Genomic DNA, 112,648 nt, shown 5'->3' with positions numbered 1-112,648 from the left:
GATCATGGGGTTGACCAGCTGACCGAAGTCGTCGTTCGGTATCCAGCCGGTGGGGATGAACAGAGCGGTAATAAGGCCCCAGGCGATGAACGCACCGATATTCGGCATGATCATCGCGGCCAGATTGCCGCCGAACCGCTGCACGGTGGCACGGAATCCGGTGCCCTGCACCGCCGGCGTGTAGCCGGTTTCCTCGGTCGTTGTCACCGAACGCTCCCTTCGGGGGTAGGGGAGGGGTCCGTCAGCCTCGCGAAGCCAGGCTCCGGACGAGATCGGAATCGGGATGGATCACAACAGCGTCCCGCCGCAGATCAGCGGGACACGGCATGCGGCTACCGGGCAGACTGACCGCCGCCGCACCCCAGGCCAGCCCTTCAGCCAGGGCAGCCACCAACTCAGGCCGCCGAGCACCGCCCCGGCCGCTACCGCCCACGGACGCGGAGTCCGCGTCATCGTCGGTTGCGAGAACGCTGGCGTTGTCCCCGGTTGAGGATGGACCGACGTTGTCGGTCGTCTCGCCCGCACCGGCGTTGTGGGCTGTTGCGGCAACGCCGGCGTTGGCCGCGGTGAAGCCCAGGCCGGCGTTGCCGGCAGTCCCGCCCGCACCGGTGCCGCGGGTGGTCGGGTCTGCTGCGACGTTGCCGGTTGTTGCGGCAACGCCGTGACCGGTGAGCGAGCCCACGCCCGGCGAGGCCGTCGTCGCCGCAACGGCAGCCTCCGCGCGGCTCAAGGCAGCGAGGAAGCCCGCCAGCAGAGCGTCGCCGGCGCCGACTGTGCTGCGTGGGGAAGGCACCACCGCGGCGCCGCTGACGACGGTGTCGGCGGTTACCAGGATGGCGCCCTCGGCGCCCAGGCTGGCCAGGACCGTGCCCGCGCCCCAGGCGCGTACCCGGTCGGCGGCCGAGACCACGTCCGACCGGGACGGGATTGCGTGGCCGACTACTTCGGACAGTTCCTCGCGGTTGGGCTTGACCAGATGGGCACCGGCCTCCGCCGCCGCCCGCAAAGCCGGCCCACTCGTGTCGACCGCGAGCCGTACCCCCGCTGCGACGATCCGCCGGCACAGTCGGCCGAACGCCTCCGGAGTCACGCCCGGCGGGAGGCTGCCGCAGACCACGACCCACCCGGCCGTCCCGGCCGCGGCAAGCACCTGGCCCGTGACCGCGTCGAACTCGAGAGGCGACAGGACCGGACCCGGCTCGTTGACCTTCGTCACCGTGCCGTCGGGTTCGGCGAGGGTGATGTTCGAGCGGGTGTGGCCGCCGATCGGGACGGCGACCAGGTCGACGCCCTCCTCCGCCAGGAGGCGGACCAGTTGGGCACCCTCGTCGCCGCCGCACGGCAGGACCGCTCGGGACGCGACGCCGTTGGCCAGCAGCGCGCGGGAGACGTTGACGCCTTTCCCACCAGGGTCGAGGCGGCCCGAGCGAGCCCGGATCACGTCTCCCCGGGCCAGCGAGTCGATCTCGATCGCCCGGTCCAGGCTCGGGTTGAGGGTGACGGTGACGATCATGCGCGGACCACGCGTACGCCGGCCGCCTCGACGTCGACCGCCAGCTCGTCGTCGAGGCCGCTGTCGGTGATCAGCACGTCCAGGTCCGAGAGCGTGCCGAAGCGGGCCAGGTAGTCGTTGCCGATCTTCGTGTGGTCGGCCAGCAGCACCACCCGGCGGGCCGCGGCGATCATCGCCCGCTTGACCGTCGCCTCGGCCGGGTCGGGGGTGGTCAGGCCGCGTTCGACCGAGCAGCCGTTGGTGCCCATGAACGCGACGTCGACGTACATGTCGGCGAGCGGGCGCAGCGCCCAGTCGTCGACGGTGGCCAGGGTCTTGCCGCGGACCCGGCCACCCAGCAGCAACACGGTGAGGTTGGCCCGGGTGCCGAGCACCGTGGCCAGCACCGGCGAGTTGACCACGACGGACAGCTCGCGGTCGGTGGGCAGCGCCTGCGCCAGCCGGGCCGTGGTGCTGCCCGCGTCGAGGATCACCGCCCCCTCGTCGGGAAGCTCGGCCAGGGCCGCCTTCGCGATGCGCTCCTTCTCGGTGATCAGCACGGAGTCGCGGGCGGCGAGGGCCGGCTCGAATCCGATCCGCTCGACCGGGATCGCACCACCGTGGACGCGGCGGAGCACCCCCGCCCGCTCCAGGACCGTCAGGTCGCGGCGGACCGTCTCGGCGGTGACCTGGAGGTCTTCGGCCAGCGCGGTCACGTCGACCCGCCCCAGAGCACGGGCGAGCCGCAGGATCTCCTCTTGCCGCTCCTCCGCGTACATGTTGCTTTGCCTCCGTATCACTTTGTTTTGTTTCTGTTTACGCTTGAGTTTGTGGGAAGTCAAGACATGGAAATGCCCCGACCTGTGGTACGGCCGGGGCAGCGGGAAGGAGAGCTACGAGGCCGCGAGCGACCCGAGCAACGCGAGCGAGCGGGCCGACTCACTGCCCGGCTCCGCGTGGTAGAGACCGAGCACCAAGCCGTCGGTGCCGGCGATGGTCAGCTTCTCCGCGAACAGGTCGAGGTCGCCGACCTCCGGATGGTGCATCCGGCTGAACCGACCCTCGGGCCGGCGCACCTCGTGCCGTGCCCACAGCTCGCGGAACTCCTGGCTCTTCAACGAGAGCTCGCCGACCAGCGCGGCCAGCCGAGGGTCGTCGCCGTGTCCGGTCGCGTCGGCGCGCAGGCCGGCGACGACGTGGGCGACGGCTTCGGGCCAGTCACGATGGAAGGTACGCGCGGCGGGGTCGAGGAACACCTGGCGAAGCCGGTTGACGCCGGGGGTCAGGTTCGGGGTGAGCGCGACCGCCATCCGGTTGGCGGCCAGGACGTCGAGCCACGGTGTCTGGACGAACGCGGGACAGGTCTGTGCGTCCATGAAGTACCGGATGCTGTCGGGGACCGTGGGCGACGAAGGGCGGGCGGCCGTGCGCGAGGCCGGCTGGCTGAGACTGATCATGTACGCGGTCGCGTCGGCGTCGAGCCCGAGCACCCGGGCGAGGGCGTCGAGCACCTGGACGGACGGGTGCCGGTCACGGCCCTGCTCCAGGCGCAGGTAGTAGTCAGAGCTGATCCCGGCGAGCATCGCCACCTCTTCGCGACGCAGCCCGGGCACCCGCCGGACGCCGACACCGGGACGCAGGCCGACCTCGGCGGGCGTGATCCGCTCCCGGTGCGCCCGCAGGAAGTCGCCGAGCGCGTTGCTGGTCTCCACGCCATCGACGATAGGCGCGTCCTGGGAGCCCTGGGTGGTCCCGTCACACCCAGGCAGCAGGTCAGTTGGGAGAGACGATCGGGGTGGCGGGCCAGCGCAGGGCGCGCGACGCCGGTGCTGGACGACCGAGATGGAAGCCCTGCGCGTACGGCATGCCGAGCGCGGCGAGCGTCCGTACCTCCAGAGCACTCTCCACCCCCTCGGCGATGATGTCGGTGACTCCCGCACCGGCGGCGAGCAGGCGCACCGCCCGCACCACCGTCGGGTCCGGAAGTCCCGGCTCTTCGTCGTGGAGCAGCTCCCGCGAGATCTTGATGCCGTCGATCGGCAGGCGGCGGACGCTGGCCAGCGAGGAGAAACCGGTGCCGAAGTCGTCGACCAGCACGCGGATGCCGGCCTTGCGCAACTCGATCAGCTGAGCACGCGAGCGGGCCGAGGCCAGCAGCGCCGACTCGGTGACCTCGATGCGCAGCTCGTCCCCGGCGATGCCCTCCTCGTCGAGCGCCCGCAGCACCTGGCCGGCGAAGGCCTCGTCCTCGAGCTGCACGACACTCACGTTGACCGAGAGCCAGGTGTTGCGGTAGCCGCCGTAGCGCCGCTTGTCGCGCAGCGCCCGGCGGAGCACCCGCAGCCCGATGTCGCTGATCAGGCCGTTGCGCTCGGCGGCGGCGATGAACGCTTCCGGAGAGACCCAGCCGCGCTCCTGGTCGGGCCACCTCGCCAGCGCCTCGTGGCCGACGATCCGGCCGCCGTCGAGCGCGACGACGGGCTGGTAGTGCACGGTGAGGCGGTCGGCCTCGACAGCCCGCCGGAGGTCTATGTCGAGCGACACGCGCTGGAGGGCGTCGGCGTCCATCGGACTGCCGCAGATGGCGACGGCGCCCGGTGCGCGCCGGCCGGCGTCCTCCAGGGCGAGGCTGGCTCGGGAGAGCACGGTCTCGGCGTCGTCGCCCGGTCGGGCCTCGGCGCCACCGGCGCTGAGCTGCCCGTACACGGTCGGGGTCCAGCCGCTGCCCTGTTCGACCAGGTCGTGCAGCCGCTTCTCCAGCCCGTCGGGGCTGTCCAGCGCCAGCAGCATGTCGCCGTCGGGCAGCACCGACAGCACGTCGCCGGGCTCGAGGCGCGACCGGAGGCGCATGCCGATCCGTTCGAGGAGCTCGGTGGCCGCGGAGGTGCCGAGGGAGGTGCGGATCTCGCGATAGTCGTAGATCGCGAAACGGGCGACCGCGTACCCGGTCCCACGCTGGGCGAGCGTGGCAACATGATTACAGAGAGTAGCCGTCTCGACGGTCGTGCCTGGGACAGCCACGCGCGTCGTCAGGTCCGCTGTCACATTTCCCCCCGAGCACGTGGGGTCGCCCCAGCCGGCGGCCCTGCGCACTGTGATTACCGGACGCCCTACGGTACGTGATGGGTCGGGCAAATCGGGTACCCAAAATGACCGAAATCACCGGCCCCTGACATCTCCCCTGATTGGGGGAATGCCTCGGCTCCAAAAAGTGTCATACCCCGCGGCTAAAGTTGCCACGGCAGAGATTCTGCAGGTCTTCCATCATGTCAGGAGTGGGCTGGGCTGTGGCCGACCGACTGATCGTGCGCGGCGCGCGGGAGCACAACCTGCGCGACGTCAACCTGGATTTGCCCCGCGACGCCATGATCGTGTTCACCGGGCTGTCCGGATCCGGCAAGTCGAGCCTCGCGTTCGACACGATCTTCGCAGAGGGTCAGAGGCGTTACGTAGAGTCACTATCTTCGTACGCTCGGCAGTTCCTGGGCCAGATGGACAAGCCTGACGTCGACTTCATCGAGGGCCTCAGCCCGGCCGTCTCGATCGACCAGAAGTCGACCTCGCGCAACCCGCGCTCGACGGTCGGCACCATCACCGAGGTCTACGACTACCTCCGACTGCTCTACGCCCGCGTCGGCGAGCCGCACTGTCCGGTCTGTGGCGAGCCGATCGCCCGGCAGAGCCCGCAGCAGATCGTCGACCGGGTGCTCGCGATGCCCGAGGGCACCCGCTTTCAGGTGCTCGCGCCGGTGGTCCGCGGCCGCAAGGGCGAATACGTCGACCTCTTCGCCGAGCTCCAGTCCAAGGGCTTCGCGCGCGCCCGGGTCGACGGCGTGGTGCACCCGCTGACCGAGCCGCCCAAGCTCAAGAAGCAGGAGAAGCACACGATCGAGGTGGTCGTCGACCGGCTCGCGGTGAAGGCGTCGGCCAAGCAGCGCATGACCGACTCGATCGAGACCGCGCTGCGGTTGGCCGCCGGTGTCGTGCTGCTCGAGTTCGTCGACGAGCCCGACGACTCGCCGGCCCGCGAGCGCATCTTCTCCGAGCACCTGGCCTGCCCCAACGACCACCCGCTGGCGATCGAAGACCTCGAGCCCCGGGTGTTCTCGTTCAACTCGCCCTACGGCGCCTGCCCGGAGTGCACCGGCATCGGCACCAAGAAAGAGGTCGACCCCGAGCTGGTGGTCCCCGACCCGGAGCGCAGCCTGCGCGAGGGCGCGATCCAGCCGTGGTCGACCAGCCAGACGCTCGAATACTTCCTGCGGCTGCTCCAGGCGCTCGGCGACGCCGAGCACTTCGACCTCGACACGCCGTGGCGCGCGCTGTCCAACCGGGCGCAGAAGACGATCCTCTACGGCTCCAACGACCAGGTGCACGTGCGCTACCGCAACAAATACGGCCGCGAGCGCTCCTACTACACCGGCTTCGAGGGTGCGGTGCAGTGGATCGAGCGCCGGCACGGTGACACCGAGTCCGAGTGGTCGCGCGACAAATACGAAGGCTATATGCGCGACGTGCCGTGCTCGGTGTGTGGCGGCGCGCGGCTCAAGCCCGAGGTGCTCGCGGTCACGATCGACGGCAAGAACATCGCCGAGGTCACCGGCATGTCCGTCGGCGACTGCGCCGAGCTCCTCGGAGCCATGGTGCTCAACGACCGGCAGAAGCTGATCGCCGAGCGGGTGCTCAAGGAGATCAACGCCCGGTTGCGGTTCCTGGTCGACGTGGGCCTCGACTACCTCTCGCTCGACCGCCCGGCCGGCACGCTGTCCGGCGGCGAGGCGCAGCGCATCCGGCTGGCGACCCAGATCGGCTCGGGCCTGGTCGGCGTGCTCTACGTGCTCGACGAGCCGTCGATCGGCCTGCACCAGCGCGACAACCACCGGCTGATCGAGACGCTGGTCCGGCTCCGTCGCCTGGGCAACACGCTGATCGTGGTCGAGCACGACGAAGACACCATCCGCACGGCCGACTGGGTCGTCGACATCGGCCCAGGAGCGGGCGAGCACGGCGGCGAGATCGTCCACAGTGGGTCCTTCGACGACCTGCTGAAGAACGAGGAGTCGATCACCGGCGCCTACCTGTCCGGCCGCCGCCAGATACCGACCCCGATGATCCGCCGCCCGGCCACTCCCGGCCGCGAGCTGCTCGTCGTCGGCGCGCGCGAGCACAACCTCAAGAACCTGACGGTGCCGTTCCCGCTGGGCCAGTTCATCGCGGTCACCGGCGTCAGCGGCTCGGGCAAGTCGACGCTGGTCAACGACATCCTCTACACGGTGCTGGCCAACCAGCTCAACGGCGCGCGCCTCGTGCCGGGCCGCCACCTGCGGGTCACCGGCCTCGACGACCTCGACAAGGTGGTCGGCGTCGACCAGTCGCCGATCGGCCGCACGCCGCGCTCCAACCCCGCGACCTACACGGGCGTCTTCGACAACATCCGCAAGCTGTTCGCGGAGACCACCGAGGCGAAGGTCCGCGGCTACGGCCCGGGCCGGTTCTCCTTCAACGTCAAGGGCGGCCGCTGCGAGAACTGCGCGGGCGACGGCACGATCAAAATCGAGATGAACTTCCTCCCGGACGTGTACGTGCCGTGCGAGGTCTGCAAGGGCGCGCGCTACAACCGCGAGACGCTCGAGGTGCACTACAAGGGCCGCACGATCTCCGAGGTCCTGGAGATGCCGATCGAGGAGGCGTCAACCTTCTTCGAGGCGATCCCGGCGATCCACCGCCACCTGAAGACGCTCGTCGACGTGGGGCTCGGTTACGTCCGCCTGGGCCAGCCGGCCCCGACCCTCTCGGGCGGCGAGGCCCAGCGGGTCAAGCTGGCGTCGGAGCTCCAGAAGCGCTCGACCGGCCGCACGGTCTACGTCCTCGACGAGCCGACCACGGGCCTGCACTTCGAAGATATAAGGAAGCTGCTCAAGGTCCTGGAAAGCCTGGTCGACAAGGGCAACACGGTCATCGTCATCGAACACAACCTCGACGTCATCAAAACCGCCGACTGGATCATCGACATGGGCCCGTCCGGCGGCCACCGCGGCGGCCTGGTCCTGGCGGCCGGCACCCCGGAAGAGATCGCCGACGTCCCCGAGAGCGCGACGGGCCAGTTCCTGCGCCACACCCTGGAGCTGACCGGGCCGGCCAAGGGCTCGGAGAAGGCGACCGCCCGAGCGGCGAAGGCCAACGGCGCCAACGGCCGGTCCGCCGGTTCGGCGGCCGCCAGCGCCAGGGCGGACGCCGCGCCGCCGGGCAACGGCAAGGCTGGCAACGGCGAGGCCGCCGCGGGCAATGGCAAGGCCGCCGCGGGCAATGGCCGGTCCGCGGACCCGAAGCCCGCGACGGCGGCCAAGGCCACCGCGGCGAAGGCCACCGCGGCGAAGGCGACCAAGACCGCCGCCGCCAAGGCCACGACAGCCAAGACCACCACTGCGAAGACGGCCAAGGCCACCGGCACCACCCGTTCGAAGCCGACACCAGCGGCGGAGGAGAAGCCGGCGAAGAAGGCAGCCCCCCGAGCCCGCACCGCACCGAAGGCAACTACGCGAACGCGCGGCTGACAACCGCCACGCACCCACGGCCCGCGCCGCAGATCTCAGCGGCCGGGCGGTGAGGAGCGCCCTAGGGCTGGTCGGGCCGCGGCCTGCGCCGTGAGTTTGGCGGTCGCGGCTCTGACGTGCCGAACAACTGCTTGGGCTGTGGTCTGTGTCGTGGGCCTTGGCGGTCGGGCGGTGCGGAGTGCGGCGCGGCTGCTTGGGCTGTCGTCTGCGTCGCGGGTCTAGTGCTGTGCTGCTGATCATCGACGTCTATCGATGGGTGGCGGGTAGGTCTCAGTCGTGGCGGCGGGCCGCCCAGGCTCAGTCCCGCGCGGGTCACCTCAATTTAGGATCATGGTCTAAGTCAGTCATCTGTCGACGGTGATCGTGTGCGCCACATCAAGACGACGACTCAGCCCGCCCATGATCATGTGCGGCTGGTCTGGGCGACACGCCGTGGGACCTATCGACCTGCCACACACGATCATAAAAAAGGCGCCGCAGGTTCTTGATGAGACGCACATGATCATGGACTGGCGCATCGGACCGGCCAACCTCCCGACCAGGTGTCCGGGTGCCCGCCGCCCGCGGCACAGAAAATGCCTGACTTCGGACCTCCCCGACCAGGCGGGATATCAGCCGAGGTGACACTGCCATCGACCGCGTCGGCCTGCTACCGATCGCATCCATCGTCTGGCCTTTCGTAGACCTAGACGGGCGGTGAGGCGTCGGCGCGGCCGCTTGGGCTGCGGCCTGTGCGCTGGTCTTGGCGGTCGGGCGGTGCGGAGTGCGGCACGGCCGCTTGGGCTGCGGCCTGTGCGCTGGTCTTGGCGGTCGGGCGGTGCGGAGTGCGGCACGGCCGCTTGGGCTGCGGCCAGCGCGCTGGTCTTGGCGGTTCCCGCCGATGGTGGAGGCCGCGCATCGTGCGTGGTCCGCGTCCGAAGGCGCACAGCGCCGGCGTGCGGCTGAAGACGGTCAGCGGTCGACGTGGTGGCGCGACGTCAGAGGCTTGCCAGGATTCGGGCCTCGCGCATGACGGCCGCGCCGCCGTCGACGTTGCCGTGGTGGGCGGACCACAGGGCCGTTTCGACTCGGCGGGCCACCGACCACTGGATGATTCGCTCACCGGCCAGCGACAGCTCGCCAGCCAGCAGGGCGATGCGCGACCGGAGCGCGCCAGCCGGGTTCGGCGTCGCGAATGGGTCGTCGATCTGCTCCAGGAGTGGCCATGGGTCGTAGGCCGGGTCTCCGGTCATCGGTTTCGGGTCTATCGCCACCCAAGAGCCGGATCGCCCGGACAAGACGTTGCCAGGGTTGAAGTCGCCGTGCAGGAGGACCGTGCGGTCAGCCGACGCCGGCAGTTCCCGGAGCAGCCGGGCGCCCTCGGCCACGAGACCCCGGTCGTAGCCCGGCCGAACCCGGGCCATCCGTTCCTCGACCAGGTCCGCCCACTCGGCCGTGACCGTGCCCAGCTCCTCGAAGACACCGGCAGCCGGCAACGGAGCACCCCACAGCTCGCGCAGGACGGCGCAACCCGTCCGCAGCGCGTCCGCCGCGTCGAGCGAGGCCGACGCCAGCGGCTCGCCGGGCACACACCGTTCCAGGAGGAGGGCGTGCCGACCCGGGTCCTCCGCGAGCAACCGCACGGCACCACGGCCGGCCCAATGTCGCAGGGCGGCCGGCTCGCCGAGCATCTCCCGGTGCGGCCACCCGATCTTGACGATCACCTCAGAGCCGTCGGCCAGCGAGGCCGGCGCTACCCAGCTGCACGAGCCGCCCCGCAGCGGCGGCGACAAACGCAGGTCGAACTCGGCGCGTACCTCCTCGATCAGCGAAGGCAGCGACGCCAGCCACGGACCCGCCGCGGCCACACCGCTCAGCAGAGACATGATCGCCAGCCAACCAGACCGCCCGCGCGATGTGTATCTCTATCTCGGCGGCCTCGCGGCAGGTCACAAGCTTCAATCAGTATCGTGCCCCGGACGAATTGTCCTGACCCGCGCTTGATGAACCGGGGGCCACCAACCTGCGTATGGGTTGGCGGGGAAGTCAAACATTCAACTGATCATGCGGCCGAGGAGAGGCATAGCGGATGAGTAGGGAAGAGGCGGTGACGAGCCGGCGTACGCTGCTGGCCGGTGTCGGAGCGGTGGGGGCCGTGTCCGTGCTGGCGGCATGTGGCAGCGACGACCCGGCCGGGTCCGGGACGGCCACCACCGGTGGCAACCAGGAACCCACCGAGCCGGCCGAGGAGCCGGGTGGCGACACCGGCGGTGGCGAGGTCATCGGCAAGGTGAGCGACGTGCCGGTCGGTGGCGGCGCGCTGTTCGCGGCGACCGAGATGGTGGTGACCCAGCCGACCGAGGGTCAGTTCCACGGGTTCCGGGCGGTCTGCACCCACCAGGGTTGCCCGATCGCCAGCGTCGACAGTGGCACGATCAACTGCAGCTGCCACGGCAGCAAGTTCTCGCTGGACACCGGCGAGCCGCGCAACGGACCGGCTACCCGGCCGCTCACCGCTCGCGACGTCACGGTCAAGGGCGACGACATCGTCCTGGCCTGAGTGAGGGTCGGCGGGTCGGCCACCAAGATCAAAGGATCTTGTCGTACGCGAGCGATACGCTTTCCACCGTGGCTGACCCGTCGACCTACCGGCCCCCATCGGGCTCGATACCGGACCTTCCGGGCGTCTACCGGTTCCGGGACGCGACCGGCCGGGTCATCTACGTCGGCAAGGCCAAGAGCCTGCGCAGCCGCCTCAATTCCTACTTCGCCGATCCGTTCGGGCTGCACCAGCGCACCCGCCAGATGGTCACCACGGCGACCTCGGTCGACTGGATCACCGTCGGCACCGAGGTCGAGGCGCTCCAGCAGGAATACACCTGGATCAAGGAATACGACCCGCGGTTCAACGTCCGTTACCGCGACGACAAGTCCTACCCCTACCTGGCCGTCACGCTCGACGAGGAGTTCCCCCGGCTCCAGGTGATGCGCGGCGCCAAGCGCAAGGGCGTGCGCTACTTCGGCCCCTACTCGCACGCCTGGGCCATCCGCGAGACCCTCGACCTGCTGCTCCGGGTCTTCCCGGCGCGCACCTGCTCCAAGGGCGTCTTCAAGCGTGCGGGCCAGATCGGCCGTCCGTGCCTTTTGGGCTACATCGGCAAGTGCTCGGCCCCGTGCGTCGGCTCCGTGTCCGCCGCCGAGCACCGGCAGATCGTCGACGACTTCGTCGACTTCATGGCGGGCAAGACCGACACGTTGGTACGCAGGCTGGAGCGCGAGATGCTCGAAGCCAGCGAGCAGCTCGAGTTCGAGCGGGCCGCCCGCCTCCGTGACGACGTCGCCGCCCTGCGCCGGGCGATGGAGAAGCAGACCGTCGTGCTCGGCGACGGCACCGACGCCGACGTGGTCGCCTTCGCCGAAGACCCGCTCGAAGCCGCGGTCCAGGTCTTCCACGTCCGCGGCGGCCGGGTCCGGGGCCAGCGGGGCTGGGTCGTCGAGAAGACCGAGGACCTGAGCACAGGCGACCTGGTGCACCACTTCTGCTCGCAGGTCTACGGCGGCGAGCAGGGCGAGAGCGACGTGCCGCGCGAGCTGCTGGTGCCGGCGGTCCCGGCCGACGTCGACGCCCTCTCCGACTGGCTCAGCCAGCACCGGGGGAGCCGGGTCACGATGCGGGTGCCGCAGCGCGGCGACAAGAAGGCCCTGCTCGACACCGTCGCCCGCAACGCGCATGAGGCGTTGACCCGCCACAAGCTCAAGCGCAGCGCCGACCTGACCACCCGCAGCCAGGCGCTGGAGGAGATCGCCGAGGCGCTCGGCATGGACACCGCGCCGCTGCGCATCGAGTGCTACGACATCTCGCAGATCCAGGGCACCGACGTGGTCGCGAGCATGGTCGTCTTCGAAGACGGGTTAGCTCGCAAGAGTGAATATCGGCACTTCGTGATCAGGGGAGCGACCGACGACCTGTCGGCGATCTCCGAGGTGCTGCGCAGACGGTTCGCCCGTTACCTCGACGCCCGGGCCGAGACCGGCGAGCTCGGCGACGAGATGGAGATCGATCCCGACCGGCCCGGCATCGACCCGCGCACGGGCAAGCCACGCCGGTTCGCGTACCCGCCGCAGCTGGTCGTGGTCGATGGCGGCGAGCCGCAGGTGCGGGCGTCCGCCGCGGTCATGCGCGACCTGGGCATCGACGACATCGCGCTGTGCGGCCTGGCCAAGCGGCTCGAAGAGGTCTGGGTGCCCGACGACCAGTTCCCGGTGATCATGCCGCGCACGTCCGAGGGTCTCTACCTGCTGCAACGGGTACGCGACGAGGCGCACCGGTTCGCCATCACGTTCCACCGGCAGCGCCGCTCCAAGCGGATGACCGCCTCGCAGCTCGACAGCATCCCGGGGCTCGGCGAGATCCGCCGCAAGGCACTCATGCGGCAGTTCGGCTCGGTCAAGCGCCTGACCGCCGCGTCGGTCGAGGAGATCTCCTCGGTGCCCGGCGTCGGCGTGCGCACGGCCGAGGCGATCAAGGCCGCACTCGGCGGCGAGCCACAGCCACCCGCACCCGAGGAGACTCAGGAGAGCACGACACCAGACACAGCGGCGCCGGAGGCGCCGCCCGGGACGGAAGAGGGCGATGGGTCCGATGTTTACCGCGATGCCTAGGATTTCGCGTCGTGGGTGAGCGGGAGAACGACGAGCTGGACCGGTCCGACACCACGCTCGTGATCGTCACCGGCGTCTCGGGCGGCGGCCGGAGCACGGTCGCGCGCGCGTTGGAGAACGTCGGCTTCTACGTCGTCGACAACCTGCCGCAGACGCTCATGCTCGAGATGGCCGAGCTGGCCTACGCCGCCGGCGGCCCCGCCCGGCTCACCGCGATGGTGCTCGACGTGCGCAGCCGCGCGTTCTCCGCCGACCTGACCGGCGCCGTGCGCGCGCTGAAGGAACGTGGCTTCAACCCCCACGTGGTGTTCCTCGACGCCGACGACGACGTGCTCATCCGGCGCTTCGAGAGCGTCCGGCGCTCGCACCCCCTGCAGGGCGACGGCCGGCTGGCCGACGGCATCGCCGCCGAGCGCAAGCTGCTCGAAGAGGCCCGCGAGCAGGCCGACGTGATCATCGACACCAGCCACCTCAACGTCAACCAGCTCCGTCGCCGCGTCGAGGAGATGTTCGCCGGCGAGGACGCCCGCCGGCTGCGGGTGACCGTGCTCAGCTTCGGCTTCAAATACGGGCTGCCCGCCGACGCCGACTTCGTGCTCGACGCGCGCTTCCTTCCCAACCCGTTCTGGGTGCCGGAGCTACGCGACCAGACCGGCCGCGACGAGGCGGTCAGCGAATACGTGCTCGGCCAGCACGGCGCGGTGCCGTTCGTCGACACGTACTCCCGGCTGATCCTCGGCACCGCCCCCGGCTTCGAGCGCGAGGGCAAGCGCTACCTGACCGTCGCGGTGGGGTGCACGGGTGGCAAGCACCGCAGCGTCGCCATCGCCGAGGAGCTGGCCACCCGGTTGCGCGAGTCCCGGCTGTCGGCCTCCGCCCAGCACCGTGACCTGGGGCGCGAGTGATGCGCATCGTCGCGTTCGGCGGCGGTCACGGCCTGTCCGCATCGCTGCGGGCCCTGCGCGGAAAAGGCCACGACATCACGGCGGTCGTCACGGTCGCCGACGACGGCGGGTCCAGCGGCCGGCTGCGGGCCGAGCGGTCCGCGCTGCCGCCCGGCGATCTGCGGCAGGCCCTGGCCGCCCTGGCCGCCGAGCGGCCCGACACGCAGCAGACCGCCGAGCTCTTCCAGCACCGGTTCGCGCCCGACGGCCGCGACCACAGCCCGCTCGACGGCCACACTGTCGGAAATCTGGTACTCGTCGGCCTGATGGAACAGCTCGGCGACCCGGTGTCCGCTTTGGATCACGCGGCACGGATGGTCGACGCCTCCGGCCGGGTGCTGCCGATGGCGGTCAAGGCGGTGGGCATCGAGGCCGACATCCGCGGTGCCGACCCGCGCCGGCCGGGGATGCTGCTGACGGTCGTCGGGCAGCACGCGGTCGCGGTCGCGCCCGGCCACGTCGAGGCGGTCCGGCTCACACCGGCGGACCCTCCGGCGTGTCCCGAGGCGGTGGCGGCCGTCGAAAGGGCAGACTGGCTGATCTTCGGACCGGGCAGCTGGTACACCAGCGTGATCCCGCACCTGCTGGTGCCCGAGCTGGCGGCCGCGATCGTGGCCAGCCCGGCGCGCCGGCTGGTGACGCTCAACCTGGCCGCCGAACCCGAAACCTGGGGGCTGTCGGCTGCTGATCACCTGGCGGCACTGCGCTGGTACCTGCCGGAGCTGAAAGTCGACACGGTTCTCGCCGACGGGACCGCCGTCGGTGACCCCGAACCCGTCCGTCGTGCGGCAGAATCGCTGGGTGCGCGGCTGGTGCTCGCCCCGGTGGCGGTCGCCGACGGCAGTCCCCGACACGATCCCGAGGCCCTCGGGGCGGCCCTGGTGCCTGTCCTGGGCGCCAGTCGTTAAGCACGTGAGAACCCACCGGCTTCGGGCCGGAGAACCGGCACGCGAGGTGACGATTAGTTATGGCGATGACCGCCGCGGTCAAGGACGAGCTGAGCCGGGTCGACGTGCCCAAACCGTGCTGTCGGCGGGCCGAGATGGCCGCGCTGCTGCGGTTCGCCGGCGGCCTGCATATCGTCTCGGGCCGGGTGGTGGTCGAGGCCGAGCTCGACACCGGGGCGGTCGCGCGCCGGCTGCGCCGGGAGATCGCCGAGGTCTACGGCTACCCGAGTGAGATCCACGTGCTGGCCTCCGGCGGCCTGCGCAAGGCCAGCCACTACATCGTGCGCGTGGTCAAGGACGGCGAGATCCTGGCCCGCCAGACCGGCCTGCTCGACGTCCGCGGCCGTCCGGTCCGGGGCCTCCCGCAGCACGTCGTCTCCGGCAACGTCTGCTGCTCGGTGGCGGCCTGGCGCGGCGCGTTCATGGCACACGGCTCGCTGACCGAGCCCGGCCGGTCCAGCGCCCTGGAGATCACGTGCCCCGGCCCGGAGTCGGCGCTGGCGCTGGTCGGCGCCGCCCGCCGGATCGGCATCACCGCCAAGGCCCGCGAGGTCCGCGGCGTCGACCGGGTCGTGGTCAAGGACGGCGACGCGATCTCCGCGCTGCTCACCCGGATCGGCGCGCACAGCAGCGTGCTGGCCTGGGAGGAGCGCCGGGTCCGGCGCGAGGTGCGGGCGACCGCCAACCGGCTGGCCAACTTCGACGACGCCAACCTGCGCCGCTCGGCGCGCGCCGCGGTGGCCGCCGCCGCCCGGGTCACCCGGGCGCTGGAGATCCTCGCCGACGACGCTCCCAACCACCTGACCTCGGCCGGCAAGCTGCGGCTCGACCACCGCCAGGCCTCCCTGGAGGAGCTGGGCGCCCTGGCCGACCCGCCGCTGACCAAGGACGCGATCGCCGGCCGGATCCGGCGCCTGCTGGCCCTCGCCGACAAGCGGGCGCGCGATCTGGGCATTCCGGACACGGAAGCCGCTGTGACGCCCGACATGCTGGTGGTCTGAGAGACGACCTGCCGCGCGGATGAAGCACGGGCTCAGATAGGGTCGTCAGGTACGGCGACGGGGCCGGCAACCGGTTCTAACACCGGCCGGCGTACGCGATGATCGCGGCGGCCGGCAATCTCATCATCAAGGAGATGAAACCTGTGACCATCCGGGTTGGCATCAACGGCTTCGGCCGCATCGGCCGCAACTTCTTCCGGGCCGTCCTCGCGTCCGGGGCGGACGTCCAGCTGGTCGGCGCCAACGACCTCACCGACAACGCCACCCTCGCCCACCTGCTGAAGTACGACTCGATCCTGGGTCGGCTCCCGTACGAGGTGAAGGCGACCTCCGACGAGATCTCGGTCGGCAGCCAGACGTTCAAGGTGTTCGCCGAGCGCGACCCGGGCAAGCTGCCCTGGGGCGACCTGGGCGCCGACGTCGTGATCGAGTCGACCGGCCTGTTCACCGACGCCACCAAGGCCCGGGCGCACGTCGACGGCGGTGCGAAGAAGGTCATCATCTCCGCGCCGGCCAAGCACGAGGACGTCACGGTCGTCATGGGTGTCAACGACAACCAGTACGACCCCGCGAAGCACACGATCATCTCGAACGCCTCCTGCACCACCAACTGCCTCGCGCCGATGGCGAAGGTGCTGCACGACACGTTCACGATCCAGCACGGTCTGATGACCACGATCCACGCGTACACGCAGGACCAGAACCTCCAGGACGGCCCGCACAAGGACCTCCGCCGGGCTCGGGCCGCCGCGCTCAACATCGTGCCGACCTCGACCGGTGCCGCCAAGGCGATCGGCCTCGTGCTCCCCGAGCTCAAGGGCAAGCTCGACGGCTACGCGCTGCGCGTGCCGATCCCGACCGGCTCGGCCACCGACCTCACGGTCAACGTGGGCCGCGAGACCTCGGTCGAAGAGGTCAACAACGCGATGAAGGAAGCCGCCGCGGGTGCGCTCAACGGCTACCTGACCTACACCGAGGACGAGATCGTCTCCAGCGACATCGTCACCGACCCGGCGTCGTGCATCTTCGACTCGGGCCTGACCAAGGTCATCGGCAACCAGGTCAAGGTCGTCGGCTGGTACGACAACGAGTGGGGCTACTCGAACCGCCTGGTCGACCTGGTCAAGCTCGTCGGGGCCTCGCTCTGACCATCATGAAGACGCTTGACGATCTCCTTGCGGAGGGAGTCGCGGGTCGGCGCGTGCTCGTGCGCGCCGACCTGAACGTCCCCTTCGAGAAGAGCAACCCCGGTGTGATCGCCGACGACGGCCGCATCCGGGCTGTCCTGCCGACGGTCAAGGCGCTCCGTGACGCGGGCGCCGCCGTGATCGTGATGTCCCACCTGGGTCGCCCGAAGGGCGCGCCCGACCCGAAGTACACGCTCGCTCCGGTCGCGCAGCGGTTCGGTGAGCTGCTCGAGGGCGAGGTCCACTTCGCCAGCGACACCGTCGGCCCGGACGCCACCGAGAAGGTGGCGTCGCTCGGCGGCGGCCAGGTGCTGCTGCTGGAGAACCTGCGCTTCAACGCCGGCGAGACCAGCAAGGACGACGCCGAGCGGGGCGCGTTCGCCGACCAGCTCGCCGCGTTCGCCGAGGCCTATGTGGACGACGCGTTCGGTGCCGTGCACCGCAAGCACGCCAGCGTCTTCGACGTGCCGGCCCGGCTCCCGCACTTCGCGGGCGGTCTGGTGCTGCGCGAGGTCGAGGTGCTGGCCCGGCTCACGGAGAGCCCCGAGCGGCCGTACGCGGTGGTGCTCGGCGGCGCGAAGGTCTCCGACAAGCTCGCCGTCATCGAGGCGCTGCTCCCCAAGGTCGACAAGCTCCTGGTCGGCGGCGGCATGTGCTTCACGTTCCTCAAGGCGCAGGGCCACGAGATCGGCAAGTCGCTGCTCGAGGACGACATGCTCGACACCTGCCGTGACCTGCTGGCCCGCGGTGGCGACAAGATCGTGCTGCCGACCGACGTGGTGGCCGCGACCGAGTTCTCGGCCGACGCCGACCACGACGTGGTCGCTGCCGACGCGATCCCGGCCGACCGGCTCGGGCTCGACATCGGCCCCGCCAGCGTCGCCGCGTTCGCCGGTGCCCTCGCCGACGCCCACACGGTGTTCTGGAACGGCCCGATGGGCGTGTTCGAGCTCGCGCCGTTCGCGGCGGGCACGCGGGGCGTGGCTGAGGCGATCATGAAGGTCGACGGCCTGACCGTCGTCGGCGGTGGCGACTCCGCGGCCGCGGTGCGCGCGCTCGGCCTCGACGAGGACGCGTTCGGCCACATCTCGACCGGCGGGGGAGCCTCGCTGGAATACCTGGAGGGCAAGCGCCTTCCCGGCATCGCCGCTCTGGAGTCCTGATGGCGCCGCAGTCGCGCCGGCCGCTGATGGCCGGCAACTGGAAGATGAACCTCAACCACCTCGAGGCCATCGCGCTCGTGCAGAAGCTGGCCTTCAGCCTCAACGAGCAGCAGCTCACCGACGTCGAGACGGTGGTGATCCCGCCGTTCACCGACCTGCGCAGCGTGCAGACCCTGGTCGACGGCGACAAGCTGCTCATCGGGTACGGCGCGCAGGACCTCTCGCCGCACAAGGGTGGCGCCTACACCGGCGACATCTCCGGCCCGCTGCTGGCCAAGCTCGGCTGCTCGTACGTGGTCGTGGGCCACTCCGAGCGCCGCCAGTACCACCACGAGGACGACCAGGTGGTCAACTCGAAGGTGCAGGCGGCCCTGACGTACGAGCTCACGCCGATCTTCTGTATCGGCGAGGGGCTCGAGGTCCGCGAGGCCGGCGACCAGGTTGCGCACTGCGTCGCGCAGCTCGACGCCGGGCTCGACGGGCTCAAGGCCGAGCAGGTGCGCAAGGTCGTGGTCGCGTACGAGCCGGTCTGGGCGATCGGCACCGGCAAGACCGCGACCCCGGAGGACGCCCAGGAAGTCTGTGGGGCGCTCCGCGCACGGCTGGCCGAGCGGTTCGACGCCGAGACGGCCGACGTGACCCGCATCCTCTACGGCGGCTCGGTCAAGGCCAACAACGTGGCCGCGATCATGGCCCAGCCGGACGTGGACGGCGCGCTGGTCGGCGGTGCGAGCATCGACGCCGACGAGTTCGTGCAGATCGTCCGGTTCCCGGAGCACATCAAGAAGTAAAGGCACGGGTGGCCGGGTCCGCACTTCGCGGACCCGGCCGCTATCCTTGCGAAGTCGCGTCACGTCGAGAGGACAACCCACCGCCATGCCGATCGCATTCGCCTACACGTTGATCGTGTTGCTGATCATCACGAGCGCGCTGCTGACGATGCTGGTCCTGTTGCACCGCGGCAAGGGTGGCGGCCTGTCCAGCATGTTCGGCGGCGGCGTCAGCACCAACCTCGCCGGCTCGTCCATCGCCGAGAAGAACCTGGACCGCTACACCATCCTGGTGGGGATCGTCTGGTTCGCGTGCATCGTGGGTCTGGGCCTCTGGCTCAAACTCGCCGTCGCCAGCTAGCACCCATCCCGGCCAAATAGTCGTAAAATCGTGCGCGGTCCGGACCTGGTTCCGGGCCGCGCACGAGTTTTCAGCTCACGTTTGTTCCGCTTCACCGCGTCGCGAAGCCGCATTCCCCGCGGCCGACCCCGCACGACGACAGGAGCGACATACCGTGCCCAGCGGCAGCGCAATCCGTGGCACCCGGGTCGGTTCCGGCCCGATCCGCCCCAGCGAGCGGTGCGAGCCAGCACCGCGGCGCCCGGTGACCTACTGGTGCGCCAACGACCACACCGTCGAGATCTCCCTGGCGGCCGAGGTGGCCCCGCCGGCGACGTGGGACTGCCCCCGTTGCGGGCAACCAGCCGGCCTGGACGCCGCCAACCCGCCCGGGCGACTACGTCCGGAGCCCTACAAGACCCACCTGGCGTACGTGAAGGAACGGCGCAGCGACGCGGACGGCGCGGCCATCCTCGCCGAGGCGCTGGCCAACCTGCGCCAGCGCCGCGGCGGCAACTAGACCAGCAGCCAGTGGCGGGTCGTCGTCCAGCCCAGCAGCCGACGCCCGCCACCGGGGGTGCGGTCGCCGTCGAAGCGGCCGCCGTGCGGGACGTACCCGAGACCGGCCAGCGCGGGCGCCAGCCGCTCGCTCACCGGCCCGGGTGCAGCCGCCACGTCTTCACGCAATCGGTCGAGCACGGTCCGTGGGTCTTCGCTCTCCGAGAGTGACAAGAAAAAGATCATCTGCCGCCAGGCGTACGCGACGTCCTTGACCGTGCGCAGCGGGCGGGGGTTGTGCTCGAGCTGTCCGGTCAGCCGCACCACGGCCTGCCCGCGCACCTGCGGTGTCGTGCTCAGGTGCACGACCTGCGAGGTCACCCTCAGGTCGGCGACCGGGGTGCCGGAGCCGATCGTGAGGTGCCCCGAAGGCCATGCAGGCGAGCACCGCGGACGAGCGCGCGGCCCGCTGCGGTGCCCGCTCCCGGGTCGCCGGGTCCTCGTGGGTGTGCGCCCGGATTTCAGCTCCGGACGCTGCGGAAGGTCCGGCGGACCTGAGTCGCGGCGGCACTGTCCAACTGCCAGATCGTGCGGTTGACGCCGTGCACCCCGGCCGCCGGTAGCTGCACCGGGCCTGCCCCGGTCAGTGCCATGCCGACCGCGCCCGCCTTGTCGGGGCCGGCGGCCACCAGCCACACCTGGTCGGCGGTGTTGATCGTGGGCAGGGTCAGTGTGGTGCGCACCGGCGGTGGCTTCGGGCTGCCCCGCACCGCGCTTACCGGCCGCGTCTCGTAGGCCACCGGGTGCTCCGGGAAGACCGACGCGACGTGGCCGTCCTCGCCGACCCCCAGCATCAGCACGTCGAAGTGGGGGAGCGGGGCCGTGCCGGGGCGGGCCGCCCGGGCCAGCTCCTGCGCGTAGCGTGCCGCGGCCGCCTCCGGGTCGTTGCCGTCCGGGCCGTCCGAGGGTGGCATCGCGTGCACCCGGGCCGCCGGCACCCGCAGCGCGTCGATGAGCTGCTCGCGCGCCTGGGTCTCGTTGCGGTCCGGGTGGCCGGCAGGCAGGAACCGCTCGTCGCCCCACCAGAAGTCGACCCGGGTCCAGTCGACAGCGTCGCTGGCCGGGAAGTCGCGGACCGCGCGGTGCACCGCGCCGGCGATCCGGCCGCCGGTCAGCACCCACGACGCCGCGCCGCGTTCGGCCTGGGCGTCGATCAGGGTGACCACCAGCCGCGCCGCCACGGAGTGGGCCAGCACGTCGGGGTCCGAGTGGACGATGACGCTCGTCTCGCTCATCCGTCGGTGCCCTGTTCGGAGGGAGACGTCGGCGCCGAGCCCTGCGCGGTGCCGGCACCCGCCGAGGCCGGGCGGACCCGGTCGCCGGTGCGCGGCGGCATGTCCTCCACCTGGGTGGGCGGGCCGCCGCCGACGATTCCAGGGCCGAGACCGGGGGCGTGGCCGGCGGTCATCGGGTCCTTCCAGACGTGCACCCGGTGGGCCGGCCGGGTGTCGAGACCGGTCTCGCCGGTCATCGCGCCCAGCGCCGCCGCGTAGACCTGGTCGGGGTCCAGCCGCCGCAGCTCCTCGGCCAGCTCCTCGCCGAGCGGCCGGCGGACCAGCGGCAGCAGCCGCTGAGCCTGGTTGGTCCGCGTGAAGGTCGCGACGTCCTGCTCGCGGGCGAGGGAGAGCTCGTCGTTGTTGGCGGCGACCAGACAGACCGAGTGCATGATCCGGTGGCTGTCGGTGTCTTCCCAGCGGGGCTTGATGTCGAGCCGGGCGGACAGCCACCCGGACATCAACGCCGCGGTCGGGTCCTTCTTCGGCGCCTCGATCCGGGCGCCGACGACCCGCTGCTCGGTCGTGTCGAAGGCCGACGCGACCAGCGTGCGCCACGGGGTGATCCGGGTCCACGCGAGGTCGGTGTCGCCCGGCGCGTAGTCGCGAGCCCGCTGGCGCAGGGCGGCGACCGGGTCCGGGGTCTGCGCGACGTCGGTGATCCGGCGGTCGGCCACCACGCCGAGGAAGTCGTTGGCGATCTTCTCCGGGGGCTCGCCGTGCCACCAGGTGACCACGGGGACGTCCGGCACCAGCAGCGGCATGACCACCGACTCGGCGTGCAGCGCGAGCCGGCCGTACATCCGCATGACGACCGCCTCGCACGGGCCGAGCCGGCCGCCGACGACCACCTCGGCGTCGAGTCGGTTGCTCGGCCGCTCGACGTCGGCGCGGACCACGATCAGCAGGCGGCACGGGTGCATCGAGGCGGCGATGGTGGCGGCCGCCTCGGCCTCGCGTACGCGCTTCTCGTCGACGACGACGATCAGGGTCAGCGCCATCCCGCTGGCCACGCCGCCGGCCGAGCGCCGTTCGGTGGCGAGCGCCTTGACGACCTCGTTGCCCGTGGTGTCCCAGAGTCCGATCATGCCCGCCTCCAGTGCCGGCCGTCGCGGCGCAGCAGTTCGTCAGCCGCGTGCGGCCCCCACTCACCGGCCCGGTAGGGCTCGGGCGTGGTGCCGGCCCAGGCGTCCTCCAGCGGGTCGATCACCCGCCAGCTCTGCTCGACCTCGGCCGCGTCGGGGAACAGGGTGCGGTCGCCGACCAGCACGTCGAGGACCAGCCGCTCGTACGCCTCCGGGCTGGACTCCGTGAACGCGGCGCCGTACTCGAAGTCCATCGCGATGTCGCGTACCTCCATGGTCGTGCCGGGGACCTTGGAGCCGAACTTGAGGACCACGCCCTCGTCCGGCTGCACCCGGATGACCAACTGGTTGGCGCCGAGCATCTCGATGTCGTACGGGTTGAACGGCAGGTGCGGCGCCTTCTTGAAGATGATCGCCAGCTCGGTGACCCGGCGGGGGAGCCGCTTGCCGCAGCGCAGGTAGAACGGCACGCCGGCCCAGCGCCGGTTCTGCACGCCGAGCTTCACCGCCACGTACGTCTCGGTGGTGGAGTCGGACGGCACGTCCTTCTCCTCGAGGTAGCCGACCGCCCGCTCGCCGCCGACCCAGCCCGGCAGGTATTGCCCGCGGACCGTCTCGTCGCGGATGTCGCCCGGCACCTTGATCGCCCGGAGCACCTTGAGCTTCTCGGTGCTGATCTCCGCAGCGTCGAAGCTGGTCGGCTCCTCCATCGCGACCAACGTCATCAGCTGGAGCAGGTGGTTCTGGAGCACGTCGCGGGCGGCACCGGCGGCGTCGTAGAAGCCGGCCCGGGTGCCGATGCCCACGTCCTCGGCCATCGTGATCTGCACCGAGTCGACATACTTGCTGTTCCAGAGGGGCTCGAACAGGTTGTTGGCGAACCGCAGGGCCAGGATGTTCTGGACCGTCTCCTTGCCCAGGTAGTGGTCGATCCGGAAGACGTCGCCGCGGGTGAACACGTCGTCGACCAGGCCGTTGAGCGCCTTGGCCGAGGCCAGGTCGTTGCCGAACGGCTTCTCCACCACCACCCGCCGCCACCCGCCGGACTTGCGGTTGTCGGCCATCCCGGTGCGGGCGAGCTGCTTGAGCACGGTCGGGAACGCCGGTGGCGGGATCGCGAAGTAGAACGCGGCGTTGCCGGCGATGCCGTGCGAGTCGCGCAGCTCGTCGAGGGTCGACGCGAGCTGGTCGAACGCCTCGTCGTCGTCGAACGCACCCGGCACGAACTTGATGCTGCCGGCGAGCCGGGCCCACACCTCCTCGCGCCAGGGGGTGCGCGCCCCCTTCTTGACCGCGTTCATCGCCACGGTCTCGAAGTCGCCGTCGCCCCAGTCACGCCGGGCGAACCCGAGGACCACGAAGCCCGGCGGCAGCAGCCCTCGGTTGGCCAGGTCGTAGATGGCCGGCAACAGCTTCTTGCGGGACAGGTCGCCGGTCACGCCGAAGATCACCAGAGCACACGGCTCGGGGATCCTCGGTAGTCGGCGATCTTGGGGGTCGCGGAGCGGGTTCACTCATCCACCTCGGGTTCTCCATGCCGACCGAAGGTCCAGGCATCGGTCATGGCACTGCCTCCTAGTGTGAATCCTTGCTGGCGGGCAGGCTTGCCAACGCGCTCAGCAACTGGTCGATGCCGGCCGCCCGGTCGGTGAGGTGCAGCCGGACGACGGGTCGTCCCCGGTCGGTCATCGCCTTGCGGTCACCGGCCGCCTGGGCCGCCTGAAGATCGCCGAAGGTGTACGGCTTCCCGGAGATCGCCAGGTCGTCGGCAACGGCGCCGGTGAGCTGGAGGAACGAGCCGACCTGCGGACCGCCCTTGTGGTACTGGCCGGTCGAGTGCAGGTAGCGCGGCCCCCAGCCGAAGGTCACCGGTCGACCGGTGGCCGTGGCCAGCAGTGCCCGCGACTGCTCGGCCCGCGCGTCCCCGAACCGGTCGAGGAACGCGAGCACGGCCAGGTAGCCGTGCGGGTCGACGCCGTCGACCAGCGCGCCGAGCACCGCCGCGAGGCTGTCGCCGGCGCCGCCGTGGACCTCGACCGCGCCCTCGGTGAACGACGGCGACTCGTCCGGCAGGCCCTCGGCGAGGATCCGGGTGGTGTTGTTCTTCGACTCGGTGACGTTGGGCTGGTTGAACGGGTCGATGCCGATCAACCGGCCGGCGATCGCCGTGGCGAACTCCCACAGCAGGAACTGGGCGCCGAGCGGGCCGTTGACGGCCAGGTCGGGCCGGACACCGCCGCCGGGCACGGCGGCCGGCGGCTGCGCGCCACCCATCGTGACGGTGAGCACGTCGCTGCCGTGCGCGCCTGGGCTGTCCGGGGTCTCGATCACCACCGGCAGGATGCCCTTGCCGTCCTTGCCGGTCGACTCGGCGATCAGCTGCTCGGCCCAGTCGCCGAGGCCGACGATGCCGGTGCCGTCGGAGACCAGCGCCACCTTGTCGCGGCCCGCGACGGCTGCCGCACCGAGCGCGGTGCCCAGCGCGAGGCCGGGGTTGCCGCTCTCCTCGGGCAGCGCCGCGAGCAGGTCCTCGGCCTGGTCGAACAGCTCCGCGACGTCGACCCCGGCGAGGGCCGACGGCACGACGCCGAACGCGGTCAGCGCCGAGTAGCGGCCGCCGACCTCGGAGTCGGCCAGGAACACCTGCGCGCCCATCTCCCGCCCGGTGGTCTCCAGCGGCGAGCCCGGGTCGGTGACCATCACGAAATGCCGGCCGGCCTCGGCCTCGGTCATGCCCGAGTCGAGGAACGCCTGCCAGTACGCGCGCCGGTGGCTGTCGGTCTCGACCGTGCCGCCGGACTTGCTGGACACCACCACGAGCGTGCGCTCCAGCCGGTCGGCCAGCGCCGCCCTGATCTGGGCGGGGTCGGTCGTGTCCAGCACCGTCAGCTCGACGCCGAGGGTACGGGTGATCACCTCCGGAGCCAGTGACGAGCCACCCATGCCGGCCAGCACCACGTGGTCCAGGTCCGCGAGCTCGGTGCGGAGCTCGGCCAGCCGCGGCAGCAGCTCCCTGCTGCGGCGGAAGGTGTCGACCCAGCCCAGCCGGATCTTCGCCTCGGCCTCGGCCTCCGGACCCCAGAGCGCGGGGTCCTTGGCGACCAGCTTGGTGGGCACGTCGGCGCCGACCAGCGCGGCGCGGGCGGCTGCCGCCTCCGTGCTGCCGGCGCCGTAGACGGCGATGCCGGCCGCGGCGACGACGCCGTCGGCGAATGCCGGACCGGCGTCGTCGTCGTTGCCCGGAACCCCGTCGGACCCGAATCCGAAGGTGGACACGTCCTATGCCTTCGCTGCGTCGGTCGGCTTCGCCGACCCGGACGACGCCGCCTTCAACGAGGCGTCGACGCCGTCGATGAGCTCCTGCCAGCTCGCCGAGAACTTCTCGACGCCCTCGCGCTCGAGCGTGTCGAACACGTCGTCGAGGTCGATGCCCACCCGCGTGAGGTCGGCCATGACCTTCTTGGCGTCGTCGTAGTTGTTGGTGACCGTGTCGGCCTCGGTCTCGCCGTGGTCGGCCCAGGCGTGGATCACGGGTTCCGGCATGGTGTTGACGACGCCCGGCGCGATCAGGTCGTGCACGTACAGCGTGTCGGGGTAGTCCGGGTTCTTGGTCGAGGTGGACGCCCACAGCGGCCGCTGCGGCTTGGCGCCGGCGTCGGCCAGCTTCTGCCAGCGCGCACCGCCGAACACCTCGGAGTAGCGCTCGTAGGCCAGCCGCGCGTTGGCGACCGCGCCCTTGCCACGCAGTGCCTTTGCCTCGTCTGAGCCGATCTTCTCCAGCCGCTTGTCGATCTCGGTGTCGAAGCGGGAGACGAAGAACGACGCCACGGACGCCAGGTTGGTCAGGTCGTGGCCGTTGGCCTTGGCCTGCTCCATGCCCTCCAGGTACGCGTCCATCACCTGGCTGTAGCGGTCGAGCGAGAAGATCAGCGTGACGTTGACGCTGATGCCGGCGGCCAGCGCCGCGGTGATCGCCGGCAGGCCCTGCTCGGTCGCCGGGATCTTGATGAACGCGTTCGGGCGGTCGATCAGCCACCAGAGGCCCTTGGCCTCCGCGATGGTCTTCTCGGTCTCCCGGGCGAGCCGCGGGTCGACCTCCAGCGAGACGCGGCCGTCGACACCGTCGGAGGCGTCGTACGCGGGCCGCAGCACGTCGCACGCCCAGCGCACGTCGTACGCGGTGAGCATGCGGACGGCCTCTTCCGTCGAGACGCCGCGGGTGGCCAGGTCGCGGACCTGACCGTCGTAGGCGTCGGCGTCGGAGAGCGCCTTCGCGAAGATCGTCGGGTTGGTCGTCACGCCCACGACGTGCTGTTCGCGGCGCAACTGGTCAAGGGTGCCGGTGCTCAGCCGGACGCGGGACAGGTCGTCGAGCCAGATGGCGACGCCCGCGGCGGCAAGCTCGGCCAGGCGGTCGGTCATGATCCTTCGCTCCCTCAGTTGCCCGTGGTGGTGCCGGTGATGGCGCCGACCTTCGCGAGCGAGGCATGTGCCTTCGCGACCACGTTGTCGGCGGTGAATCCGAACTGTTCGAAGAGCACGGTGTACGGCGCGCTCGCGCCGTAGTGCTCGATGCTGACGCTCTCGCCGGAGTCGCCGACGAGGTCGCGCCAGGACATGGCGATGCCGGCCTCGACGCTGACCCGGGCCTTGACCGAGTTCGGCAGCACGGTCTGGCGGTAGGCCTCGTCCTGCGCCCGGAACCACTCCTGGCAGGGCATCGAGACGACCCGCGTCGGGGTGCCGGCGGCCTCCAGCCGCTCCTGGGCGGTCAGGCAGAGCTGCACCTCGGAGCCGGTGCCCATGAGGATCACCTCGGGCTGGCCGTTGGACGCCTCGGACAGGATGTAGCCGCCGCGGGCCACGCCGTCGGCGGGCGCGTAGCGGTCGCGGTCGATGGTCGGCAGCGCCTGGCGGGTCAGCGCCAGCGCGGTCGGCCGGTCGGTGTGCTCCATCGCCATCCGCCACGCCCACGCGGTCTCGTTGGCGTCGGCCGGGCGGACCACGTCGAGGCCCGGGATGGCCCGCAGCGCCGTGAGGTGCTCGATCGGCTGGTGCGTCGGGCCGTCCTCGCCCAGGCCGATCGAGTCGTGCGTCCACACGTACGTGACCGGCAGCTTCATCAGGGCCGCGAGCCGCACCGACGGGCGCATGTAGTCGCTGAACACCAGGAACGTGCCACCGTACGGACGGGTCGCGCCGTGCAGCACGATGCCGTTGAGGATGGCGCCCATGCCGTGCTCGCGGATGCCGAAGTGCAGCGTCCGCCCGTACTCGTCACCCGGGAACTCCTTGGTGGCGTGCTCCGTGGGGACGAACGACGGCTCGCCCTTCATCGTGGTGTTGTTGCTCTCGGCCAGGTCGGCCGAGCCACCCCAGAGCTCCGGCAGCACCGGCGCCAGCGCCTCCAGGACCTTGCCGGACGCGGCGCGGGTGGCGACGCCCTTCGGGTCGGCCGGCCAGACCGGCAGCGCCTCGGTCCACCCCACCGGCAGCGCCCGCGAGGTCAGCCGGTCGAACAGCGCACGGCTCTCGGCGTTGTCGGCCGACCAGGCGGCGAACGCCTTGTCCCATTCGGCATGCTCGGCCTGGCCGCGGGCGACCGCCGCACGGGTGTGCTCGAGCACCTCGGCGGAGACGTCGAAGGTCTTGCCCGGGTCGAAGCCGAGGACCTTCTTGGTCGCGGCGACCTCGTCGGCACCCAACGCCGAGCCGTGGATCTTGCCCGTGTTCTGCTTGTTCGGCGCCGGCCAACCGATGATCGTGCGCAGCGCGATGAACGACGGACGGTCGGTGACCGCCTTCGCGGCCTCGATCGCCCGCCAGAGGGCCTCGGGGTCCTCGCGGTAGTCGCCCTCGTCGGCGTGGCCGGCGCGGAAGTCGACGGTCTGGACGTGCCAGCCGTACGCCTCGTAGCGGGCGGCGACGTCCTCGCTCTTGGCGATCCGGGTGTCGTCCTCGATGGAGATCTCGTTGTCGTCCCAGATGGCGACGAGGTTGCCCAGCCGCTGGTGCCCGGCGAGCGAGCTCACCTCGTGGCTGATGCCCTCTTCGATGTCACCGTCGGAGACGATCGTGTAGACGAAGTGGTCGAACAGCGGGCTCTCGGGGTCGAAGAGGCCCTTCTCCCGGCGGGCGGCCATCGCCATGCCCACCGCGTTGCCGATGCCCTGGCCCAGCGGGCCGGTGGTGGTCTCGACACCCTTGGTGTGCCCGTGCTCCGGGTGGCCCGGGGTCAGCGAGCCCCACTGGCGCAGCGCCATCAGGTCTTCCAGCCCGAGGCCGTAGCCGGTGAGGTAGAGCTGGATGTAGAGCGTCAGGCTGCTGTGCCCGGCGGACAGCACGAAGCGGTCGCGGCCGGGCCAGTGCGGGTCGGTCGGGTCGTGCCGCATCACCTTGTTGAACAGCAGGTACGCGGCGGGCGCGAGGCTCATGGCGGTGCCCGGGTGGCCGTTGCCGGCCTTCTCGACCGCGTCCATCGCGAGGACACGAATCGTGTCGACCGCCTTGCGGTCCAGCTCGGACCAGGTGAATGAGGCTTGCTCTGAGTTGCTGGCAGGCACGATGTATGCGCTCCTCGGCGAGTGTTTCCGGTCCCTCACCTCTGACCCTAGCGACCCGTGCTAAACACGTGCCGCCGGATCTCGCCCCGTGGAGCGTGTTGTGGGCGGACAGACACTTCCCGGGTGGTTCTCGCCGCACCGCGTCGGGTCGCCGATCAGCGCGGATACGCGCCGCGTACGCTGTCGATCGGCCTGTTGACCGTCACCGGTCGCGGTCTGACGACGAAGCGCCGAGGAAGGTGGACACGGCCTTGAGCATGGTCACGGAGCGCCCGTCGCCGACCCTGGTGCCGGGACCGGTCCCGGTGCCCGCCCGACGCGACCCCGGCGCTGTCCTCCGTGCCTACGTCGCGTTGACCAAACCCCGCATCATCGAGTTGCTGCTGGTCACCACGGTGCCGGCGATGATGCTCGCGGCCGGTGGCATCCCGCCGGTCTCGACCATGGTCGTGGTGCTGGTCGGCGGCACGCTGGCCGCAGGGGCCGCGAACGCCCTCAACTGCTACATCGACCGCGACATCGACCAGCTGATGCGCCGCACGAAGCGGCGCCCGCTGCCCACGCACACCCTCGACCCGCGCAGCGTGCTGGTGTTCGGGCTGGTGCTGGCGGTGGTCTCGGTGGGTCTGATGGCCGGGTTCACCAACTGGCTGGCGGCGGCGCTGACCGCCGGCGCGATCGCCTACTACGACCTCGTCTACACGCTCTGGCTCAAGCGGACCACGCCGCAGAACACGTTCTGGGGTGGTGCCTGCGGTGCCGCTCCGGTGCTGATCGGCTGGGCGGCCGTCACCGGCGGGCTGTCGCCACTGGCCTGGGCGCTGTTCGCGGTGGTGTTCTTCTGGCAGATGCCGCACTTCTACGCGCTCGCCATCAAGTACAAGGACGACTACGCGCGGGCCGGCATCCCCATGCTGCCCGTGGTGCGCTCGGCCGCCCGGGTCAACCGCGAGATCGTGCTGTTCACCTGGCTGACGGTGGCCGCTTCGGTCGCCGCCTGGCCGCTCGGCCTCGGGCCGCTCTACGGCGTCACGGCTCTCGTCAGCGGGGTGTTCTTCCTCCTCGAGGCGTACCGGCTGGTGGGCCGGTCGAAGCGCGGCGAGCCCCTCAAGCCGATGCGGCTGTTCCACTGGTCGATCACGTACCTGACGATCGTGTCGGTGGCCGTCGCGGTCGACGCGCTGCTCTGAGAGTCGCCTGTCCGGTATGGGCGGTTGCGGCCATGACACGCCGGAAACGGCCGGTACGTTCGCCCGCCACGGATGGGGTACGGCAGTTGTCCGAGATGTCATCCGAATTTAACCGGATATGTCTCGCTTTGTCCCCGCGAATTTTCTGTGGCCTCTCTTAAATCAGCCGATGACAGGCGTCACAAAACACGATCGGATGGCAGGCGGAATCCGGTAGGCGTGCTTACGCTCTCCGGCATGGCAGATGGTTCCGATACGACGCTGACGACCGAACAGCCCGCCGCCAGCACCCCCGAGGGTCTGGTCCACGGGATCCGGTCGTTCGCCGCCGGACACGGCGGCGCCAGGGCGGTCATCGAATACGTCGGCAAGCGTGGCGCCCGGATCGTTCTCGTCGGCGAGGACGGCACCTGGGCGGACCAGTTCGCGGATGGCACTGACGTGGCCCGTGCGGCGTGTGAGAGCGCGGGGGTCGCGATCGAGAACGAGTGGGAGCGGGAGCTCATGGACCAGATGCGGCCGAGCAACGACCTGTGGCGGTCGATGGCCCGGCGCACGCTCTCGCGCTGAGCAAGCGCGGTCCCGCACCACCACCACCAGCACGAGAAAGCGGCGACTTGCCCACCACCGCATCAACCCACGAGCAGGCGGCGACCCGGGAGACATCCCGGGTCGCTCTTGTTACCTGCGAAGGAATTCCCGACCTCGAGGACGACGACCGCCTCGCGCTGGCGCCGCTGGCCGCGCGGTCGGTCACCGCCGAGCCGGTCGTCTGGGACGACCCCGCGGTCGACTGGGCGGCGTACGACCTGGTCGTGCTCCGATCGGCCTGGGACTACGCACAGCGCCGCGACGAGTTCGTCGCCTGGGCGGGCCGGGTGGCCGCCCTCGCCAACCCGGTCGACGTCGTCGTGTGGAACACCGACAAGCGCTATCTGCGGGTCCTCGAGGCGGCCGGGGTCCCGATCATCCCGACTGACTGGGTCGAGCCCGGAGCGGCCGGCTGGTCGGGCGCGTGGGCCGACCTGATCCTCAAGCCGGCCATCGGCGCGGGCAGCGTCGACGCCGGGCGCTACCGGCTCGACGACGCGGCGGAGCGGCGGGCGTTCGACGCACACCTGGCCCGGCTCACCGGAGCGGGGCGCACGGCGCTGGTCCAGCCGTACCTGAGCGCGGTCGAGACGGCCGGCGAGACCGCCCTGGTCTTCCTGCGCGGCCCCGACGGGCTGCGGTTCAGCCACGCCGCGACCAAGGGCGCCCTGCTCGCTGGTCCGGACGAGGGCGTGGACGGGCTCTACCGGGAAGAGACGATCACGCCGCGGACGGCCACCCCGGCCGAGCTCGCGGTCGCGGAGCGCGCGTTGTCAGCGATCCCCGGCGGCGTTGACCGGCTGCTCTACGCGCGGGTCGACCTGATCCCCGCCGACGACGGCACGCCGGTCCTGATCGAGCTGGAGCTCACCGAGCCCTCGCTGTTCCTCGGCTTCGCCGACGGCGCCGCCGAGCGCTTCGCCGACGCCGTCGCCGCCGCTGTTCGCGCGGGTTGACCACAGCACGCTCAGCGTCGCCAGCCACACCAGGCAGGCGCCGAACATGTGCAGGCCGACCAGGATCTCCGGCAGCCCGGTGAAGTACTGGACGAAGCCGATGACGCCCTGGCTCAGCTCGATCGCGAGCAGGACCAGCGCGGCCCGGGCGGTGCGCCGGGCGCCGGTCGCGCGGGCGGCGAACCACACCGCCAGCGTGAGGCCGAGCAGCAGGAAGACGACGTCCGCGTGCACCTGGGAGATGGTCTCCGGGTCGAGGCCGGTGCGGTGGGCGTCGGCGTCGCCGGCGTGCGGCCCGGAGCCGGTCACGATCACGCCGAGGGCGACCACGGCCAGCGAGACCACGGTGAGCACCCAGACGAGCTGCCGGAGCGGGCCGGGGACGACCGTGCGGCGCGGGCCGGGGCCGTCGACGGTGCGGCGCCACAGCGCGTACGCCGCCACCAGCACACCGATCGAGGCCAGGAAGTGCAGCCCGACCACCCACGGGTTGAGGTTGGTGAGCACGGTGATCCCGCCCACCACGCCCTGCGCGGGGATGCCCAGGAAGACGCCCAGCGCCAGCCGGCTCAAGCCGCGGCTGGCCGGCGTGCGCTCGCGGCGGTGGTGCACGAACGCGGCGATCAGGGTCGCCAGGGCGACGGCGCCGACCACCCAGCCGAGCATCCGGTTGCTGAACTCGATCACCCCGTGGATGCCCATCTCGCTGTTCGGCACGTACGAGGCGTCGGTGCACCGAGGCCAGGTCGGGCAGCCGAGCCCGGACCCGGTCAGCCGGACGGCCCCGCCGGTGACGACGATGGCGACGTTCGCGATGATGTTGGCCAGCGCCAGACGGCGGAGCAGGGGGATCACCCGCGAGATCCTACGTACCGTAGGAGAGAGATCGGCGACCGACCCCATTGCGGCCGAAACGGACGGTGATGTCGATCACTGGTGTGCCGGTTTGCTCCGCTGGGCTGAAATACGTAACGTTGTGGTAGTGAAAAACGCGGCGATGCTCCCTCCGCAGGTGGAGACGACCGGTTCCTCGGCCGTCCCCGCGGACGAGCGCACCCGCGACCGGGTCCTCCGGCTGCTCCTGGAGCGGGGGACCGCCACCGCCGCCGAGCTCGGAGAGGCCCTGCGCCTGAGTCCGGCCGCCATCCGCAAGCACCTGGACGCCCTGCTCACCGACGGCGACGTGGTCACCCGCCAGCGCCCGGTGCGGGCCGGTCGGGGTCGCGGCCGTCCGGCCAAGGTGTTCACCCTGACCGACGCCGCGCGGCTGCGCTGCGGCCGGCACACCTACGACAACATGGCCACGGCCGCCCTGCGCTGGATCGCCGCCCACGGCGGTGCCGGCGCGGTCGACGCGTTCGCCGCCGAGCAGGTCGCCACTCTGGAGGGTCGCTGCCGCGACGCCATGGAGGGCGCCGGCGACGACCCGATCGCGCGTGCGGAGGCACTCGCCGAGGCGCTGACCGCCGAGGGCTACGCTGCCAACGCTTCCGCGATCGCCACCGGCGGGCAACTGTGCCAGCACCACTGCCCCGTGGCACACGTGGCAGCCGAGTTTCCCGAGCTGTGCGAGGCCGAGACGGCGGTTATTTCACGCCTGGTCGGCACCCACGTCCAGCGACTAGCCACCATCGCACACGGTGACGGGGTATGCACGACGCATATCCCGGCGCAGCAAGCTGGCCAACACAGCCAGAGCCGACAGGACCAGCACCACCAGATCCGACAGGAACTGTGAGGACAGATAGATGACCGAGCAGATCGTCCAGCCCGTGGTCACCCAGGAGGAGCACCTCGCCGCCCTGGCCAACTACCAGTACGGGTGGGCCGACTCCGACACCGCCGGCGCCACGGCGCAGCGCGGGCTCAACGAGGCGGTGGTGCGTGACATCTCCGCCAAGAAGAACGAGCCCGAGTGGATGCTCGACCTGCGCCTCAAGGGCCTGCGGCTGTTCGGCCGCAAGCCGATGCCCGACTGGGGTGCCGACCTCGGCGGGATCGACTTCGACAACATCAAATACTTCGTCCGCTCGACCGAGAAGCAGGCGGCGAGCTGGGACGACCTGCCCGCCGACATCAAGAACACGTACGACAAGCTGGGCATCCCGGAGGCCGAGAAGCAGCGGCTGGTCGCGGGTGTGGCGGCGCAGTACGAGTCCGAGGTGGTCTACCACAAGATCCGTGAGGACCTCGAGGAGCAGGGCGTCATCTTCCTCGACACCGACACGGGCCTGCGCGAGCACCCGGAGCTCTTCAAGGAATATTTCGGCTCCGTGATCCCGGTCGGCGACAACAAGTTCGCCGCGCTCAACACCTCGGTGTGGTCGGGTGGCTCCTTCATCTACGTGCCGCCGGGCGTGCACGTGGAGATCCCGCTCCAGGCCTACTTCCGCATCAACACGGAGAACATGGGCCAGTTCGAGCGCACGCTGATCATCGTCGACGAGGGTGCCTACGTGCACTACGTCGAGGGCTGCACCGCGCCGATCTACTCGTCCGACTCGCTGCACAGCGCGGTTGTCGAGATCATCGTGAAGAAGGGCGCCCGCTGCCGTTACACGACCATCCAGAACTGGTCGAACAACGTCTACAACCTGGTCACCAAGCGCGCCGTGGCGCACGAGGGCGCGACCATGGAGTGGATCGACGGCAACATCGGCTCCAAGGTCACGATGAAATACCCCGCCGTCTGGATGATGGGCGAGCACGCCAAGGGCGAGGTGCTCTCGGTCGCGATGGCCGGCGAGGGCCAGCACCAGGACGCCGGCGCCAAGATGGTGCACGCCGCGCCGCACACCAGCAGCACGATCATCTCGAAGTCGATCGCGCGGGGCGGTGGCCGCACCTCCTACCGCGGCCTGGTGCAGGTGCTGGAGGGCTCGTCGCACTCCAAGAGCACCGTCAAGTGCGACGCGCTCCTGGTCGACACGATCTCCCGTTCCGACACGTACCCCTATGTGGACATCCGCGAGGACGACGTGTCGATGGGTCACGAGGCGACCGTCTCCAAGGTCAGCGAGGACCAGCTCTTCTACCTGATGAGCCGGGGCCTGACCGAGGACGAGGCGATGGCGATGATCGTCCGCGGCTTCATCGAGCCGATCGCCAAGGAACTCCCGATGGAATACGCCCTGGAGCTCAACCGGCTCATCGAACTGCAGATGGAAGGGGCCGTCGGCTAAATGCCCACGGAAACCGAGGTGGCGGTAACCCCGCCCAAGACGTCGAGCGTGCCCAAGACCAAGGCGCAGAGCCTGCGCTCGGCCGATGTCGCCGACTTCCCGGCCCTGACCGGTCTCGAAGAGGAGTGGCGCTTCACGCCGCTGAAGCGGATGCGCGGTCTCGCGACCAGCACCCCGGCGGCGGAGACCGCGCTGAGCTGGGAGCACGACGGCCTGCCGGCCGGCGTGTCCGTGCAGCGGCTGGCCAAGGGTGACGACCGGATCGGCCGCGTGCTGGTGCCGTTCGACCGGGTCAGCGCGCTGGGCTTCGGCAACGCCGACGGCGCGACGCTGATCGCGGTCGCGCCCGAGGCCGAGCCCGCGGAGCCGGCCTGGGTGCGGGTGCTCGGCGGTGGCGCCGGTGTCGCGTACGCGCACACGGTCGTCGAGATCGGCCGGTTCGCGAAGGCGACGCTGATCCTGGAGCAGTCGGGCTCGACCACGCTGGCCGACAACGTCGAGGTCGACGTGGCCGACGGGGCAGCGCTGACGCTGGTCACGGTGGCCGACTGGGCGCCCGACGCGGTGCAGGCCCAGCACGTGAAGTTCCGGCTCGGCCGGGACGCCCGGGTCACCCACGTGCAGGTCAGCCTCGGCGGCGACCTGATCCGCCAGTTCACCAGCGTGGAGTACGCGGGTCGCGGCGGCGACGCGGAGCTCTACGGGCTCTACTTCGCCGACGGCGACCAGCACCTGGAGCACCGCCAGCTCGTCGACCACAGCATCCCGGACTGCCGCAGCTACGTCGGCTACCGCGGCGCGCTGCAGGGCGACGGCGCGCACACCGTCTGGGTCGGCGACGTGCTGATCCAGGTGCAGGCGACCGGCACGGACACCTACGAGATCAACCGCAACCTGGTGCTCAGCGACGGTGCCCGGGCCGACTCCGTGCCCAACCTGGAGATCGAGACCGGCGAGATCGTCGGCGCCGGCCACGCCAGCGCGACCGGCCGGTTCGACGACGAGCAGCTGTTCTACCTGATGGCCCGGGGCATCCCGGAGCAGGAGGCGCGCCGGCTCGTGGTCCGCGGCTTCTTCGCGGAGCTGCTCCAGAAGGTCCCGGACGAGGGCCTGCGCGACCGGCTCGGCGACGCCGTCGAGGCGCGCCTGGCGAAGGGCGACCAGTGACCTTCGTCCGCCTGTGCTCCGTCGAGGACGTGCCCAAGGGCACGGCGATCCGGGCCGTCGTCGACGACCTGGAGCTCGCGGTCGTGCACGCCGAGGACGACAACTTCTACGTCGCCTACGACGAGTGCTCGCACGCCGCGGTCGCCCTCTCCGAGGGCGAGGTCGACGGCTGCACGCTGGAGTGCTGGCTCCACGGTTCCCGTTTCGACCTGCGCACCGGCGAGCCGACCGGGCTCCCGGCGACCGAACCTGTTCCTGTCTATCCCGTGGAAGTCCGTGACGGCGAGGTCTTCGCCGCTCTCACGCCGAGCAATGGAGTTATGCCCGCATGAGCACCCTGGAGATCCGCGACCTGAAGGTCTCGGTCAAGCTGCCCGACGGCGAGCTCAAGCCGATCCTGAACGGCGTCGACCTCACGGTCCGCGCCGGGGAGACGCACGCCATCATGGGCCCCAACGGCTCGGGTAAGTCCACGCTGGCCTACTCGATCGCCGGTCACCCGAAGTACCAGATCACCGGTGGCTCGGTCACGCTGGACGGCGCCGACGTGCTGTCGATGACCGTCGACGAGCGCGCCCGGGCCGGCCTGTTCCTCGCGATGCAGTACCCGGTCGAGGTCCCCGGTGTCTCGGTGGCCAACTTCCTGCGCACCGCGAAGACCGCCATCGACGGCGAGGCGCCGAAGCTGCGCACCTGGGCCGGCGAGCTGCGCGGCGCCATGGAGCGCCTCCAGATGGACCCGGCGTTCGCCCAGCGCAACGTCAACGAGGGCTTCTCCGGCGGTGAGAAGAAGCGGCACGAGATCGTCCAGCTCGAGCTGCTCAAGCCGAAGACCGCGATCCTCGACGAGACCGACTCCGGCCTCGACATCGACGCCCTGCGCGTGGTCAGCGAGGGCGTCAACCGGGTCCGGGCGACCGGCGAGACCGGCGTCCTGCTGATCACGCACTACACCCGGATCCTGCGCTACATCACTCCCGACTACGTGCACGTCTTCGCCGGCGGGCGGATCGTCGAAGAGGGCGGTCCGGAGCTCGCGGAGAAGCTCGAGGCCGAGGGCTACGCGCGCTACCTGGCGGAAACCGGTCCGGCCACGGCCTGATCGACGCACGAAGGGCTGCCCAGTCATGACGTCTCTCGCGATCCCGTCGACGTTCGACGTCGCCGCGTTGCGTGCCGACTTCCCTATCCTCGGTCGGGAGGTCAACGGCCACCCGCTGGTCTATCTGGACAGCGCCAACACGTCCCAGAAACCCCGCCAGGTGCTCGAGGTGATGCGGGCGCACCACGAGCGGCACAACGGCAACGTGTCGCGCTCGGTGCACACGCTGGGCACCGAGGCGACCCTCGCCTACGAGGGCGCGCGCGAGAAGGTGGCGGCGTTCATCAACGCGCCGGCGGCGTCCGAGGTGGTGTTCGGCAAGAACTCCACCGAGGCGATCAACCTGCTCGCGTACGCCTTCTCGAACGCCTCGGCGACACCGGGGAGTGATCCCCGGTTCCGTCTCGGCCCCGGCGACGAGGTGGTGATCTCCGAGATGGAGCACCACTCCAACATCGTCCCGTGGCAGCTGCTGTGCGAGCGCACCGGCGCGACCCTGCGCTGGTTCCAGGTCACCGACGAGGGCCGGCTCGACGAGTCGCAGCTCGACACCCTGGTCAACGAGCGCACCAAGCTGGTCTCGATCGTGCACATGTCCAACATCCTGGGCACGATCAACGACCCGGCGCGGATCGTCGCCCGGGCGCACGAGGTCGGCGCGCTGGTGCTGCTCGACGGCTCGCAGTCGGTGCCGCACTTCCCGGTCGACGTGCAGGCGCTCGGCGTCGACTTCATCGCGTTCACCGGGCACAAGATGCTCGGGCCGACCGGCATCGGCGTGCTCTGGGGCCGGGCCGACCTGCTCGAGGCGATGCCGCCGGTGTTCGGTGGCGGCTCGATGATCGAGACCGTGACGCTGGAGAAGTCGACGTTCGCGCCGGCTCCGGCCCGGTTCGAGGCCGGCACGCCGCCGATCGTCGAGGCGGTCGGCCTGGGCGCCGCGATCGACTACCTGAACGACATCGGCATGGCCGAGGTGCAGGCCCACGAACAGGAGATCACCGCGTACGCCCTGGAGGCGCTCGCGACGGTGCCCACCCTGCGGATCTTCGGGCCGACCACCACGGAGGGGCGCGGCGGCACGATCTCGTTCGCGCTGGAGGGCATCCACCCCCACGACGTCGGCCAGGTGCTCGACGACGAGGGTGTGGAGGTGCGGGTCGGCCACCACTGCGCGCGGCCGGTCTGCGTGCGCTACGGAGTGCCCGCGACCACCCGCGCGTCGTTCTACGTCTACACGACGACCGAGGAGGTCGACGCGCTCGTGCGTGGGCTCGAGCGGGTGCGAAAGGTGTTCGGCTGATGCAGTTCGACCAGCTATACCAGGAGATCATCCTGGAGCACTACAAGCGGCCGCACGGTCGCGGGCTCCGGGAGCCGTTCGGCGGAGAGGCGCACCACGTCAACCCGACCTGCGGCGACGAGGTGACGATCCGGGTCTCCGTGGCCGGCGACAAGCTGGCGGACGTCTCGTACGAGGGGATGGGCTGCTCGATCAGCCAGGCCTCGGCGAGCGTCCTGCACGACCTGCTGGCGACGCTGCCGGTCGACGAGGCGTTCAAGGTGCACGACGCGTTCGTCGAGCTGATGCAGGGCCGCGGCCAGGTCGAGCCGGACGAGGAATTGTTGGGTGACGGCGTGGCGTTCTCCGGAGTGGCGCGCTATCCGGCGCGCGTGAAGTGCGCGCTGCTGCCCTGGATGGCGTTCAAGGATGCGGCGGTACGTGCCGGCGTGACGGTGGGACCCGAGGTGAAGGCATGAGTGAAGAGACCGTGAGCCCCTCGAAGGCGTCGGTGGACGTCATCGAAGAGGCGATGAAGGACGTCGTCGACCCGGAGCTCGGCATCAACGTCGTCGACCTCGGCCTGGTCTACGGGGTGCACGTCGACGACGAGAACGTCGCCACGCTGGACATGACGCTGACCTCGGCGGCCTGCCCGCTGACCGACGTGATCGAGGACCAGACCCGGGCGGCCCTGACGACCGGCCCCGGCGGCGGCATCGTCAGCGACTTCCGGATCAACTGGGTCTGGCTGCCGCCGTGGGGTCCCGACAAGATCACTGACGAGGGCCGCGACCAGCTCCGGTCGCTCGGCTTCAACGTCTGAGCTATCCGCTCACCGCACCCTCCCGCGCCGCCGGCACGGGAGGGTTCGTGTAGGTTGCGTCGAACGTCCCGTCGACGATCTGCGCGGCGTTGGGCACGCGGGCCAACCGCCCGAAACCGAGCACGTACGCCCGCATGCGCACCTGGAGCGCGGCCAGGTCGGCGCGGCAGGCCTCGCCCTCCGGCCAGCCCACGTCGCTGTCGTGGGTCGCTTCCCAGGCCGCGAGCCGCGGGTGCCAGTGGGTCAGGAACGGCCGTAGCTCGCTGTTGAGCATCGCGATGGCCAGGTGCTCGACGGTCGGGTCGCTGCCGGTGCGCCGCGAGGGCTGGGTCTCTTTCAGGATCTCGCGGGTCAGCTCGAACACGCCGTGGATCGAGCTGAGGGCCTCGCGCAGGTGACCGACGCCGGGATCGAGGCGCTGGGTGGCGACCCGGGTGACGGTCTCGACGAAGAGCTTCCAGGCCACCTGCTCGCTCTCGCGGGTGACGGTGAAGCTCAGCTCGCTGAACTGCGGCACGGTGATCTTGACGTCGGTGAGCCGGACCGTCTGGTTGAGGCTGTGCACGACCAGCGCCGCCACGAGCCCGGCGAACCCTCCGGCGACGACGAACAGCCCGGCGCCCGTCAGCTGACTGCCGAGGTAGACGGCAAGGCCGCCCAACGCACCACCGAGCGCGCCCAGCAGCACCCGGGCCCAGCGGGTGCGCAGCCAACCAGCGATCACATGGCCTCCCTCACGTTCGGTCTATTCCATCGTGGACGCCGACGGGGCGCAACGGCGGTCAGCAGCCGTGCCGGTGCGAGTCGCCTGACCGTTCGGCGCACCGGATGGTCCAGCCGTTCGAGCCGGGGTCCGATCCGGTCGGCGAGGACCCAGGCTGCCTCGGCGAGGTCGTCGCCGACGGGCTCGTCGGCGTATCCGGCGTGGTCGGCGAGCACGACCAGCGCCGCTACGTCGGCCGCCGCATCCGGGCAGACCACGGCGGCGTGCTCGGCCAGCTGACCGTTGGTCCGGACGGCGATGTCGGGCGTGCGGCCGCGCAGTGCATCCAGCACGTCCCGCCACGCGTTCACGGTCCGGATCCGTGGATCGGCCGCCCGCCTGCGCCTCCGGCGGCGCAGCGGTGGCGTCACCAGCACGGCGACCAGGTAGGCGGCCACGACCAGCAGGACGACCGCCATCAGGTACGAAGCCGGCCGGCCGGCGCCGGTCGCCCCGCCAGTCTCGCCGCCACCGCCGGTGTCGTCGGGAGCCGTCTTCGAAGGCCGCGCGCCCGGTGCGGCGGTAGTGCTGGGCGCCGGCACCGGCGTCGGCGGCACCGACGGCGTCACGGCCGGTGCCGGGGCCGGCCCGGTCGGCGGTGCGGGCCACCAGCGCGAACGCGACGGCGTACTGCTCGGCCCCACCCACCGTGGGACTCGACAGCAGCCGGTCGACGTGGCCGTACGAGTGCCCGCCCGCCGCGGCCGGGTCGGTGCGGCCGTGCCGGCGCAGCCGCGCCTCCAGCGCGTCGAGCGGCGCGGACGCACCGGCCAGCTCGCCCGCCAGCGCGTCCACGGACGCCGGCACCGGCGCCGGCAGTGCCGTCTCTCCCGGTCCGATCGGGTCGGACGCCTGGGAGGACAACGCGTAGTGCCGCCCTGGCCGGAGCCGCTCGGACGAAAGCAACGTCCCCGTGTCCGGGTCTACCGCATCGACCCCGTCGTGCAGTCGGACGGGCACGACCGCGGCCGGCAGGAAGTATCCCTCCAGCTCGTCGATCACGAAGTCCTGGCGCACCCGCACGCCGCTCACGACAGCGGCGCCGGTGCCCAGCCCCGCCGGGACGAACCGCGGTCGCGACATCGTCCAGTCCCGGCCGTCGAACCGGTCGAGTACAGCCAGCCGCCACGGCCGAGTGTCGGTCGTCTCCACGGTGAACAGGCGCACATCGGGTCTCGCGCGGTAGCCGGGGACCCGGTCCGGCTTCCGGAACACCAGCCTCGTGCGCTTCTTCGACGCGCCCCGGCTGGTCTCCGCCGGTGGCCGCACGATGGCGTTCTGGGACTTGCGGCAGGTCTCGCGTCTCGCGTCGGTCACCACCACGTGGCTGCGCGACCTGGGACGGTTCAAGCAGAATCCGGTCGTGCTGCCCACCGCGGACGGCCGCCTCGCGGTGGTCGCCGACGAGGTCGGCCGCAACGCGTACGTCGTCGACCTGACCGAGGGCCGCCAACGCGACGCCGCGCCCTCGAACGCCGGCAGTCCACTCTGGACCGACTCGGCCGCCGCACGGGTGCTCACCGCGACCGACACCGCCGTGCAGGAGTGGCTGCCCCGGCAGGGACGGGTCCGTACCCTCGACTGGTTGCCGTCGGGTCAGACGGAGCCACCGCGGGCGGTCGCGTGGCGCGCGTCGGACTCGAGCTTCGTCGCCGTCTACCCGGACGGCGCCGTGTGGCAGCACTCCGGCGGCGACGGCCGGCCGCTGCGTTCGATCAGGCCGGCCGCGACCGGCTCACCGCCCGATGCGGCAGTCGCCGCCGACGGTTCCCGCGTCGGGCTCGTGGGGATCGGGTCGCCCGCCGTGACCGTCGACACCGGCAGCGGAGAGGCGCGGGAGCTGGACCTGCCCGACGCGGTCGGGGTGGCACCGGCCGGGCCGGGCGGTCTGGTCTTCACCGGCGCCGACGGGAGCGTCGAGACCGTCGGCGAGGACCGGGCGACGGTCGCCGGCCCCGCGGAGCCGGGCGGCACGTGGGAGCTCAGCGAGGACCGGACTATCGCCGCCCGGCTGCGCGCCGACGGCCGGATCCTGGTGCGCGACCTCCCGTCGGGCGAGCGCCTCGGTGACCTGCCGATGCCCATGCCCGCCTCGGGCATCGCGCTGGACCTGAGCCCGTACAACTCGGTCCGGATGCGGTTCCGGCCCGGGCACCGGGAGCTCCTGACGGTGGCCTCCGGAGCGTGGTTGACCAGGTGGGACCTGGATGCCGCGCACTGGCGGCGCAAGGCGTGCGAGGTCGCCGGCCGCGACCTGACGGCCGCGGAATGGCGCCGCGCGGCGGGCCCGGACGGCGTGCCGGAGGACCTGCGCTGCGCGCGCTGACCTTTCTCCTGTTCCCGGGTCGCCCGGCCGGCATAGTGGCCCGGCGACCCGCGTCAGGCCTGGATCACCTGGGGCTGCGCCGCCCCTTGGCGTCGGTGAGGCGGCGGCGCAGGTCGTCACGCACGTCCATCACCGCGGCGTGCAGGTCGTCCTCGGTCGAGGTCGTGACGATCTTGTCGACGTCGCGGGTCCAGCACTCCAACGTGACCTTCTGGCCGGGGGACTGGCGGTCCTTGACGGAGATCTCCAGCTCGGTCGCGTCGGCGTCGAACGACGCGAGGCGCGCGTCCAACGGCTCGAACTGCTCCGCGATCCAGGCCCGGTCGCCCTGGCTGAATCCGGCACCCACGCGCAGGCACTGCTCGACCGTGGCCGGGTTGGCGACGCCACTCATCTGACCTCCTCGAACGGTTCAAACGATCAACCGTCGTGTACCCCGGCCCGCGCCGCGGTGAAACCATCGGACGTGCGACGAGCCGGACGCGGAAATCCGGGTGCGTGAGGTGGCGCTCGTGTCCCATGATGTGCGGGTGATCGCATCTGCCAAGACCCAGGTTTCTGTCGCGACGGCCCTCGCCGGCCGCCGACAGCAGCGTGGCTCGTGGCCGGTGTCGATCGCGGCTGATCCGCGATGACCGACGCGTTCATCGCCGGCCTGCTGGCCGGCTACGGTGTCGCGATCCCGGTCGGTGCGATCGCCATTCTGATCATGGGGCTCGCCGCCCGCACGTCGTTCCGGGTGGGCGCGGCGGCCGCGCTGGGCGTGGCCACCGCCGACGGGCTCTATGCCGCGATCGCGGTGCTGGGGGGCGCCGCGCTCGCGGGTGTCATCGAACCCGTCGCCACGCCGTTGCGCTGGATCGCGTTCGTCGTGCTGCTGGTGCTGGCGGCGCAGACCGCGCTCGTGGCCGTGCGCCATCACCGCGATCCGGCCCGGGCGGCGCGGTCCGGTGCGGGCCTCGGCACACCGTGGCGGGCGTACGGCGGCATCCTCGCCCTGACGCTGCTCAACCCGATGACCATCGTCTACTTCGCGGCGCTCGTGCTGGCGCGGCAGGCCGGCGACGAGCTCACCGCGGGCGGTGAGGTGCTGTTCGTGTTGGCCGCGTTCATCGCCTCGGCGAGCTGGCAGCTGTTGATCGCCTCCGGCGGCACCCTCGTCGGCCGGCTGCTGACCGGGCCGCGAGGGCGGCTCTACACCGCCCTCGCGTCCAGCCTGTTGATCATCGTGCTGGCCATCGTGCTGGTGGTCGGTTAGCGCTCCGGCGCGTCGAAGTGCTTCGCGTACATGTCGACCAGCATCGCGCTGCCCTTGATCGCCGATGCCTCCTCGGGGCCGCCCACGCCGGTGGGCAGCTGGGTGGCCCCGCCTTCGGGACCGAGCGGCACGATGATCATGACCGGACCCGGCTCGTACGCCTCCGTCGCGTCGCCGCCGGCGATGGCCGACCGGATGTTGGCCGCGACCACACTGGCCTGGCGGCTGGCGGCGCCGGCGGTGTCGCGGTCGGCGGTGCTGATGTCGCCGAGTGCGTACACGCCGTCGCCGCCGCCCTTGACCCGCAGGTGCTCGTCGACCGGAAGGTAGCCGCGCTCGTCGCGGGCCGCGGCCAGTTCGCCACGCAGGTAGTCCGTCGCCGGGCGGACACCGAAGGCGCGGAACCAGATGTCGGCCTCGACCGTCTCGCCGCTCTCGGTGGTCACGGTGACCGGCGTCGCGGTCGCGGGCGTGGCGTCCGGCAGGGCGGTCAGCGGGCTGCCGAGCACCAGCCGGACACCGAGCTTGTCGAGCTGCCGCTTGAGCTCGTCACGCAGCTCCTGCTCGAACGGGCCGTGCATGATGTCCGCGTTGACGTCGACGACGGTGACCTCCTTGTCCGGGAAGAAGGCCTTGATCTCGCCGGCGAGCTCCAGCCCTGACGGGCCGGCACCGACGATGAGGGCGCGGCGGGCGCCGAGCAGCTCGTCGTGCGCGGCCTGCAACCGGTCCTTGGCGCTCCGCTCGTCGGAACCGCCGGCCTTGGCCGGGAACGGGTACTGCGACCCGGTCGCGAGCACCAGGTAGTCGGGGGTCAGCTCGGCGCCGGACTCCAGGGTGACGGTGCGGCCGTCGACGGCGACGGCCCGGTCGCGGACGAACCGGCCGTGGTGCAGCAGTCGGTTGAGCGGCAGGAAGATCCGGTCGATCCAGGACGGGTCGACCAGGGCGCGCCACGACGCGACGTTGTGGTGGAACGCGCCCGACGGGTCGACAAGCGTGACGTCAGCGACGTCGTCCAGCGCCTTCGCGGTGTTCAAGCCGCCGTAGCCGCCGCCGAGGACGACGACGGAAGGGCGCTTGACCTCGGTGTTCGTCACCAGTGTTACCTCCGTGAAAAGGCTAGCGACCCTAGCTTCGCTAGCTGCTTCGGAAATACTAGCGACCTCTGCCGCGCTAGCATGGCGTGGTGACCGAAAGCGGGGTACGTCACAGCGAGGACATCAGGGAGCGGTGCGGCCGCGGCGATGTCGCGCTGGCCCGTGCCTTCACCGTCCTCGGCAAGCGCTGGTCGGGCCTGGTGGTGGGCAGCCTCAGCGCCGGCCCCGCCGGGTTCCGCGAGCTGTCCCGGCTGGTCGAGGGCGTGAGCGACTCCGTGCTCTCCGACCGGCTCACGGAGCTGTGTGACCTGGGGCTGGTGAAGCGCGAGGTGGATCCGGGGCCGCCGGTGTCCGTGACCTACTCGTTGACCGAGGCCGGCGAAGGGCTGCTGCCGGCGCTCACGTTGATCGCCGACTGGGCCGACAAGCACCTCCCCGAGCCGCCGACCTCCTGCTAGAGGTTCTTGAGCGCCTCGCGCCTCGACAGGCCGGACAGCTCGGTCGTGGCGACGAACGCGCGCACCGCCTCCGGATCGGTCTTCGCGTACTCCCGCAGGGCCCAGCCGATCGCCTTGCGTACGAAGAAGTCGGTGTGCCCTTTCTGCCGCGCGCAGTAGTCGAACAGCCGCGGCGCGTCGGTGTCGCGCTTGTAGAAGAGCTGGTGCAGCAGGGCGGTGCGGATCACCCAGCGGTCGTCGTCGTCGATCCAGGTGTCCAGCACCGCGCCGCGCCCGCTCACCATCGGCCCGACGACCCGGGCGGCCAGCACGTCGACGGTGTCCCACCAGGGCTTCGTGGTGATCAGCCGGCGCACGGCTGGCAGGGCGTCCGCGCCCAGCACCGCCACGTGCCGGCGCAGGTAATCGCACGCGAAGTACTGGTACTCCCGCTCCGGCCGCTCCCAGCAGGCGTCGGCCAGCGCGAGCAGGTCGGCCGGCGTGGGCTTGCCGGTGCCGGCCGTCGCCTGTCGGGCGAGCGCCCGCTGCCGGGGGGACATGATGCCCAGGAAGTCGAACTGGTCGCGCATGTACGCCCGCATCCCGGCGGCCCGCTCGGGGTCGCGCTCGCTCTCGAACAGCGTGGTCAGGCGGGCCAACACCGGCGCGGTCATCCGGACATTGTGGCGTGCCGTACCGTCGCGGAATGACCACCAGCCGCCCGGCCGCGGGTGGCGGGCGCTGGGTCTTCGTCGACCCCGACCGCCTGACCCGCTGGGTCGACGGGTTCCGCGAGCGACACGGCGCGTACGCCCAGCGGCCCACCGACGAGGGTCTGCTGCTCGCGGCGTTCGACGGCGCCACCGCGGAGCTGTACCCACCGCCCGGCGCCCCGCTGGCCGACGACCTGGCCGACTTCGTCGAGGCCGCCCGGTCGCCGCGCCAGATCGGGCTGCTGCTGGCCCGCAAGGCGGCGGTCGCGGTCGGGGTCGCCGACGGTGCCCGGCTGGTGACGTCCAAGGTGGACAGCTCGTACGTGCAGAGCCGCACCGCCGCCGGCGGCTGGTCGCAGCAGCGGTTCGCCCGCCGGCGGGACAACCAGGCCAAGGCGGCGGCGAGGGACGCGGCGGACCTGGCCGTGCGGCTGCTGCTGCCGGTGACCGCCGCGCTGTCGGCCCTGGTCTGCGGCGGCGACCGGCGCACGGTCGACGCGATCCTTGCCGACCCCCGGCTGGCGCCGCTGCTCCCGCTGCGCGCGGAACGGCTGCTCGACGTCGCGGACCCGCGGCACGCGGTGCTGGTCGACGCGGTGGCCGCCGCCCGCGCCGTATCGATCCTGGTGCGTGACCCGCAACCGTAGGCGGTACCCTCCCGCCATGGTTTCGGACGAGGCCCGCAGGGCCGGCATGCTCACGGCCGTGCTGCTCGTGGCCGGCCTAGTGGTCGGCGGTTTCTTCCTCTTCCGCGGCCACCGCGCGCCCGAGCAGGGTGCCCGGCTGGCGGCCGACTCGTTCCTGACGCGGCTCGCGGCCGGCAACATCGGCGGCGCCTACGACCAGCTCTGCAACGAGACCCGCGAACGGGTCGAGCGGGAGGACTTCGTCGCCGGGATCGGCGGCCGGCCGGCGGTGTCGAGCTACCGGATCGACAGCGTCGCGGAGACCGGGCCCAGCGACGCCACCGTCTCGGCGGAGTTGCTGGACCCGGTCGGTGCGAGCACGGCGTACGAGCTGCGGGTCACGGACGACCGGGGCACCTGGCGGGTGTGCGGCAACCCGCTGGACGCCGCCGGCTGACGGTCACGACCCGAACGTGTTGCAGGCCTTCGGGTCGCCGGTGTCGTAGCCCGTGCGGAACCACTGCTGCCGCTGCGCGGACGTGCCGTGGGTGAACGCGTCCGGGTTGACGCCCTGGCCGGACTGCTTCTGCAGCGTGTCGTCGCCGATCGCGGCCGCCGTGTCCAGGCCTTCCTGGATGTCCTGGTCGGTGATGCTCTTGAAGATGGGGTCGCCGTCGGCGTCCGCCGTCTGGGTCGCGTTCTTCGCCCACGCGCCGGCGTAGCAGTCGGCCTGCAGCTCCAGCTTCACCGACAGCTCGTTGGCGTTGTCGGGGTCACGCTCCTGCTGGCGGCGCATGTCGGCCTCGGTGCCGATCAGGGACTGCACGTGGTGTCCGTACTCGTGGGCCAGCACGTACGGCTGGGCGAACTCGCCCTTGGCGCCGAGCTGGTCGGCGAGCACCTGGTAGAAGGTCAGGTCGATGAAGACCTTGTGATCGGCGGGGCAGTAGAACGGCCCGACGCCGGAGTCGGCGGCGCCGCACCCGGTCTGCACGGCCCGGTCGAAGAAGACCGTGTCCGCCGGCTTGTACTGCTCGCCGAAGCTCTCCGGCAGCCGCTTGGTCCACCACGACTGGATCGAGTTGACGTAGAGGGCGTTGCGGCAGTCGAGCTTCTCCAGCTTGTCGGCCGCGTCACAGCTCTGCTCGATCGCCCCGTTGTCCGGCGGGGCGTCCTCGCCCGTGATCGCGTTCACACCGAAGCCGCCGCCGACCAGCACGGCGATCACGGTGACGATCAGGCCGACGATGCCGCCGCCGCTGGTCGGGATGGGGATCGGAAAGCCGCCACCGCCCCCACCACCGCCTCCGCCGCGCCGGTCCTCGATCTGGCTGGTGTCGACGTCGGCGCGTTCGTTGAGTTCCATCACCCATCCAATCGACGCATGTGGACGGGCCGGGATGTACCCGATGATCTTCACCGTTAATCCGGTGGGGGTTCGCCCGTCGGAGCCGGTACACTTCATGCCGTGCTGCTCTGCGAAGACTGACCAGCCCCGGCGCCGACGGGAACGAGCCCGATCGGCGCTTTTGCGTGCCCGAAGTCAGCCTTCCTCACAGAGAGAGCGTTTCTGATGATCACTGTCACCGGGCTGGAGCTGCGCGCCGGAGCGCGGATCCTGCTGTCCGACACCACGCTGCGCGTGCAGCCCGGCGACCGGATCGGCCTGGTCGGCCGCAACGGCGCCGGCAAGACCACCACGCTGAAGGTGCTGGCCGGCGAGGGCACGCCCTACTCCGGCCAGGTCGAGCGCACCAGCGTCGTCGGCTACCTGCCGCAGGACCCGCGCACCGGCGACCTCGAGGTCACCGCCCGCGACCGCGTGCTGTCGGCGCGCGGGCTGGACACCCTGCTCTCCGAGATGCAGGTCGTCGAGGCCAAGCTCGCCGAGGACCCGACCGACGCCCTGGTCCGCCGCTACGGTTCGCTCGAGGAGCGGTTCGCCTCGCTCGGTGGGTACGCGGCCGAGGCCGAGGCCGCCCGGATCTGCGCCAACCTCGGGCTGCCCGACCGCGTGCTGGCCCAGACCATCGGCACCCTCTCCGGCGGTCAGCGCCGCCGGATCGAGCTCGCCCGCATCCTGTTCCGCGACGCGGGTGAGGAGGGCGCCGGCATCTTGCTGCTCGACGAGCCCACCAACCACCTCGACGCCGACTCGATCGTCTGGCTGCGGGGCTACATGGCCCAGCACAAGGGCGGCCTGATCGTGATCAGCCACGACGTCTCGCTGCTCGACGCGGTCGTCAACAAGGTCTGGTACCTCGACGCCAACCGGTCCGTCGTCGACACGTACAACGTCGGTTGGAAGACCTATCTCGAACAGCGCGAGACCGACGAGCGGCGGCGCCGCCGGGAGCGGGCCAACGCGGAGAAGAAGGCCGGTGCCCTCAAGGCGCAGGCCGACAAGATGCGGGCCAAGGCGACCAAGGCGACCGCCGCGCAGAACATGGCCAAGCGGGCCGAGAAGCTGCTGTCCGGCCTCGAGGACCAGCGGGTCGGCGACCGGGTGGCGAAGGTGCGCTTCCCTGAGCCGGCGGCGTGCGGGCGCACCCCGTTGACCGCCGCCGGCCTGTCGAAGTCCTACGGGTCGCTGGAGATCTTCACCGACGTCGACGTGGCCGTCGACCGTGGCTCGCGGGTCGCCATCCTGGGCCTCAACGGTGCCGGCAAGACCACACTGCTGAGGATGCTGGCCGGCGTCCTCGCGCCCGACACCGGCGAGGTGGTGGCGGGCCACGGGCTGCGGCTGGGCTACTACGCGCAGGAGCACGAGACGCTCGACGTCGACCGCACCGTGCTGGAGCACATGCGCTCGGCGGCGGCCGACCAGACCGACGGCGACCTGCGCCGGATCCTGGGCGCGTTCCTGTTCAGCGGCGACGACGTGAGCAAGCCGGCGGGCGTGCTCTCCGGTGGCGAGAAGACCCGGCTGGCGTTGGCCACGCTGGTCTGCTCGGGTGCCAACGTGCTGCTGCTCGACGAGCCGACGAACAACCTCGACCCGGTCAGCCGCGAGCAGGTGCTCGACGCGATCGCCCGTTACCCGGGCGCGATCGTGCTGGTCACGCACGACCCGGGTGCCGTGCTCGCGCTCAAGCCCGACCGCGCGATCCTGCTGCCGGACGGCGACGAGGACGCGTGGAGCGACGACCTGCTGGAGCTTGTCGAGCTCGCTTGAGACTTTCTAGGTCAAGATCACTTTGATGACGATGGCGGTGACCGCGCCGGCCGCGACCAGGAGCAGCGGGGTCGGCACGGTCTCGCCGCCCTGGCGGCGGGGTGCCACCGCGGCCATCGTCAGCCAGGGGAAGAACGGCAGCCAGGACGTCTCGGCGCCGCCGCGGGCCAGGCCGTTGACCAATGTGAACAGCACGCCGATGCCGGCCGCCACCAGGAACGGCCAGCCGGGCGTGTTGCGCGACTTGCGCAAACTGGCATAGAGCGCCGGCCCGGCCGTCAGCAGCAGCACGACCAGGCTGATCCCGCTCCACCAGAGCACGGACCGGTGCGGTTCGACGCGTACGGCGAAATCGTGGCGGGCGTCCATCAGCCCGTCGACCCAGTTGAACCCGAGCCGTTCGGCGGTGACGACCGGGATCAGCGCGCCGAGGCCGGTGAACAGGTTCAGCGCGGCCCGGCGCCGGGCGAAGTACAGGAAGGCCGCGGCCAGGCCCAGCCAGGGCGCGCCGTAGGCGAACAGCGCTGCGATGCCGAGCAGGAGCCCGGTCACGCTGGCCCAGATGCCGGCGCGGATGCCGGTGCGGCGCTCGTCGGAGGCGTGCACGCCGGCCGCGATCATGGCCGCGCCGAGGACCGCTACGACGCCTTCGACGCCGCCGGCCAGCCAGACGGCGTACGGGGCTAGGACGAGCACCGGCAGGTACCGGCGGGCCGCCAGATCACCACAAACGCCGCGAACCGCGAACAGCACCAGGGGTACGACGGCGGCCCCGACCGCGGTCAGCAGGAGGCCGAGTCCGATACGGTCCGTGACACCGATGCGCGTCAACGCCCACAGCAGAAGGATCGGCCCCGGTGGATGGCCCCGGGCGACCACGGAAGGGATCATCCCTTCGGTGGTGTAACCCCGCAGATAGTGAAGAGGATGGTCACCCACTCGGGTGGCGTCGGCCAGATAGTCATCGGGCACCATCAATGGGTTGGTGAGTCCGTCGCGGCCGTTGACGACGGCGAGCGACACCATCCAGAGCACCGCCACGAGCCACCCGGAAAGCAGCACGAGCGGCCAATTCATGCGCTCCCACCACCCCCGGTAGGCGGCTGCCACGACCCCGGCGGCGACCGTCGGCGCAAGCACGCTGGCCAGCGAGATCGTGAGCGCGTACTCGCCGAGGAAGGGTGCTCCGGCGGTCCCGAGGCGGGCGCCGAAACGCACCGCGAGCCACGTCGCGAGGGCGCCGACGGTGGCCAGAACGAGCCACCCGACGAGGTCGGTTCGCTCGTCCCGATGCGCGGCTCGAGCCTCCTCAGGCGTCACGGGCCATCACGGTATCGGGTTGCCGACAGTACCGTGCGTGTCGGTTGGCGAAGAGTTGATATCTAGCGCATGATCGTCCGAGGCGGTCTAATAGGTGGGACCGCATGAAACCGCACAGTCTGGGACGTGAGGAATCAACATGGCAGCCACCGGCACAGCCACCAGCACTGAGAAGGGTCGCCGGATCGTCGGGGCCGAGCGGCAGACGCTGGCCAAGGACCTGGTCAAGCGGTACACCTCCGGTGAGAGCATCCGCGCCCTCGCGGCCTCGACCGGTCGTTCCTACGGTTTCGTCCACCGGGTCCTGACGGAATCGGGCGTCCAGCTTCGTCAGCGGGGCGGAGCACGCCGCCGCAAGAAGGCCTGACCCCCATCCCTCCCGGTTTCCCGCCGGTCGTGGATCGTTGCCCGCGATGACCACCAGCGGGGTAGAGCTCAACCACGCCGGGCCGGTCGCGACGGTGACGTTGCGCCGGCCCGACGTGCTCAACGCACAGACGCCCGACACCTGGGCCGCTCTGCGCGAGATCGGTCGCTCGTTGCCCGGTGACGTGCGCGTCGTCGTGGTGCGGGGCGAGGGGCGGGCGTTCTCCTCCGGCCTCGACGTCTCCTCCGGTGGGCCCGGGTTCATCGCCGAGCTCACGTCGTTGCCGCCCGCCTCCGCCGCTGACCGGATCCAGCCGGCCCAGGAGGGCTTCACCTGGCTCCACCGGCCCGACATCGTCTCGGTGGCCGCGGTGCAGGGGCACGCGATCGGCGCGGGGTTCCAGCTCGCGCTCGCCTGTGACCTGCGAGTCCTGGCCGACGACGCGAAGCTGACCATGGCCGAGATCACGCTCGGGTTGATCCCCGACCTGGCCGGATCGAAACGGCTCGTGGACCTGGTCGGGTACGCCCGGGCGCTGGAGATCTGCCTTACGGCTCGGCGGATCAGTGCCGAGGAGGCGCTGCGGCTCGGTCTCGCCACGGTGGTCGTGCCCCGTGCTGAGCTCGACTCCGCCGTTTCCGACCTGGTCGCGGCGGTGTTGGCCGCGCCGCGCGATGCCGTCGTGGAGATGAAGGCACTGCTCTCCGGCGCCGCGTCGCGGTCGTGGCCCGAGCAGCTCGCGGCCGAGCGCGAGGCGCAGGTCCGCCGGCTCCGCGATCTGGCCGGGCTGGGGGAGTAGGGGCTCCTCGGGAAGATCCGGATTACCCCCAATGTTGTCGTACCCGTCGGGGAGACTGACCCCGTCAACCGACAGCTAGGGGGTGCGGGGTGACTCCGCCGGGCGGAATGAACGCGTGGACGATGCTCCGCGCCGAGCGCGACCGTGACTCGATCGCGACCCACAAGCTCGCCCGAGGCACCTGGCGGCGGATCATGCGGTTCGCCCGACCATACCGCCTCGACATGTCGGTCTTCCTGCTCACGGTGGTGATCGGCGCGGCCATCGGCGTCGCGACGCCGATCCTGGCGGGCCGGGTCGTCAACACCATCACCCGCGGCGGCTCGGGCGCGGCCGCCGAGATCGTCCGCATCGCGGTGCTGATCGCCGTCCTGGCGGTCGTCGACGCGCTGCTCTCGCTCGCGCAACGGTGGTATTCGGCGCGCATCGGCGAGGGCATCATCCTCGACCTGCGCACCCGGGTCTACGACCACGTCCAACGGATGCCCCTGGCGTTCTTCACCCGCACGCAGACCGGCGCGTTGGTCAGCCGGCTCAACAACGACGTGCTCGGCGCGCAGCGCGCGTTCACCTCCACGCTCTCCGGCGTGGTCAGCAACACGATCCAGCTGGTGCTCACCGCGGTCGTGATGTTCACCCTCTCCTGGCAGATCACCCTGCTGTCCCTCGCGCTGCTTCCGATGTTCATCATCCCGGCCCGGCGGGTCGGGCGGAAGCTGGCCGCGATCACGAAGGAGTCATACAACCTCGACGCCAAGATGAACGCCACGATGACGGAGCGGTTCGGCGTCTCCGGCGCGCTGCTGGTCAAGCTGTTCGGCAAGCCCGAGCTAGAGGCGCGGCGGTTCGGCGAGCGGGCCGAGCGGGTCCGCGACATCGGCATCCAACAGGCCATGTTCTCCCGCACCTTCTTCGTCGCGATGCTGCTGGTGGCATCCCTGGCTCAGGCGCTGACCTATGGCCTGGGCGGCTACTACGCGGTGACGGGGGCCGTCAGCGCCGGCACGGTGGTCACGTTGGCGTTGCTGCTGACCCGGCTCTACGGGCCGCTGACCGCCCTGTCCAACGTCCGGGTCGACGTGATGGGCGCGCTGGTCTCCTTCGACCGGGTCTTCGAGGTGCTCGACCTGACACCGGCGATCACCGAGAAGCCCGACGCGGTCGCCATCCCGCGCGACGCGGGCTCGGTGGAGTTCCGCGAGGTCTCGTTCCGCTACCCGTCAGCGGCGGAGGTGTCGCTGGCCTCCCTCGAAGACGTCGCGGTCCTCGACCGCACGGTCTCCGACCCGGTGCTCCACGGCATCTCGTTCTCGGTCGCGCCCGGTGAGATGGTCGCCCTGGTCGGCCCGTCCGGCGCGGGCAAGTCCACGACGTCGATGCTGGTCTCGCGCGTCTACGACGTGAGCGGCGGCGCGGTCCTGGTCGGCGGCGTCGACGTCCGCGAGGCGACCCTCGACTCGCTGCGCGACTCGATCGGCGTCGTCACGCAGGACGCGCACCTCTTCCACGAGACGATCGCCGAGAACCTGCGCTACGCGAAGCCCGACGCGACCGACGACGAGATCTGGGCTGCCCTGGCGGGCGCCCAGATCGCGGACCTGGTCCGCGACCTGCCCGACGGCCTGGAGACGATGGTCGGCGAACGCGGCTACCGCTTCTCGGGCGGCGAGAAACAACGCATCGCCATCGCCCGCCTGCTGCTCAAGGCCCCGTCGGTGGTCATCCTCGACGAGGCCACAGCTCACCTCGACTCAGAGTCCGAGGCCGCGGTCCAACGAGCGCTCTCGACGGCCCTGTCGGGCCGCACGGCCCTGGTCATCGCCCACCGCCTGTCAACGGTCCGCGAGGCGGACCAGATCCTGGTCCTGGACCACGGCCACATCGTGGAACGCGGCCGCCACGAAGACCTGGTCGCTAAGGACGGGCTCTACGCGGAGCTCTACCGGACCCAGTTCGCGGTAGCCGACTCCCCAACCCCCTACACCGACGAAGACCCAGAAGTCATCGTCACGGTCCGAGACCCCGCCACGGCCCGCGACTAGCGCGCGTCGCGGGATCCGCGACCGCCGTGCTGGCGGTCGAGAGCCTGCCCGCGTTGCGGCCCGCACCGGGCTCGCGCTTGCGCGCAGCCGCCCTGCGGCCGACGTTATCGCGATGGCCCGGTCCGCCTTGCGCGCGGTCGCCTTGTGGCCTGCACCAGGTCCGCTGCTTGCGCGCGGCCGCACCTCCCCGCGATTTGTGGGCCGGACCCGGTCCAACCTGCGCCCAGCACAAAGTCCGCGTCTTGCACGCGGGCCGCCTCGCGGCTGGCGTTGTGGCTGCACTCGGTCGGCCTTGCGCGCGGGAGCGTTACGGCCCCGCACCGGTCCAGCTCAGGCGGCCCCGTTTCGGGTCGGGCTCGTGACCGTGGGCGGCGGCCCCGGTTGGGATTTCCGGTCCGCCTTCGGCGGCAGTACCTTCACGAAGCCGACCGCGTCGGCCACGCGCGCGGCCCGCGCACCACCACCACGAGGTCGCGCCACGAACGACGCGGGCGACCCGGCGCGACGCGGCGAGCCGGCCCGGTATGCGGCCCACCCCGGTGGGAGGCCATCGGTTGCGGGTGGACTGTCGCCGGACGCGGGATCGACAGGATGTCGTTGAGCGGCGAAGGTGGTCGGATGACCGGATCGGAGCTCACCGCCGCAGGGTTCGCGGAGCAGGTCGCGGCGCTCCGGCCGCCGGCTGGGCGAGACAGCGTCCGGATGGGGGACGTGTTCGCGCTCGCCAAGCGGTTCGGTGACCTGCCCGTCGCCGAGCTCGACCGGCTGTTGGACTCGGACGTCCATCTGGTGCGGGTCGGTGCGTTGCGCATCATGGGAAACCAGGCCGTACACAAGAAGACCACCGAAGCCCTGCGCGCCGACCTGTTCGCGCTCTACCTGCGCCGGACCGATCGGATCGACACCTGGGATCTCGTCGACCTCAGCGCGCACCAAGTGGTCGGCGGCTTTCTCGTCAACAAGCCTCGCGACACGCTCTATGAGCTCGCGCGATCCGAAAACTGGTGGGAGCGCCGGATCGCGATGATGGCCACCCTCGGGCTCGTGCGGGCCGGACAGCTCGATGACACGTTCGCCCTCGCCGAGATGTTGGTCGACGATCCGCACGAGTTCGTGCGGACCGTGGTCGGCGGGATGCTGCGGGAAGCCGGCAAGCACGACCGACCACGGCTTGTCGCATTCCTCGACCGCCATGCCGCCACTGCTCCGAGGGTGGTGCTGCGGTTCGCGATCGAGCATCTCGAACCGCAGCAGCGCGCCCACTACCTGAGCTTGCGTTAGGGGCTCAGCCCGCCTCGGGAACGCGGTCCAGGAAGCCCAGCACCTGGGTCAGGCGGCCGTCGTCGCCCGTGGTCGCCACGTCGAAACCCACGATCGGCGCCTCGCCCCCGGCGGGGCCGAGCTCCCAGGTGAAGCGGGCCTGGTTGTGGTGGCCGTCGACCGGGCCGGCCAACCGGAACGTCATGCCGGGGAACTGGCCCTGCACCGCGGCCACCGTCGCGTCGATCGCGGCCCGGCCCTCGGCCACCGCCAGCGGGTCGACGTAGCGGCCCTCGGGCGCCCACAGGTCGTCGATGTCGCGGCGCCGCTTGGTCGGGTCCGTCTCGTTCCAGACCGCGATGTAGCGTTCCGCCAGCTCGTCGTACATCGTCGCCATCTCAATCTCCTCCTCGTCGGTGCCGTTCTGGGAGAGATGGTTGCCGGGGCGGCGGTGCGGTGTCGATTACCTCGGAGGTAATGGTCCCGCCGCACAGCGGTCGTTAGCGTCGGTGTGGTGACGACGATGACCAGGCCGAGGCGACCGGTCGGAGAGCTGCTCCGGGACTGGCGCCGGAGCCGCCGGATGAGCCAGCTCGACCTGTCGATCGAGACGGGGATCTCGGCCCGGCACCTCAGCTTCGTGGAGACCGGTCGCTCCCGGCCCAGCCCGGAGCTGATCCTGCGGCTGGCTGAACAGCTCGACATCCCGCTGGCCGAGCGCAACACGATCCTGCTCGCCGGCGGCCACGCGCCGGCCTATCCGCGGCACGAGCTCGACGATCCAGAGCTGGCCCCGGTACGCGCCGCGGTGCGGCAGATCCTCGACGGACACAGCCCGTACCCGGCGGCGCTCGTCGACGAGCACTGGCACCTGGTCGAGGCCAACCCGGCGATCTCCCTCTTCACCGCCGGCGCGGCGCCGCACCTGCTGGCGCCGCCGGTCAACGTGCTGCGGCTGAGCCTCCACCCCGACGGCATGGCGCCGCGGATCAGCAACCTGCCGGAGTGGCGCGCCCACCTGCTCGTCCGGCTGCGCCAACAGGCGACGACCACGAACGACGCCGGCTTGCACGAGCTGCTCGAGGAGCTGCGCGGCTATCCGGGCGGCCACGCGGCACCGGCCGAGGACGCGGTCCCGGGTGTCGTGGTCCCGCTGCGCTACCGCCACGAGAGCACGGAGCTGTCCTTCTTCAGCACCACGACGCTGTTCGGCACGCCGCTGGACGTCACCGTCGCCGGCCTGGCCGTCGAGGCCTTCTTCCCGGCCGACCCGGCGACCGCCGAAGTCCTCCGCGCCCGGGCCTAGGGTTGTCCTGCCGATCATCGCGGTCCCGGCGGGTACGGGTGGGTCCAAGCAGGTAGCGGCAGGCCGCCCAGGCTCAGTCCCGCGTGGGTCACCTCGATGTCGGATCATGGTCCGAGCCGTGCACAGTGATCGTGTGCGCCACATCGAGACCGCGACCCGACCCGTCCATGATCATGTGAGGATGGTCTGGCCGACACGCCGTCGATCGTCTCGACCTGCCGCACACGATCATGAAAAAGGCGCCTTAGACCCTTGATGACACGCACCCGATCACGCCTTGGCGCACCCGACCGGCCGCCGACCTGGTCGGCTTCCGGCAGCACGCGACCCGGCTCTCCGACCCGGAGCGGGTCGACCTGGTCGAGGTGCCGCGGGCGGCCCTGGTCACCCGCATCGGACCCCGAGCCGAGGGACGCCGTCCCCACCTGCCCAGCCCGATCGTGTTCCGATCACCGGCGAATAGCCCGCGTTGTGAGCGGCGCGCGGGTGCGGCAGGATCCTGGCATGGACCTTGGGCTTGCTGACCGCGTGTACGTCCTGACCGGCGGCACCCGGGGTCTGGGCCTCGCCACCGCGCGCTGTCTGGTGGCCGACGGTGCCCGCGTGGTCGTCTGCTCCCGCCACCCCGACCACGTCGACGAGGCGATCGCCGAGCTCGGCGGTCCCGACCAGGCGCGCGGTCTCGTGGCCGACCTCGCCCACGACGACTGCCCGGACCGGTTGGTCGCCCTGGCCCACGACGCGTTCGGCCGGCTCGACGGTGCCCTGATCTCCGTCGGCGGCCCGCCCGCCGGCACCGCCCTCGGCGCCTCCGACGACCAGTGGCGCGGCTCGTTCGAGACGGTCTTCCTCGGCGCCGTCCGCACCGCCCGGGTGGTCGCCGCCGCCCTGGGACCCGGTGGCGCGATCGCGCTGGTGCTGTCCTCCTCGGCCCGCACCCCGATCACCAACCTCGGCATCTCCAACGGCTTCCGCCCGGGCCTGGTCGGGGTGGCCAAGGACATGGCCGACGAGCTCGGCCCGCGCGGCGTACGCGTGGTCAGCCTGCTTCCGGGTCGTTTCCTGACGGACCGCACCCGGGACACCTACGGCGACCCCGACGACCCGACCCGCCCCCGCGCAGGCGCCGGCGACGACGTGCCCCTGGGCCGGATCGGCGACGCCGCCGAGTTCGGTCGGGCGGCCGCCTTCGTGCTGTCGCCGGCGGCTTCCTATGTGACCGGTTCGTCGATCGCGATCGACGGCGGCCTGATCCGCGCCCTGTGAGGCCCGACCGCCCCACCGAGGCCCAACTGGCCGCAGCGGTGAACCTGACCCTGCCCGACGTGATCGCACCGGGCCTGCGGGTGCTGTTCTGCGGCATCAACCCGGGGCTCTACTCGGCCGCCACCGGCCACCACTTCGCCCGCCCGGGCAACCGCTTCTGGCCGGCGCTGCACCGCTCCGGCTTCACCGACCGCCAGCTCGACCCGGCCGAGCAACTGTCCCTTCTGGACGACGGGCTCGGCATCACGAACCTGGTCGACCGCGCCAGCGCCCGCGCCGACGAGCTGACGGCCGCCGAACGGGCCGCCGGGGGAGTGGCCCTCACCGCCAAGGCCGAGCAGTGGCGGCCGCACTGGATCGCGATCCTCGGCGTGACCGCCTACCGCGCGGCCTTCCGCCGCCCGAAGGCGAAGATCGGCCCGCAGGACGACCCCGCCGGCCCGTCCCGCGTCTGGATCCTGCCCAACCCGAGCGGCCTCAACGCCCATTTCCAGATCGCCGACCTGGCCCGGGAGTTCGCCCAGCTGCGGCATGCTGTGTCCGTCCCAGTTGCCGACCGCTGCCGAGGAGACCGCTCATGACACCAGCAGAACAGCGCCCCGTTCTCTCCTTGATGTTGGCCGTGCCGGACGCGACGGCAGCCGCGCGATGGTACGCGGAGGCGCTCGGCGCCACCGAGCTGTGGAACCTCGGCGGGGTCGTCGGGTTGACGGTCGGCGGCGCCCCGTTCTTCCTGGGACAACCGGAGCACAACGGCTGGGACACCCCGGCAGCCGCCGGCACCAGAACAGTGCGCGTCGAGGTCTTCGTGGACGACCCCGACGCCTTCATCGCCCGCGCGGTGGCGGCCGGAGCCGACGGCAGCGTCGACCAGATCCGCGACCACGACACGCCGTGGGGCGTCCACCGCCAGGGCGGCTTCCTGGACCCGTTCGGTCACCTGTGGCTGGTCGGCGACAGGTCCCCGCTCTCGGCACACCGGGTATGACCGTCAGCGCTTCCGCCGGGGAATAGAGCTTCAGTCCGCTTGGTGGCGGGACAGGCGTTCGCGGACCAGTTGGCCGAAGAGGCCCGCCGGTTGGCCGCACCACGTGCACGTGAAGGTCTCGTCCAGGAAGCCCGTGCCGCACTGGTCGCAGCGGCCGTGGTCGCGTGGGTCGTGGTAGGACCGCAGCGCCTCGACCAGGGCGCGGGCCGCGGCCGGGCTCAACGTCACGGTCACCGGGACGGGTGGGTCGGCAGAGGCCGGTGCGAGCGCGTCGATCCGTGCGGCGAACTCCTCGACCGCCACGACCACGTCGTCAGGAACCACGGCTCACCTCACCAGGAGTTGTACGGCTACCAGCACGAAGAGCAGGTCCGGGCCGCGGACGACCTGGCGGATCAGGTCGACCGGGATCGCGCCCATCGGGGTCTCGGCGACCGCGCCGCCGTAGGCCATCGGGCCTCGGGTCGCGGCCCGGTAGACCGTGGCGGCCACGCCGACGACCAGCAGCGCGGCCAGCCAGAGCGGCCCGGCGCCGACCGCCGGCACCGTCGCGAGCCACCACAGGGTCGCGGCCAGCGCGGGTACGACCAGGTGGACGAGCTTCAACGACGCGTCGCTGCCGCCGATCGCCCGTCGCAGGCCGGCCGAGCGGGAGATGCCGCGCAGGCCGCCGGCGAACCGGTCTGCGGCCAGGTACGCGGCGATCACCTGGACCGCGCCGCCGACCGTGGGCAGCGCGACGGCGACGGCGTACACGGCGAGCACCAGCACCGCCCACCAGGCGAGCGCGGCGCGGGTGCGGCCGACCCGCCGCAGGTCGGCCTGGAGCAGCACCCACCAGCGCGGGCCGCGCCGGAAGCGGCGGCTGCGTACCCGGCCGACCGCGCGCCACCGCTGGTTCTCCACCACGGCCGCGAGCATCGACGGGTCGAGCAGCAGGATCGCCGACGACGCCGCCGAGGCGAAGCGGGCGCCCGTGGACAGCGACGCCCGGTCGATCAGCGGCAGGGCTCGCACCGCCAGCACCAGCAGCACCGCCGCCGGCAGCACGCCGATCACCGCCACCGCCGGCAGCAGAGACGTCCCCGGGGCTGCCGGTGCCCAGTCCCACAGGTCGTGCGCGAGCACCACGAGCAGGACCAGCAGGCCGCCCGCACCGGCCAGCGACCAGGCGGGCCAGCGACGGCCCAGGACGCGCGACGCCTGCACGGCCACCGTGCCTGCCGCGAACGTCGTGCCCCAGGCGAGCCCCGCCAGCGCCGCCCACCCGTAGCCGCCGGACCGGCCGATCGCCGCGCCGGCCGCGCCGAGCAGCGCCGCACCGAACGCCGCCGCCAGCGCCAGCCCCGTGAACCGGGGCGCCAGCAGTGCGCGCCGGGACAGCGGCGTGCTGGCCAGCCAGCTCTGCACGGCCGGGCCGACCTGGAGCGGACCGACCGCGGTCAGGCCCTGCCAGACGAACCCGGCCAGCGCGAGCCCGGCGCCGACCGCGATCCAGTAGCGGGCGCCCGGATCGGCCGGCGCCGCCGCCACCTGACGATGGAGGAAGTCACCGGCCGAGTCGACCGCGGCCCAGCCGTAGATCGCGATCAGGAAGGCGATCAGGTAGAGGTCGGTGAGCAGGTCGCCCATCGAACGGTTGCGGTGCCGGCGGCGGGCCTTGCGCAGCCGCGCCTTCAGCTCGCCGGACGGGGGTGGCGCCGTTCCGGGCGGGGGCACCAGGGCGGTCGTCGTCACCCGCCGATGCCGATCCGGACGTCAGCGACCGCGTCGACCAGCTCCGCGTCGTGCGACGCCATCAGGACCGCCGTGCCGGCCGCCTTCTCCCGCAGCAGGCGGTCGGTCAGCCACGCCCGGCCGGCGACGTCGAGGCGTTGCTCCGGTTCGTCCAGGATCAGCACCTTCCGGGGCCGGACCAGGCAGGACGCCAGGGCGAGGCGGCGCCGCTGGCCGCTGGACAGCGTGATCGGCAGCTGGTCGCAGGCGCCCTCCAGACCGAGCTCACCGAGCACCTCGTCGACCGGGTCGCCGCCGTCGCCGTGCGCGTACGCCAGGAGGGCCAAATGCTCGTAGACCGACAGGTCCGGGAAGAAGTCGATGTCGTCCAGCGCCGCGGCCATGATCGAACGAGCCCAGGCGTCGGTCTCGTAGATGCGCTTCGCGCCGATCCTGACCACACCCTCGTCCGGCCGGTCGGCGCCGATCACGCAACGCAGCAGGGTCGTCTTGCCCGAGCCGTTGGCGCCCAGCACGGCACCCACCTGCCCCGGATGCACGGCGAAGCTCAGCCCGTCGAGCACGACGAGGTTGCCGAACCGGCGGGTCAGCCCTTCGACCGTAAGCGCGTCCACAGCCGTCCACTCTCCCAGAGTGGATCAAATCGCCGGCGGCGGGCCCATCCGGACAGCCGGCCGCGGGGCACCGGGGCGCTCCGGCCGTCGTACCGCCAGGCGGCCTCCCGCGCCGCCAGCTCGGCGGCGGCCGTGCCGGTGAGCGGGGCCAGCGACCGGGCCAGGTCCCACCCGTCACGCAGCGAGCCGTTGGTCGGTCGGTGCGCCGCCCACGCCAGGAACACCGTGCGCCACCGGTCGCCCTGCGCCGCCGCGAGCATCGGCCACGCCCGCGCGACGTCGCCGGCCCGCTTGCGCAGCAGCGCGTCCCGGGCCACCCCGACGAGCCGAGGATCGAATCCCGGCGGTACGGGTGCGCCCGAGGTCAGCGTGGCGACCAGCGCCGCCTGCCGGGCCGCGAGGTCGCCGGTCACGTGACGACCGGATAGCCGGACGCGGCCGCGATCGCGTCGAGCTCGGCCCGCAGGGTGTCGGCGGCGGGGTACGAGCCGTCGCGCTCCAGCAGCAGCGCCGGTGGCCGCCGCCGCTCGCACAGCGCGGCGACCAGGTCCAGCACCGGCTCCGGCACGGCGTGGGTATGGGTGTCGTGGTAGATGCCGCCGGCCTCGGCACCGCCGGCGACGTGGCAGTACGCGATCCGCTCCAACGGCAGTGCGTCGAGCAGCGCGAGCGGTTCCGTGCCCCGGTTGCGGGCGTTCGCGTAGACGTTGGCGATGTCGAGCAGCAGCAGCGCCTCGGTGCGGTCCAGGATCTCGGTCAGGAACTGCGCCTCGGTCAGCTCGTCGTCGGGCCAGTCGAAGATCGCCGCGATCGGCTCCAGGGCGATCGGGACGGGCAGTTCGGCCTGCGTACGCGCGACGTTGGCCACCAGCGCGTCCACCGCCTCCCGGCTGCGGGGCAGTGGCAGGAGGTGCCCGGCCTCGACCCCGCCCGCGCGTACGAACGCGATGTGCTCGCTCACCAGCGGAGCCTCAAGGCGCTCGGCGACCGACGCCAGATGGGTGACCCGGGCCGGGTCGACCGGCTCGGCACCGCCGAGCGAGAGCTTGACCCCGTGCGGAACGACGGCGACTCCCTTGGCCCGCAGGTCAGCCAGCCCCTGCGGCACCGGCCCGTGGTCGTGCACGGACTCGGCGACCACCTCGACGAACCGCAGGCCGGGCAGCTCGGCGACGAACCCGGCGATCTCCGGCCGCCAGCCGATCCCCACGCCGTAGTCCGTCACGAGCCACCCCCTCCGCCACCGCAACCCCCGCCCCCGCCGCAGCTGCTGCCACCACCACAGCCTCCGCCTCCGCCGCAACCGGACGAGCCGAAGTCGTGGCTGGTGAAGCCGGTGCCGACCGCGCCCGTCGGGCCGATCAACGTCTCGACCCGCAGCTGGTGGACCTCGGCGTCGTCGGCGAACGCCGGGTCGACGAGGTACAGCGACGACGCGCCGAACAGCGCGATGCCCATCGCCGCGGTCGGGGCGTCGTACGTCGGGTAGCTCGGGTGGTGGTCGGGCGCCAGGTGGCTGTGGGCCGAGCGGAGTCGCGCCAGCGCCCGCCGGCCCGCCCTGGTCGTGATGGGAAGCTCCCGCAGGCTCCAGACCAGCCAGGTGAGCAGGACCGCGCTGATCAGCACCAGCCACAGGACGGGTCGGTCGTGCCGCAGACCCTGCTCGATGCGCGCGCCTCCGAACGCGAGGACCGGCACGACCAGCAGAGCGGCGAGACGGGCCTGCCTGCGGTCCCGCCGGGTGGGAATCAGGCCCGCGTCCTCCAGGCCGCGGCGCGCGTCGTCGATCGCGCGGGCGACCAGGGCGTCCCCGAGCAGGTCGCGTACCCGCCGGTGCATGCCGGCGGCGTTGTAGAGCGCTGTGTCCAGGGGCGTCGACCCGACGGGCATCCGGCCCGCCTGGGCGAGCGTGCGGTCCGGTCGGGTGTCGATCGCGCCGGCTCGGCGCAGGCCGCCCAGTGCGGCGATCATCGCCAGTTTCGGCCCGCCGTTGAGGTAGGCGACCTCTTCCGGGCCGAGCCTTCGGTGGTGCGGGTCGTCGACCGCCCCGCGGGCGACCCAGTAGCGGACGAACGCGGCGACCCCGACCGCGCCGGCCCCGAGACCCAGGTAGAGCGCCACGAACGGGTTCATCCGCCGCACCCGCCGCCGCCGCAGCCGCCACCACCGCCGCAGGAGCTGCCGCCGCTGCACGAACTGCCACCGCTGCACGAACTGCCGCTGGAGGAGCCGCCATCGCCCGATCCTCCGGTGCTGACCTGACGGTTGATCTCGGCCTCCTCCGCGAACGCGGGGTCGAGCAGGAACAGCGTCGACGCGCCGAACAGGGCGACGCCCATCGCCGCCGCGCCGGCACCGTACGTCGCGTAGCTCGGCGTCTGCCCGGGCGCCAGGTGGTGGTGCGTGCCGCGGAGGCCGGTGAGCGCCCGTTTGCCCGCCTTGGTCTGCCGCTTCGCCCGGGTCAGGCTGACCAGCATCCAGATGACGGAGAGGACGACCAGGAGGCTGAGGAAGCCGACCGGGCGGTCGTTGGCGAGGCCGGCGGAGATCCGTGCCGCGCCCAGGACGATCACCGGCAACAGCACCAGCGCCGCGAGCCGCGATGCGCGGCGTTGGCCCCGCGACAGCAGCAGCCCGCCTCGTTCGAGGCTGCCGCGGATGTCGTCGAGCGCGCTCGCCACCCACGGGTCGCCGCTCAGCTGCCGGGTCCGCAGGCGCTTGCCGGCCGCGTTGTAGACGGCCGTGTCGAGCGGTGTCGACCCCGCCTGCAGCGGCCCTGTCGGCACGAGGGTGCGGTCCGGGTTGGCCCCGATCGCGCCACCGCGACGCAGGCCACCGAGCGCGGTGTACGTCGCCAGCAGCGCCCCGCCGTTGAGGAACGCGACCTGCTCCGGCGCGAGGCTGGGCCAGCCCGGCCCCGCGGGACCTCGGGTGAGCGCGGAGCGGATGATCGCGGTGACGACGATCGCCGCCACCACCAGCGCGAGGTAGATGCCCAGGAAGGTGGGGCCGGAGATGCCCCAGGTGTCGCCGGACGCTGCCACTGTCATCGCGGGCTCCCCGTGTCTCGCAGGACGTTGTGCCCATTGTGGAGTCGCGGCGCCACCCGGCATAAGACCGCGCACGGGCGCTTGAGGTAACGGCGAAGTAACTGCTAGGCGGTCGCCCGGCGAACGGCTTCCTCGACGAGATCGAGTACGCGGCCGAGGTCACCGGCCGGGCGACCCATCGCCAGATGCAGGACCAGTCCGTCGTACGCGAGCTCCAGGAACTGGGCCAGCACGTCGAGGTCGACGTCGTCGCGGAGGACGCCGGCGGCGCGCTGCCGGGCCAGCCGGTCGCGGGTGGCCTCGGCGATCGCGGCCGAGTGCACCGCCCAGCGCTTGGCGAACTCCGGGTCGGTGCGCAGCCGCCGGGAGACCTCTAGCTGGCTGCCGAGCCAACCGGTGGTGTCGGGTGACGCGGCCTGGTCTAGCAGGTCGCGCATCACCTGGACGAGGCCGTTGCGGGCGACGGTGGCGACCATCGCGGCCGCGTCGTCCTCCGCGACGGCGAGGAACAGCGAGTCCTTGTCACGGAAATGGTGGAAGATCGCACCCCGGGACAGCCCGGTCTCCTCTTCCAGCCGGCGCACCGTGGCACCCTCGTAGCCGTAGCGAGCGAAAGCAGCGCGCGCCGCGGCCAGGATCTCGTGGCGGCGGGCGTCGAGCTGGTTCTGGCTCACGCGGGGCACGTGTCGATGGTGTCAGGTGACCATCGGTCTTGCAATCCGTACGTACGGCTTGCGTGTCACGGCCGCGGTCCGACCAGCAGTGCCTGGGCACCCTGGCCCACCGCGCCACCGTCGTCGTAGAGCAGTGTGGTGGCCAGCCCGGTGCCGCCCTCGGACAGGGTGGTGCGGGCGCGCACGCAGATCCACTCGCCGGCCGGCGGCCGGTGCAGGTGCAGGGTCAGGTCGGTGTTGATGAACCACCAGGTGGCCATGTCGAGCACCCGGCTCAGCCCGTTGCCGGAATCGGCGACCGCGACCAGCCGCTGCGTCGGCGACATCACCTCGCCGGCGACCAGCGGCACCCGGGGCCGGGCCCAGACCAGCGCAGGCCCCGGCTTCTCGAAGTGTCCGGAGATGAACCGCCACTCGACCGCACCGAGATAGCCGGTCTGCCAGGCCGGGTCGCCGAAGATGCTCGCCGCGGCCGGGCGCATCGGCGCGGGCTCGGAGCGCGGCTGGGCCGCGCGGGGCAGGTCGAGGGGAGTACGCCGGATCCGCCAGCCCCGCGCGGTGAGGACGGTCCGGCCCCCGGCCGTGGCGGACGCCTCGACCAGCTCGACCGAGCGACCGGGGCGGACGACCGCGGCCGTCACCGTCAGCTCCTCGACCGGCACCGCGCCGAGGATGTCGACGGTCAGCCGGGCCAGGTGGGGTTCGCCGGACAGCGTGCTGGGCAGCCCTTCGACGGCCCGGGTGAGCAGTGCCGACGGCGGGCCGGCGTGCTGCAGGCCGGCGCCCCAGGGCCCTTGGGTGAGCGCGGTCGACTCGAACCGGGACGGGTCTCCGGTCGGCCGGTAGAAGGCGTCCTCCACAAGAGCGATTCTCGCCGTAGGATGCCGCCGTGGACACCCCGCCGGCGACTCCGTTGACGGTCGCCGCCGCCCAGGCGACGCCGGTGCCCGGCGACCTCGTCCACAACGCCTCGCTCGGTGCCCGCCTTGTGCGGCAGGCCGCCGACGCCGGTGCCCGCCTGGTCGTCCTGCCCGAGCTCTTCCTCTGCGCGTACCACCCGCCGACCCTGCACGCCGATCCCGGCGCGACCGACCTGTCGGCCGCGGCCACCGGGGAGATCGACGACGGCCGGCTCGACGCGCTGCGGTCGGCGGCGCGCGACCGCCAGCTCGTGGTCGTCGTGGGCGCCTCGGTCCGCCACGCGGACGGGCGACGCAGCTGCTCGGCGGTCGTGGTCGACCGCACCGGTGCCGCCGTCGCCGCGTACGACAAGCAGCTCCTCTGGGGTCCGGACGAGAACGCCCTGTTCACCCCGGGCACGGCCGGTGCCACGCTGCTGGTGGACGGCTGGCGGCTGGGCCTGGGCATCTGTTACGACGGCTGTTTCCCGGAGCACGGCCGGGCGGCCGCCGACGACGGCGCGCACGGCTACCTCGCGCCGAGCGGCTACGTGGTCGGCTCGGCGCACCGGCGCGACGTCTACTACGCCGCCCGGGCGCTCGACAACACGATGTACGTCGTGTTCGCCAACTCCGTGGGCGGCGACGCCGACTGGTCGTTCAACGGCGGCGCGGCCGTCTACGACCCGGAGGGGCGCGCGTTGGTGCGGGCCGCCGACGAGGGTGAAGAGGTCGTCGTGGCGACCCTCGACCCGACCGAGCTGACCCGGGTGCGGTCCGCTCACACGATGCTGCGCGACCGCCGTGAGCTGGGCGGACGCCGCGTTCTCACCGCTCGCTGAGCCGGGCCCTGCGACCACCACCACTTGACATCATGGCTTCGTCGGTTGCATGGTTAGTTACATGAGTAATGAACCGACGAGCCAACGAGATGGATGACGACCGCCCGATCTTCGTCCAGATCGCGGAGCTGATCGAGAACTCGATCATCGACGGGACGCTCGCGGAGGAGACCCAGGTGCCGTCCACCAACGAGCTGGCGGCGTTCCACCGGATCAATCCGGCGACCGCCGCCAAGGGAATCAACCGCCTGGTCGATGACGGAATCCTCTACAAACGCCGGGGGATCGGAATGTTCGTGGCAACGGGGGCCCGCGAAACGCTCCGGGAGCGTCGCCGGCTGGACTTCGCGGCGCAGTACGTGCGCCCGCTCGTCGACGAGGCCCGCAAGTTGGGCATCGGCACGGAAGAGCTCAAGAAACTGATCGAGACCTGGGAGGCGGCGGAATGACTGTCGTGGCGGCAAGCGGCCTGACGAAGCGGTACCGGGACGTGACCGCACTCGACGACGTCAGCTTCACGCTCGAGGAGAACGCGATCTACGGCCTGCTCGGCCGCAACGGCGCCGGCAAGACCACGCTGATGCAGCTGATCACCGGCCAGACGGGCGTCACCTCGGGCTCGCTCCAGCTCTTCGGGGAGCACCCGTACGAGAACGAACGTTCGCTCATGAAGGTCGTGTTCATCAAGGAGAGCCAGAAGTACCCGCAGGCGTACAAGGTGAAGCACGTGCTGAGCCTGGCTCGGCACCTGTTCCCCAACTGGGACGAGGACTTCGCGCAGTCCCTCGTGGACGACTTCGCCCTGCCGCGCACGCGGGACGTGCGCAAGCTGTCGCGCGGCATGACGTCCGCGCTGGGCGTGACCGTCGGGCTGGCGGCGCGGGCACCGCTGACCTTCTTCGACGAGCCGTACCTCGGCCTCGACGCCGTCGCCCGGCAGCTCTTCTACGACCGGTTGCTGGCGGACTACGCCGAGCACCCGCGCACCGTCGTGCTGTCCACGCACCTCATCGACGAGGTCGCCGACCTCATCGAGCACGTGCTGCTGCTCGACCGGGGCAAGTTGGTGCTCGACGCCGACACCGAGGAACTGCGGGGCGAGGTGATGGACGCGACCGGTCCGGCCGAGGCTGTAGACGAGTTCGCCACCGGCCGCGTCGTGCTGCACCGGGAGCGACTCGGCGGCGTGGTCCGGGCGACCCTGCGCGGCTCGTTCGACAACGCCGAGCGGATCCGGGCCAAGAAGCTGGGCATCGACCTGGAGCCGGTGTCGCTGCAGCAGGCCGTCGTGCGCCTGACCATGGAAAGGAAGACCGACCGATGAACCGCGTCCTCGACGTCGCCCGGATGCACACCGTCGCCTGGGTGAACCAGCTCCTGTGGCCCTGGGGCATCATGGGCGCCTCGCTGGCGGTCAACATCCTGATCTTCGCGTCGATCGACGAGGCCTCGCCGGGCAAGACCAGCACGGGCGGGCTGTCCAGCCTCTACGTCGTCGCGGCGATCGTCGCGGCGGCCTCGATCAGCCAGGTGTTCCCCTTCGCGCTCGGCATGGGCGTCACGCGACGCACCTTCTACCTCGCGACCGTGCTGGTCAACGTGGTGCAGGCGGTCGTCTACGGCGTGCTGCTCTACCTGCTCAACCTGATCGAGGGCGGCACCAACGGCTTCGGCATCGGCCTGCACTTCTTCCGCGTTCCGTACATCGATGTCTCCAATGGACTGTTGCAGATCCTGGTCTACGCTGTCCCGTTCCTGTTCCTGAACTTCCTCTGCGTCTTCGCGGCGGTCTGGTACGTGCGGTACGGCACCAACGGCCTGTTCGCCACCGGCGCGATCGCGATCGTGGTGCTCGGCCTGCTCGCCGCGCTGGTCACCTGGCAGGGCTGGTGGGGCGACGTCTGGCACTGGTTGAGCACCCAGCACCAGATCAGCCTGCTGGTCGGGTGGCCGGCCCTGGTGGCCGCGGCGGCCGCCCTCGGGGGAATGGCGGCGATCCGCAGAGCCAACGCCTGACCAGCGTCCCCGCCCGGTGATCGCCGGCCCGCCTCGGTGCGGGTCGGCGATCGTCCGTCATCGGCCCAAGATTGTTTACATTGCTGGGGTTTTGAGAGATCGGCCTCGTCCCGTACTGTGCGCGAGTGCCCCTCATGTTCCTCGACCTGGACAACACCGTTCTGGACCGGACCGGTGCCTTCCGCGGCTGGGCAGAACGCTTCCTAGACGGCATCGGGGCGCCGTCTCCTGACCTCGACTGGCTGATGTCGGTCGACGCGGACGGGCTGACCGACCGGTGGGACGTCGCCGACGCGATCCGCGACCGCTACCGGCTGACCACCTCGTCGGTGGACCTGGTCGACGAGATGCGCGAGGGCGTGGTCGCCAACAGCCGGCTCGACCCGCTCGTCGCCTGCGCGCTGCGGATCGCCGACGACGCCGGCTGGGTGCCGGTGCTGGTGACCAACGGCGCCACCCGACAGGAAGACACCACGATCCGGCGTACGGGTCTCGACCGCTACGTGGCCGACTGGGTGATCTCCGAGGAGGTCGGGGTCAGCAAACCCAACCCCAGGATCTTCACCCTCGCGGCCGAGCGCGTACGGATGCGGATCAGCGGCGCCTGGGTGGTCGGGGACAGCCCGGAGACCGACATCGGGGCGGCCGCCGAGATGGGCCTGCCCAGCGTCTGGCTGCACCGCGGCCGCCGCTGGATGGAGTCGCGCTTCGAGCCGACCGCGACGGCCGGCGGGTTCCTGCCCGCAATGGCCGCCGTCCTGGCCGGATAATTCGGTTGCGCTCCCGCCTCGGTGGCGGGAGACTCGCGGACTAGGTGAACCGGACCTTCGGCGCCGTGACGCGCGCTCGTGGGGTCGTCGAGTTGGAAGGGGTGAGTTCTGTGGCTGTCGTTGTCGCCAACTTTTCGCTGCCCTCTTCCTTCTTGACTCAGGAGTTCCTCCGTTGCGTGAGCACGAGTTCGAGCCGGCGCCTCGTGGCCGTTCCGGCAAACGTCGTTTCGACGACGACGACCCACAGTTCCTGAAGCGCGCGCGGCACCGCACGCCCGTCGCCTTCGACACCAACGCCGACACTGACACCCCGGAGACCGGCGACGCCTGGTCGACCTGGGACGACGCCATGCACGGCCCTTCGCCCCGCCCGCCGTGGGTCGTGACCGAACTGGCCGCGGTCGACGTCGAGCTGGGCATCCTCAAGACCGGCAAGGAAGCGGACGTCTTCCTGGTCCGGCGCGGCATCCCGGACACCGACCGCAGTTGCCTGCTCGCGGCGAAGCGGTACCGGGAGCCGGAGCACCGGATGTTCCACCGCGACGCCGGCTACCTCGAAGGACGCCGGATGCGGCGTTCCCGCGAGAACCGCGCGATGGCCGGCCGGACCTCCTTCGGCCGGCAGCTCATCGCGGGTCAGTGGGCGGCGGCCGAGTTCGCGGCTCTCTCGCGGTTGTGGGAGGTGGCCACGTCGTACGGCGCGATCTCCGTGCCGTACCCGGTGCAGCTCCGCGGCACGGAGCTGATGCTGGAGTTCATCGGCGACGCCGAGGAGGGCCTGGCCGCGCCGCGCTTGGCGCAGCTGCGCCCATCGCCGGTCGAGCTGAAGACGCTGTGGGACCAGCTGATGGACGCACTGACGGTGCTGGCGCGCGCGGGCCTGGCGCACGGCGACCTGTCGCCGTACAACCTGCTGGTCCACGCGGGCCGCCTGGTGGTGATCGACCTGCCCCAGGTGATCGACGTGGTCGCGAACCCGAACGGCCCGGCCCTGCTGGCCCGCGACGTCAAGAACGTCACGAACTGGTTCGCGGCCCGCGGCCTGATCCAGGACCACAACGAGGTAACCCGCCGCCTGCTCGACGAGGCCGGCGTCCGTTGAGTGCACTCCGGGCCGCTTCCCGCACGACCGGGAAGCGGCCCGCGCCGCGCCCACCCCGCTCCGGCCGCAGACAGCGCCGATTTCGTTCTTCAATGTGATCGTCGCCTGGGGCAGGATGGCGCCATGACTTCTGTCGTTGATCTGGTCTCCGCGTTGGGATCCGGGGCGATCCGGGTCGTCGATCTCACCAACCCGTTGTCGTCGAGCACGCCCACGTTGCGGCTGCCGGAGCCGTTCGCGAACCTGGTCGACTTCAGTCTCGAGCAGGTGAGTGCCTACGACACCCCCGGGCCGTTCTGGAAGCACCACAACATCCGGACCGGCGAGCACATCGGTACGCACCTCGACGCGCCCGTGCACTGGATCAGTGGGCGGGAAGGGCACGACGTCTCGCAGATCCCGCCCGCGCGGCTGGTCGGTCCGGCGGCCGTCATGGACTTCACCGCCGAGGCGTCCGCCGACCCTGACTTCCTGCTCGAGGTGCACCACGTCGAGGCCTGGATCGCCGAGCACGGCGAGCTCGCACCCGGCACGTGGCTGCTCTACCGCACCGGCTGGGACAGGTACGCCCACGACCAGGAGCGGTTCCTCAACGCCGACGAGAACGGCTCGCACACGCCCGGCATCACCGCCGCCTGTGCCGAGTGGCTCGCCAAGACGCCGATCTCCGGCTTCGGCGTCGAGACCGTCGGCATCGACGCGGGCAACGCGGGCGGGCTGGAGCCGCCGTTCCCGGCGCACTTCCACCTGCTCGGCAACGACAAGTACGGCATCACCTCGCTGCAGAACCTCGCGCAGCTTCCGCCGACAGGCGCTCTCGTCGTCGTCGCCCCGTTGCCCATCGTCGGCGGCACCGGCAGCCCGACCCGCGTGCTGGCGCTCGTGGACGGCCAGTAGTGCCCACCACCGTCGCCGACGTGGTCGGCCGCACGCTGGCCACGCTCGGCGTCGGGCACTGCTTCGGGGTGGTCGGCAGCGGCAACTTCCACGTGACCAACGCGCTGCGGGCCAACGGCGTGCCGTTCACCGCCACCCGGCACGAGGGCGGCGCGGCGACGATGGCCGACGCGTACGCCCGGATGTCCGGTCAGGTCGCCCTTCTCTCCGTGCACCAGGGTTGCGGGCTGACCAACGCGGCGACAGGCATCTGCGAGGCGGCCAAGAGCCGCACGCCGCTGGTGGTGCTGGCCGCGGAGGCCGGCGGCGCCACGTCGAACTTCGCGATGGACCAGATGGGGTACGCCCGAAGCCTGGGCGCCGTCGCCGAGCGTGTCCACAGTGGCGAGTCGGTGGTGGAGGACACGGTCCGGGCGTGGCGGACGGCCCGTGACGAGCGCCGCGCGGTGGTGCTGAACCTGCCGCTGTCGGTGCAGGCCGCGGTGGCGTCTCCGGCCTCGGTCCCGCCGCCTCCCCGGCCGGCGCCGGTTGTTCCGTCGGCCGACGACGTGACCGCGCTGGCGGCCCTGTTCCGGCAGGCCCGCCGGCCCGTCATCGTGGCCGGCCGGGGCGCCCGCGAGGCCGGGCCGGCCCTGCGGCGCCTCGGTGCGGCGACGGGTTCGCTGCTGGCCACCTCGGCGGTGGCGAACGGGCTTTTCCACGACGACGCGTACGCCCTCGGGATCTCGGGTGGTTTCGCCTCTCCGACCGTGGCCCGACTGATCTCGGAGGCCGACCTGGTCGTCGGCTTCGGCTGCGCGCTCAACATGTGGACGATGCGGCACGGCCGGCTGATCGGCCCCGGCGCGAAGGTCGTGCAGGTCGACGTCGACGCCGCCGCGTTGGGCACGCACCGGCCGATCGACCTCGGCGTGGTGGGCGACAGCGGCGCCACGGCCGAGGCGGTGCTGGGGTCGTTCGGCGACGCGGTGCCGGGCTACCGCCGGCCCGAGGTGGCCGACAGCATCGCCGCGCGCGGACGGTGGAACGACGAGCCGACCGACGACCTCTCGACGGGCGACCGCATCGACCCGCGGGTGCTGAGCCGGGCGCTGGACACGCTGCTGCCGGCCGAACGCATCGTCTCGATCGACTCGGGCAACTTCATGGGCTACCCGAGCGCGTACCTCGGCGTGCCCGACGAGTTCGGTTTCTGTTTCACGCAGGCGTTCCAGTCGATCGGGCTCGGCCTGGCCACCGCGATCGGCGCCGCACTGGCCCGCCCGGAGCGCCTCCCGGTGCTCGCGGCCGGCGACGGCGGCTTCCTGATGTCGGTCGCGGAACTCGAAACCGCTGTGCGCCTGGGCATCCCGCTGCTGTGCGTGGTCTACAACGATGCCGCGTACGGGGCGGAGGTGCACCACTTCGGCGCCGAGGCCGACCTGGACACGGTGACGTTCCCGGACACCGACATCGCCGCGCTGGCGACGGGATTCGGCGCCCGTGGTCTGACCGTGCGGGTGGCGGCCGACCTGAGCGGTGTCACGGAATGGTTGGCGGCCCCGTCCGGCCCGTTGGTGGTCGACGCCAAAGTCGTGTCCGACGGCGGGTCGTGGTGGCTGGCGGAGGCATTCAAGGGCCATTGACGCCGCGTGCCACAGTGCCGCACATGACGGTCGATGATCTGCGGGGGCCGCTGGCACGGTACGCGGCCGCCCGTCTCGGCCCGGCGAGCCCGTGGTGCGCCGCCGTGGACCAGGTGCTGGCAGCGCCCGCCCCGAACGCGTTCATCGCCCGCGTGCCGGCGGTCGGTGACGTGGCGGTCCACACGGCGGTCGCGGCCGAGGGCTTGCGGGTGACGTCGGTGATCGGCCCGGCGGACATTCGGCCCGTGGAGCTGATCAAGGCCGCGTACGGCGCCCCCGACCGGCGGTCGCTGTTCGACCTGCCGCTCGGCGAGGGACCGTTGTGGACGATCACCGAGGAACCCCTGCGGACGACGGCGTCCGACGCCAGGGAAGAGCGGTACCGCGTGGTGCTGCCGGCGTGGTCGGCCCGCAGCAAGCACGACCTGAACCGGCCCGTACGCCGTGGTCGCCTTCGCCGCCCGCCCCCAGCGGCCGCACTCGACCGCGGGCACCGCCTGGGACGGCCTGCCGGTCTTCTCGGCCTGGGTCGCCGAGCCGAGCGAGGCCTAGAAGCCCTCGGCGTAGCCGAGGAGCGTGCGGCGGTAGGCGTCCGGAACCCTCGGCGCCAGCTCTCTGAGCGTCGCGAGGTCGGCGGCCGATCCCGTCGAGCGGGACCGGTACGCGGCGGCCGCCGCGCGCATCGTGATGTCGTCCGGCTCGAGCTCCTCGCCGCGGGTGGCCAGGGTCGCGGCCTCGGCGAAGTCGCCGTCCTCGGCCGCCAGATCCGCGAGGTCGAGGTGCAGCGACCAGTTCGCCGGATCGAGCGCCAGGGCACGCCGGAAGGCGGCCGCCGTCTCGGGCCGGTTGCCGAGCTGCCGCCAGGTGCCGGCGCGGACGACCTCGGTGAACGTCACCCGTCGCAGCGCGTCGGCCCGGTCGCACAGCGCGAACGACGCTTCGACGTGGCCGCAGGCGCGCAGCAGGATCGCCATGCGGGCCATGGCTTCCGGGTCCGGGTCCCGGTCGCACACCACGTCGATCGCCGCCAGCCACGGGGCCAGGCTCGCGCGTACCGCGTCGGTCCGAAGGTCTCGGCCGTGGTCCCTGATGCGCATGGTGCCCTCGGCGAACGCCGCCGCGGTCACCGTGCCGAGGAACCGCTCGTCGCCGAACCACGGTGCGGCGGCCCACGGCACCTCCGGCTGGAAGCCGGTGACCGAGCCCAGCGACATCGCCGCCTCGTCCATATCACCGTCCACGAAGGACAGGTAGGCGCGGGCCACCACGGGTCCGACCGTGTTCGCCGTCGCCACGGTGGCAGCGACCTCCTCCGGCAGCGCTCGCCGGAGGTCCTCCAGCGCCGACCACGGCTCGGAGCCGCGCGGGTCGGCGGCTACCGCCCGCACGATGACGGTCACCGCTGCTTCGGGCGACCCGCCGCAATGGGCCAACACCCGCGCGATCGCCAACGCTCCGTCCATCGACACGACCGAAACAGTAGCCGCCCGCGGGCTAGCGGGGCCGCGCGCTCCGCGGGAAGTGCGCCGCGCCCAAGAACAGCGCGAAGATGACCAGATTGAGGATCCAGCGTGGATCGTCGAGGTGCAGCTGGTCCAGGTGGTCCGCACGCTCGGCCGCGGTCAGGGGCGTGGTCGCGCGTTCCGTCTCGGCGAAGTCCAGCCGCCCGGACGTGAAGACCAGATAGGTCCAGACGCGGTGTACGAGGTACAGCGCGGCCGCCGCCACGACGAGGAGCCGGCGGATCCCGGGGCGCCAGCCGAGGACCAGCAGACCCGGCACGACGAGCAGCTCGGCGGGCACGTTCGCGGCGATCGCGACCGGGATGCTCGGCACGAACATGGCCACGAGCGTCTCACCGGTGAGCGGGCCGCGGACGTCTGCCGAACGGTGGTGTTAAGGGTTTAGCGAGGTTTATTCTCGCCGTCGAGCAGCCCGGGCCTTGACGGTCCCGGGCGCGAGATAGAGCGCGGCGGCGATCTCGCGGTTGGACCGCCCGGCCGCCAGCTGCGCGAGCACCTCCCGCTCGCGCGGACTGAGCGGCTCGACCGCGACGCGGGGCACGCCGGACGCAGCCACAGCGACGGGGATCGGTGCGCGGAGCGCCGGACCCGCGGTCGGGGCGCCCCGGAAGCTACGGCCGACCAGGACCGCGACGACAAGGATCGCCAGCCCGAACACGAGCATGGTCCACCACTGCTCGACGCCCCGCTCGACCAGCGCGAACGCGAGCCCGACCACCACCATCACCCAGACGAAACACCCGACGAGCGCCGCACCCAACGCGAGCCGATGACGAACCTGGGGAAGCCGCAGCACCGCGGCGACGGCGGAGGTCGACATCCCGGCAGCCTAACGGCTGGGCGTCGGCGCGGATGGCCGCTCGGGTCGGACTTCCGGACGCCTCTACGATTGCCCGACATCAACCGTTGCCCAAGGCTGAACGGATGGAGCGGACGGCACGCAGCTGATGACGCGTCAGTCAGCCTGGCGGATCGGGCTCGTCGTGACGGCCGCGTCGATGCTGGCGATCTCCCAGAACGTGGCCGCCGGTCAGCTTCCCGAGAGTTGGAAGCGATGGTTGTGGCTGGCCTGGCCGATCACGGTGGCACTGAGCGTCGTGGTCGTCCGCTCGGAGATCCGGCAGCGCCTGGCGTCCGCACCCATGCAGGAGGCGCGGTCGACGGACTCCGCGGTCGAGCGTCTGGCCCGGGTCGGGCACGACCAATGGACCGACGAGGCCGCCACTCGCGAGCTCACCAGGCCCGACCCCATCCGGACGCGTTGGCAACGGTTTCACGGCTCACTGGCCACGAGGCCGGCCACGACGCCTACCGGCTGCGGCGACACGCGATTTCCTGAGAACGGTCTGGTCGCGGACATCGGGTCCAGCTTCCTGAGGTCCGAACGCGGGCAGCTCGTGATCATCGGTGCCGCGGCCGCGGGCAAGACGGCCGCCGCCATCCTCGCGACGGTGGACATCCTGCGTACGCGGACCGAGCAGGCACCGGTCCCGGTGATCCTCTCGGTGGCCTCCTGGCGACCACAGTCGCCGGGCGACCGCCAGCTGTTCGACTGGGCAGCACGTCAACTGGTCTCGCAGTACCCGTTCCTGCAGGCCGGACGCGCCGACCCGGCCGGATTCGCGCGGGAGCTGATCAGATCAGGACGCATCCTGCTGGTGCTCGACGGCCTCGACGAGATGCCGACCGTGGCGCGGGCAGCCGCGATCGACGCCATCGACCGGCTCGACCCGCGGACGCGCTTGATACTCACCTGCCGGACGCGGGAGTACAGGGAAGCGGCCGGCGCGGGCGGACGCGTCATCTCGAACGCCGCCGTCGTGCAACTGCTTCCGGTCGAGCTCGCTGACGCGGAGCGGTTCCTGACGACGAATCCACAGACGAGCACGGAATGGCGACGCGTATTCGGGCGACTCGGAGAGCAGGAGAACAGCGCACTGGCTGAGGCGCTGCGGAACCCGATGCTCCTGGCGACCGCGAGAAGGGCGCAGATCGACCCGTCAGATCTCCTGCGACTCGAGAGCGTCGATGCGGTCCAACACCGTCTGCTGGACAGCCTCGTCACGACCGCCTACGCGGACGACGCGCTGGCGACCGGGCCCGGCCTATCTCGTCGCTGGGACCCCGTGCAGGCACGGAGGTGGCTCGGCAACGTCGCACGCCATCTCGAGTCCGAGGGAACGGAGGACATCGCCTGGTGGCGGCTGCATCGCATGGTCGGGGAGGAGGCGATAGTCAAAGTCTGCGCGGCCGGCGTCGCGACGGCCGTCGGAGTGGCTTTCGGTCTGATCAGCGGACTGAGCGCCGGCTTCGCACACGTGCTGCCGGACGACCTGTCGGCAAGTCCGGACGGCCTGACGGCGTCATCCGGTGGCCTGCTCGTGGGCCTTGGCCAAGGCCTTCTCGGCGCTGTGATCGCCGGGGGCATCGCCTTCGGCATCGTCGCCGGGCTCTGCCGGCCGCCTGCGGTTCCGGACAGGTTGAACCTGCGCCTGCGCGGACGGTGGTGGAGCCTCGTCAAGGAACTGCGTTGGGCCGGGCTGTTGTTCGCGGGAGCCGGACTCTGGGCGGCTTTCCCCGCGGTGCTGAGCGGGTCGACGGCGTCCACCGTGGCCATCACCGCCGGCGTGATCGGGTTCGGTGTCGCTGGCATCGGAGCCGCCGTCGGCCTGGTCCGCTGGTCTCGCGACCCGGCCGACGTCGATCGCGTCCCGACGCCACAGCGCCTTCTCCGCGACGACCGGAACGGATACGTCTTCCGCGTCCTGACCTGTGGCCTCCTGCTAGGTCTCTCGTATGGTCTCTGGGAAGGGCTTCGCGGTTCCATGAACGGCTACGGCACCCTGGTTCTCACGTTCGGCGATGCCACGATCTACGGGTTCCTCGGCGGCGCGCTGCGGGTCGGCCTGCTCGGTTTGGCGCTGGGCGCGATTCTCGGGCTCGGCGGAAAGCTCGGGTTGGGTGCCTCGGCGTGGTTTCTGTGCGTGCGCGCCCGCCTGGCGCTTTCCGGAGAGCTGCCCTGGCATCTCCTCGAGTTCCTGGAGGATGCCCGCGCGAAGGGCTTGCTCCGGCGCGCTGGTGGCGTCTATCAATTCAGGCACAACACCCTGCGCGGCCATCTCGCGCGATGACAGCCGGCGCCTTTGTCGAAATCCCGGCCCACCCGTACGACCAATGGGTATGAAGGACACCATGGCCTCGCCGAGAGTGACACGGAACCTTGATCGTTACGGCAATCCATCGTTGCCCTGGAGCCGTTGTCGGGATGCGCTTGTCGCTACCACGCCCACCGAAGACCTGACGTTCTTCGTCGCGACCGTGCGGCCCGACGGGCGTCCGCATTCGGCCGGTGTCGGGGCTGTGTGGGTGGACGACGTGCTCTACTTCGTCAGCGGTCCCGAAACGCGCAAGTCGCGCAACCTCGCCGAGAACCCCGCCTGCAGCCTGTCCGTCCGGCTGCCCGGCGTCGACCTGACCCTGGAGGGCTCGGCCGTTCGGGTCACCGACCAGCCGACCCTGCGCAGGCTCGCCGACGTGTACAACGCCGGTGGTTGGCCCGCGGACGTCGAGGGCGACGCGTTCACCGCGCCGTACAGCGCGCCCAGTGCCGGTCCGGCGCCGTGGCACCTGTACCGGCTCGCGTTGCGCCGTGCGGTCGGGGTGGCTACCGCCGAGCCGCACGGCGCGACCGCGTGGGAGTTCTGACTACTGGAGGTAGCCCTCGACCTCGGAGACCGGCTCCGCGTTGACGGCGTCCGGGTCGGCGCCTGCCGCCCGGGCGGCCCGACGCCGGCGGAGCAGATCCCAGCACTGGTCGAGGGACTCCTCGAGTTGGCGCAGCCGGGTGCGCTCGTCGTCCGAGGAGATCTGGCCGGATTGCACCTGAGTGCGGAGTTGGTGTTCCTCCTGGACCAGGTCGTTGATCCGGGTCAGCACGGTCTTGTCGTCCATGCATCGAGCCTTGCACAGCGAAGGGCCCCCTGTGCTCCAGGGGGCCCTTAGCAGTGACCAGGAAGATCAGCTCTCCAGCATCTTGCGCAACACGAACTGCAGGATGCCACCGTGCCGGTAGTAGTCGGCCTCGCCAGGCGTGTCGATGCGCACAACCGCGTCGAACGAGACGCCCGTGTCGGTCGTCACCGAGACCGTACGCGGGGTCGACCCGTCGTTGAGGGCCTCCACTCCCGTGAACGAGAAGGTCTCCGTGCCCGTCAGGCCCAGCGTCTCGGCCGTCTGGCCCGCCGGGTACTGGAGCGGGAGCACGCCCATGCCGATCAGGTTCGAACGGTGGATCCGCTCGTACGACTCGGCGATCACCGCGCGCACACCCAGCAGCATCGTGCCCTTGGCGGCCCAGTCGCGCGACGAGCCCGACCCGTACTCCTTGCCCGCCAGGATGACGAGAGGCACCGAAGCGGCGGCGTACGCCTCGGAAGCCTCGTAGATCGTGGTCTGGTCACCGGTCAGGTGGTTGACCGTGAAGCCACCCTCCACGCCCGGCACGAGCTGGTTGCGCAGCCGGATGTTGGCGAAGGTGCCGCGGATCATCACCTCGTGGTTGCCGCGCCGCGAGCCGTACGAGTTGAACTCGTGCCGCTGCACCCCGTGGTCCGCGAGATAGCGACCCGCCGGCGAGTCCGGCTTGATCGCACCGGCCGGCGAGATGTGGTCCGTCGTCACCGAGTCGCCGAGCTTGGCCAGCACCCGGGCACCCTGGATGTCCGAGACCGGCTGCGGCTCGCGGGCCATGCCCTCGAAGTAGGGAGGCTTCCGCACGTAGGTCGACGAGGCGTCCCACGCGAACGTGTCACCGCTCGGCGTCGGCAGGCTCTGCCACGCCTCGTCGCCGGCGAACACGTCGGCGTAGTCGCGCGTGAACATCTCGCTGGCGATCGCCCGCCCGATGACCTCTTCGATCTCGGCGGCCGACGGCCAGATGTCGCGCAGGTAGACCGGCTGCCCGTCGGAGCCCTGCCCGATCGGCTCGTTGACCAGGTCGATGTCCATCGTGCCGGCCAGCGCGTACGCGACCACCAGCGGCGGCGACGCCAGGTAGTTCATCTTGACGTCGGGGTTGATCCGGCCCTCGAAGTTGCGGTTGCCGGACAGCACCGAGACCACCGACAGGTCGTGCTCGGACACGGCCGCCGAGATCGTCTCGGGCAGCGGGCCCGAGTTGCCGATGCACGTCGTGCAGCCGTAGCCGACGAGGTGGAAACCGAGCTTCTCCAGGTACGGCGTAAGGCCCGCGCGCTCGTAGTAGTCCATGACGACCTTGGAGCCCGGCGCCAGCGTGGTCTTGACCCACGGCTTGCGGTTGAGGCCCTTGTCGACCGCGTTGCGGGCCAGCAGCGCCGCACCGATCATCACCTGCGGGTTGGACGTGTTCGTGCAGGAGGTGATCGCCGCGATCACGACCGCGCCGTGGTCGAGCTCGAACTCGGTGCCGTCGTCGCCGGTGACCCGGACCGGGTTCGACGTGCGTCCGTTGGCGCCCACGGCGGCCGACTCGTGGCTGCGCGGCTGGTCAGCGGGGTCGTCGTGGTCGTTGGCCGGCGGGTCGCTGGCCGGGAACGACTCCTCGGACGCCTCGTCGGCCGGCCCGGTCGGCGTGACGTAGTCGGTGAGCACCGAGCGGAACAGCGGCTTCGCGCTGCCCAGCGGCACGCGGTCCTGCGGGCGCTTCGGACCCGCCAGCGACGGCTCGATGGTGGCCAGATCGAGCTCCAGGCGCTCCGAGTACGCGGGCTCGCGCTCCGGGTCGTGCCAGAGGCCCTGCTCCTTGGCGTACGCCTCGACGAGCGCGACCTGCTGTGCGTCGCGACCGGTCAGCTCGAGGTAGGTGATCGTCTCTTCGTCGATCGGGAAGATCGCGATGGTCGACCCGTACTCCGGGCTCATGTTGCCGATCGTCGCCCGGTTGGCCAGCGGCACCGCGGAGACGCCCGGGCCGTAGAACTCGACGAACTTGCCGACGACGCCGTGCTGGCGCAGCATCTCGGTGATCGTGAGGACCAGGTCGGTCGCGGTGGTGCCGGCCGGCATCTCGCCCGAGAGCTTGAAGCCGACGACCCGCGGGATGAGCATGGAGACCGGCTGGCCGAGCATGGCGGCCTCGGCCTCGATGCCGCCCACGCCCCAGCCGACGACGCCCAGGCCGTTGACCATCGTGGTGTGCGAGTCGGTGCCGACGACCGTGTCCGGGTACGCCTGCCCGTTGCGCTCCATGATCGTACGAGCCAGGTATTCGATGTTGACCTGGTGCACGATGCCGGTGCCCGGCGGGACGACCTTGAACTCGTTGAACGCGGTCTGGCCCCAGCGGAGGAACTGGTAGCGCTCGCGGTTGCGCTGGTATTCCAATTCCACGTTGCGCGCGAACGCGTCCTCACGGCCGAACAGGTCGGCGATCACCGAGTGGTCGATGACCAGCTCGGCCGGGGCCAACGGGTTGACCTTGCTCGCGTCGCCGCCGAGGTCCCGCACCGCCTCGCGCATGGTGGCCAGGTCGACCACGCAGGGCACGCCGGTGAAGTCCTGCATCAGGACGCGGGCCGGCGTGAACTGGATCTCCACGCTCGGGTCGGCGTCCTGGTCCCAGCCCGCCAGCGCCCGGATGTGGTCGGCGGTGATGTTGGCACCGTCTTCGGTCCGGAGCAGGTTCTCCAGCAGGATCTTGAGGCTGTAGGGCAACCGCTCGTGCCCGTCGACCGTCGTGATCTTGAAAATTTCGTAGCTCGCGTCGTTGACGCGCAGCTGGCTCTTCGCACCGAAGGTGTCGAGGCTCGCCACGTCTTACTCCTTCTCCGCCTGTTTCGCATCAGTCTTTCGCAGCAGGCTGCGCTCGCCGGGCTTAGGTTCGGCTAACCGGACGCAAGTAAACCGTACGTCCGTCTTGTTTTGTGGTCAAGCCGGGGTCATGCTGTCCGGCATGATCCATCACGTGCAGATCGCGTGCCCCAGAGGCACCGAGGACGTTCTCCGTTCGTTCTACTCCGGTGTGCTTGGTCTCGCTGTGAAGCCGAAGCCGGACGCGCTGGCCAGTCGGGGTGGTTGCTGGTTCGTCGGCAACGGGATCGAGCTCCACCTGGGCGTCGAGGAGCCGTTCGCACCCGCCCGAAAAGCCCATCCGGGGCTGATCTGGCCGGATCTGGACGCGTTGGCGGCGCGTTTGGCTGCCGTTGGGCACGAGGTGACGTGGGCCAACGACGAGTTGCCGGGCTTCCGGCGGTTCCACTGCTTCGACCCGCACGGCAACCGGTTGGAGTTTCTCGAACCCACCGCGTGAACGGCGCGTGGCCGGGCGGTGCTAAGGTGCGGCGCGTGACCGACGTGCACCTTCAGCCGCAGCCCCGCATCGACGTCCTGGTGACGGACTTCGAGACCGACGAGCGGCGACTGCGCACCGACTACGCGGGCGTGGCCTACCTCGGCGACGAGCCCGACGAGGAGACCGGTCTGATGGGCGGCGCGTACGCCAAGCGCCCGGTCGACACCCGGCTCTTCCTGCCGGACACCCACTGGTACGACGCCGACCAGTTGGAGAGCGTCGAGGTGCAGGTGACGGCCGGCGTGCTGCAGGTCGCCCCGACCGAGCGCGGCACGCAGGGCCTGCTCGGCGGGCTGTCGGCCCCGGAGGTCGAGTTCTACGAGCACCCCGGCGACGACGAGGGCGTCGGCGTCTGCCTGTGGATCCGCGGCGAGATCCTGTCCAACGTCGCGCTGTCGTACCGCGTGACGCTCGTCTGTGACCCGAGCGCCGTGCAGCGCAAGGGCGGGGCGGAGCTCGAGGAGATGCCGGCGGTCAGCTGACCGCTTTCGCTTTCTCGCGCAGCTTCGCCTTGATCTCGTCGGGCGTGTAGTTCCGGCGCTTGCGCTCGGCCCGCGCCACCACGACCCCGGTAGCGGCCACTCCGACCAGCCCGGCAACGCCCAGCCACTTCCACCATCGCATTCCACATAGGGTAGAGGGCATGGCCATCACCCTTGACGCGGCGGTCGAGCTGACCCGCACCGGAGATGTGTGGCTGTTCCGCGGCAGCTCCGTGCCCGACCGCGCGATCCGCCTCGCCACCAACAGCCCGGTCAACCACGTCGGCATGTCGGTGGTCATCGAGGACCTGCCGGCGCTGATGTGGCACGCGGAGCTCGGGCGCTCGCTGCGCGACCACTGGACGGGCACGTTCCAGCGCGGAGTGCAGCTGCACGATCTGCGGGAGGCCGTCCTGGTCTGGGCGCGCCGCTACGGCCAGCGCGCGTGGTTGCGGCAACTCCAGACGCCGGTGTCTTCCGAGATGGAGAACGCGGTGCTGCGCACGATCGCCCGGCTCGACGGCACGCCGTTCCCGTCGACGGCCCGGCTGGCGTGGCGCTGGGCACGGGGCCGGGTGCCGGACCTGCGCACCGGGTTCTTCGCGGGCGACGCGCAGGCGGACGGGGCGCCACCGGACGCCCGGCTCGAGACCGCGTACTGCGCGGAGGTCGTCGCGGTGACGTACGAGGCGATGGGCCTGTTGCCGGCGGGCCGACGACCCAACTGGTACGACCCGGGCCGCTTCTGGAGCGGTGACGAGCTGGTGTTGGAGGGCGGCGGTCAACTCGGCGAAGAGATCGCCGTGGAGATCCCGTAGCTTGGTCTGGGTGACACGCATTCCCGGCCTGGTGCTGACCGACCACAGCTTCCCGGTGCCCCTGGACCATGCGGACCCATCCCGTGGCTCTCTCGAGGTGTTCGCCCGGGAGGTGGTGGCCACCGACCGGGCCGGCGACGACCTGCCGTGGTTGCTGTTCCTGCAGGGCGGCCCAGGCGCGAAGTCGCCGAGACCGTCGGGGCCGAACGAGAGCTGGCTGGGCCAGGCGTGCAAGACGCACCGGGTGCTGCTGCTGGACCAGCGCGGAACGGGGCGGAGCACCCCGATCAGCGGGCGTACGGTCGCGGGCCTTTCTGACCGTGCGCTCGCCGACCACGTCCGGCTCTTCCGCGCGGACAGCATCGTCCGGGATGCGGAGCTGATCCGCCGGTCGCTGCTCGGTGACCGGCAATGGGAGTCGCTCGGCCAGAGCTACGGCGGTTTCGTCACGCTGACCTATCTGAGCCTGGCACCGTCGGGTCTGCGGGCGTGTTACGTGACAGGCGGCCTGCCGGGCTTGACGGCGACGGCCGACGACGTGTACGCCCGGACCTACCCGCGAGTGGCGGCGAAGAACGCGGCGTACTACGCGCGCTATCCGGCGGACGTGGCCGCGGTGTCGCGAATCGCGGACCACCTGGCGTCGTCGCGGGTCCTGCTCCCGAACGGCGACCGCTTGACGGTGAACCGCTTCCGCGTGCTGGGAAACGCCTTCGGCATGGGCGACGGCTACGAGCGCCTGCACTGGCTGCTGGACGACGCGTGGCACGGCTCTTCGCTGTCGGACCTGTTCCTGCACGAGGTGATGACGCGGACGGGGTTCATCGACTCGCCGTTGTTCGCGCTGCAGGAATACTGCTACGGCCAGTCGGGGCGCCCGACCCGCTGGGCAGCCGAACGCGCGATCCAGACGCGCCCGGAGTTCGCGACGGACGCGACGCCGCTGCTGTTCACGGGCGAAATGATGTACCCGTGGATGTTCCAGGACATCGCTGCCTTGCGCCCGTTCGCGGGCGCCGCCGACCTGCTCGCGGAAGCAGACGACTGGCCGGACCTCTACGACCCGGGACGGCTGGCCTCCAACGAGATCCCGGTAGCGGCGGCCGTCTACTTCGACGACATGTACGTGGACGCTGAGCTGTCGCTGGCGACAGCGGCGGCGGTAGGCAACACCAGAGCCTGGGTAACGAACGAATACGAACACGACGGCGGAGCCGTCTCCCGCGGCAAGGTCCTGGCCCGCCTGATGGACATGGCCGCCGGCCGCATCTGACCCAGCCCTGTGCGGTGGGGAACTGGTGCCCTTCGCGCTGAGCGGACGCGTGACCTAAGACGCCTCGGCGGGCTCCGCGACCCAGGCCGAGAAGACCGGCAGGCCCAGCCAGGCCGAGCCTTCCGAGGTGTTCGGTTGCCAGCCGTCCTGCCACGGGCGGTCCGCTACCGCTACCACCGCGTACGGTCGGTCGAAGCGCACCTCGGCCGTCCTCCGCAGGCCGTCCTGAGGGATGGGGAAGCCCACCGCGACCGCCATCGACGACACCGCCGCCGCTTCGAAGCCCACCCGGCTGTAGCGGGCCATCGCTGACTGGGCCGCCTCATAACGACCACCCGGCGCACCCAGAGCCCGCTTCGCACCCTCGGCCGCGGCGGGAATTCCCAGCTCCGGACGGCTCAGGTCGTGCTTGCTCTCCGCCGACCAGGCCGGCAGCAGCACCCGGTGCACCTCTTCCCGGCCACCCGGCGCTGCCGTCTGGACCGGTTCCTCCGTCAGCGTCCACGCCGGACCCTCGCCCAGCGGCAGGTCGAACAGCGACCGCCGGTCCAGCGCTCCGCGCGTCGCGGCCGCCACCGCGACGTCGTAAGCCGCGGCCAAGACCGAGGTCGGCGAAGCATCCGACGGCCCGATCACCGACGTCACGCGCAGCCCTTCGGCCGCGTACCCCGTGTGCACCCCGACGTCCCCCAGCGAAGGCACCCGCACGATGAACGCCTCGTGGAAATGGTCGGGCATCTCCAGCACCTGAGAGACCGCGCCCCGCCATGGGCTCGACACGCCGAACCGGGACGACGGCGCCAGGGTGAACGGCTGGACCCACGAGACCTTCGTCGCCAGCGCCGTGGCCAGCAGCAGGATCGTGTCCGGCGTCAGCGTCACCGGCATCTTCTTGATCAGGCCGAGGGTGTGCTCGTCGGCCCACGCGTCGGCAACCGGCTGCGACGGCAGCGGACCCGTCGTGACCGGCGTCGGTAGCGCCTCCAACCACGTCGACATCGCGGGTGTCGGCGGCCCCGCCAGCCACAGCGCCGCCGCAGACAGGACCGCCGGGTGCGGGTCCGACAACAAACCGTCGGCCACCGAGCGCGCGCTCTCGAGATCGATGCCGAGCGCCTCTTCGAGCTCGGACGACCCGACCGGCGCGCACAGCGCCGCCAACAGCCACGCACCCAGCGGCGAGGCGACATGGTGTCCAGCGCCGGCGGCCCCGTGCAGCAAGGACGCGTACCGGGCCAGCGGAGCGCGCAGGTCGACCGCGGTCGTCATGACACCCACTCTGCCAGCCCCACCGGGTTTGCGCAGACACGCCGCCGGCAACTAGAACACCCGTGAACGCCAAGACCGACCTTGACGTCCTGTCCGACTTCTTCCATCGGTACGGGTCCGCGTTGACCGCGGGCGACGTCCCGGCGATCGCGGGCTGCTACGCGCTGCCCAGCAGCGTTGTCGCCGACGCGTACACGTTCACCTTCTCGTCGCCGGCCTCCGTGGCCCTGTCCTTCATCGGCGCGGCGCCCGACTACCAGGATCGGCAGCTCGTCGCCGCGCACGCGAAGATCGACGACGTGCAGCGGCTCAGTCAGGTGCTCTCGCTGGTCACTGTCGAGTGGGAGTTTCTCGACAGCGGTGGCCAGTGCGTGCCCGGCGAGCGCTACGTCTACCTGATCAGGACCACCGACGAACGGCCAGCCATCTGCACGGTCATCCACGCCTCCTGAGAGGCGTTGATGAGAGGATCCTCGGATGGATCTGACCCGGCAGCGGGCCCACTGGATCGATCGGTCCACGGTCGTCTGGCGTTTCGAAGGGCCCGTCGGCGACCGCCGTTGTGACCTGGTCTTCTCGCCGGACGCCGCGCTGGAGATCATCGACGGGGCGTTGACCGGGCCGCACGAGACGCTGCCGTTGCGGATCAAGCCGGCCGGGCTCAGCACCGCGCAACGCCAGAAGTGGCCGCATCTGGCCGACCATTCCGCCTTCACCGTCGAGGCCGACGAAGAGACGATCAAGTACGCCCTGCGCGGCCAGGTCGCCGTCACCGCGCGCGACGACGGTGGCTGGCTGCTGGTGGTCACCGGTGCCCAGCTCCCCGGCGTCCTGGACGATGTCTACGCGGACGCCGTACACGCCGATCTCGGTTGCCGTTTCCACGACGACGGCGGCGTGACGATCTCCGTCTGGGCACCGACCGCGCGAGAGGTCGCCCTCGAGTGGGCGGATGGCGAGACCCAGGCCATGTGGCGCGACGACCACACCGGCGTCTGGCGGGTCGACGGCGACTGGGGCTGGACCGGGCGGCGCTACCGGTTCCGGGTCGAGGTCTTCCACCCCGCGACCCAACGGATCGAGACGATGAGCGTCACCGACCCGTACTCGATCGCTCTGACCGCCAACTCCACCCACAGCGTCGTCGCCAACCTGCTCGACCCGCTGCTGATCCCGGCCGACTGGGCCGCGCTGCGCAAGCCGCCCGCCGTCGCTCCGGCCCGCGCCCAGGTGCACGAGGTCTCGGTCCGGGACTTCTCGATCTACGACCGGAGCGTGCCGGTGCAGCGGCGGGGCACGTTCGCCGCGTTCAGCACCCCGAACAGCGCCGGAATGCGGCATCTGCGCAAGCTGAGCGACGCCGGCGTGACCCATCTGCACCTTCTTCCGGCATTTGACTTCGCGACCGTGCCCGAGCGCCGCGAGGAACAAGCCACGCCGGAGGTCGATCTTGCCGCGCTTCCACCCGACTCGGCCGAACAGCAGGCGGAGATTGCCAAGATCAGGGACAGGGACGGCTACAACTGGGGGTACGACCCGCTGCACTACTCCGTACCCGAGGGCAGTTTTGCCACCGACCCGGACGGCCCGGGCCGGACCACCGAGTTCCGCGAGATGGTCGCCGCCCTCAACGGTGCGGGCCTGCGCGTCGTGATGGACGTCGTCTACAACCACACCGTCGCCGGCGGGGTCAACCCGCACGCGGTGCTCGACCGGATCGTGCCGGGCTACTACCACCGGCTGCTCGCCGACGGGCGGGTCGCGGACTCGACCTGCTGCGCCAACACCGCGCCCGAGCACGCGATGATGGGCAAGCTGGTGGTCGACTCGGTGGTGCGGTGGGCGGTCGACTACAAGGTCGACGGCTTCCGCTTCGACCTGATGGCCCACCACCCGAAGGCCAACCTGTTGGCCGTGCGCGAAGCCCTCGACCGGCTGACCCCACAGCGGGACGGGGTCGACGGCCGGGCGATCCTGATCTACGGCGAAGGTTGGGACTTCGGCGAGGTGGCCGGCAACCAGCGGTTCGTCCAGGCCAGCCAGCACCAGCTCGCCGGCACGGGCATCGGCACCTTCAACGACCGGCTGCGCGACGCGGTCCGCGGGGGACAGGCTTTCGAGACCAACCCCCGATCACAGGGGTACGCGACGGGCCTCTTTCTGGATTCCAACGAGGACGCGGTCAACGGGCCGCCGGAGCAGCAGCGGGCCATGTTGCGGCACCAACAGGACGTGATCAAGATCGGGCTGACCGGCAACCTGGCGTCCTACCGCTTCGTGGCGGCCAGCGGGGCGACCGTGTCCGGAGCGGACTACCTCTACAACGGCTCCCCGGCCGGCTACTGCGCGGCGCCGGGGGAGTGCGTGACCTATGTGGACGCACACGACAACGAGATCCTCTACGACACGCTGGCCTTCAAGCTCCCGGCCGGCACCGCGCCCATCGACCGTGCGCGGATGCAGCTGCTGGCCTTGTCGTTCACGGTGCTCGGCCAGGGCATGGGCTTCGTGGCGGCGGGCTCGGAACGACTGCGCTCGAAGTCCCTGGACCGCAACTCGTTCGACTCGGGCGACTGGTTCAACGCGATCCGCTGGGATCCGTCGGAGGGCAACGGCTTCGGCCTGGGCCTGCCGCCGTCATGGGACAACCAGGACAAGTGGCCCTTCGCCGCGCCCCTGCTGGCGGACGCCGCGCTGATCCCGCCGGCGGACGTGGTGGAGTGGACGGTCGAGCGCTACCTCGAACTGCTCCGCATCCGCCGCGACTCACCCCTGTTCGGGCTGGCGACGGCCGTCGAGGTCCAGGACCGCGTGTCGTTCCCACTGTCCGGCCCGGGCGAGACCCCGGGCGTGATCACCATGCGCCTGAGCGGCGTGGAAGAGCTCGTGGTCGTCTTCAACGCGGCACCGGCGACGGTCACGCAGAAGCTACCGGACCTCCGCGGCGGCGACTTCGCCCTGCACCCGCACCAACGAGCGGGCGACGACCCGGTCCTGGCCACCTCGGCCTTCGACCCGGCAACGGGCATCTTCACGGTGCCGGCCCGCTCGGTCTCGGTCTTCACCGGCTCGGCGCCTGGTCGGTAGGTGCCTCTTGCGGCGGTGGCTCGCGGGCTTCGCCGGCTCAGCACCCGGTCGGTAAGTGCCTCTCACTGCCGTAGCCGTCGGTCGCGGTCTTCGCCGGCTCAGCGCCCGGTCGGTAGTGCCTCTCACTGCCGTAGCCGTCGGTCGCGGTCTTCACTGGCTCAGCGCTCGCGCGGCAGATGCCTCTCGCGGCCGTAGCTGCCGGAACAGGTACGGCGCCTGCTCCGGCAGTCAGAGGCGGGTGGCGACCTGGCCCAGGAGCCAGGGCAGGTGGGGTGCCGCCGCGCGGCCGCCCTTGTGCAGGACGAGGACCACGACCGCGTCGGCTTTGCGGACGGCGCCGCCGGTTTCGGTCATGAAGGCCTCGTCGCCGATGCCCGGGACCGGGCTGCCGCGTTTCGCCGCCGCCCAGAACAGGTTGGCCAGCGGGCCGCGTTGCATCTGGATCATCGCGACCGGTTTGCCGTCCGTCGTCTCGTACAACGCGTTGATCGGGCCTATCCCGCGGACCTGGATCGGTGCGCCGACCGCGCGCGCCACGTCCTCGACGGTCAGCACGTCGGCCGCCGCCTGCAGGCGCACCCCGACCGCGGCTGACTTCGTGCGCTCGCCCATCGCCTCCAGGACCAGGTTGTCGGTGTTGTCCGACGTGTCGAAGCCGTAGTGCAGCGCGCGGCCGCCACCCTCCCGCAGCACGGTGATCGAGACGATCCGGCGGCTCCAGCGGCGCACGCCGATCCGGACCACGTCGCCCGGGGACGAGCGGCTCCGCCACTCCGACGGCAGGCCCCAGGCCGTCGTGCGGTCCGCCGTGCCGTCGTCGATCGCGAAGTGGTGCAGCCACGGCACCGACGGGCGGTCCTCGCCCTGAGACGCCGACCGCCAGACTTCGACCCACAGCACCTCGCCCGTGATCTCCACCGGGTTGTGGTGGTCGACCGTCGCGCGGACGATCCGGTAGAGGCCCCAGCCGATCAGCAGCGTGGCCAGCAGCGCCGTGATCAGCCGGGTCGGGGACGCGACGGCCGAGATGTCCGCGCCGCCCCAGGAGCTGTCGAGCGAACCGACCTTGTCCGGCGTCACGTCCGGGAACGTGCGGCTGACGAGGGCCATGGCGAAGCCCAGGGCCAACCGGATCAGGCCGCCCTTGACCAGTTTGCCGGTCGGCAGGCCGTAGCGGCCGAGCACGCGCGGGTAGCGCACCTTGACCCGCCGCCAGTGGCCTCCGTACGAGGACCAGACCAGGTCCTTCGAGCCCATCCCGAGGTCCAGCGCGGCCGTGGCGGCGTGGGCCACGTGCAGGGCGGCCCCGTAGCCCAGGTAGCGGTCCCAGACCATCACCGCGGCCGGCGGCAGGTCGGCGAACGCGTCGTGGCCGGCCAGCCAGTCCCGGACACCCAGCCAGCGCGCCGCGACCTGGCGGCCCAGCGGGGTGGACCGCTCGCCCCGATAGCGGCCCGCGATCAGGCCGCAGGTGGAGGTCACGATGAGGAGGGAGAAGAACATCGCGACATAGCCGCCGCCCTTGTCCTCGGGGGAGGCGGTGCGCTCGATCCGCAGCAGCAGCGCCAGACCGATCGCCAGGGCGGGCACCACGCCGGCCACCGACAGCAGCGACACCTGGGCCTTGCTGATCCGGCGACGGGACAGACCCAGCCGACGGGCGTGCGCGACCACCTCGGCGTCGAACCGCCGCCGCCAACCGCGTGCCTGCGCGGCGTCGCGGAAGGTCAGCGCCGTCAGTGGCACCACGCCCCCTACCGCCGCGGCGCGGATCCGGGCCAGGAGCCGCGCCTCGAACGGCAACAGCGGCGGGCCGGACGGCGCGCGGGAGGAGAGGTGGATCGTGCTGTGCACCGGGTCGTCCCCGGGCTGGCGGATCTCGTAGTAGCGGCGGCCGGCCAGGTCGAGCAGGGTCGCCTCGGCGGCGTCCTCGTCGGGCCGGGTCCACCGGTTGGCGAGTAGGTTGACCACGGCCGGCGGCTCGGGGCCGAGGTCCATGGTGGCCGGCGCCGGTGTCGGCGCGTACGACCGGGTGATCAGCAGGATCAGGCCGAACAGCCCGATCCAGGCCGCCGTCGCCAGCACGGCGACGGCGATCGCGACGGTGAGGGACATCTAGAAGCGGACCTGGACCGGGGACTGCTCGGCACCCGAGGCCTGGAAGTACGCGGGCGGCTTGATCCCCGTCGCACCGGCGACGAACAGGCTCGGGAACGAGTGGGCGCTGTTGTCGAGCGCCTGGACGGCCGTGTTGTAGAACTGCCGGGCGTACGCGATCTTGTCCTCGGTGTTGGCGAGCTCGCTCTGGAGGGCGAGGAAGTTCTGGTTCGCCTTGAGATCCGGGTACGCCTCGGCGAGCGCGAACAGCCGGCCCAGCGTCTGGGTCAGCATGCCCTCGGCGGCGGCGCGACGGTCGACGGAGGGGTCGGCACCGGCCGCCATCGCACCGGCGCGCGCGGCCACCACGGCGTCGAGCGTGGTGCGCTCGTGTCCGGCGTACCCCTTGACGGTTTCGACCAGGTTGGGCACGAGGTCGTGCCGGCGCTTGAGCTGCACGTCGATCTGCGCCCAGGACGCGCGGACCTGGTTGCGCTGGCGGATCAGCACGTTGAACGTGCGGATCGCCCAGACCGCGACCAGGACGACGAGTACGGCGACCACGATGGTCGCGATGAGCAGCGGACTGAGGTTCATGGCGCATGGTGAACCGGATTACATGAACGAGAGGCAAACGTGTCAGGGACCGGACAGAATTGCCGCGCGGCCTCAGGCGTCGCGATGCTGCCGCATCGCAACACCTTCCGGTCGTCGTCAGGCGCGCCTAGCGCCCGCCGGCCAGATCACGGTCACCGGCAGGCCGAGCTCGCGGGCGGTGCGCACCACGTTGGCGGTGCTGCTGACCACGTCGGACGGTGCGCCGTCCCAGACCGCGACGAGGTGGTCGACCCGGCGCAGCAGCTCGTCGCTGGCGGCGAAGTAGGCCTCCGGCCCGGAAACGGGGAACGACAGGTAGTCGACGCGGACGGCCTTGCCGAGCAGGTCGTCGAAGGACCTCCGGTCGGCGACCACGGTGCGGTAGTCGGCGGCCGGCAGGACCACCTCGTAGGTGCCGCCAAGCTCGGCGACCGCGCGGGCGAAGAGCTGGTCGGCGCCGTCGGCCAGGCAGGTCACCCCGTGCAGCGGACCGTCACGGTGTGCGGCGAGGGCCGCGGTGAGCGCGGCGTACACCAGCTCGGCAGTGCCCTCGGCGAGCCGCACGTGTCCGGTGACACCGATGCGCGGCATGCCCGTCTCCTAGGGGGTCCTGAGCCGGACGATGCGGAAGCCGGCATCCGCGAGAATAGCCGGCAACTGCCGGATCTCATCGAGATTGCGGGTACGCATCTCGTTGGGCAACGCCGGCCAGGCCGCCATCGCCGGATGCAGTTTGTGCTCGTCGTCGCGGTCGGCGGCGAACCGCCAGCCCTGGCCGACGCGGTCCTGCCGCCACCGCTCGTGCTCCATCACGGCCAGCCGCTCGATCTCCCGCTCGGTCAGCACGTGCTCGCGCCCCGGCCCGACCCGCGGCGACAGCGTGCACCCGATCGCGCGCAGCTTGCGGCCGATGTCCTCGGCCTGCGCCCGGTTGGTCAACCGCAGCCGGTCGGGCAGGTCGTCCCACGGCACGAGGGCCGGGCCGCTGGCGCCTCGGCCGGTCAGGTCCAGCACGTAGCGTTCGTGGATCACCCGGGCCAGCCGCTCGACCAGGTCGTCGCCGATCAGCGCGGGGTCACAGGCGGCGTGGACGACGCCGAACAGTCGCAGCGTGCCGGACAGCTCGTCGAGCACCCGGTCACCGCCGTCGAACGCCTCGCGGAGGCTGGCCAGCCGGTCCAGCCGGACCACGACCGAGCCGGGCTCGCCGGGCCACACCTGCTCGGCGGTGAGGGCGGCCTTGAGCGCCTGCTGCTCGTCGTCGTAGCAGATGAACACGCGGTCGGGGACCGGCCCGTCCGACGGCGTGGCGAGCAGCCGCTCGAGGTCGTAGTCGTGCGCCGTGATCTTGCAGACCCGGTCCAGGAACGGGTAGCGCTCGCTCAGGTGGGTGACGGCCGCGCCCGCGGTCGGGTCGACGATCTCGACCGGCAGCGGCTGGGCGGCGGGATCGCGGATGCGCCACTGGCGGGCGAGCTCCACGAGGACGGCGCGGCCGAACGCGGTGGCGCCGAGGATCGCGATGGTCGGCGGTCGCGCGCCCGGCAGCGTCAGCGGCTCGCGCGACACCAGGTGCCGGGCGGCGAGGTCGTCGATGTTGAAGAAGTCGAGCCGCATGCCCCGCCTGGTCGGCGCGCTCAGCAGCCGGGCCTGCAGCGCGGCGCACACCTCCGGGTCGGCGACCTGGGCGTACACGGCAAGGGCCGAACCGTTGCGGCGTGGCCGGGCCGCGGCGAGCGCGATCGCGGTGTTGGCGGCGCTGTCGTCGGTGCAGGCGTAGACGGCGCGGGCACGGCCGACGCTGGCGGCGCGCAGGATGTCGGGGTCGCGGGCCGCACCGGCGACGCGGGGCGCCGGGCCGGTCTCGGTCGCCTTGCTCGGCACGGTGACCACCTGGTCGCCGGCCTGCCGCAGCCGCCGGGCGAGCGTGGTGGCCACGAGGGTGTCGCCGACGACGATCACGTGCCCGCGTGCGGTGCGGGCGCGCAGCTTCCTGATCTCGGAGGCGAAGAGCAGACGACTGGCCTCGATCAGCGCGTACGCGGTGACGGTCGGCGCGGCGAACCGCGCGAAGTCGAGGATCGCCGGGAACGGGCCGCCGTTGTCGAGCGGCGGAGAGCCGAGCACGAACAGCTGCAGGGCGTAGTAGAGGACGTCGAGCGGGTGGCCGCTGTAGCCGAGGTCGGGGTTCTCGCGGAGGTACTGCTCGAGCCCGACCAGCCCGCACCCGAACGAGATGACGGCGAGGATCGCGAACGCCAACCACAGCACCGGGGCGACCGGCGTCCGGGGCAGATCACCGAACCCCCCGGCGCCCCCACCGCTCCGGCCCGCCATCCGCTCATGCTATCGGTCGATATGGCGGGCCTTACTGTCCACTTCGTGCACTTGCTGGTCAGGCCACCATCGAGCCGACGACCGGCTTGGTGAGCAGGGCCGACTGGTTGCGGGTGATGCCCGGGTCGAGTGTGCGCGCCACGAAGATGGCGTGCCAGATGCAGAAGACCAGGACCGTCCAGACCTTGCGGGAGTGGTCGACCTCGCCCTTCTTGTGCTCGTCGAGCAGGCGCAGGGCGTAGTTGAGGTCGATCAGCTCGCCGGCCGCCGAGTTGGCGATGATCCAGCGCGCCCACTCGTACATCTCGCCGGCCAGCCAGACCCGGGTCGGGGTCGGGAAGCCGAGCTTCTTGCGGTTGACGATCGCCGGCGGCACGACGCCCTGGAGGGCCTGGCGCATCGCCCACTTGGTGGCGTCGGAGCGCGGCGGCAGCTTGAGCTCGACCGGGATCCGGGACGCCACGTCGAAGACCTCGCGGTCCAGGAACGGCACGCGGACCTCCAGCGAGTGCGCCATCGAGATCCGGTCGGCCTTGACCAGGATGTCGCCGCGCAGCCAGGTGTAGAGGTCGATGTACTGCATCTTGGTCACGTCGTCGAGGTCGGGGACCTCCGCGTAGATCGGCGCGGTGACGTCGGTGTAGCGCACCGACGGGTCGTACCGCCGCAGGAGGCCCTGCTTCTCCTCCTCCGTGAACATCCGCGCGTTGCCGTAGTAGCGCTCCTCGAGGGGCGTCGTGCCCCGCTCCAGGAAGCTCTTGCCCTTCACGCCCTGCGGGATGACCTTGGAGACGGCCCGGAGGCCCTTCTGCATGCCGTCGGGCAGGCCGTTGACCGCCGACAGCGACAGCGGCTCGCGGTAGATCGTGTAGCCGCCGAAGAACTCGTCGGCGCCCTCGCCGGAGAGCACCACGGTGACGTGCTCGGCGGCCTTCTGGGCCACGAAGTAGAGCGGCACGAGCGCCGGGTCGGCCACCGGATCGTCCAGGTGCCAGATGATCCGCGGGAGGGCCTCCATCATGTCCTGCGGACCGATCTTGGTCGGGATCGTGGTGACCTCCAGGTGCCGCGCCGACTCCTGGGCGACCTCGATCTCCGAGTAGCCCGGGACGTCGTACCCGACGGTGAAGGTCAGGATGTTGGGGTTGAACTGCCGGGCCAGCGCGACGACCGCGGTGCTGTCGATGCCGCTGGACAGGAACGCGCCGACCGGCACGTCGGAGCGCATGTGCAGGCGCACGCTCTCGCGCAGGGTCTCGCGGATCTCGGTGAACAGGCGCTCCTGGTCGGGGACCGGCGCCGGGTTGAAGACCGGCCGGTACCAGCGGCGCACCTCGATCGGGTAGCCGGGCGTCCAGCTCAGGCACTCGCCCGAGCCGATGCGGGAGATGCCCTGGTGCAGGGTGCCGGGCTCGGGCACGTACTGGAGAGTCAGGTAGTGCGAGAGGTTGGCGGTGTCGACACCGGCGTCGCCGGCGTGGGCGGCGGGCGCGAAGGGCAGCAGCGCCTTCTTCTCGGACGCCAGATAGACGCCGTCGACCGTCTGGAGGTAGTGCAGCGGCTTGATGCCGAAGTAGTCGCGGGCGCCGAACGCCCGGCGCTCCTGGCGGTCCCAGATGACGAAGGCGAACATGCCGCGCAGGCGGGTGAGGACCTTCTCGCCCCAGAAGTGGTAGCCGGCGGCGATCACCTCGCCGTCACCCTGGGTGGCGAAGGTGGCGCCGTAGTCGCGGGCCAGCTCCTCCCGCAGCTCGATGTAGTTGTAGATCTCGCCGTTGAACGTCAGCAGGTAGCGCCCGCCGGCGTAGGGGAGCGGCTCGTGGCTGAACGCCACGTCGATGATCGAGAGCCGCTTGTGGGCGAACACCGCGTCGTTGCCGATCACCTCCACCCCGGTCTCGTCGGGACCACGGTGGTGAAGGGTCTCCAACGCTCCGGCGATCGCGTCCGCGTGGGCGCCGGCCGCGCCGTGCGCGCTGAAGAAGGCCAGGATTCCGCACATGGCGGCCATCTTTTCACGGGTCGCCCAGTGGCCGGTCGCCTCCCATCGGATTCGGGTGGCGTGGCGAGGTAGCGTGCTCTGCGGGAGCGCGATCGATGTGGAGGCGTCTGCGGTGTTTGGTGACGAGACAACTGAACCGGTCATGAGTGAGAGCACGGCGAAGGTCGAGGCTCACGACCCGGCGTTCCCACCCAAGTTCCTGGAGTTCATGCGCACCGGCTGGGCCGAGGACTCGCTCGCCGTGCAGCCGTCTCCAGCCGTTTCCCGCTATGCCGAGCGGCGGGCGGCGATCTCCGCGCAGTTCCCCGGTGAGACGTTGATCATCCCGACGGGCCGGGAGAAGACCCGGGCCAACGACACGGAGTACCCGTTCCGGGCCGGCAGCGACTTCGCCTACCTGACCGGTGACCTCGACCCGGACAGCGTGCTCGTGCTGCACCCGGTCGGCGACGGCCACGACGCCGTGCTCTACACGAAGCCCCGCAACTCGCGCGAGACGGACGACTTCTTCCGCAGCCGGGACGGTGAGCTGTGGGTGGGCCGGCGCGCGACGCTGACCGAGAAGTCGGCCGCTCTCGGGGTCGAGACGACCGTTATCACTGATCTCGAGCGGGTCCTGGGCGACTGCGCGCCGCGGCGGACCAGGGTGCTGCGGGGGTTCGACCCGGAGGTCGACGCGGCGGTGCGGCCGTGGACTGAGCGGGACGAAAAGGACCAAAAGGCACGAGATGGGCGTACGCGCGATCAGGAGCTGGCGACCGCGATCTCCGAGCTGAAGCTGGTCAAGGACCCGTGGGAGATCGAGCAGCTCCAGGAAGCGATCGACTCGACGGTCCGGGGCTTCGAGGACGTGGCCCGGATCCTGCCGGCCGACCGGTCTGTCAGTGAGCGCCTGATCGAGGGCGTCTTCGGCCTGCGGGCGCGCTACGAGGGCAACGACGTCGGCTACAGCTCGATCGTCGGGGCCGGCCGGCACGCGACGACGCTCCACTGGATCCGCAACGACGGCGTGACGACGCCGGGCGAGCTGCTCCTGATGGACATGGGCGTCGAGGCGCGGAGCCTGTACACGGCGGACGTGACCCGCACGGTCCCGGTCTCGGGCCGCTTCACCCCGCTGCAGCGCGACGTGTACGACATCGTGCACCGCTCACAGCAGGCGGGCATCGACATCATCAAACCGGGCGTGAAGTTCGAGGACATCCACCTGACCTGCATGCGCGTCCTGGCCGAGGGCCTGGCGGACCTGGGCGTCCTCCCGGTCAGCGTCGAAGAGGCGATGGCACCGGACTCGACGGTCTACCGGCGCTGGACGCTGCACAGCTTCGGCCACATGCTGGGCATCGACGTACACGACTGCTCGAACGCGCGGAAAGAGAACTACCGCGACGGAGTGGTGGGCGAGAACTACGTGCTGACGGTGGAGCCCGGGTTGTACTTCCAGGCGGAGGACGAGCTGGTCCCGGAGGAGCTCCGCGGCATCGGCGTCCGCATCGAGGACGACGTCCTGGTGACCGCGACGGGCAGCCGGGTCATGTCGTCGGGTCTGCCGCGGACCTCCGCGGCGGTCGAGGAGTGGCTCGACGCGCAGCGCGCCGCCGGCCCTCGACTGCCGGGCGCCTGATCCTGGGACGAGGCCCGGCCACCGGGTGGCCGGGCCTTCCCTTCACAGCTCGTCGATGAGGTCCGCGACCGAGTCGACGATGCGGCTCGGGCGGTACGGGTAGCGTTCCGCCTCTTCGCGCGTGCTGATGCCCGTCAGGACCAGGATCGTCTCGAGGCCTGCCTCGAGCCCACACAGGATGTCGGTGTCCATGCGGTCGCCGATCATGGCTGTGGTTTCCGAGTGGCCGTTGATCGTGTTCAGGGCCGACCGCATCATCATCGGGTTGGGCTTGCCCACGAAGTACGGCTTCACGTTCGTGGCTTTTTCGATCATCGCCGCCACCGAGCCCGCCGCAGGCAGGGCGCCCTCGATCGACGGGCCGGTCGGGTCCGGGTTGGTGCAGATGAAGCGCGCGCCGTCGTTGATCAGGCGGACGGCCTTCGTGATGGCCTCGAAGCTGTACGTGCGGGTCTCGCCCAGGACCACGTAGTCGGGCGCGTAGTCGGACAGGACGTAACCGACCGCGTGCATCGCCGTGGTCAGGCCGGCCTCGCCGATCACGTACGCGGAGCCGCCCGGCCGTTGATCGCTGAGGAACTGGGCCGTAGCGAGCGCGGCCGTCCAGATGGACTCCTCCGGCACCAGCAGGTCCATCCGGGCCAGGCGCGCCTGGAGGTCGCGGGCCGTGTAGATCGAGTTGTTGGTCAGCACCAGGAACGGCTTGCCGCTCGCGCGCATCCTGCGGACGAACTCGGGCGCGCCCGGCACCGGTTGGCCCTCGTGGATGAGCACGCCGTCCATGTCGGTCAGCCAGCTCTCGATCGCCTTGCGCTCGCTCATGATGACGGTCTCCTGGCTGGTGGCGTGCAGCAGTCGGCTGGGCAAGTGTCCCAGGCCGGAAGCGTACCGAGCCGACCCTGCGGGCCGGTGTTGCCGATCCGCTCCCGCACCAGCTCACGGACCATCGCCACGAAGCGCGGGTCGGTGCCGGGGGTCGCGGCGCGTACGTACTCCAGGTTGCGGTTCTTGGCCGTCGCCGCGGCCTCGTTGTCGAGGTCCCAGATGACCTCCAGGTGGTCGGAGACGAAGCCGATCGGGCTGACCACCACCCCCGTGACCCCGGTGTCGGCCAGCGCCGCCAGGTGGTCGTTGACGTCCGGCTCCAGCCACGGCACCTGCGGCGGGCCGGAGCGGCTCTGCCAGACCAGGTCCCACGGCAGGTCGGGCGCGGCGGCCGCCGCGACCAGGGCGGCCGTCTCGCGGAGCTGGGCGACGTAGCGGCCCGGGGGCGTCACCGGCGGCGGGCCGGCCGTGGCCGCCATCGACGTCGGGATCGAGTGCGCGGTGAAGACCAGCCGGGTCGTGGCGCGCTTGGCCGGGTCGAGCGTGTCCAGCGCCGACCGGACCGCGTCGGCGTGCGGCTCGACGAAGCCCGGGTGGTCGGCGAAATGCCGCAGCTTCTCGATCACCGGGGCGCCTTCGCCGACCGCCGCGCGGGCCTTCGTCAGGTCCTCGAGGTATTGCCGGCACGACGAGTAGCCGCCGTACGCGCTGGTCACGAAGGCCAGGGCGCGCTTGACGCCGTCGGCCCTCATCGTGGCCACCGTGTCGGTGAGCATCGGGTCCCAGTTGCGGTTGCCCCAGTAGACCGGCAGGTCCAGCCCGTTGGCCGCGAAGTCCGCGCGGATCGCGGCCAGCAGGTCGCGGTTCTGCTGGTTGATCGGCGACACGCCGCCGAAGTGGTAGTAGTGCTCGGCGACCTCGGTGAGGCGTTCCGGAGGAACGCCCCGGCCCCGGGTGACGTTTTCCAGGAACGGAATCACGTCTTCCGGGCGTTCCGGGCCGCCGAACGAAACCAGGACCAATGCGTCGTACGGCATCAGACGATTGTGCCTTGCCCGCTCAGACGGTCGTGGCCTCGGCTCCCAGCGCGTGATATCCACCATCGACGTGGATGATCTCGCCCGTCGTGGCGGGGAACCAGTCGGAGATCAGCGCCAGCACGGCCTTGGCCGCCGGCTCCTGGTCGGACAGGTCCCAGCCGAGTGGCGCCCGGTTGGTCCAGGCGTCCTCGAACTGCTCGAAGCCCGGGATCGACTTGGCCGCCATGGTGCGCAGCGGCCCCGCCGACACCAGGTTGCTCCGGATGCCCTGCTTGCCCAGATGCAACGCCAGGTAGCGGGACGCCGACTCGAGGCCCGCCTTGGCCACGCCCATCCAGTCGTAGACCGGCCATGCCTTGGTCGCGTCGAAGGTCAGCCCGACGACCGAGGAGCCCCGCTGCATCAGCGGTAGGGCGGCCATGGCCAGGGACTTGTAGGAGTAGGTGGAGACGTGCAGCGCGGTCGCCACGTCTTCCCAGGTCGTCTCCAGGAAGTTGCCACCGAGGGCGCTGGCGGGCGCGAAGCCGATCGAGTGGACGAGGCCGTCGATGCCGTCCATGTGCTTGCCGACCTTCTCGGCCAGCGTGTCCAGGTGCTCCTGGTTGGTCACGTCCAGCTCGATGACCGGCGCCTCAGCCGGTAGTCGCTTGGCGATCCGCTCGACCAGCGACATCCGGCCGAAGCCGGTGAGCACCACGGTCGCGCCGTTCTCCTGGGCCAGCTTCGCCACCGAGAACGCGATCGACTGGTCGGTGATCACGCCGGTGACCAGGAGTCGCTTGCCCTCCAGCAGTCCTGCCACGGTGCAACCTCTCTGTTCTGTTCGCTTTGGTCGGGTGGTCAGTGGCCCATGCCCAGGCCGCCGTCGACCGGGATCACGGCGCCCGAGATGTAGCCGGCGTTGTCACTGGCCAGGAAGGTGACCGCCGCGGCGATGTCGTCGACGGCGCCGAAGCGGCCGGCCGGGATCGACTCGACGTATTTCTTCTTCAGGTCGTCGGGCAGGCCGTCGGTCATGTCGGTGGTGATGTAACCAGGCGCGACCACATTGGCGGTGATGTTGCGGGTGCCCAGCTCGCGGGTGATCGACCGCGCGATGCCGACCAGGCCGGCCTTGCTCGCGGCGTAGTTGACCTGGCCCGGGTTGCCCGACAGCCCGACCACCGAGGAGATGAAGATCATGCGGCCGAACCGGGCGCGCAGCATCGTCTTCGAGGCGCGCTTGGCGACCCGGAACGCGCCGGCCAGGTTGGTGTCGACGACGCTGGTGAACTGCTCCTCGCTCATGCGTAGCAGCAGCGTGTCGGCGGTGATCCCCGCGTTGGCGACCAGCACCTCGACCGGGCCGAGCTCCTGCTCGACCTGGGAGAACGCCTCGTCGACGGAGTTGGAGTCGGTGATGTCGCATTTGACACCCAGGACCCCGTCGGGGGCGCCCGTGCCGCGGTGCGTCACCGCGACCTTGTCTCCCTGCGCGGCGAAGGCCAGCGCGATGGCCTTGCCGATGCCGCGGTTTCCGCCGGTCACCAGCACCGTGCGCGCCATTTCAGATCTCCCCACTGCCAACTGCCTCAACGGATGGGACATTACGGCCTACCCGGGGGTACGGCTAATTCGCCTCGCCCGGTCCGATTGTCATACCGGGGTATGACATCGAGGATGGCTCTCGCGAGGCACGCGCACTGTCGCACCCCGCGCGTAGCCTCCGGATCGTGAACGAGAGCCTCTCCCGCGGCAGCCTGGCTGACTTGCGCCGGGTGCTGATCGGGAAGGACTTCCCGCCGCCGGCCGACCGCCGGCCGCTGCGGCCCAGGTTGGAGCGCTGGTGGCAGCGCTGGCGTTCGCTGGCGGTCCCGCTGGCGCTGCTCGCCGTCCTCGGTCTGGGCGCGGCCGCGGCGCGATACCTGATGGACGCCCGGCACATCGACAACCAGTTCGCCCTGATGCTCGGCTACGCGACGACGGTGCCGATCCTGCTCGCCTACCACCGCCCGCTCTGGGCCTGGCGGCTGTCGTTCGTCATGTTGTTCTTCGGCACGATGAGCGCCCCGGCGTCCGAGGCCTGGCCGTGGAACCCCGTGCAGATCGTGTTCTTCCTGATCACGCTGCTGTCCCTGGCCCTTCGGGCCGACGGGGGCGTCGTCGCCTGGGCCGGGCTGCTGACGCTCGCCCCGGTCTTCGTGTACGTCAACGCCGCCAACGCCTGGGGCGTCTCGGCCCTCTTCATGATCGTGTTGATCTTCGGCGACCAGATCCGGCGGCAGCGCCGGCGTTCCCGGGTGCTCACCGTCCAGCTCGCCGAGCAGGAGGAGCAGTCCGAGCTGGAGAAGGCCCGCCGCGCGGTGCTCGAGGAACGCACCCGGATCGCCCGCGAGATGCACGACGTGGTCGCCCACCACATGTCGATGATCGCCGTGCAGGCCGAGACGGCACCGTTCCGACTACCGGAGCTCGACGACCCCGTCCGCCGGGAGTTCGCGTCGATCGCGGGCTCGGCCCGGGCCGCGATGGTCGACATGCGCCGCCTGCTGGGCGTGCTGCGCAGCGAGCAGTCGCCTGCCCTGACCGCGCCCCAGCCGGGCCTGGGCGACGTCGCCGAGCTGGTCGAGGCCGCCCGCCGGGCCGGGGTGCCGGCCACGCTGCACGGGGTGATGCCCGAGGGCGTCGACGGGCCGGTTGCGCTGGCCGCCTACCGCATCGTGCAGGAGGCCCTGGCCAACGCGGCCCGGCACGCGGCGGGGGCAGCGGTCCGGGTCGCGGTCACGAACGACGGCGACGCGGTCGCGGTACGCGTGGAGAACGACGCACCACCGACCCAACCCACCGACAGCGACGTCCCCCGTCAGCCCCAGCGCGGCGATGCCGGCGACGGCGATGCCGTCGGTCAGGGGCGGACTGACGTTGATGGCGGTGGCCGCGCCGGGCTAGGCCGGCGAGGGCGGGCTGACGCCGATGGCGGTGGCGTCCCACTGCGTGGTGGGCCGGGTGACGGTGGCGGCGGCGACGCGGTCGGTCGGGGGCCGGGTGACGTTGGCATTGCCGGGCGAGGCGCTCGTGGCGAGGTCGTCCGGCAGGGCCGGCGGGATGCGGGTGGCGGTGACGTTGCTGGGCGCGGCCGGCGGAGTTCGGGCGCCAGGGAGGACGTCGGCCGGGAGCGGCCGGGTGACGCGGGTGTGCCGGCCGGCGCCGGCGAGGGCCACGGCATCGCCGGCATGCGGGAGCGGGTGACGTTGCTCGGTGGGACGTTCGAGGCCGGCCCTACGGTGTTCGGTGGGTTCGCGGTCGCGGCGCGGTTGCCGACCGCGCTGCGTGAGGCCACACCGGAAGGGCAGGTTGTGTGATCAAGGTTCTGATCGCCGACGATCAGGCGATGGTCCGCGAGGGGTTCGGGGCGCTGCTCGCGGCGCAGACCGACATGCTCGTGGTCGGCGCGGCGGCCGACGGCGCGCAGGCCGTCGCCGAGACGCGCCGGCTCGATCCCGACGTGGTGCTGATGGACATCCGGATGCCCGTGCTCGACGGCCTCGCCGCTACCCGGCAGCTGCTCGACGGTCGACCGGCCGGCAGCCCGCCCCGGGTGCTCATGCTGACCACCTTCGACCTCGACGACTACGTCTACGAGGCGCTGCGGGCCGGCGCGAGCGGGTTCCTGCTCAAGGACGCTCCCGCCGCGGATCTGGTCAACGCCGTCCGGGTGGTGGCCGGCGGCGAGGCACTGCTGGCGCCGTCGGTGACCCGGCGGCTCATCGAGGAGTTCGCCGCCCGTCCCGGGCCGGCCCGACCGCGACCGACCGCGCTGGCCGCGCTCACCCCGAGGGAGACCGAGGTGCTGCGGCTGATCGCGCGCGGCCGGTCCAATCAGGAGATAGCCGCCGAGCTCGTGGTCGCCGAGCAGACGGTCAAGACCCACGTCGGCCGGATCCTGGCCAAGCTCGCGCTGCGCGACCGGGCGCAGGCGGTCGTGCTCGCCTACGAGACCGGTCTCGTAGCCGCGGGGGAGTAGCCCCCGTCACCCCCAGGTAGCACGAGCAAGATCCCGCCCCGGTACGACGATTCACCACCGTCCACAACGGCATCGTTCGCCCCATGATGCGACGGACACTTCTCCTCGGCGGCGTCGCCGCGACGCTCGGCGCCGGCCTGCTCGTGCCCGCTTCCGCCCCGGCGGTCGCCGCGCCGGCGGCCGGTCCGACGCCGGCGCTGGCGTACCCGGTGGCCGCGGCCGCGATGCGCGCCGCGGGTGGGGCGTACGCCGGCTGGGCCCGGTCGGGTCGGCACTTCCTGTCGTTCGACACCCGCGGCGACGGCACCGCGGTCGAGGTCGTCGGCGACCTGGCCACCGCGGACCGGATCGCCGTCGTGGTGCCGGGCGTCGACACGACGCTGGCGACGTTCACCAGCGGCCTCGGCGGCGTCGCCCGCCGCGCGCCGGCCACCCAGGCGCGCGAGCTCTACGCCGCCGCGGGCGGCAAAGCTGCGGTCGTCGCCTGGCTCGGGTACGACCCGCCGGAGGGCGTCGGCCTCGAAGCCGCCCGCGAGGTCCGGGCCAGGGCCGGTGCGCGCAACCTGGCCGCCTTCGCCGGCTGGCTGGCCGCACGCCGCCCGTCCGCGCGGATCACCCTGATCGGGCACAGCTACGGCGCGATCGTGGTCGGCCTGGCCGCGCCCGCCCTGCCGCCGCAGGTGACGTCGCTGGTCGCGCTCGGCGCGCCGGGAATGGGCGCCGACGACGTGGCCGGCCTGCACACCCACGCGACGGTCTACGCCGCCCTCGCGCCCACGGACTGGATCCGCCGCATCCCCCAGGTCCGGCTGCTGGGCCTGGGCCTGGGCACCCGACCGGCGACGGCGTCGTTCGGCGCCACCGCCCTGCCCACCACGGGCGTCGAAGGGCACGACTACTACCTCTCGCCGGGTACGGCCACCCTGGCCGCCATCGCCGCGGTGGTGACCCGATGAACCCGCGCCGCGACACGGGAATCGACGCGATCCGCGCCCTGGCCATCGCCGGAGTGGTGCTCGGGCACTGGCTGGTCACGGCTCTCGTGATCGGCGACGACGGCGCCCTGCACGTACGCAGCCCGCTGGCCGCACTGCCGGCCGCTCAACCGGTCAGCTGGCTGCTCCAGACGCTGGGCCTGTTCTTCCTCGCGGGCGGCTACGCCGCGGCGGCCTCATCCGCCCGCCGCCGGTCCACCCCACGCGGCGGGTCGGACGCACTTCCCAGCGCGGTCGCCAAGCCATCGTTGTCCGGCGGCAACAGCGTGCGCGGGTGGCGGGTTCCGCGCCGGTTGCGCGTCCTCCTGGCACCGGTCGGTTCCCTGCTCGCACTGCTCGCGCTGGCGCTGACCGCCGGCGCACTGGCCGGCGTACCCGAGGAAACCTTGCGTACCGTCGCCAAACTCGTGATAAGTCCATTGTGGTTCCTGTTGCCGTTCCTGGCGTTGACGGCCCTCGTCGTCCCCATCGCCCGCCTGGTCCGCAGGTTCGGCCCGCTGCCGCCGACCGCGGTCGCCTCAGCGGTCGTGCTCGCCGCCGACCTGGGCTGGGGTTTCCTGCCCACCACCCTGATCGCCGCCTGGACGGTCCCGTTCGTGCTCGGCGTCGCATTGGCCCAGGGCCGGCTCGCCCGCCGAAGCACCGCCTGGCTCCTCCTCGCCGGCGGCGCGGCGGCCGTGGGAGCGCTCGTGTTCCTCGCCGACTACCCGGCCAGCGCCGTCGGTGTCCCCGGCGAAGGACGCTCCAACCTGGACCCGCCGTCGCTCGTCGCGGTAGCCCTGGCCGTCGCCCAGACCGGAGCCGTGCTGCTCCTCCTGCCCCGGCTGCGCCGGCTCGGCACCCGCCCCGCGGTGAGGGCGATCAACGGCGCCGCGCTGCCCGTCTACCTCTGGCACCAGGCGACCATGATCTCTGTCACGGTCGCCCTCGCGTGGTTCGTCGGGCGGCGGCCCGGGTTGCTGGCCGAGCCGGACGACTACGGGTGGGCCGCCGCCCGGCTCGCCTGGCTCCCGCTGTTCGCGGCCGTCCTGGTGCTGGTCGTCCGGATCGCCGGGAGCCAGTCGGCGGGTGGCCGGGGGCCGCGACCATATCGGACGGTCGGTGACCAACCTTCCGGCCAATGCCACGCGGCTCCGGGGCGGGGGATAGAATCACCGGTGGTTCGTGTGCCCGGCCGACGTCTGGAGGTGATCGCCGTGCGAGACAGCGATCCTCCGAGTCGCAGCCGGGCCGCCGTCCGGTCCCGCTGACTCAGCCGCGACTCGACGACAGCCAGACATCCGCCTGCCGGCACCCCGCCGCGCCGCGCCCGCACGCAAGACGGGCCGGCGGCGGCGTGACGCCGTCCGGCTGCGACTCTCCTCCGCCGCGATTCCGCACAAGCCTCGCCAACTCGCATCGGAGAGCCGTGATGAACCGTCGCTACGTGGCCCCACTGGGCTTCACCCTCGCCGCCCTCTGGGTGTTCGTCGTCGCCATGCTGGTCAACAACACCAACTAGCTCTTCTGGTGGATCAGCGCGGCACCCCGCCGGGAGCGCCACCCTGATCCACGAGACAGATCTACGGCAGCCGCGACGACCAGACGAGGCTCAGGCCCGCCGCGATCAGACCGAGGAGCAGCGCGAAACCCGCGTACCAGTGGGTGACCTCGCGCGGCTCCACCCGGTGACCGATCGAGCTGCCCATGTCCTCGTACACCCGCTTGAGCTCGGCCGCACTCGCGGCCTCATAGAAGAACCCGCTTGTCGACTCGGCCAACTGCGCCAGCGCCAGCCGGTCCACCGGCACCCGTTGGAGCTGGCCGCCGATGTCGACCGTGCCGTTGTCGGTGCCGAACGCGATCGTCGACACCGGCACGTTCGCCGCCTGCGCCGCGCTGGCGGCCTCCTCCATCGGCCGCCCGGCCGTGCGGAAGCCGTCGGAGAGCAGCACGATCCGCGCCGGCGGCAGCTCGTTGGCGCCGTCCGCCGGCACCGAGCGGATCGCGTCCAGGGACGTGAAGACCGCTTCGCCCGTCGCGGTCGCCTCGGCCAGCGTCAGCCCGTCGATCGCTGCGCTGACCGCCGAGCGGTCCTTGGTCGGCGGCACCAGCACGTTGGCCGATTTGGCGAAAGAGACCAGACCCAGGTTGTACGTCGGCGGCAGCTCCTGCACGAACTGCTTGGCGGCCACCTGCGCCGCCTCGAGCCTGGTCGGCGCGACGTCGCTCGCCTCCATCGACAGCGACACGTCGATCGCCAGCATGATGGTCGCCCGCTCCAGCGGCAGCTCGCGGTCGATCGACGGCCGGGCCATCGCCAGCGCCAACCCGAGCAGGCTCAGCAGCAGCGCGACCGCCGAGACGTGCTTGCGCCAGCCCATGCCGCGCGGCGCCAGCGACTTGAGCAGCTCGACGTTGGTGAACCGGATCGCGTAGTCACGCCGGCGCAGCTGACGCCAGACGTAGGCGCCGGCCACCAGGAGCACCGGCACGATGGCCAGCAGCCACCACGGTTGCAGGAAGCGGATCATCGTGTCGTACCCCGGGTGCGTGCGTGTCGCTGTGCGGCGACGAACCTGACGATGTCGAGGAGCCAGTCGGAGTCGGTACGCAGCCGCAGGTGCTGGGCACCCGCCGCGCGCAGTTCGTGGGCGATGGCCGAGCGTTGTGCCGCCGCACCGGAGGCGTAACGGGCGCGCAGCTTCGCGTCGCCCGTGTAGACCTCGTGCAGCGCACCGGTCTCGGGGTCGGCGATCACGAGCACGCCGACGTCCGGCAGCTCCAGCTCGCGCGGGTCGACCACCTCGATCGCGAGCACGTCATGCCGGACGGCCAGCTTGCGCAAGGGCCGGCCCCAGTCCGCCGGCGGCGCCATGAAGTCCGAGATCACCACGGCCAGACCCCGGCGGCGCGGTGGGCGGTTGAGCATGTCGATCAAGGCACCCAGGTCGGTTCGACCCGGTTTGATGGGAGTACGCGCGACCGCGCGCAGCAGGCCCTGCGCCTCCTTGCGCCCGGGGCGGGCAGGCAGTCGCGTGGTCTGGCCGCCACCCGTGCCGACGACGGCGCCGATCCGGTTGCCGGCCCGCACGGTCAGATGGGTGACCGCCGCCGCGGCCGCCACCACCAGGTCGCTCTTGAGCATCTGGGCCGTGCCGAACGACAGGCTGGCCGACAGGTCGATGGCGAGCCAGGTCTCCAACTCGCGGTCGGCCACGGTCTGCCGCGTGTGCGGCACGGTGGTGCGGGCGGTGACCGGCCAGTCCATCCGGCGCACGTCGTCGCCGGGCCGGTACTCCCGGGACTCGCCCGGCTCCGTGCCCGGCCCCGGCAGCAGGCCGATGTAGTCGCCCTGGAGCAGCCCGTCGAGCTTGCGGGTGATCAGCAGTTGGAGCCGGGAGAGCACCTGCTCGGCCCGCGCGGTCGCCACGCCGCCGGCGGCCTCACCACCCTGGCCGGCGTACGCACCGGCCGTGCCGGAGATCCGGGCCGCACGGCCGGACCCGAGGCGGGGCGGGTCGACGGTCACGGCAGGCGACCCGGCCAGGCGCCCGTGGTCTGCTGCGGCGGTTGCTGCCCAGGGCCAACCCCAAGGCCAGCGCCCGGGACAGGAGCCGGGGTCGCCTGCTGCCGCGGCGCGACCGACGGCATGGGAACCGCGCTCATCAGCCGCGCGACGATGTGGTCGGCCGGCACGTCGTCGGCCAGCGCGTCGTAGCTGAGCACCAGCCGGTGCCGGAGGATGTCGGGCGCGATGTCCTGCACGTCCTGCGGCAGCACGTAGTCGCGGCCGCGTAGCAGGGCCAGCGCCCGCGAGGCCCGGACGATGCCGAGCGAGGCGCGCGGGCTCGCACCGTATTGGATGAGCTGGGCCAGGTCAGGCACCCCGGACTCGGCCGGGTTGCGGGTGGCCAGCACCAGCCGGACCGTGTAGTCGACCAGCGCGTTGTGCACGAACACGCCGTCGGCCTTGGCCTGGAGCGACACGAGGTCGGACGGGCTGAACACCACGGCCGGCTCGGGTGCCTTGACGCCCATCCGGTAGACGATCTCGCGTTCCTCGGCGTCGGACGGGTAGCCGACCAGGATCTTCATCAGGAACCGGTCGCGCTGCGCCTCGGGCAGGGGGTAGACGCCCTCCTGCTCGATCGGGTTCTGGGTGGCCATGACCAGGAACGGGTTGGGCACCCGGTGTGTCTCGCCGCCGATCGACACCTGCTGCTCGGACATCACCTCGAGCAGGGCCGACTGCACCTTGGCCGGCGCCCGGTTGATCTCGTCGGCGAGCAGGAAGTTGACGAACACCGGCCCGAGCTCCACGTCGAACTTCTCGCTCGACTGGCGGTAGATCCGCGTGCCGACCAGGTCGGCCGGCACCAGGTCGGGGGTGAACTGGACCCGGGCGAAGGTGCCACCGACAACGGTCGCGAGCGTCTCGACGGCGAGGGTCTTCGCGACGCCGGGCACGCCCTCGAGCAGGCAGTGGCCGCGGGCCAGCAGCGCGACGAACATCCGCTCGACCATCCGGTCCTGGCCGACGATGACCCGTTTGACCTCGAACAGCGCCCGTTCGAGCAGCGTGGCGTCCTGTGCCGGGGTGGTCGCCGGAGGGTCACCGGGCTGCCCGCCGGTCGGCATGACCGGCCCGGCGCCGTTGGCGGCGTCGGGTTGCGGAGCGTCGGGTGCGGTCGGCTGGGCCACGGGTCCTCCACAGTCGCGTGATCGTGTCGGCAGCGCTCGGGTCTCATCATGAAGTCCGAACCTGGGAGCGCGGTACAAGCCTTCCATGTCGACCGCCGCCGCGTGCGCGCAGAACCGGATTCGTGTTGCGGCGAAGCTCCGGGATACACGGGTAGACAAAGAGGGGAACGTCACGTGTACGATTCCTCCACGCCGGGCGACTTCCCCCGTGGTCGCCCGGCCCTTTACCTTTAGGCCGCGCCGTAGACTGATCCCGGTGGACGCCGACCTCGAGCCCGTTTGCTCAGCCAAAGGCTGCCGGCGTGAGGCTGTCTACGAGGTCCGTTGGAACAACCCCCGGATCCATCCGCCCGAGCGCCGCAAGGTCTGGCTCGCCTGCGAGGAACACCGGGAGAGCCTGGCCGACTTCCTCGACCGTCGCGGCTTCCTCCGCGAGGTGGCGCCCTTCCGGTGATCGCCTACCCTCATAGGGGTGGATATCGCCGCTGCCGGGCCGACCAGCCCCCTTTCGCCCTGGCCCGACACCGTCGACTGGCAGCCCGTCTCGCGCGACCTGATCTGGGTCGAGCTGATCCGGTGGGGCGCGATGGCCGCCATGCTGCTGGTGCCGCTGGGCATCCTCTGGGGCATCTTCGGCGTCTGGCCGCTCGGGCTGTCCTTCGTCGCCGTCCTCGTGCTCATGCTGTGGCGCGTCTGGGCGATCGTCCGGGCGGTGCGCGCCTGGGGCTACGCCGAGCGCGACCACGACCTGCTGGTCCGGCACGGCCTGGTGGTCAGGCGGCTGTCGATCGTGCCGTACGCGCGGATGCAGTTCGTCGACGTCAGCGCCGGCCCGCTGGAGCGCGTCTTCGACCTGGCCACCGTGCAGCTCCACACCGCCGCCGCGGCCAGCGACGCCCGGGTGCCGGGCCTGCGCCCCGCCGAGGCGTCCCGGCTGCGTGACCGGCTGACCGCGCTCGGCGAAGATCGCGCCGAGGGGCTGTAGGGCCGTGGTCATCGACGAACCGCGGCGCCGGCTCCATCCCCTGAGCCCGTTGCTGCGCAGCGCCAAGGCGCTCGTGGTGATCGTCGTGGCGCTGTCGTGGCAGACGCTGCGCCAGGTCGGCCTCGGCTGGTTCGCGCTCATGGTCCTCGTGCTGCTCATCGGCGCGATCATCATGTCGGTCGTGAGCTGGTACAACACCGGCTACCACGTGGTCGGCCACGAGCTTCGGGTCTACGAGGGCCTGCTGTGGCGGCGCACCCGGGCGATCCCGCTGGAGCGGCTCCAGTCGGTCGAGGTGGTCCGGCCGCTGCTGGCCCAGCTCACCGGGCTGGCCGAGCTCCGGCTCGAGGTGGTCGGCGGCGGCAAGACCGAGGCGCCGCTGGCCTATCTGTCGGTGGCGGACGCGGCGGCGTTGCGGGACCGGCTGTTGGCTCTCGCGGGGCGGTCGGCGGCGCCGGTCGAGGGTGCGGCCGAGGTTGCCGGTGCCGCGCCGGCGCGCGTACCCGGTGAGTTGCTTCTGGCGGTGTTGAACCGCGACCTCGTGATCAGCCAGCTGCTCACGCCGCAGGCGCTGTCGTTGCCGATCGGTGTGGCGTTCGTCGTGCTGCAGTTCGGGTTCGATCCGTCCTGGTCGTTCATCGGCGTGGCGAGCACCCTGACCGCGATCGCCGGCGTGCTGCTGCAGCCGGTCCGGCGGGTCCTGCGCGACTGGAACTTCCGGCTGTCCCGCGACGACACGGCGCTGCGGCTGCGGTTCGGGCTGGTCGAGACGCGTTCGCAGACCGTGCCCGTCGACCGGGTGCAGGGGGTGACCGCGACCTGGCCGCTGCTGTGGCGCGCGCAGGGCTGGCTGCGGCTGACCCTCGACGTGGCCGGGGTGGCCGGCCAGGACAACGCGGACGGCACCGAGACGGACCGACTGCTTCCGGTGGGTACGGCCGAGGTCGCCGATCGGGTGGCCCACTCGGTGCTGCCCGGCGTGCTGCTGGGCGCGCTGACGTTCCAGCCGCCGCCGGAACGGACCAGATGGTTCCACCCGCTGGCCCGGCCGAAGCTCGGTGTGGCCCTGACGGACAAGATCGTCGCGACCCGCGAAGGACTGCTGACCCGCACCGTGATGATGGTCCCGTTTGCCCGGATCCAGAGCGTCCGCGTGGTCCAGGGCCCTTTGCAACGACTGCTCGGTGTCGCCACCGTCTACGCCGACACGGCGCGGGGGCGCTCGGCGGCGCTGCGCGACCGGGACCTGGCCGAGGCGTGGTGGCTGGCCGCCGAGCTAGCCGAGCGCGGACGGGTGGCGCGGCTGGCGGCGCCGGACCGCGGCCGGGTGGTCGTGCCGGCGCCGGTGCTGGACCCGGAAAATGCCCCGCTGCGGCCGCAACCCAGCGCATGAGCCGTGCCCCTGTTGGCACCTGACCTGCGGCATCCATGGTTGTCCACAGGTTGGCGGGGCTCGTAGCCTGAGCGTTGCGGAGCGCCTACTCTGTGGGTCATGGAGCAGCAAACGGAAGCCCCCTTCGCTCCCGGCTTGAGCGCGCGGGTGGAGCTGACCGTCACCGACTCCGACACCGCGCAGGCGCTCGGCTCCGGCGACGTGCCGGTGCTGGCCACGCCGCGGGTGCTCGCGTTGGTCGAGGCCGCGACGGTCGCCGCCACGGCGACCCGCATGCCGGCCGGCATGACCACGGTCGGCACGCGGGTCGAGCTCGACCACCGACTACCGACAGCCATCGGCCGCACGGTGTTCGCGGTGGCCCAACTGGCCAAAGTCGACGGTCGCAAGCTCCTCTTCGAGGTCACCGTCACCGACGGCCCGGGCAGCGAGGGCACGGCGATCGTCGCCGAGGGTCGGGTCGAGCGCATCTTCCTCGACCGGCACCGGTTCGTCGAGCGGGCCGTCGACGGCTCATGAGCTCGTCCACACCGGCGTTCGTCGAGATCGCCGACCGGGTCTACGTGCTGCGCTACCCGGTGTTCGACGTCAACGTGACGCTGGTGGTCGGTGACGAGGCCGCCGCGCTTGTCGACACGCTGTCGACCGCGGCGCAGGCGGCCGAGCTGGCCGCGGCCGCGCGCCGGGTGACGCGCGCGCCGTGGGCCATCGTCAACACCCACCACCACTTCGACCACGCGTTCGGCAACGCCACGGTGGCCCGGCAGGAGCCGCCGGCGGCCGAGTCGTTCCCGACGTTCGGCGACCCGGGCGCCGACGCGGCCGCGCGCACCCGGATCTGGGCGCACGAGGAGACCGCGCGGCTGCTGGGCCACGAGGAGACGGCCCGGCGCACCGCCTGGGAGGCGGTCCGCGAGGGCTCGCAGCCCGAGCTCGCCGACGAGGTGGCCCGCGTCGACGTGCTGCCGCCCAACGAGATCGTGCTGACCGAGGCGGCTCTCGACCTGGGTGGGCGCGTCGTCGTGCTGTCCCACTTCGGGCGCGGGCACACGGCCGGTGACCTGGTCGCGCACGTCCCCGACGCCGACGTCGTGATCGCCGGCGACCTCGTCGAGGAGAGCGGGCCACCGGACTTCGGCGACGCCTACCCGCTGGAGTGGCCCGGCACGGTCGCGGCGCTGCTGCGGCTCACCACGCCGGAGACGGTGGTGGTGCCGGGCCACGGCGCGCCGGTCGGCCAGGGCTTCGTCATGGGCCAGCACGAGGAGCTCACCGAGCTCGAGTGGTTGATCCGCAATGGTCACGCCGAACGCGCCCGGGTCGACGACCTGGCCAAGCGCGCACCGTTCGGCGCGGCGGCGCACGTCGCCGTCAAGCGCGCCTACACGCTGCTCGACGGCGAGTAGAGGGGTGCCGGCGCCGGGGCCCCACCACCACCCGGAAGGAAACCGACGAGGGCCCCGTGGGCACCATGGGGTTGACGGACAGCGTGACG

110 protein-coding genes and 3 pseudogenes (1 of these 113 cut by a window edge) are annotated in these 112,648 nt (G+C 71.5%); 62 read left to right on the top strand and 51 right to left on the bottom strand.

What is annotated here, in order from left to right; all coding sequences use genetic code 11:
• The 5 genes from AB0J88_RS34455 to AB0J88_RS34435 form a co-directional block, all read right to left on the bottom strand.
• Positions 1-207: the beginning of a PTS mannitol transporter subunit IICB gene (locus AB0J88_RS34455; RefSeq protein WP_364349045.1), read on the bottom strand. 1,020 nt of this gene lie to the left of the window's left edge; the window shows 207 of its 1,227 coding nt (coding positions 1-207); the start codon lies at positions 205-207; the stop codon falls past the left edge of the window.
• 34 nt (positions 208-241) lie between these two features.
• Entirely contained in the window at positions 242-1,513 is a 1,272-nt protein-coding gene (locus AB0J88_RS34450; protein WP_364349048.1) for a 1-phosphofructokinase family hexose kinase, read from the bottom strand.
• The gene (locus AB0J88_RS34445) at positions 1,510-2,271 is read right to left on the bottom strand and encodes a DeoR/GlpR family DNA-binding transcription regulator (protein WP_364349051.1); all 762 of its coding nucleotides are present in this window, start codon (positions 2,269-2,271) and stop codon (positions 1,510-1,512) included. Before AB0J88_RS34445 ends, AB0J88_RS34450 begins: the two co-directional genes overlap by 4 nt.
• 114 nt (positions 2,272-2,385) lie before the next feature.
• Positions 2,386-3,204 carry a helix-turn-helix transcriptional regulator gene (locus AB0J88_RS34440; RefSeq protein WP_364349054.1) on the bottom strand — a complete coding sequence of 273 codons (819 nt, stop codon included), beginning with the start codon at positions 3,202-3,204 and terminating at the stop codon, positions 2,386-2,388.
• 61 nt (positions 3,205-3,265) lie between these two features.
• Positions 3,266-4,513, bottom strand: coding sequence for a GGDEF domain-containing phosphodiesterase (locus tag AB0J88_RS34435; protein ID WP_364349057.1), 1,248 nt, complete (start codon positions 4,511-4,513; stop codon positions 3,266-3,268).
• A gap of 266 nt (positions 4,514-4,779) precedes the next feature.
• Between AB0J88_RS34435 and uvrA the strand changes: the two are divergent.
• A pseudogene (uvrA, locus tag AB0J88_RS34430) lies at positions 4,780-7,701 on the top strand (excinuclease ABC subunit UvrA); the annotation flags it as partial.
• 1,322 nt (positions 7,702-9,023) lie between these two features.
• Here uvrA and AB0J88_RS34425 read toward each other — a convergent pair.
• Complete coding sequence (locus AB0J88_RS34425; RefSeq protein WP_364349060.1) at positions 9,024-9,911, bottom strand: aminoglycoside phosphotransferase family protein; 888 nt, start codon at positions 9,909-9,911, stop codon at positions 9,024-9,026.
• Between the two features lie 203 nt (positions 9,912-10,114).
• Here AB0J88_RS34425 and AB0J88_RS34420 point away from each other — a divergent pair, with 203 nt between their 5' ends.
• The 10 genes from AB0J88_RS34420 to AB0J88_RS34375 all read left to right on the top strand — a co-directional run bounded on the left by AB0J88_RS34420 (position 10,115) and on the right by AB0J88_RS34375 (position 19,559).
• On the top strand, positions 10,115-10,585 hold the full coding sequence (locus AB0J88_RS34420) for a Rieske (2Fe-2S) protein (RefSeq protein WP_364349063.1): 471 nt from the start codon (positions 10,115-10,117) through the stop codon (positions 10,583-10,585).
• 68 nt (positions 10,586-10,653) lie between these two features.
• Positions 10,654-12,687, top strand: a complete 2,034-nt coding sequence (uvrC, locus tag AB0J88_RS34415; RefSeq protein WP_364349066.1) for an excinuclease ABC subunit UvrC — start codon at positions 10,654-10,656, stop codon at positions 12,685-12,687.
• 11 nt (positions 12,688-12,698) lie between these two features.
• On the top strand, positions 12,699-13,592 hold the full coding sequence (gene rapZ / locus AB0J88_RS34410; protein WP_364349069.1) for an RNase adapter RapZ: 894 nt from the start codon (positions 12,699-12,701) through the stop codon (positions 13,590-13,592).
• Positions 13,592-14,539, top strand: coding sequence for a uridine diphosphate-N-acetylglucosamine-binding protein YvcK (yvcK, locus tag AB0J88_RS34405; protein ID WP_364349072.1), 948 nt, complete (start codon positions 13,592-13,594; stop codon positions 14,537-14,539). The genes rapZ and yvcK overlap by 1 nt, the downstream gene beginning before the upstream one ends.
• Positions 14,540-14,598: 59 nt before the next feature.
• A complete protein-coding gene (whiA, locus tag AB0J88_RS34400) occupies positions 14,599-15,579 on the top strand; it encodes a DNA-binding protein WhiA (RefSeq protein ID WP_089253797.1) in 981 nt (326 codons plus the stop codon).
• A gap of 143 nt (positions 15,580-15,722) precedes the next feature.
• The gene (gap, locus tag AB0J88_RS34395; RefSeq protein WP_364349075.1) at positions 15,723-16,727 is read left to right on the top strand and encodes a type I glyceraldehyde-3-phosphate dehydrogenase; all 1,005 of its coding nucleotides are present in this window, start codon (positions 15,723-15,725) and stop codon (positions 16,725-16,727) included.
• Between the two features lie 5 nt (positions 16,728-16,732).
• Positions 16,733-17,929 (top strand): phosphoglycerate kinase, encoded by a 1,197-nt coding sequence (locus tag AB0J88_RS34390; protein ID WP_364349078.1) that lies wholly within the window; start codon positions 16,733-16,735, stop codon positions 17,927-17,929.
• On the top strand, positions 17,929-18,720 hold the full coding sequence (gene tpiA / locus AB0J88_RS34385) for a triose-phosphate isomerase (protein WP_364349081.1): 792 nt from the start codon (positions 17,929-17,931) through the stop codon (positions 18,718-18,720). The genes AB0J88_RS34390 and tpiA overlap by 1 nt, the downstream gene beginning before the upstream one ends.
• Positions 18,721-18,805: 85 nt before the next feature.
• Positions 18,806-19,060: a preprotein translocase subunit SecG gene (secG, locus tag AB0J88_RS34380; protein WP_364349084.1), complete on the top strand. Its 255-nt coding sequence runs from the start codon at positions 18,806-18,808 to the stop codon at positions 19,058-19,060.
• Between the two features lie 154 nt (positions 19,061-19,214).
• Positions 19,215-19,559 (top strand): RNA polymerase-binding protein RbpA, encoded by a 345-nt coding sequence (locus AB0J88_RS34375; RefSeq protein WP_364349087.1) that lies wholly within the window; start codon positions 19,215-19,217, stop codon positions 19,557-19,559.
• Here the strand turns inward: AB0J88_RS34375 and AB0J88_RS34370 are convergent.
• From AB0J88_RS34370 to tkt, 7 genes and pseudogenes are all read right to left on the bottom strand, one after another.
• A complete protein-coding gene (locus AB0J88_RS34370; protein ID WP_364349090.1) occupies positions 19,556-19,918 on the bottom strand; it encodes a hypothetical protein in 363 nt (120 codons plus the stop codon). The two genes, AB0J88_RS34375 and AB0J88_RS34370, sit on opposite strands and share 4 nt — an antisense overlap.
• Before the next feature lie 140 nt (positions 19,919-20,058).
• Positions 20,059-20,832 (bottom strand): 6-phosphogluconolactonase, encoded by a 774-nt coding sequence (gene pgl / locus AB0J88_RS34365; protein ID WP_364349093.1) that lies wholly within the window; start codon positions 20,830-20,832, stop codon positions 20,059-20,061.
• A 173-nt stretch (positions 20,833-21,005) separates the two neighbouring features.
• Positions 21,006-21,959: pseudogene (locus tag AB0J88_RS34360) on the bottom strand (glucose-6-phosphate dehydrogenase assembly protein OpcA); the annotation flags it as partial.
• Entirely contained in the window at positions 21,956-23,470 is a 1,515-nt protein-coding gene (gene zwf / locus AB0J88_RS34355) for a glucose-6-phosphate dehydrogenase (protein WP_364349096.1), read from the bottom strand. The gene zwf and the pseudogene AB0J88_RS34360, both read right to left, overlap by 4 nt.
• 61 nt (positions 23,471-23,531) lie before the next feature.
• Positions 23,532-25,139 carry a glucose-6-phosphate isomerase gene (locus AB0J88_RS34350; protein ID WP_364349418.1) on the bottom strand — a complete coding sequence of 536 codons (1,608 nt, stop codon included), beginning with the start codon at positions 25,137-25,139 and terminating at the stop codon, positions 23,532-23,534.
• Positions 25,140-25,235: 96 nt separating this feature from the next.
• Complete coding sequence (gene tal, locus AB0J88_RS34345) at positions 25,236-26,378, bottom strand: transaldolase (RefSeq protein WP_364349099.1); 1,143 nt, start codon at positions 26,376-26,378, stop codon at positions 25,236-25,238.
• Positions 26,379-26,392: 14 nt separating this feature from the next.
• On the bottom strand, positions 26,393-28,519 hold the full coding sequence (gene tkt / locus AB0J88_RS34340) for a transketolase (protein ID WP_364349102.1): 2,127 nt from the start codon (positions 28,517-28,519) through the stop codon (positions 26,393-26,395).
• A gap of 257 nt (positions 28,520-28,776) precedes the next feature.
• On the opposite strand from tkt, the gene AB0J88_RS34335 reads away from it, so the two are divergent.
• Positions 28,777-29,709 carry a heme o synthase gene (locus AB0J88_RS34335; RefSeq protein WP_364349421.1) on the top strand — a complete coding sequence of 311 codons (933 nt, stop codon included), beginning with the start codon at positions 28,777-28,779 and terminating at the stop codon, positions 29,707-29,709.
• A gap of 237 nt (positions 29,710-29,946) precedes the next feature.
• Complete coding sequence (locus AB0J88_RS34330) at positions 29,947-30,279, top strand: hypothetical protein (protein WP_364349105.1); 333 nt, start codon at positions 29,947-29,949, stop codon at positions 30,277-30,279.
• 794 nt (positions 30,280-31,073) lie between these two features.
• Here AB0J88_RS34330 and AB0J88_RS34325 read toward each other — a convergent pair.
• A complete protein-coding gene (locus tag AB0J88_RS34325) occupies positions 31,074-32,111 on the bottom strand; it encodes a COX15/CtaA family protein (protein ID WP_364349108.1) in 1,038 nt (345 codons plus the stop codon).
• A 142-nt stretch (positions 32,112-32,253) separates the two neighbouring features.
• On the opposite strand from AB0J88_RS34325, the gene AB0J88_RS34320 reads away from it, so the two are divergent.
• From AB0J88_RS34320 to AB0J88_RS34285, 8 genes are read left to right on the top strand one after another with little or no spacing between them, the layout of a single operon-like run.
• Positions 32,254-32,994, top strand: coding sequence for an HTH domain-containing protein (locus AB0J88_RS34320; RefSeq protein ID WP_364349424.1), 741 nt, complete (start codon positions 32,254-32,256; stop codon positions 32,992-32,994).
• Between the two features lie 10 nt (positions 32,995-33,004).
• The gene (gene sufB, locus AB0J88_RS34315) at positions 33,005-34,438 is read left to right on the top strand and encodes a Fe-S cluster assembly protein SufB (RefSeq protein WP_364349111.1); all 1,434 of its coding nucleotides are present in this window, start codon (positions 33,005-33,007) and stop codon (positions 34,436-34,438) included.
• Positions 34,439-35,605 carry a Fe-S cluster assembly protein SufD gene (gene sufD, locus AB0J88_RS34310; protein WP_364349114.1) on the top strand — a complete coding sequence of 389 codons (1,167 nt, stop codon included), beginning with the start codon at positions 34,439-34,441 and terminating at the stop codon, positions 35,603-35,605.
• Positions 35,602-35,937: a non-heme iron oxygenase ferredoxin subunit gene (locus AB0J88_RS34305; RefSeq protein ID WP_364349117.1), complete on the top strand. Its 336-nt coding sequence runs from the start codon at positions 35,602-35,604 to the stop codon at positions 35,935-35,937. Before sufD ends, AB0J88_RS34305 begins: the two co-directional genes overlap by 4 nt.
• Positions 35,934-36,707 (top strand): Fe-S cluster assembly ATPase SufC, encoded by a 774-nt coding sequence (gene sufC, locus AB0J88_RS34300; protein WP_364349120.1) that lies wholly within the window; start codon positions 35,934-35,936, stop codon positions 36,705-36,707. The genes AB0J88_RS34305 and sufC overlap by 4 nt, the downstream gene beginning before the upstream one ends.
• Before the next feature lie 25 nt (positions 36,708-36,732).
• A complete protein-coding gene (locus AB0J88_RS34295) occupies positions 36,733-38,010 on the top strand; it encodes a cysteine desulfurase (protein ID WP_364349122.1) in 1,278 nt (425 codons plus the stop codon).
• Positions 38,010-38,468 (top strand): Fe-S cluster assembly sulfur transfer protein SufU, encoded by a 459-nt coding sequence (gene sufU, locus AB0J88_RS34290; RefSeq protein WP_364349124.1) that lies wholly within the window; start codon positions 38,010-38,012, stop codon positions 38,466-38,468. The genes AB0J88_RS34295 and sufU overlap by 1 nt, the downstream gene beginning before the upstream one ends.
• Positions 38,465-38,815, top strand: coding sequence for a metal-sulfur cluster assembly factor (locus tag AB0J88_RS34285; protein ID WP_364349126.1), 351 nt, complete (start codon positions 38,465-38,467; stop codon positions 38,813-38,815). The genes sufU and AB0J88_RS34285 overlap by 4 nt, the downstream gene beginning before the upstream one ends.
• A gap of 1 nt (position 38,816) precedes the next feature.
• Here AB0J88_RS34285 and AB0J88_RS34280 read toward each other — a convergent pair whose 3' ends face one another.
• Together AB0J88_RS34280 and AB0J88_RS34275 are read right to left on the bottom strand one after the other, a co-directional pair.
• Positions 38,817-39,539 carry a hypothetical protein gene (locus tag AB0J88_RS34280; RefSeq protein ID WP_364349128.1) on the bottom strand — a complete coding sequence of 241 codons (723 nt, stop codon included), beginning with the start codon at positions 39,537-39,539 and terminating at the stop codon, positions 38,817-38,819.
• Positions 39,536-40,147, bottom strand: a complete 612-nt coding sequence (locus AB0J88_RS34275; RefSeq protein WP_364349442.1) for a hypothetical protein — start codon at positions 40,145-40,147, stop codon at positions 39,536-39,538. The genes AB0J88_RS34280 and AB0J88_RS34275 overlap by 4 nt, the downstream gene beginning before the upstream one ends.
• A 5-nt stretch (positions 40,148-40,152) precedes the next feature.
• On the opposite strand from AB0J88_RS34275, the gene AB0J88_RS34270 reads away from it, so the two are divergent.
• Positions 40,153-40,449: a hypothetical protein gene (locus tag AB0J88_RS34270; RefSeq protein WP_364349445.1), complete on the top strand. Its 297-nt coding sequence runs from the start codon at positions 40,153-40,155 to the stop codon at positions 40,447-40,449.
• Positions 40,450-40,475: 26 nt separating this feature from the next.
• On the opposite strand, the pseudogene AB0J88_RS34265 reads toward AB0J88_RS34270, so the two are convergent.
• Positions 40,476-40,730 (bottom strand): annotated as a pseudogene (locus AB0J88_RS34265) (transglutaminaseTgpA domain-containing protein); the annotation flags it as partial.
• 70 nt (positions 40,731-40,800) lie between these two features.
• On the opposite strand from AB0J88_RS34265, the gene AB0J88_RS34260 reads away from it, so the two are divergent.
• On the top strand, positions 40,801-41,904 hold the full coding sequence (locus tag AB0J88_RS34260) for a hypothetical protein (protein ID WP_364349448.1): 1,104 nt from the start codon (positions 40,801-40,803) through the stop codon (positions 41,902-41,904).
• 64 nt (positions 41,905-41,968) lie between these two features.
• Here the strand turns inward: AB0J88_RS34260 and AB0J88_RS34255 are convergent, their stop codons facing one another.
• Entirely contained in the window at positions 41,969-42,298 is a 330-nt protein-coding gene (locus AB0J88_RS34255) for an HPF/RaiA family ribosome-associated protein (RefSeq protein ID WP_364349130.1), read from the bottom strand.
• 237 nt (positions 42,299-42,535) lie between these two features.
• Between AB0J88_RS34255 and AB0J88_RS34250 the strand changes: the two genes are divergently transcribed.
• Positions 42,536-43,162 carry a LysE family transporter gene (locus tag AB0J88_RS34250; RefSeq protein WP_364349133.1) on the top strand — a complete coding sequence of 209 codons (627 nt, stop codon included), beginning with the start codon at positions 42,536-42,538 and terminating at the stop codon, positions 43,160-43,162.
• Here the strand turns inward: AB0J88_RS34250 and AB0J88_RS34245 are convergent.
• Positions 43,159-44,262 (bottom strand): FAD-dependent oxidoreductase, encoded by a 1,104-nt coding sequence (locus AB0J88_RS34245; protein ID WP_364349136.1) that lies wholly within the window; start codon positions 44,260-44,262, stop codon positions 43,159-43,161. The two genes, AB0J88_RS34250 and AB0J88_RS34245, sit on opposite strands and share 4 nt — an antisense overlap.
• Before the next feature lie 89 nt (positions 44,263-44,351).
• Between AB0J88_RS34245 and AB0J88_RS34240 the strand changes: the two genes are divergently transcribed.
• Positions 44,352-44,720, top strand: coding sequence for a helix-turn-helix domain-containing protein (locus AB0J88_RS34240; RefSeq protein WP_364349139.1), 369 nt, complete (start codon positions 44,352-44,354; stop codon positions 44,718-44,720).
• On the opposite strand, the gene AB0J88_RS34235 is transcribed toward AB0J88_RS34240, so the two are convergent.
• Entirely contained in the window at positions 44,717-45,373 is a 657-nt protein-coding gene (locus AB0J88_RS34235) for a DNA alkylation repair protein (protein WP_364349142.1), read from the bottom strand. The two genes, AB0J88_RS34240 and AB0J88_RS34235, sit on opposite strands and share 4 nt — an antisense overlap.
• A 32-nt stretch (positions 45,374-45,405) precedes the next feature.
• Between AB0J88_RS34235 and AB0J88_RS34230 the strand changes: the two genes are divergently transcribed.
• Together AB0J88_RS34230 and AB0J88_RS34225 are read left to right on the top strand one after the other, a co-directional pair.
• Positions 45,406-46,059, top strand: a complete 654-nt coding sequence (locus tag AB0J88_RS34230) for an acVLRF1 family peptidyl-tRNA hydrolase (RefSeq protein WP_364349145.1) — start codon at positions 45,406-45,408, stop codon at positions 46,057-46,059.
• Between the two features lie 16 nt (positions 46,060-46,075).
• Entirely contained in the window at positions 46,076-46,495 is a 420-nt protein-coding gene (locus AB0J88_RS34225) for a hypothetical protein (RefSeq protein WP_364349148.1), read from the top strand.
• A 3-nt stretch (positions 46,496-46,498) separates the two neighbouring features.
• Here AB0J88_RS34225 and AB0J88_RS34220 read toward each other — a convergent pair whose 3' ends face one another.
• A complete protein-coding gene (locus AB0J88_RS34220; protein ID WP_364349151.1) occupies positions 46,499-47,404 on the bottom strand; it encodes a neutral zinc metallopeptidase in 906 nt (301 codons plus the stop codon).
• 207 nt (positions 47,405-47,611) lie between these two features.
• Between AB0J88_RS34220 and AB0J88_RS34215 the strand changes: the two genes are divergently transcribed.
• Positions 47,612-49,216 carry an ABC-F family ATP-binding cassette domain-containing protein gene (locus AB0J88_RS34215; RefSeq protein ID WP_364349154.1) on the top strand — a complete coding sequence of 535 codons (1,605 nt, stop codon included), beginning with the start codon at positions 47,612-47,614 and terminating at the stop codon, positions 49,214-49,216.
• Positions 49,217-49,222: 6 nt separating this feature from the next.
• On the opposite strand, the gene AB0J88_RS34210 is transcribed toward AB0J88_RS34215, so the two are convergent.
• The gene (locus tag AB0J88_RS34210; protein ID WP_364349157.1) at positions 49,223-50,536 is read right to left on the bottom strand and encodes a hypothetical protein; all 1,314 of its coding nucleotides are present in this window, start codon (positions 50,534-50,536) and stop codon (positions 49,223-49,225) included.
• Between the two features lie 139 nt (positions 50,537-50,675).
• On the opposite strand from AB0J88_RS34210, the gene AB0J88_RS34205 reads away from it, so the two are divergent.
• From AB0J88_RS34205 to AB0J88_RS34190, 4 genes are all read left to right on the top strand, one after another.
• Positions 50,676-50,903 carry a helix-turn-helix domain-containing protein gene (locus tag AB0J88_RS34205; RefSeq protein WP_085066491.1) on the top strand — a complete coding sequence of 76 codons (228 nt, stop codon included), beginning with the start codon at positions 50,676-50,678 and terminating at the stop codon, positions 50,901-50,903.
• 46 nt (positions 50,904-50,949) lie between these two features.
• Complete coding sequence (locus AB0J88_RS34200; protein WP_364349160.1) at positions 50,950-51,702, top strand: enoyl-CoA hydratase/isomerase family protein; 753 nt, start codon at positions 50,950-50,952, stop codon at positions 51,700-51,702.
• Positions 51,703-51,809: 107 nt separating this feature from the next.
• A complete protein-coding gene (locus AB0J88_RS34195) occupies positions 51,810-53,744 on the top strand; it encodes an ABC transporter ATP-binding protein (protein ID WP_364349427.1) in 1,935 nt (644 codons plus the stop codon).
• Between the two features lie 618 nt (positions 53,745-54,362).
• A complete protein-coding gene (locus AB0J88_RS34190) occupies positions 54,363-55,025 on the top strand; it encodes a DNA alkylation repair protein (RefSeq protein WP_364349163.1) in 663 nt (220 codons plus the stop codon).
• A gap of 4 nt (positions 55,026-55,029) precedes the next feature.
• On the opposite strand, the gene AB0J88_RS34185 is transcribed toward AB0J88_RS34190, so the two are convergent.
• On the bottom strand, positions 55,030-55,401 hold the full coding sequence (locus tag AB0J88_RS34185; RefSeq protein ID WP_364349166.1) for a nuclear transport factor 2 family protein: 372 nt from the start codon (positions 55,399-55,401) through the stop codon (positions 55,030-55,032).
• Positions 55,402-55,527: 126 nt separating this feature from the next.
• On the opposite strand from AB0J88_RS34185, the gene AB0J88_RS34180 reads away from it, so the two are divergent.
• From AB0J88_RS34180 to AB0J88_RS34165, 4 genes are all read left to right on the top strand, one after another.
• Complete coding sequence (locus tag AB0J88_RS34180; RefSeq protein WP_364349430.1) at positions 55,528-56,310, top strand: helix-turn-helix transcriptional regulator; 783 nt, start codon at positions 55,528-55,530, stop codon at positions 56,308-56,310.
• A gap of 504 nt (positions 56,311-56,814) precedes the next feature.
• The gene (locus AB0J88_RS34175; RefSeq protein WP_364349169.1) at positions 56,815-57,576 is read left to right on the top strand and encodes an SDR family oxidoreductase; all 762 of its coding nucleotides are present in this window, start codon (positions 56,815-56,817) and stop codon (positions 57,574-57,576) included.
• Entirely contained in the window at positions 57,573-58,157 is a 585-nt protein-coding gene (gene mug, locus AB0J88_RS34170) for a G/U mismatch-specific DNA glycosylase (RefSeq protein ID WP_364349172.1), read from the top strand. The genes AB0J88_RS34175 and mug overlap by 4 nt, the downstream gene beginning before the upstream one ends.
• A complete protein-coding gene (locus AB0J88_RS34165) occupies positions 58,154-58,564 on the top strand; it encodes a VOC family protein (RefSeq protein WP_364349175.1) in 411 nt (136 codons plus the stop codon). Before mug ends, AB0J88_RS34165 begins: the two co-directional genes overlap by 4 nt.
• Positions 58,565-58,594: 30 nt before the next feature.
• Here the strand turns inward: AB0J88_RS34165 and AB0J88_RS34160 are convergent, their stop codons facing one another.
• The 9 genes from AB0J88_RS34160 to AB0J88_RS34120 all read right to left on the bottom strand — a co-directional run bounded on the left by AB0J88_RS34160 (position 58,595) and on the right by AB0J88_RS34120 (position 65,499).
• The gene (locus AB0J88_RS34160; protein ID WP_364349178.1) at positions 58,595-58,888 is read right to left on the bottom strand and encodes a hypothetical protein; all 294 of its coding nucleotides are present in this window, start codon (positions 58,886-58,888) and stop codon (positions 58,595-58,597) included.
• A 3-nt stretch (positions 58,889-58,891) separates the two neighbouring features.
• On the bottom strand, positions 58,892-60,301 hold the full coding sequence (locus tag AB0J88_RS34155; RefSeq protein ID WP_364349181.1) for a DUF6297 family protein: 1,410 nt from the start codon (positions 60,299-60,301) through the stop codon (positions 58,892-58,894).
• Positions 60,298-60,915, bottom strand: a complete 618-nt coding sequence (locus tag AB0J88_RS34150) for an ABC transporter ATP-binding protein (RefSeq protein WP_364349184.1) — start codon at positions 60,913-60,915, stop codon at positions 60,298-60,300. Before AB0J88_RS34150 ends, AB0J88_RS34155 begins: the two co-directional genes overlap by 4 nt.
• Positions 60,888-61,328, bottom strand: a complete 441-nt coding sequence (locus tag AB0J88_RS34145; protein ID WP_364349186.1) for a hypothetical protein — start codon at positions 61,326-61,328, stop codon at positions 60,888-60,890. Before AB0J88_RS34145 ends, AB0J88_RS34150 begins: the two co-directional genes overlap by 28 nt.
• Entirely contained in the window at positions 61,325-62,140 is an 816-nt protein-coding gene (locus AB0J88_RS34140) for a DUF692 domain-containing protein (RefSeq protein ID WP_364349189.1), read from the bottom strand. The genes AB0J88_RS34145 and AB0J88_RS34140 overlap by 4 nt, the downstream gene beginning before the upstream one ends.
• Positions 62,137-63,126 carry a TIGR04222 domain-containing membrane protein gene (locus AB0J88_RS34135; protein ID WP_364738125.1) on the bottom strand — a complete coding sequence of 330 codons (990 nt, stop codon included), beginning with the start codon at positions 63,124-63,126 and terminating at the stop codon, positions 62,137-62,139. Before AB0J88_RS34135 ends, AB0J88_RS34140 begins: the two co-directional genes overlap by 4 nt.
• A complete protein-coding gene (locus AB0J88_RS34130; protein ID WP_364349195.1) occupies positions 63,045-63,965 on the bottom strand; it encodes a TIGR04222 domain-containing membrane protein in 921 nt (306 codons plus the stop codon). Before AB0J88_RS34130 ends, AB0J88_RS34135 begins: the two co-directional genes overlap by 82 nt.
• A gap of 104 nt (positions 63,966-64,069) precedes the next feature.
• Positions 64,070-64,648, bottom strand: coding sequence for a TetR/AcrR family transcriptional regulator (locus AB0J88_RS34125; RefSeq protein WP_364349198.1), 579 nt, complete (start codon positions 64,646-64,648; stop codon positions 64,070-64,072).
• A gap of 56 nt (positions 64,649-64,704) precedes the next feature.
• Positions 64,705-65,499, bottom strand: a complete 795-nt coding sequence (locus AB0J88_RS34120; protein WP_364349201.1) for a thioesterase family protein — start codon at positions 65,497-65,499, stop codon at positions 64,705-64,707.
• Positions 65,500-65,528: 29 nt separating this feature from the next.
• On the opposite strand from AB0J88_RS34120, the gene AB0J88_RS34115 reads away from it, so the two are divergent.
• The 8 genes from AB0J88_RS34115 (at position 65,529) to AB0J88_RS34080 (ending at position 72,790) form a co-directional block, all read left to right on the top strand.
• Positions 65,529-66,380 carry a carbon-nitrogen hydrolase family protein gene (locus AB0J88_RS34115; RefSeq protein ID WP_364349204.1) on the top strand — a complete coding sequence of 284 codons (852 nt, stop codon included), beginning with the start codon at positions 65,529-65,531 and terminating at the stop codon, positions 66,378-66,380.
• Between the two features lie 89 nt (positions 66,381-66,469).
• Positions 66,470-66,829 (top strand): GntR family transcriptional regulator, encoded by a 360-nt coding sequence (locus tag AB0J88_RS34110; protein WP_364349207.1) that lies wholly within the window; start codon positions 66,470-66,472, stop codon positions 66,827-66,829.
• Positions 66,826-67,704 carry an ABC transporter ATP-binding protein gene (locus AB0J88_RS34105; protein WP_364349210.1) on the top strand — a complete coding sequence of 293 codons (879 nt, stop codon included), beginning with the start codon at positions 66,826-66,828 and terminating at the stop codon, positions 67,702-67,704. The genes AB0J88_RS34110 and AB0J88_RS34105 overlap by 4 nt, the downstream gene beginning before the upstream one ends.
• The gene (locus tag AB0J88_RS34100; RefSeq protein ID WP_364349213.1) at positions 67,701-68,396 is read left to right on the top strand and encodes an ABC transporter permease; all 696 of its coding nucleotides are present in this window, start codon (positions 67,701-67,703) and stop codon (positions 68,394-68,396) included. Before AB0J88_RS34105 ends, AB0J88_RS34100 begins: the two co-directional genes overlap by 4 nt.
• A 125-nt stretch (positions 68,397-68,521) precedes the next feature.
• On the top strand, positions 68,522-69,166 hold the full coding sequence (locus AB0J88_RS34095; RefSeq protein WP_364349215.1) for an HAD family hydrolase: 645 nt from the start codon (positions 68,522-68,524) through the stop codon (positions 69,164-69,166).
• A gap of 172 nt (positions 69,167-69,338) precedes the next feature.
• Complete coding sequence (locus tag AB0J88_RS34090) at positions 69,339-70,268, top strand: RIO1 family regulatory kinase/ATPase (protein WP_364349218.1); 930 nt, start codon at positions 69,339-69,341, stop codon at positions 70,266-70,268.
• A 123-nt stretch (positions 70,269-70,391) separates the two neighbouring features.
• A complete protein-coding gene (locus AB0J88_RS34085; protein WP_364349221.1) occupies positions 70,392-71,165 on the top strand; it encodes a cyclase family protein in 774 nt (257 codons plus the stop codon).
• Complete coding sequence (locus AB0J88_RS34080) at positions 71,165-72,790, top strand: thiamine pyrophosphate-binding protein (protein WP_364349224.1); 1,626 nt, start codon at positions 71,165-71,167, stop codon at positions 72,788-72,790. Before AB0J88_RS34085 ends, AB0J88_RS34080 begins: the two co-directional genes overlap by 1 nt.
• Positions 72,791-73,338: 548 nt before the next feature.
• Here AB0J88_RS34080 and AB0J88_RS34075 read toward each other — a convergent pair.
• The 3 genes from AB0J88_RS34075 to AB0J88_RS34065 all read right to left on the bottom strand — a co-directional run bounded on the left by AB0J88_RS34075 (position 73,339) and on the right by AB0J88_RS34065 (position 75,133).
• Positions 73,339-74,253, bottom strand: coding sequence for a tetratricopeptide repeat protein (locus AB0J88_RS34075; protein WP_364349433.1), 915 nt, complete (start codon positions 74,251-74,253; stop codon positions 73,339-73,341).
• Positions 74,254-74,284: 31 nt separating this feature from the next.
• Positions 74,285-74,632: a hypothetical protein gene (locus tag AB0J88_RS34070; RefSeq protein ID WP_364349227.1), complete on the bottom strand. Its 348-nt coding sequence runs from the start codon at positions 74,630-74,632 to the stop codon at positions 74,285-74,287.
• Positions 74,633-74,704: 72 nt separating this feature from the next.
• Complete coding sequence (locus AB0J88_RS34065) at positions 74,705-75,133, bottom strand: helix-turn-helix transcriptional regulator (RefSeq protein ID WP_364349230.1); 429 nt, start codon at positions 75,131-75,133, stop codon at positions 74,705-74,707.
• A 127-nt stretch (positions 75,134-75,260) separates the two neighbouring features.
• Between AB0J88_RS34065 and AB0J88_RS34060 the strand changes: the two genes are divergently transcribed.
• On the top strand, positions 75,261-77,444 hold the full coding sequence (locus AB0J88_RS34060; RefSeq protein WP_364349233.1) for a hypothetical protein: 2,184 nt from the start codon (positions 75,261-75,263) through the stop codon (positions 77,442-77,444).
• Positions 77,359-78,018 carry a pyridoxamine 5'-phosphate oxidase family protein gene (locus AB0J88_RS34055; protein WP_364738122.1) on the top strand — a complete coding sequence of 220 codons (660 nt, stop codon included), beginning with the start codon at positions 77,359-77,361 and terminating at the stop codon, positions 78,016-78,018. Before AB0J88_RS34060 ends, AB0J88_RS34055 begins: the two co-directional genes overlap by 86 nt.
• On the opposite strand, the gene AB0J88_RS34050 is transcribed toward AB0J88_RS34055, so the two are convergent.
• Together AB0J88_RS34050 and AB0J88_RS34045 are read right to left on the bottom strand one after the other, a co-directional pair.
• Complete coding sequence (locus AB0J88_RS34050; protein WP_364349239.1) at positions 78,019-78,264, bottom strand: DUF2630 family protein; 246 nt, start codon at positions 78,262-78,264, stop codon at positions 78,019-78,021.
• Positions 78,265-78,330: 66 nt separating this feature from the next.
• Entirely contained in the window at positions 78,331-81,105 is a 2,775-nt protein-coding gene (locus tag AB0J88_RS34045; protein ID WP_364349242.1) for an aconitate hydratase, read from the bottom strand.
• Between the two features lie 139 nt (positions 81,106-81,244).
• Between AB0J88_RS34045 and AB0J88_RS34040 the strand changes: the two genes are divergently transcribed.
• Positions 81,245-81,601 (top strand): VOC family protein, encoded by a 357-nt coding sequence (locus tag AB0J88_RS34040; RefSeq protein ID WP_364349245.1) that lies wholly within the window; start codon positions 81,245-81,247, stop codon positions 81,599-81,601.
• 35 nt (positions 81,602-81,636) lie between these two features.
• Positions 81,637-82,125 carry a hypothetical protein gene (locus AB0J88_RS34035; RefSeq protein WP_364349248.1) on the top strand — a complete coding sequence of 163 codons (489 nt, stop codon included), beginning with the start codon at positions 81,637-81,639 and terminating at the stop codon, positions 82,123-82,125.
• On the opposite strand, the gene AB0J88_RS34030 is transcribed toward AB0J88_RS34035, so the two are convergent.
• Positions 82,118-82,267: a hypothetical protein gene (locus AB0J88_RS34030; RefSeq protein ID WP_364349251.1), complete on the bottom strand. Its 150-nt coding sequence runs from the start codon at positions 82,265-82,267 to the stop codon at positions 82,118-82,120. The two genes, AB0J88_RS34035 and AB0J88_RS34030, sit on opposite strands and share 8 nt — an antisense overlap.
• A 19-nt stretch (positions 82,268-82,286) precedes the next feature.
• Between AB0J88_RS34030 and AB0J88_RS34025 the strand changes: the two genes are divergently transcribed.
• Entirely contained in the window at positions 82,287-82,943 is a 657-nt protein-coding gene (locus AB0J88_RS34025) for a hypothetical protein (protein ID WP_364349254.1), read from the top strand.
• A 10-nt stretch (positions 82,944-82,953) separates the two neighbouring features.
• Entirely contained in the window at positions 82,954-84,216 is a 1,263-nt protein-coding gene (locus AB0J88_RS34020) for an alpha/beta fold hydrolase (RefSeq protein WP_364349257.1), read from the top strand.
• A gap of 54 nt (positions 84,217-84,270) precedes the next feature.
• On the opposite strand, the gene AB0J88_RS34015 is transcribed toward AB0J88_RS34020, so the two are convergent.
• Positions 84,271-85,485, bottom strand: coding sequence for a hypothetical protein (locus tag AB0J88_RS34015; protein WP_364349260.1), 1,215 nt, complete (start codon positions 85,483-85,485; stop codon positions 84,271-84,273).
• Between the two features lie 62 nt (positions 85,486-85,547).
• Here AB0J88_RS34015 and AB0J88_RS34010 point away from each other — a divergent pair, with 62 nt between their 5' ends.
• Both AB0J88_RS34010 and pulA read left to right on the top strand, forming a co-directional pair.
• Positions 85,548-85,937: a hypothetical protein gene (locus AB0J88_RS34010; protein ID WP_364349263.1), complete on the top strand. Its 390-nt coding sequence runs from the start codon at positions 85,548-85,550 to the stop codon at positions 85,935-85,937.
• 25 nt (positions 85,938-85,962) lie between these two features.
• On the top strand, positions 85,963-88,572 hold the full coding sequence (pulA, locus tag AB0J88_RS34005) for a pullulanase-type alpha-1,6-glucosidase (protein WP_364349266.1): 2,610 nt from the start codon (positions 85,963-85,965) through the stop codon (positions 88,570-88,572).
• A gap of 228 nt (positions 88,573-88,800) precedes the next feature.
• Here the strand turns inward: pulA and AB0J88_RS34000 are convergent, their stop codons facing one another.
• From AB0J88_RS34000 to asnB, 5 genes are all read right to left on the bottom strand, one after another.
• Positions 88,801-90,687: a hypothetical protein gene (locus AB0J88_RS34000; RefSeq protein WP_364349269.1), complete on the bottom strand. Its 1,887-nt coding sequence runs from the start codon at positions 90,685-90,687 to the stop codon at positions 88,801-88,803.
• A complete protein-coding gene (locus AB0J88_RS33995) occupies positions 90,688-91,266 on the bottom strand; it encodes a LemA family protein (RefSeq protein ID WP_364349272.1) in 579 nt (192 codons plus the stop codon).
• 117 nt (positions 91,267-91,383) lie between these two features.
• Positions 91,384-91,857: a hypothetical protein gene (locus AB0J88_RS33990; RefSeq protein ID WP_364349275.1), complete on the bottom strand. Its 474-nt coding sequence runs from the start codon at positions 91,855-91,857 to the stop codon at positions 91,384-91,386.
• A 9-nt stretch (positions 91,858-91,866) separates the two neighbouring features.
• Positions 91,867-93,603, bottom strand: a complete 1,737-nt coding sequence (locus AB0J88_RS33985) for a RyR domain-containing protein (RefSeq protein ID WP_364349278.1) — start codon at positions 93,601-93,603, stop codon at positions 91,867-91,869.
• Positions 93,604-93,661: 58 nt separating this feature from the next.
• Positions 93,662-95,605 (bottom strand): asparagine synthase (glutamine-hydrolyzing), encoded by a 1,944-nt coding sequence (asnB, locus tag AB0J88_RS33980; protein ID WP_364349281.1) that lies wholly within the window; start codon positions 95,603-95,605, stop codon positions 93,662-93,664.
• Between the two features lie 142 nt (positions 95,606-95,747).
• On the opposite strand from asnB, the gene AB0J88_RS33975 reads away from it, so the two are divergent.
• Positions 95,748-97,229 carry an aminopeptidase P family protein gene (locus AB0J88_RS33975; RefSeq protein WP_364349283.1) on the top strand — a complete coding sequence of 494 codons (1,482 nt, stop codon included), beginning with the start codon at positions 95,748-95,750 and terminating at the stop codon, positions 97,227-97,229.
• 42 nt (positions 97,230-97,271) lie between these two features.
• On the opposite strand, the gene AB0J88_RS33970 is transcribed toward AB0J88_RS33975, so the two are convergent.
• From AB0J88_RS33970 to AB0J88_RS33955, 4 genes are read right to left on the bottom strand one after another with little or no spacing between them, the layout of a single operon-like run.
• Complete coding sequence (locus tag AB0J88_RS33970; RefSeq protein ID WP_364349285.1) at positions 97,272-98,051, bottom strand: HAD-IIA family hydrolase; 780 nt, start codon at positions 98,049-98,051, stop codon at positions 97,272-97,274.
• Complete coding sequence (locus AB0J88_RS33965; protein WP_364349288.1) at positions 98,048-99,091, bottom strand: ferrochelatase; 1,044 nt, start codon at positions 99,089-99,091, stop codon at positions 98,048-98,050. Before AB0J88_RS33965 ends, AB0J88_RS33970 begins: the two co-directional genes overlap by 4 nt.
• Positions 99,092-99,113: 22 nt before the next feature.
• Complete coding sequence (gene fabI / locus AB0J88_RS33960) at positions 99,114-99,896, bottom strand: enoyl-ACP reductase FabI (RefSeq protein WP_089253891.1); 783 nt, start codon at positions 99,894-99,896, stop codon at positions 99,114-99,116.
• A gap of 38 nt (positions 99,897-99,934) precedes the next feature.
• Positions 99,935-100,639, bottom strand: a complete 705-nt coding sequence (locus AB0J88_RS33955) for a beta-ketoacyl-ACP reductase (protein WP_364349292.1) — start codon at positions 100,637-100,639, stop codon at positions 99,935-99,937.
• 167 nt (positions 100,640-100,806) lie between these two features.
• Between AB0J88_RS33955 and AB0J88_RS33950 the strand changes: the two genes are divergently transcribed.
• From AB0J88_RS33950 to AB0J88_RS33935, 4 genes are all read left to right on the top strand, one after another.
• A complete protein-coding gene (locus AB0J88_RS33950) occupies positions 100,807-102,435 on the top strand; it encodes a histidine kinase (RefSeq protein ID WP_364349295.1) in 1,629 nt (542 codons plus the stop codon).
• The gene (locus AB0J88_RS33945) at positions 102,432-103,097 is read left to right on the top strand and encodes a response regulator transcription factor (RefSeq protein ID WP_364349298.1); all 666 of its coding nucleotides are present in this window, start codon (positions 102,432-102,434) and stop codon (positions 103,095-103,097) included. The genes AB0J88_RS33950 and AB0J88_RS33945 overlap by 4 nt, the downstream gene beginning before the upstream one ends.
• Before the next feature lie 83 nt (positions 103,098-103,180).
• Positions 103,181-104,053, top strand: coding sequence for an alpha/beta hydrolase (locus AB0J88_RS33940; protein ID WP_364349301.1), 873 nt, complete (start codon positions 103,181-103,183; stop codon positions 104,051-104,053).
• Positions 104,050-105,342 (top strand): acyltransferase, encoded by a 1,293-nt coding sequence (locus tag AB0J88_RS33935; protein ID WP_364349304.1) that lies wholly within the window; start codon positions 104,050-104,052, stop codon positions 105,340-105,342. The genes AB0J88_RS33940 and AB0J88_RS33935 overlap by 4 nt, the downstream gene beginning before the upstream one ends.
• A gap of 312 nt (positions 105,343-105,654) precedes the next feature.
• Here AB0J88_RS33935 and AB0J88_RS33930 read toward each other — a convergent pair whose 3' ends face one another.
• The 3 genes from AB0J88_RS33930 to AB0J88_RS33920 all read right to left on the bottom strand — a co-directional run bounded on the left by AB0J88_RS33930 (position 105,655) and on the right by AB0J88_RS33920 (position 108,712).
• Positions 105,655-106,605 carry a VWA domain-containing protein gene (locus tag AB0J88_RS33930; RefSeq protein WP_364349307.1) on the bottom strand — a complete coding sequence of 317 codons (951 nt, stop codon included), beginning with the start codon at positions 106,603-106,605 and terminating at the stop codon, positions 105,655-105,657.
• Positions 106,602-107,504, bottom strand: a complete 903-nt coding sequence (locus tag AB0J88_RS33925) for a DUF58 domain-containing protein (RefSeq protein WP_364349436.1) — start codon at positions 107,502-107,504, stop codon at positions 106,602-106,604. Before AB0J88_RS33925 ends, AB0J88_RS33930 begins: the two co-directional genes overlap by 4 nt.
• Positions 107,505-107,599: 95 nt before the next feature.
• Entirely contained in the window at positions 107,600-108,712 is a 1,113-nt protein-coding gene (locus AB0J88_RS33920; protein WP_364349439.1) for a MoxR family ATPase, read from the bottom strand.
• 319 nt (positions 108,713-109,031) lie between these two features.
• Between AB0J88_RS33920 and AB0J88_RS33915 the strand changes: the two genes are divergently transcribed.
• From AB0J88_RS33915 to AB0J88_RS33895, 5 genes are all read left to right on the top strand, one after another.
• A complete protein-coding gene (locus AB0J88_RS33915) occupies positions 109,032-109,229 on the top strand; it encodes an acetone carboxylase (RefSeq protein WP_364349310.1) in 198 nt (65 codons plus the stop codon).
• An 18-nt stretch (positions 109,230-109,247) separates the two neighbouring features.
• Complete coding sequence (locus tag AB0J88_RS33910; protein WP_364349313.1) at positions 109,248-109,760, top strand: PH domain-containing protein; 513 nt, start codon at positions 109,248-109,250, stop codon at positions 109,758-109,760.
• Positions 109,761-109,764: 4 nt separating this feature from the next.
• A complete protein-coding gene (locus AB0J88_RS33905) occupies positions 109,765-111,153 on the top strand; it encodes a PH domain-containing protein (RefSeq protein ID WP_364349316.1) in 1,389 nt (462 codons plus the stop codon).
• A 99-nt stretch (positions 111,154-111,252) separates the two neighbouring features.
• The gene (locus tag AB0J88_RS33900; RefSeq protein WP_364349319.1) at positions 111,253-111,672 is read left to right on the top strand and encodes a hotdog domain-containing protein; all 420 of its coding nucleotides are present in this window, start codon (positions 111,253-111,255) and stop codon (positions 111,670-111,672) included.
• Positions 111,669-112,559 carry an MBL fold metallo-hydrolase gene (locus AB0J88_RS33895; RefSeq protein WP_364349322.1) on the top strand — a complete coding sequence of 297 codons (891 nt, stop codon included), beginning with the start codon at positions 111,669-111,671 and terminating at the stop codon, positions 112,557-112,559. Before AB0J88_RS33900 ends, AB0J88_RS33895 begins: the two co-directional genes overlap by 4 nt.
• Positions 112,560-112,648: the final 89 nt, after the last annotated feature.

The organism is Asanoa sp. NPDC049475 (genome assembly GCF_040676915.1).
In the GTDB taxonomy this organism is placed as follows: domain Bacteria; phylum Actinomycetota; class Actinomycetes; order Mycobacteriales; family Micromonosporaceae; genus Asanoa.
The sequence above is the reverse complement of the archived record's forward strand: the minus strand, read 5'-3'. Positions and strand labels throughout refer to the sequence as shown.

What these genes read in the sequence shown, in the direction of transcription:
- AB0J88_RS34450 (WP_364349048.1), bottom strand. Translation starts at nt 1,513, where the DNA reads ATGATCGTCACCGTCACCCTCAACCCGAGCCTGGACCGGGCGATCGAG.
- AB0J88_RS34445 (WP_364349051.1), bottom strand. Translation starts at nt 2,271, where the DNA reads ATGTACGCGGAGGAGCGGCAAGAGGAGATCCTGCGGCTCGCCCGTGCT.
- AB0J88_RS34425 (WP_364349060.1), bottom strand. Translation starts at nt 9,911, where the DNA reads ATGTCTCTGCTGAGCGGTGTGGCCGCGGCGGGTCCGTGGCTGGCGTCG.
- AB0J88_RS34420 (WP_364349063.1), top strand. Translation starts at nt 10,115, where the DNA reads ATGAGTAGGGAAGAGGCGGTGACGAGCCGGCGTACGCTGCTGGCCGGT.
- yvcK (WP_364349072.1), top strand. Translation starts at nt 13,592, where the DNA reads ATGCGCATCGTCGCGTTCGGCGGCGGTCACGGCCTGTCCGCATCGCTG.
- whiA (WP_089253797.1), top strand. Translation starts at nt 14,599, where the DNA reads ATGGCGATGACCGCCGCGGTCAAGGACGAGCTGAGCCGGGTCGACGTG.
- AB0J88_RS34390 (WP_364349078.1), top strand. Translation starts at nt 16,733, where the DNA reads ATGAAGACGCTTGACGATCTCCTTGCGGAGGGAGTCGCGGGTCGGCGC.
- tpiA (WP_364349081.1), top strand. Translation starts at nt 17,929, where the DNA reads ATGGCGCCGCAGTCGCGCCGGCCGCTGATGGCCGGCAACTGGAAGATG.
- secG (WP_364349084.1), top strand. Translation starts at nt 18,806, where the DNA reads ATGCCGATCGCATTCGCCTACACGTTGATCGTGTTGCTGATCATCACG.
- pgl (WP_364349093.1), bottom strand. Translation starts at nt 20,832, where the DNA reads ATGAGCGAGACGAGCGTCATCGTCCACTCGGACCCCGACGTGCTGGCC.
- tal (WP_364349099.1), bottom strand. Translation starts at nt 26,378, where the DNA reads ATGACCGACCGCCTGGCCGAGCTTGCCGCCGCGGGCGTCGCCATCTGG.
- AB0J88_RS34335 (WP_364349421.1), top strand. Translation starts at nt 28,777, where the DNA reads ATGGTCACGGAGCGCCCGTCGCCGACCCTGGTGCCGGGACCGGTCCCG.
- AB0J88_RS34330 (WP_364349105.1), top strand. Translation starts at nt 29,947, where the DNA reads ATGGCAGATGGTTCCGATACGACGCTGACGACCGAACAGCCCGCCGCC.
- AB0J88_RS34320 (WP_364349424.1), top strand. Translation starts at nt 32,254, where the DNA reads ATGCTCCCTCCGCAGGTGGAGACGACCGGTTCCTCGGCCGTCCCCGCG.
- sufB (WP_364349111.1), top strand. Translation starts at nt 33,005, where the DNA reads ATGACCGAGCAGATCGTCCAGCCCGTGGTCACCCAGGAGGAGCACCTC.
- sufD (WP_364349114.1), top strand. Translation starts at nt 34,439, where the DNA reads ATGCCCACGGAAACCGAGGTGGCGGTAACCCCGCCCAAGACGTCGAGC.
- sufC (WP_364349120.1), top strand. Translation starts at nt 35,934, where the DNA reads ATGAGCACCCTGGAGATCCGCGACCTGAAGGTCTCGGTCAAGCTGCCC.
- AB0J88_RS34295 (WP_364349122.1), top strand. Translation starts at nt 36,733, where the DNA reads ATGACGTCTCTCGCGATCCCGTCGACGTTCGACGTCGCCGCGTTGCGT.
- sufU (WP_364349124.1), top strand. Translation starts at nt 38,010, where the DNA reads ATGCAGTTCGACCAGCTATACCAGGAGATCATCCTGGAGCACTACAAG.
- AB0J88_RS34285 (WP_364349126.1), top strand. Translation starts at nt 38,465, where the DNA reads ATGAGTGAAGAGACCGTGAGCCCCTCGAAGGCGTCGGTGGACGTCATC.
- AB0J88_RS34255 (WP_364349130.1), bottom strand. Translation starts at nt 42,298, where the DNA reads ATGAGTGGCGTCGCCAACCCGGCCACGGTCGAGCAGTGCCTGCGCGTG.
- AB0J88_RS34250 (WP_364349133.1), top strand. Translation starts at nt 42,536, where the DNA reads ATGACCGACGCGTTCATCGCCGGCCTGCTGGCCGGCTACGGTGTCGCG.
- AB0J88_RS34235 (WP_364349142.1), bottom strand. Translation starts at nt 45,373, where the DNA reads ATGACCGCGCCGGTGTTGGCCCGCCTGACCACGCTGTTCGAGAGCGAG.
- AB0J88_RS34230 (WP_364349145.1), top strand. Translation starts at nt 45,406, where the DNA reads ATGACCACCAGCCGCCCGGCCGCGGGTGGCGGGCGCTGGGTCTTCGTC.
- AB0J88_RS34225 (WP_364349148.1), top strand. Translation starts at nt 46,076, where the DNA reads ATGGTTTCGGACGAGGCCCGCAGGGCCGGCATGCTCACGGCCGTGCTG.
- AB0J88_RS34220 (WP_364349151.1), bottom strand. Translation starts at nt 47,404, where the DNA reads ATGGAACTCAACGAACGCGCCGACGTCGACACCAGCCAGATCGAGGAC.
- AB0J88_RS34215 (WP_364349154.1), top strand. Translation starts at nt 47,612, where the DNA reads ATGATCACTGTCACCGGGCTGGAGCTGCGCGCCGGAGCGCGGATCCTG.
- AB0J88_RS34205 (WP_085066491.1), top strand. Translation starts at nt 50,676, where the DNA reads ATGGCAGCCACCGGCACAGCCACCAGCACTGAGAAGGGTCGCCGGATC.
- AB0J88_RS34200 (WP_364349160.1), top strand. Translation starts at nt 50,950, where the DNA reads ATGACCACCAGCGGGGTAGAGCTCAACCACGCCGGGCCGGTCGCGACG.
- AB0J88_RS34195 (WP_364349427.1), top strand. Translation starts at nt 51,810, where the DNA reads ATGAACGCGTGGACGATGCTCCGCGCCGAGCGCGACCGTGACTCGATC.
- AB0J88_RS34190 (WP_364349163.1), top strand. Translation starts at nt 54,363, where the DNA reads ATGACCGGATCGGAGCTCACCGCCGCAGGGTTCGCGGAGCAGGTCGCG.
- AB0J88_RS34185 (WP_364349166.1), bottom strand. Translation starts at nt 55,401, where the DNA reads ATGGCGACGATGTACGACGAGCTGGCGGAACGCTACATCGCGGTCTGG.
- AB0J88_RS34180 (WP_364349430.1), top strand. Translation starts at nt 55,528, where the DNA reads ATGACCAGGCCGAGGCGACCGGTCGGAGAGCTGCTCCGGGACTGGCGC.
- AB0J88_RS34175 (WP_364349169.1), top strand. Translation starts at nt 56,815, where the DNA reads ATGGACCTTGGGCTTGCTGACCGCGTGTACGTCCTGACCGGCGGCACC.
- AB0J88_RS34165 (WP_364349175.1), top strand. Translation starts at nt 58,154, where the DNA reads ATGACACCAGCAGAACAGCGCCCCGTTCTCTCCTTGATGTTGGCCGTG.
- AB0J88_RS34130 (WP_364349195.1), bottom strand. Translation starts at nt 63,965, where the DNA reads ATGACAGTGGCAGCGTCCGGCGACACCTGGGGCATCTCCGGCCCCACC.
- AB0J88_RS34110 (WP_364349207.1), top strand. Translation starts at nt 66,470, where the DNA reads ATGGATGACGACCGCCCGATCTTCGTCCAGATCGCGGAGCTGATCGAG.
- AB0J88_RS34105 (WP_364349210.1), top strand. Translation starts at nt 66,826, where the DNA reads ATGACTGTCGTGGCGGCAAGCGGCCTGACGAAGCGGTACCGGGACGTG.
- AB0J88_RS34100 (WP_364349213.1), top strand. Translation starts at nt 67,701, where the DNA reads ATGAACCGCGTCCTCGACGTCGCCCGGATGCACACCGTCGCCTGGGTG.
- AB0J88_RS34085 (WP_364349221.1), top strand. Translation starts at nt 70,392, where the DNA reads ATGACTTCTGTCGTTGATCTGGTCTCCGCGTTGGGATCCGGGGCGATC.
- AB0J88_RS34075 (WP_364349433.1), bottom strand. Translation starts at nt 74,253, where the DNA reads ATGGACGGAGCGTTGGCGATCGCGCGGGTGTTGGCCCATTGCGGCGGG.
- AB0J88_RS34070 (WP_364349227.1), bottom strand. Translation starts at nt 74,632, where the DNA reads ATGTTCGTGCCGAGCATCCCGGTCGCGATCGCCGCGAACGTGCCCGCC.
- AB0J88_RS34065 (WP_364349230.1), bottom strand. Translation starts at nt 75,133, where the DNA reads ATGTCGACCTCCGCCGTCGCCGCGGTGCTGCGGCTTCCCCAGGTTCGT.
- AB0J88_RS34060 (WP_364349233.1), top strand. Translation starts at nt 75,261, where the DNA reads ATGACGCGTCAGTCAGCCTGGCGGATCGGGCTCGTCGTGACGGCCGCG.
- AB0J88_RS34055 (WP_364738122.1), top strand. Translation starts at nt 77,359, where the DNA reads ATGCCCGCGCGAAGGGCTTGCTCCGGCGCGCTGGTGGCGTCTATCAAT.
- AB0J88_RS34050 (WP_364349239.1), bottom strand. Translation starts at nt 78,264, where the DNA reads ATGGACGACAAGACCGTGCTGACCCGGATCAACGACCTGGTCCAGGAG.
- AB0J88_RS34040 (WP_364349245.1), top strand. Translation starts at nt 81,245, where the DNA reads ATGATCCATCACGTGCAGATCGCGTGCCCCAGAGGCACCGAGGACGTT.
- AB0J88_RS34030 (WP_364349251.1), bottom strand. Translation starts at nt 82,267, where the DNA reads ATGCGATGGTGGAAGTGGCTGGGCGTTGCCGGGCTGGTCGGAGTGGCC.
- AB0J88_RS34025 (WP_364349254.1), top strand. Translation starts at nt 82,287, where the DNA reads ATGGCCATCACCCTTGACGCGGCGGTCGAGCTGACCCGCACCGGAGAT.
- AB0J88_RS34015 (WP_364349260.1), bottom strand. Translation starts at nt 85,485, where the DNA reads ATGACGACCGCGGTCGACCTGCGCGCTCCGCTGGCCCGGTACGCGTCC.
- pulA (WP_364349266.1), top strand. Translation starts at nt 85,963, where the DNA reads ATGGATCTGACCCGGCAGCGGGCCCACTGGATCGATCGGTCCACGGTC.
- AB0J88_RS34000 (WP_364349269.1), bottom strand. Translation starts at nt 90,687, where the DNA reads ATGTCCCTCACCGTCGCGATCGCCGTCGCCGTGCTGGCGACGGCGGCC.
- AB0J88_RS33995 (WP_364349272.1), bottom strand. Translation starts at nt 91,266, where the DNA reads ATGAACCTCAGTCCGCTGCTCATCGCGACCATCGTGGTCGCCGTACTC.
- AB0J88_RS33990 (WP_364349275.1), bottom strand. Translation starts at nt 91,857, where the DNA reads ATGCCGCGCATCGGTGTCACCGGACACGTGCGGCTCGCCGAGGGCACT.
- AB0J88_RS33985 (WP_364349278.1), bottom strand. Translation starts at nt 93,603, where the DNA reads ATGGCGGGCCGGAGCGGTGGGGGCGCCGGGGGGTTCGGTGATCTGCCC.
- asnB (WP_364349281.1), bottom strand. Translation starts at nt 95,605, where the DNA reads ATGTGCGGAATCCTGGCCTTCTTCAGCGCGCACGGCGCGGCCGGCGCC.
- AB0J88_RS33975 (WP_364349283.1), top strand. Translation starts at nt 95,748, where the DNA reads ATGAGTGAGAGCACGGCGAAGGTCGAGGCTCACGACCCGGCGTTCCCA.
- AB0J88_RS33970 (WP_364349285.1), bottom strand. Translation starts at nt 98,051, where the DNA reads ATGAGCGAGCGCAAGGCGATCGAGAGCTGGCTGACCGACATGGACGGC.
- AB0J88_RS33965 (WP_364349288.1), bottom strand. Translation starts at nt 99,091, where the DNA reads ATGCCGTACGACGCATTGGTCCTGGTTTCGTTCGGCGGCCCGGAACGC.
- AB0J88_RS33955 (WP_364349292.1), bottom strand. Translation starts at nt 100,639, where the DNA reads ATGGCGCGCACGGTGCTGGTGACCGGCGGAAACCGCGGCATCGGCAAG.
- AB0J88_RS33940 (WP_364349301.1), top strand. Translation starts at nt 103,181, where the DNA reads ATGATGCGACGGACACTTCTCCTCGGCGGCGTCGCCGCGACGCTCGGC.
- AB0J88_RS33935 (WP_364349304.1), top strand. Translation starts at nt 104,050, where the DNA reads ATGAACCCGCGCCGCGACACGGGAATCGACGCGATCCGCGCCCTGGCC.
- AB0J88_RS33930 (WP_364349307.1), bottom strand. Translation starts at nt 106,605, where the DNA reads ATGATCCGCTTCCTGCAACCGTGGTGGCTGCTGGCCATCGTGCCGGTG.
- AB0J88_RS33920 (WP_364349439.1), bottom strand. Translation starts at nt 108,712, where the DNA reads ATGCCGACCGGCGGGCAGCCCGGTGACCCTCCGGCGACCACCCCGGCA.
- AB0J88_RS33900 (WP_364349319.1), top strand. Translation starts at nt 111,253, where the DNA reads ATGGAGCAGCAAACGGAAGCCCCCTTCGCTCCCGGCTTGAGCGCGCGG.
- AB0J88_RS33895 (WP_364349322.1), top strand. Translation starts at nt 111,669, where the DNA reads ATGAGCTCGTCCACACCGGCGTTCGTCGAGATCGCCGACCGGGTCTAC.